The 112,568-nt window shown below is 60.1% G+C and carries 106 protein-coding genes and 4 tRNA genes (2 of these 110 only partly in view); 54 read left to right on the top strand and 56 right to left on the bottom strand.

The window, feature by feature from the left end; genetic code table 11:
* Window positions 1-147, top strand: the final stretch of a protein-coding gene (locus tag EAO39_RS05090; RefSeq protein ID WP_120966453.1) for a phospholipase C, phosphocholine-specific. Its footprint begins 2,088 nt before the window's first position; only the last 147 of its 2,235 coding nucleotides appear in the window; its start codon lies beyond the left edge, outside the window; the stop codon is at window positions 145-147.
* Window positions 148-477: 330 nt separating this feature from the next.
* Here the strand turns inward: EAO39_RS05090 and EAO39_RS05085 are convergent.
* Window positions 478-554: transfer RNA gene (locus EAO39_RS05085), tRNA-Ile, on the bottom strand.
* A gap of 62 nt (window positions 555-616) precedes the next feature.
* Window positions 617-1,624 (bottom strand): heat-inducible transcriptional repressor HrcA, encoded by a 1,008-nt coding sequence (gene hrcA, locus EAO39_RS05080; RefSeq protein WP_120966452.1) that lies wholly within the window; start codon window positions 1,622-1,624, stop codon window positions 617-619.
* Between the two features lie 29 nt (window positions 1,625-1,653).
* Between hrcA and EAO39_RS05075 the strand changes: the two genes are divergently transcribed.
* From EAO39_RS05075 to EAO39_RS05045, 7 genes are all read left to right on the top strand, one after another.
* The gene (locus tag EAO39_RS05075) at window positions 1,654-2,550 is read left to right on the top strand and encodes an NAD kinase (protein WP_120966451.1); all 897 of its coding nucleotides are present in this window, start codon (window positions 1,654-1,656) and stop codon (window positions 2,548-2,550) included.
* Window positions 2,551-4,290 (top strand): DNA repair protein RecN, encoded by a 1,740-nt coding sequence (recN, locus tag EAO39_RS05070; protein ID WP_120966450.1) that lies wholly within the window; start codon window positions 2,551-2,553, stop codon window positions 4,288-4,290.
* Window positions 4,291-4,293: 3 nt separating this feature from the next.
* Window positions 4,294-5,205 carry an RNase adapter RapZ gene (rapZ, locus tag EAO39_RS05065; RefSeq protein WP_120966449.1) on the top strand — a complete coding sequence of 304 codons (912 nt, stop codon included), beginning with the start codon at window positions 4,294-4,296 and terminating at the stop codon, window positions 5,203-5,205.
* Window positions 5,206-5,221: 16 nt separating this feature from the next.
* Entirely contained in the window at window positions 5,222-5,947 is a 726-nt protein-coding gene (creB, locus tag EAO39_RS05060) for a two-component system response regulator CreB (protein WP_120966448.1), read from the top strand.
* 5 nt (window positions 5,948-5,952) lie between these two features.
* Window positions 5,953-7,416 (top strand): two-component system sensor histidine kinase CreC, encoded by a 1,464-nt coding sequence (gene creC, locus EAO39_RS05055; protein WP_120966447.1) that lies wholly within the window; start codon window positions 5,953-5,955, stop codon window positions 7,414-7,416.
* Window positions 7,417-7,523: 107 nt separating this feature from the next.
* Window positions 7,524-8,981 carry a cell envelope integrity protein CreD gene (gene creD, locus EAO39_RS05050; RefSeq protein ID WP_120966446.1) on the top strand — a complete coding sequence of 486 codons (1,458 nt, stop codon included), beginning with the start codon at window positions 7,524-7,526 and terminating at the stop codon, window positions 8,979-8,981.
* Window positions 8,978-9,262: a hypothetical protein gene (locus EAO39_RS05045; RefSeq protein ID WP_120966445.1), complete on the top strand. Its 285-nt coding sequence runs from the start codon at window positions 8,978-8,980 to the stop codon at window positions 9,260-9,262. The genes creD and EAO39_RS05045 overlap by 4 nt, the downstream gene beginning before the upstream one ends.
* 57 nt (window positions 9,263-9,319) lie before the next feature.
* Here the strand turns inward: EAO39_RS05045 and mutY are convergent, their stop codons facing one another.
* From mutY to mutM, 3 genes are all read right to left on the bottom strand, one after another.
* On the bottom strand, window positions 9,320-10,393 hold the full coding sequence (gene mutY, locus EAO39_RS05040; protein WP_120966444.1) for an A/G-specific adenine glycosylase: 1,074 nt from the start codon (window positions 10,391-10,393) through the stop codon (window positions 9,320-9,322).
* 4 nt (window positions 10,394-10,397) lie between these two features.
* Complete coding sequence (locus EAO39_RS05035) at window positions 10,398-12,377, bottom strand: dynamin family protein (RefSeq protein WP_120966443.1); 1,980 nt, start codon at window positions 12,375-12,377, stop codon at window positions 10,398-10,400.
* A 292-nt stretch (window positions 12,378-12,669) separates the two neighbouring features.
* Window positions 12,670-13,497, bottom strand: coding sequence for a bifunctional DNA-formamidopyrimidine glycosylase/DNA-(apurinic or apyrimidinic site) lyase (gene mutM / locus EAO39_RS05030; RefSeq protein ID WP_120966442.1), 828 nt, complete (start codon window positions 13,495-13,497; stop codon window positions 12,670-12,672).
* Between the two features lie 83 nt (window positions 13,498-13,580).
* Between mutM and EAO39_RS05025 the strand changes: the two genes are divergently transcribed.
* The 7 genes from EAO39_RS05025 to pth all read left to right on the top strand — a co-directional run bounded on the left by EAO39_RS05025 (window position 13,581) and on the right by pth (window position 19,455).
* Window positions 13,581-15,332: a tetratricopeptide repeat protein gene (locus EAO39_RS05025; RefSeq protein ID WP_120966441.1), complete on the top strand. Its 1,752-nt coding sequence runs from the start codon at window positions 13,581-13,583 to the stop codon at window positions 15,330-15,332.
* Window positions 15,329-15,865, top strand: coding sequence for a lipoprotein insertase outer membrane protein LolB (locus EAO39_RS05020; RefSeq protein WP_120966440.1), 537 nt, complete (start codon window positions 15,329-15,331; stop codon window positions 15,863-15,865). Before EAO39_RS05025 ends, EAO39_RS05020 begins: the two co-directional genes overlap by 4 nt.
* Window positions 15,866-15,941: 76 nt before the next feature.
* Window positions 15,942-16,805, top strand: a complete 864-nt coding sequence (gene ispE, locus EAO39_RS05015; protein ID WP_120966439.1) for a 4-(cytidine 5'-diphospho)-2-C-methyl-D-erythritol kinase — start codon at window positions 15,942-15,944, stop codon at window positions 16,803-16,805.
* A 30-nt stretch (window positions 16,806-16,835) separates the two neighbouring features.
* A tRNA-Gln gene (locus EAO39_RS05010) sits at window positions 16,836-16,912 on the top strand.
* A gap of 45 nt (window positions 16,913-16,957) precedes the next feature.
* Window positions 16,958-17,917: a ribose-phosphate pyrophosphokinase gene (locus EAO39_RS05005; RefSeq protein ID WP_120966438.1), complete on the top strand. Its 960-nt coding sequence runs from the start codon at window positions 16,958-16,960 to the stop codon at window positions 17,915-17,917.
* Window positions 17,918-18,071: 154 nt separating this feature from the next.
* Window positions 18,072-18,695 carry a 50S ribosomal protein L25/general stress protein Ctc gene (locus EAO39_RS05000; protein WP_120966437.1) on the top strand — a complete coding sequence of 208 codons (624 nt, stop codon included), beginning with the start codon at window positions 18,072-18,074 and terminating at the stop codon, window positions 18,693-18,695.
* Window positions 18,696-18,825: 130 nt separating this feature from the next.
* Window positions 18,826-19,455, top strand: a complete 630-nt coding sequence (gene pth / locus EAO39_RS04995) for an aminoacyl-tRNA hydrolase (RefSeq protein ID WP_120966436.1) — start codon at window positions 18,826-18,828, stop codon at window positions 19,453-19,455.
* An 83-nt stretch (window positions 19,456-19,538) separates the two neighbouring features.
* On the opposite strand, the gene EAO39_RS04990 is transcribed toward pth, so the two are convergent.
* Window positions 19,539-19,796: a YfhL family 4Fe-4S dicluster ferredoxin gene (locus tag EAO39_RS04990; protein WP_120966435.1), complete on the bottom strand. Its 258-nt coding sequence runs from the start codon at window positions 19,794-19,796 to the stop codon at window positions 19,539-19,541.
* Window positions 19,797-20,109: 313 nt separating this feature from the next.
* On the opposite strand from EAO39_RS04990, the gene EAO39_RS04985 reads away from it, so the two are divergent.
* The 5 genes from EAO39_RS04985 to EAO39_RS04965 all read left to right on the top strand — a co-directional run bounded on the left by EAO39_RS04985 (window position 20,110) and on the right by EAO39_RS04965 (window position 25,508).
* Entirely contained in the window at window positions 20,110-21,072 is a 963-nt protein-coding gene (locus tag EAO39_RS04985) for an ABC transporter permease (RefSeq protein ID WP_120966434.1), read from the top strand.
* Entirely contained in the window at window positions 21,069-21,974 is a 906-nt protein-coding gene (locus EAO39_RS04980; RefSeq protein ID WP_120966433.1) for an ABC transporter permease, read from the top strand. The genes EAO39_RS04985 and EAO39_RS04980 overlap by 4 nt, the downstream gene beginning before the upstream one ends.
* 18 nt (window positions 21,975-21,992) lie before the next feature.
* The gene (locus EAO39_RS04975) at window positions 21,993-23,027 is read left to right on the top strand and encodes an ABC transporter ATP-binding protein (RefSeq protein ID WP_120966432.1); all 1,035 of its coding nucleotides are present in this window, start codon (window positions 21,993-21,995) and stop codon (window positions 23,025-23,027) included.
* A complete protein-coding gene (locus EAO39_RS04970; protein WP_120966431.1) occupies window positions 23,024-23,863 on the top strand; it encodes an ATP-binding cassette domain-containing protein in 840 nt (279 codons plus the stop codon). Before EAO39_RS04975 ends, EAO39_RS04970 begins: the two co-directional genes overlap by 4 nt.
* A 157-nt stretch (window positions 23,864-24,020) precedes the next feature.
* Window positions 24,021-25,508 carry an ABC transporter substrate-binding protein gene (locus EAO39_RS04965; protein ID WP_120966430.1) on the top strand — a complete coding sequence of 496 codons (1,488 nt, stop codon included), beginning with the start codon at window positions 24,021-24,023 and terminating at the stop codon, window positions 25,506-25,508.
* Window positions 25,509-25,596: 88 nt separating this feature from the next.
* Here EAO39_RS04965 and EAO39_RS04960 read toward each other — a convergent pair whose 3' ends face one another.
* The 17 genes from EAO39_RS04960 to EAO39_RS04880 all read right to left on the bottom strand — a co-directional run bounded on the left by EAO39_RS04960 (window position 25,597) and on the right by EAO39_RS04880 (window position 44,182).
* Entirely contained in the window at window positions 25,597-26,244 is a 648-nt protein-coding gene (locus tag EAO39_RS04960; protein WP_120966429.1) for a LysE family translocator, read from the bottom strand.
* A 73-nt stretch (window positions 26,245-26,317) separates the two neighbouring features.
* The gene (locus EAO39_RS04955; RefSeq protein ID WP_120966428.1) at window positions 26,318-27,172 is read right to left on the bottom strand and encodes a DUF429 domain-containing protein; all 855 of its coding nucleotides are present in this window, start codon (window positions 27,170-27,172) and stop codon (window positions 26,318-26,320) included.
* Window positions 27,173-27,176: 4 nt separating this feature from the next.
* A complete protein-coding gene (locus EAO39_RS04950) occupies window positions 27,177-28,067 on the bottom strand; it encodes a DMT family transporter (RefSeq protein ID WP_120970700.1) in 891 nt (296 codons plus the stop codon).
* A gap of 100 nt (window positions 28,068-28,167) precedes the next feature.
* Window positions 28,168-28,890 carry a GTP cyclohydrolase I gene (folE, locus tag EAO39_RS04945; RefSeq protein WP_120970698.1) on the bottom strand — a complete coding sequence of 241 codons (723 nt, stop codon included), beginning with the start codon at window positions 28,888-28,890 and terminating at the stop codon, window positions 28,168-28,170.
* A 150-nt stretch (window positions 28,891-29,040) separates the two neighbouring features.
* Complete coding sequence (locus EAO39_RS04940) at window positions 29,041-29,805, bottom strand: endonuclease/exonuclease/phosphatase family protein (RefSeq protein WP_120966427.1); 765 nt, start codon at window positions 29,803-29,805, stop codon at window positions 29,041-29,043.
* Between the two features lie 14 nt (window positions 29,806-29,819).
* Window positions 29,820-30,320 carry a dihydroneopterin triphosphate diphosphatase gene (gene nudB / locus EAO39_RS04935; RefSeq protein ID WP_120966426.1) on the bottom strand — a complete coding sequence of 167 codons (501 nt, stop codon included), beginning with the start codon at window positions 30,318-30,320 and terminating at the stop codon, window positions 29,820-29,822.
* Between the two features lie 236 nt (window positions 30,321-30,556).
* Window positions 30,557-32,362, bottom strand: a complete 1,806-nt coding sequence (aspS, locus tag EAO39_RS04930; RefSeq protein ID WP_120966425.1) for an aspartate--tRNA ligase — start codon at window positions 32,360-32,362, stop codon at window positions 30,557-30,559.
* Window positions 32,363-32,401: 39 nt separating this feature from the next.
* Entirely contained in the window at window positions 32,402-33,025 is a 624-nt protein-coding gene (locus EAO39_RS04925) for a DUF502 domain-containing protein (RefSeq protein ID WP_120966424.1), read from the bottom strand.
* A 14-nt stretch (window positions 33,026-33,039) separates the two neighbouring features.
* Window positions 33,040-33,339, bottom strand: coding sequence for an FmdB family zinc ribbon protein (locus tag EAO39_RS04920; RefSeq protein WP_120966423.1), 300 nt, complete (start codon window positions 33,337-33,339; stop codon window positions 33,040-33,042).
* Between the two features lie 102 nt (window positions 33,340-33,441).
* Window positions 33,442-34,893, bottom strand: a complete 1,452-nt coding sequence (locus EAO39_RS04915; RefSeq protein ID WP_120966422.1) for a sodium:solute symporter family protein — start codon at window positions 34,891-34,893, stop codon at window positions 33,442-33,444.
* A 32-nt stretch (window positions 34,894-34,925) separates the two neighbouring features.
* Window positions 34,926-36,494 (bottom strand): ubiquinone biosynthesis regulatory protein kinase UbiB, encoded by a 1,569-nt coding sequence (gene ubiB / locus EAO39_RS04910; RefSeq protein WP_120966421.1) that lies wholly within the window; start codon window positions 36,492-36,494, stop codon window positions 34,926-34,928.
* Window positions 36,491-37,099 (bottom strand): hypothetical protein, encoded by a 609-nt coding sequence (locus EAO39_RS04905; RefSeq protein WP_120966420.1) that lies wholly within the window; start codon window positions 37,097-37,099, stop codon window positions 36,491-36,493. Before EAO39_RS04905 ends, ubiB begins: the two co-directional genes overlap by 4 nt.
* A 135-nt stretch (window positions 37,100-37,234) precedes the next feature.
* The gene (locus tag EAO39_RS04900; protein ID WP_120970696.1) at window positions 37,235-38,281 is read right to left on the bottom strand and encodes a Tim44-like domain-containing protein; all 1,047 of its coding nucleotides are present in this window, start codon (window positions 38,279-38,281) and stop codon (window positions 37,235-37,237) included.
* A 58-nt stretch (window positions 38,282-38,339) separates the two neighbouring features.
* The gene (gene ubiE, locus EAO39_RS04895; protein ID WP_120966419.1) at window positions 38,340-39,071 is read right to left on the bottom strand and encodes a bifunctional demethylmenaquinone methyltransferase/2-methoxy-6-polyprenyl-1,4-benzoquinol methylase UbiE; all 732 of its coding nucleotides are present in this window, start codon (window positions 39,069-39,071) and stop codon (window positions 38,340-38,342) included.
* A gap of 261 nt (window positions 39,072-39,332) precedes the next feature.
* Window positions 39,333-39,752, bottom strand: a complete 420-nt coding sequence (locus tag EAO39_RS04890; RefSeq protein ID WP_120970694.1) for a DUF971 domain-containing protein — start codon at window positions 39,750-39,752, stop codon at window positions 39,333-39,335.
* A gap of 63 nt (window positions 39,753-39,815) precedes the next feature.
* Complete coding sequence (locus tag EAO39_RS04885; RefSeq protein ID WP_120966418.1) at window positions 39,816-40,256, bottom strand: HIT family protein; 441 nt, start codon at window positions 40,254-40,256, stop codon at window positions 39,816-39,818.
* An 8-nt stretch (window positions 40,257-40,264) separates the two neighbouring features.
* The gene (locus EAO39_RS04880) at window positions 40,265-44,182 is read right to left on the bottom strand and encodes an FAD/FMN-binding oxidoreductase (protein WP_120966417.1); all 3,918 of its coding nucleotides are present in this window, start codon (window positions 44,180-44,182) and stop codon (window positions 40,265-40,267) included.
* Window positions 44,183-44,693: 511 nt separating this feature from the next.
* On the opposite strand from EAO39_RS04880, the gene ugpB reads away from it, so the two are divergent.
* The 5 genes from ugpB (at window position 44,694) to ugpQ (ending at window position 49,861) form a co-directional block, all read left to right on the top strand.
* Complete coding sequence (gene ugpB, locus EAO39_RS04875) at window positions 44,694-46,007, top strand: sn-glycerol-3-phosphate ABC transporter substrate-binding protein UgpB (RefSeq protein WP_120966416.1); 1,314 nt, start codon at window positions 44,694-44,696, stop codon at window positions 46,005-46,007.
* A gap of 118 nt (window positions 46,008-46,125) precedes the next feature.
* Entirely contained in the window at window positions 46,126-47,007 is an 882-nt protein-coding gene (ugpA, locus tag EAO39_RS04870) for a sn-glycerol-3-phosphate ABC transporter permease UgpA (RefSeq protein WP_120966415.1), read from the top strand.
* A gap of 57 nt (window positions 47,008-47,064) precedes the next feature.
* Window positions 47,065-47,913 carry a sn-glycerol-3-phosphate ABC transporter permease UgpE gene (gene ugpE, locus EAO39_RS04865; protein ID WP_120966414.1) on the top strand — a complete coding sequence of 283 codons (849 nt, stop codon included), beginning with the start codon at window positions 47,065-47,067 and terminating at the stop codon, window positions 47,911-47,913.
* A 50-nt stretch (window positions 47,914-47,963) separates the two neighbouring features.
* Window positions 47,964-48,971: a sn-glycerol-3-phosphate import ATP-binding protein UgpC gene (locus EAO39_RS04860; protein WP_120966413.1), complete on the top strand. Its 1,008-nt coding sequence runs from the start codon at window positions 47,964-47,966 to the stop codon at window positions 48,969-48,971.
* Window positions 48,972-49,084: 113 nt separating this feature from the next.
* Window positions 49,085-49,861 (top strand): glycerophosphodiester phosphodiesterase, encoded by a 777-nt coding sequence (gene ugpQ / locus EAO39_RS04855; protein ID WP_120966412.1) that lies wholly within the window; start codon window positions 49,085-49,087, stop codon window positions 49,859-49,861.
* Between the two features lie 158 nt (window positions 49,862-50,019).
* On the opposite strand, the gene EAO39_RS04850 is transcribed toward ugpQ, so the two are convergent.
* The 4 genes from EAO39_RS04850 to EAO39_RS04835 all read right to left on the bottom strand — a co-directional run bounded on the left by EAO39_RS04850 (window position 50,020) and on the right by EAO39_RS04835 (window position 54,940).
* Complete coding sequence (locus EAO39_RS04850) at window positions 50,020-50,967, bottom strand: tripartite tricarboxylate transporter substrate binding protein (protein ID WP_240467071.1); 948 nt, start codon at window positions 50,965-50,967, stop codon at window positions 50,020-50,022.
* Window positions 50,968-51,182: 215 nt separating this feature from the next.
* Window positions 51,183-52,811 (bottom strand): SEL1-like repeat protein, encoded by a 1,629-nt coding sequence (locus EAO39_RS04845; RefSeq protein WP_120966410.1) that lies wholly within the window; start codon window positions 52,809-52,811, stop codon window positions 51,183-51,185.
* A gap of 213 nt (window positions 52,812-53,024) precedes the next feature.
* The gene (locus EAO39_RS04840; protein ID WP_120966409.1) at window positions 53,025-53,921 is read right to left on the bottom strand and encodes an N-formylglutamate amidohydrolase; all 897 of its coding nucleotides are present in this window, start codon (window positions 53,919-53,921) and stop codon (window positions 53,025-53,027) included.
* 14 nt (window positions 53,922-53,935) lie between these two features.
* Window positions 53,936-54,940 (bottom strand): tripartite tricarboxylate transporter substrate binding protein BugE, encoded by a 1,005-nt coding sequence (locus tag EAO39_RS04835; protein WP_120966408.1) that lies wholly within the window; start codon window positions 54,938-54,940, stop codon window positions 53,936-53,938.
* A gap of 148 nt (window positions 54,941-55,088) precedes the next feature.
* Between EAO39_RS04835 and EAO39_RS04830 the strand changes: the two genes are divergently transcribed.
* On the top strand, window positions 55,089-56,060 hold the full coding sequence (locus tag EAO39_RS04830) for a LysR substrate-binding domain-containing protein (protein WP_120966407.1): 972 nt from the start codon (window positions 55,089-55,091) through the stop codon (window positions 56,058-56,060).
* On the opposite strand, the gene EAO39_RS04825 is transcribed toward EAO39_RS04830, so the two are convergent.
* Window positions 56,016-56,297 carry a hypothetical protein gene (locus EAO39_RS04825; protein WP_346427102.1) on the bottom strand — a complete coding sequence of 94 codons (282 nt, stop codon included), beginning with the start codon at window positions 56,295-56,297 and terminating at the stop codon, window positions 56,016-56,018. The two genes, EAO39_RS04830 and EAO39_RS04825, sit on opposite strands and share 45 nt — an antisense overlap.
* A gap of 68 nt (window positions 56,298-56,365) precedes the next feature.
* On the opposite strand from EAO39_RS04825, the gene hemA reads away from it, so the two are divergent.
* The 7 genes from hemA to EAO39_RS04790 all read left to right on the top strand — a co-directional run bounded on the left by hemA (window position 56,366) and on the right by EAO39_RS04790 (window position 64,239).
* Window positions 56,366-57,682 (top strand): glutamyl-tRNA reductase, encoded by a 1,317-nt coding sequence (gene hemA / locus EAO39_RS04820; protein WP_120966406.1) that lies wholly within the window; start codon window positions 56,366-56,368, stop codon window positions 57,680-57,682.
* A gap of 155 nt (window positions 57,683-57,837) precedes the next feature.
* Window positions 57,838-58,917, top strand: coding sequence for a peptide chain release factor 1 (gene prfA / locus EAO39_RS04815; RefSeq protein ID WP_120966405.1), 1,080 nt, complete (start codon window positions 57,838-57,840; stop codon window positions 58,915-58,917).
* Window position 58,918: 1 nt separating this feature from the next.
* Complete coding sequence (locus tag EAO39_RS04810; RefSeq protein ID WP_120966404.1) at window positions 58,919-60,922, top strand: PEP/pyruvate-binding domain-containing protein; 2,004 nt, start codon at window positions 58,919-58,921, stop codon at window positions 60,920-60,922.
* Window positions 60,919-61,755, top strand: a complete 837-nt coding sequence (gene prmC / locus EAO39_RS04805) for a peptide chain release factor N(5)-glutamine methyltransferase (protein ID WP_120966403.1) — start codon at window positions 60,919-60,921, stop codon at window positions 61,753-61,755. Before EAO39_RS04810 ends, prmC begins: the two co-directional genes overlap by 4 nt.
* A 150-nt stretch (window positions 61,756-61,905) precedes the next feature.
* Window positions 61,906-62,226: a Grx4 family monothiol glutaredoxin gene (gene grxD, locus EAO39_RS04800; protein WP_120966402.1), complete on the top strand. Its 321-nt coding sequence runs from the start codon at window positions 61,906-61,908 to the stop codon at window positions 62,224-62,226.
* 93 nt (window positions 62,227-62,319) lie between these two features.
* The gene (locus tag EAO39_RS04795) at window positions 62,320-62,757 is read left to right on the top strand and encodes a ribonuclease HI family protein (RefSeq protein ID WP_120970690.1); all 438 of its coding nucleotides are present in this window, start codon (window positions 62,320-62,322) and stop codon (window positions 62,755-62,757) included.
* Window positions 62,758-62,859: 102 nt separating this feature from the next.
* Entirely contained in the window at window positions 62,860-64,239 is a 1,380-nt protein-coding gene (locus EAO39_RS04790) for a hemolysin family protein (protein ID WP_120966401.1), read from the top strand.
* Window positions 64,240-64,349: 110 nt separating this feature from the next.
* Here EAO39_RS04790 and EAO39_RS04785 read toward each other — a convergent pair whose 3' ends face one another.
* Both EAO39_RS04785 and EAO39_RS04780 read right to left on the bottom strand, forming a co-directional pair.
* Window positions 64,350-65,000, bottom strand: a complete 651-nt coding sequence (locus EAO39_RS04785; RefSeq protein WP_120966400.1) for a transglycosylase SLT domain-containing protein — start codon at window positions 64,998-65,000, stop codon at window positions 64,350-64,352.
* A 12-nt stretch (window positions 65,001-65,012) separates the two neighbouring features.
* The gene (locus tag EAO39_RS04780; protein WP_120966399.1) at window positions 65,013-66,755 is read right to left on the bottom strand and encodes a proline--tRNA ligase; all 1,743 of its coding nucleotides are present in this window, start codon (window positions 66,753-66,755) and stop codon (window positions 65,013-65,015) included.
* A gap of 94 nt (window positions 66,756-66,849) precedes the next feature.
* Here EAO39_RS04780 and EAO39_RS04775 point away from each other — a divergent pair, with 94 nt between their 5' ends.
* Window positions 66,850-67,557: an RNA pyrophosphohydrolase gene (locus tag EAO39_RS04775; RefSeq protein WP_120966398.1), complete on the top strand. Its 708-nt coding sequence runs from the start codon at window positions 66,850-66,852 to the stop codon at window positions 67,555-67,557.
* A 68-nt stretch (window positions 67,558-67,625) separates the two neighbouring features.
* Here EAO39_RS04775 and proB read toward each other — a convergent pair whose 3' ends face one another.
* The 4 genes from proB to rplU form a co-directional block, all read right to left on the bottom strand.
* Window positions 67,626-68,765, bottom strand: coding sequence for a glutamate 5-kinase (gene proB / locus EAO39_RS04770; RefSeq protein WP_120966397.1), 1,140 nt, complete (start codon window positions 68,763-68,765; stop codon window positions 67,626-67,628).
* Window positions 68,766-68,875: 110 nt separating this feature from the next.
* On the bottom strand, window positions 68,876-69,991 hold the full coding sequence (gene cgtA, locus EAO39_RS04765; protein ID WP_120966396.1) for an Obg family GTPase CgtA: 1,116 nt from the start codon (window positions 69,989-69,991) through the stop codon (window positions 68,876-68,878).
* A 158-nt stretch (window positions 69,992-70,149) separates the two neighbouring features.
* The gene (rpmA, locus tag EAO39_RS04760; protein WP_120966395.1) at window positions 70,150-70,407 is read right to left on the bottom strand and encodes a 50S ribosomal protein L27; all 258 of its coding nucleotides are present in this window, start codon (window positions 70,405-70,407) and stop codon (window positions 70,150-70,152) included.
* Window positions 70,408-70,421: 14 nt separating this feature from the next.
* On the bottom strand, window positions 70,422-70,733 hold the full coding sequence (gene rplU / locus EAO39_RS04755) for a 50S ribosomal protein L21 (protein WP_099738605.1): 312 nt from the start codon (window positions 70,731-70,733) through the stop codon (window positions 70,422-70,424).
* A gap of 237 nt (window positions 70,734-70,970) precedes the next feature.
* Between rplU and EAO39_RS04750 the strand changes: the two genes are divergently transcribed.
* From EAO39_RS04750 to EAO39_RS04715, 8 genes are all read left to right on the top strand, one after another.
* Entirely contained in the window at window positions 70,971-71,900 is a 930-nt protein-coding gene (locus EAO39_RS04750; protein ID WP_120966394.1) for a polyprenyl synthetase family protein, read from the top strand.
* Between the two features lie 39 nt (window positions 71,901-71,939).
* Window positions 71,940-72,008, top strand: a tRNA-Pro gene (locus tag EAO39_RS04745).
* A 139-nt stretch (window positions 72,009-72,147) separates the two neighbouring features.
* Window positions 72,148-73,890: a type IV-A pilus assembly ATPase PilB gene (gene pilB, locus EAO39_RS04740; RefSeq protein WP_120966393.1), complete on the top strand. Its 1,743-nt coding sequence runs from the start codon at window positions 72,148-72,150 to the stop codon at window positions 73,888-73,890.
* Between the two features lie 32 nt (window positions 73,891-73,922).
* Window positions 73,923-75,140, top strand: a complete 1,218-nt coding sequence (locus EAO39_RS04735) for a type II secretion system F family protein (protein ID WP_120966392.1) — start codon at window positions 73,923-73,925, stop codon at window positions 75,138-75,140.
* Window positions 75,140-76,009, top strand: a complete 870-nt coding sequence (locus tag EAO39_RS04730) for an A24 family peptidase (protein ID WP_120966391.1) — start codon at window positions 75,140-75,142, stop codon at window positions 76,007-76,009. The genes EAO39_RS04735 and EAO39_RS04730 overlap by 1 nt, the downstream gene beginning before the upstream one ends.
* 3 nt (window positions 76,010-76,012) lie before the next feature.
* Window positions 76,013-76,651, top strand: a complete 639-nt coding sequence (gene coaE / locus EAO39_RS04725; protein ID WP_120966390.1) for a dephospho-CoA kinase — start codon at window positions 76,013-76,015, stop codon at window positions 76,649-76,651.
* A gap of 87 nt (window positions 76,652-76,738) precedes the next feature.
* Window positions 76,739-77,494, top strand: coding sequence for a cell division protein ZapD (gene zapD, locus EAO39_RS04720; RefSeq protein WP_120966389.1), 756 nt, complete (start codon window positions 76,739-76,741; stop codon window positions 77,492-77,494).
* A gap of 101 nt (window positions 77,495-77,595) precedes the next feature.
* Entirely contained in the window at window positions 77,596-77,805 is a 210-nt protein-coding gene (locus EAO39_RS04715; protein ID WP_120966388.1) for a DNA gyrase inhibitor YacG, read from the top strand.
* A 6-nt stretch (window positions 77,806-77,811) separates the two neighbouring features.
* Here EAO39_RS04715 and EAO39_RS04710 read toward each other — a convergent pair whose 3' ends face one another.
* The 4 genes from EAO39_RS04710 to secA form a co-directional block, all read right to left on the bottom strand.
* Window positions 77,812-78,306: an NUDIX domain-containing protein gene (locus tag EAO39_RS04710; RefSeq protein WP_120966387.1), complete on the bottom strand. Its 495-nt coding sequence runs from the start codon at window positions 78,304-78,306 to the stop codon at window positions 77,812-77,814.
* Complete coding sequence (locus EAO39_RS04705) at window positions 78,307-79,254, bottom strand: ATP-binding protein (protein WP_240466897.1); 948 nt, start codon at window positions 79,252-79,254, stop codon at window positions 78,307-78,309.
* 235 nt (window positions 79,255-79,489) lie between these two features.
* Window positions 79,490-80,719: a bifunctional glutamate N-acetyltransferase/amino-acid acetyltransferase ArgJ gene (gene argJ / locus EAO39_RS04700; RefSeq protein WP_120966386.1), complete on the bottom strand. Its 1,230-nt coding sequence runs from the start codon at window positions 80,717-80,719 to the stop codon at window positions 79,490-79,492.
* A gap of 144 nt (window positions 80,720-80,863) precedes the next feature.
* Window positions 80,864-83,623 carry a preprotein translocase subunit SecA gene (secA, locus tag EAO39_RS04695; protein ID WP_120966385.1) on the bottom strand — a complete coding sequence of 920 codons (2,760 nt, stop codon included), beginning with the start codon at window positions 83,621-83,623 and terminating at the stop codon, window positions 80,864-80,866.
* Window positions 83,624-83,930: 307 nt separating this feature from the next.
* Between secA and EAO39_RS04690 the strand changes: the two genes are divergently transcribed.
* On the top strand, window positions 83,931-84,236 hold the full coding sequence (locus tag EAO39_RS04690; protein ID WP_120966384.1) for a hypothetical protein: 306 nt from the start codon (window positions 83,931-83,933) through the stop codon (window positions 84,234-84,236).
* Between the two features lie 84 nt (window positions 84,237-84,320).
* On the opposite strand, the gene EAO39_RS04685 is transcribed toward EAO39_RS04690, so the two are convergent.
* The 6 genes from EAO39_RS04685 to petA form a co-directional block, all read right to left on the bottom strand.
* Window positions 84,321-84,396: transfer RNA gene (locus EAO39_RS04685), tRNA-Thr, on the bottom strand.
* A 103-nt stretch (window positions 84,397-84,499) separates the two neighbouring features.
* Window positions 84,500-85,009, bottom strand: coding sequence for a ClpXP protease specificity-enhancing factor (locus tag EAO39_RS04680; RefSeq protein ID WP_120966383.1), 510 nt, complete (start codon window positions 85,007-85,009; stop codon window positions 84,500-84,502).
* 88 nt (window positions 85,010-85,097) lie between these two features.
* Window positions 85,098-85,709, bottom strand: coding sequence for a glutathione S-transferase N-terminal domain-containing protein (locus EAO39_RS04675; protein ID WP_120966382.1), 612 nt, complete (start codon window positions 85,707-85,709; stop codon window positions 85,098-85,100).
* 105 nt (window positions 85,710-85,814) lie between these two features.
* Entirely contained in the window at window positions 85,815-86,570 is a 756-nt protein-coding gene (locus EAO39_RS04670) for a cytochrome c1 (protein WP_120966381.1), read from the bottom strand.
* A 17-nt stretch (window positions 86,571-86,587) separates the two neighbouring features.
* Window positions 86,588-88,003, bottom strand: a complete 1,416-nt coding sequence (locus EAO39_RS04665; RefSeq protein ID WP_120966380.1) for a cytochrome bc complex cytochrome b subunit — start codon at window positions 88,001-88,003, stop codon at window positions 86,588-86,590.
* Between the two features lie 14 nt (window positions 88,004-88,017).
* Window positions 88,018-88,620, bottom strand: a complete 603-nt coding sequence (gene petA / locus EAO39_RS04660; RefSeq protein WP_120966379.1) for a ubiquinol-cytochrome c reductase iron-sulfur subunit — start codon at window positions 88,618-88,620, stop codon at window positions 88,018-88,020.
* 149 nt (window positions 88,621-88,769) lie between these two features.
* Here petA and mscL point away from each other — a divergent pair, with 149 nt between their 5' ends.
* Window positions 88,770-89,204: a large conductance mechanosensitive channel protein MscL gene (gene mscL, locus EAO39_RS04655; RefSeq protein ID WP_120966378.1), complete on the top strand. Its 435-nt coding sequence runs from the start codon at window positions 88,770-88,772 to the stop codon at window positions 89,202-89,204.
* A gap of 133 nt (window positions 89,205-89,337) precedes the next feature.
* On the opposite strand, the gene pdxA is transcribed toward mscL, so the two are convergent.
* Together pdxA and EAO39_RS04645 are read right to left on the bottom strand one after the other, a co-directional pair.
* Window positions 89,338-90,423 (bottom strand): 4-hydroxythreonine-4-phosphate dehydrogenase PdxA, encoded by a 1,086-nt coding sequence (gene pdxA / locus EAO39_RS04650; RefSeq protein ID WP_120966377.1) that lies wholly within the window; start codon window positions 90,421-90,423, stop codon window positions 89,338-89,340.
* A gap of 71 nt (window positions 90,424-90,494) precedes the next feature.
* Window positions 90,495-91,247, bottom strand: coding sequence for a Nif3-like dinuclear metal center hexameric protein (locus EAO39_RS04645; RefSeq protein ID WP_120966376.1), 753 nt, complete (start codon window positions 91,245-91,247; stop codon window positions 90,495-90,497).
* A 14-nt stretch (window positions 91,248-91,261) separates the two neighbouring features.
* Between EAO39_RS04645 and EAO39_RS22880 the strand changes: the two genes are divergently transcribed.
* Both EAO39_RS22880 and infA read left to right on the top strand, forming a co-directional pair.
* A complete protein-coding gene (locus tag EAO39_RS22880; RefSeq protein ID WP_240466896.1) occupies window positions 91,262-91,843 on the top strand; it encodes a hypothetical protein in 582 nt (193 codons plus the stop codon).
* 39 nt (window positions 91,844-91,882) lie between these two features.
* Window positions 91,883-92,149: a translation initiation factor IF-1 gene (infA, locus tag EAO39_RS04635; RefSeq protein ID WP_120966375.1), complete on the top strand. Its 267-nt coding sequence runs from the start codon at window positions 91,883-91,885 to the stop codon at window positions 92,147-92,149.
* Between the two features lie 80 nt (window positions 92,150-92,229).
* On the opposite strand, the gene EAO39_RS04630 is transcribed toward infA, so the two are convergent.
* Complete coding sequence (locus tag EAO39_RS04630) at window positions 92,230-93,552, bottom strand: MFS transporter (RefSeq protein ID WP_120966374.1); 1,323 nt, start codon at window positions 93,550-93,552, stop codon at window positions 92,230-92,232.
* 364 nt (window positions 93,553-93,916) lie between these two features.
* Between EAO39_RS04630 and EAO39_RS04625 the strand changes: the two genes are divergently transcribed.
* Window positions 93,917-95,071, top strand: a complete 1,155-nt coding sequence (locus EAO39_RS04625; protein WP_120966373.1) for a trypsin-like peptidase domain-containing protein — start codon at window positions 93,917-93,919, stop codon at window positions 95,069-95,071.
* Between the two features lie 218 nt (window positions 95,072-95,289).
* Here the strand turns inward: EAO39_RS04625 and tatC are convergent, their stop codons facing one another.
* From tatC to hisF, 9 genes are all read right to left on the bottom strand, one after another.
* Window positions 95,290-96,117 (bottom strand): twin-arginine translocase subunit TatC, encoded by an 828-nt coding sequence (gene tatC / locus EAO39_RS04620; protein WP_120966372.1) that lies wholly within the window; start codon window positions 96,115-96,117, stop codon window positions 95,290-95,292.
* Window positions 96,118-96,267: 150 nt separating this feature from the next.
* Window positions 96,268-96,783, bottom strand: coding sequence for a Sec-independent protein translocase protein TatB (tatB, locus tag EAO39_RS04615; protein ID WP_120966371.1), 516 nt, complete (start codon window positions 96,781-96,783; stop codon window positions 96,268-96,270).
* Window positions 96,784-96,799: 16 nt separating this feature from the next.
* Window positions 96,800-97,036, bottom strand: coding sequence for a Sec-independent protein translocase subunit TatA (tatA, locus tag EAO39_RS04610; RefSeq protein WP_120966370.1), 237 nt, complete (start codon window positions 97,034-97,036; stop codon window positions 96,800-96,802).
* 132 nt (window positions 97,037-97,168) lie between these two features.
* The gene (locus EAO39_RS04605; protein WP_120966369.1) at window positions 97,169-97,525 is read right to left on the bottom strand and encodes a histidine triad nucleotide-binding protein; all 357 of its coding nucleotides are present in this window, start codon (window positions 97,523-97,525) and stop codon (window positions 97,169-97,171) included.
* Between the two features lie 21 nt (window positions 97,526-97,546).
* The gene (locus EAO39_RS04600) at window positions 97,547-98,593 is read right to left on the bottom strand and encodes a patatin-like phospholipase family protein (protein ID WP_120966368.1); all 1,047 of its coding nucleotides are present in this window, start codon (window positions 98,591-98,593) and stop codon (window positions 97,547-97,549) included.
* 174 nt (window positions 98,594-98,767) lie between these two features.
* Complete coding sequence (locus EAO39_RS04595) at window positions 98,768-99,163, bottom strand: hypothetical protein (protein WP_120966367.1); 396 nt, start codon at window positions 99,161-99,163, stop codon at window positions 98,768-98,770.
* A complete protein-coding gene (locus EAO39_RS04590; protein WP_205589417.1) occupies window positions 99,163-99,564 on the bottom strand; it encodes a phosphoribosyl-ATP diphosphatase in 402 nt (133 codons plus the stop codon). The genes EAO39_RS04595 and EAO39_RS04590 overlap by 1 nt, the downstream gene beginning before the upstream one ends.
* Before the next feature lie 2 nt (window positions 99,565-99,566).
* A complete protein-coding gene (gene hisI, locus EAO39_RS04585) occupies window positions 99,567-99,956 on the bottom strand; it encodes a phosphoribosyl-AMP cyclohydrolase (protein WP_120966365.1) in 390 nt (129 codons plus the stop codon).
* Window positions 99,957-100,066: 110 nt separating this feature from the next.
* On the bottom strand, window positions 100,067-100,867 hold the full coding sequence (gene hisF, locus EAO39_RS04580; protein ID WP_120970684.1) for an imidazole glycerol phosphate synthase subunit HisF: 801 nt from the start codon (window positions 100,865-100,867) through the stop codon (window positions 100,067-100,069).
* Between the two features lie 491 nt (window positions 100,868-101,358).
* Here hisF and EAO39_RS04575 point away from each other — a divergent pair, with 491 nt between their 5' ends.
* The 7 genes in view from EAO39_RS04575 to pelG are tightly spaced (at most 28 nt apart) and all read left to right on the top strand, a layout consistent with a single transcriptional unit that may run on beyond the window.
* Window positions 101,359-104,151: an endo alpha-1,4 polygalactosaminidase gene (locus EAO39_RS04575; RefSeq protein ID WP_120966364.1), complete on the top strand. Its 2,793-nt coding sequence runs from the start codon at window positions 101,359-101,361 to the stop codon at window positions 104,149-104,151.
* Window positions 104,117-107,971 (top strand): tetratricopeptide repeat protein, encoded by a 3,855-nt coding sequence (locus EAO39_RS04570; protein WP_120966363.1) that lies wholly within the window; start codon window positions 104,117-104,119, stop codon window positions 107,969-107,971. Before EAO39_RS04575 ends, EAO39_RS04570 begins: the two co-directional genes overlap by 35 nt.
* An 18-nt stretch (window positions 107,972-107,989) precedes the next feature.
* A complete protein-coding gene (locus EAO39_RS04565; RefSeq protein ID WP_120966362.1) occupies window positions 107,990-108,541 on the top strand; it encodes a penicillin-binding protein activator LpoB in 552 nt (183 codons plus the stop codon).
* 28 nt (window positions 108,542-108,569) lie between these two features.
* Window positions 108,570-109,940, top strand: coding sequence for a PelD GGDEF domain-containing protein (locus EAO39_RS04560; protein WP_120966361.1), 1,371 nt, complete (start codon window positions 108,570-108,572; stop codon window positions 109,938-109,940).
* Window positions 109,933-110,955, top strand: a complete 1,023-nt coding sequence (locus tag EAO39_RS04555; protein ID WP_120966360.1) for a hypothetical protein — start codon at window positions 109,933-109,935, stop codon at window positions 110,953-110,955. The genes EAO39_RS04560 and EAO39_RS04555 overlap by 8 nt, the downstream gene beginning before the upstream one ends.
* Window positions 110,952-112,502 (top strand): GT4 family glycosyltransferase PelF, encoded by a 1,551-nt coding sequence (gene pelF, locus EAO39_RS04550; RefSeq protein ID WP_120966359.1) that lies wholly within the window; start codon window positions 110,952-110,954, stop codon window positions 112,500-112,502. Before EAO39_RS04555 ends, pelF begins: the two co-directional genes overlap by 4 nt.
* Window positions 112,502-112,568, top strand: partial view of an exopolysaccharide Pel transporter PelG gene (pelG, locus tag EAO39_RS04545; RefSeq protein WP_120966358.1) — the beginning only. Its footprint extends 1,307 nt past the window's final position; only the first 67 of its 1,374 coding nucleotides appear in the window; its start codon is at window positions 112,502-112,504; its stop codon lies off the right edge, out of view. Before pelF ends, pelG begins: the two co-directional genes overlap by 1 nt.

Below are 112,568 nucleotides of genomic sequence, written 5' to 3'. Positions count from 1 at the left end.
GAGCAGCACTGGGAGCTGGAGAGCAGCGGACACTGGTATGACTTTGCCGTGACCTGCGATAGCGATGCCTTCTACTACCGACGCTTTGCAGGTCGCGTGGAAACCGGGAAACACACGGTCAGCGATCCCGCAATGGGCGAGGTGTAGAAGATCGCACGCTGATCTCTGATCGCATCCTTGCGGCGCAGTCCACTGCCCTCCGAGCCAGCGCCGCAATGGGTTCGCGACTTTCATTCGGCAAATCGGCGCATGCCATGACTGCCCTCGCCCCGGTGCACTGCCGGCGCGGGGGCAGCCTGCAACATCATTAAGGAGGCGTGCCTGCGATGACGCAGACGCTGTCGCCCCCAACAGGCAGGCGGACGGCAGCCTATTGGCCAAGGATAGAAAGCTCAGCCTTTTGCCTGTGCCCAGGCTGCGCAAAGTGGAAAAGCAAAAAGCCTGCTACGTTTAAATAGCAGGCTTTCTTATCTGTCTTGGTAGGGCGTGGCGGACTTGAACCGACGACCAAGGGATTATGAGTCCCCTGCTCTAACCAACTGAGCTAACGCCCCAACACCCGCCACAACCTAGGGCTGTAACCGGAAAAACCTCGCTATTGTATGGCCTAACGAGGCTAGCGCTTGTGACTGAGCGCATTGCTCACAAGTTTCGATGTGATATCGACAATCTGGATCATCTTGTCGTAATGCATGCGTGTGGGGCCGATCACGCCCAAGGTACCTACCACCTTGCCATCAAGCTCATAGGGGGCACTCACTATTGAGAGCTCTTCAAACGGCACGGTCTGGCTTTCACCACCTATGTAGATGCGCACGCCTTCAGCCTGATTGGAAAAATCCAGCAGGCGCAAAATCTGGGTTTTCTGTTCAAACAGGTCAAATGCCCGGCGCAAATTGCCCATATCGCTGGAGAAATCGCTGACAGACAGCAGATTGCGCTCGCCCGCAATGACCACATCCTCCTGGTCATTGGCACTCATCACCTCGGCGCTCACATCCACTGCCGCCTGCATGAGGGTGGCAACCTCCCCGCGCAACTGTTCCACCTCGGTCTGAATGCGCGAACGCACATCTTCCATGGCAAGGCCGGCATAGTGGCGATTGAGGAAGTTGGCCGCTTCAATCAGCTGCGAAGCGCTGTAGTCCACATCGGTGAAGATGACACGGTTTTGCACATCGCCTTCGGGCGAGACGATGATGACGAGAAAACGCCGCTCGGACAAACGCACAAACTCTATGTGTTTGAACACGGAGCTGCGGCGCGGCACCATCACCACGCCCACAAACTGGGAGAGACTGGACAGCAGATTGGCCGCATTGGCAATCACTTTTTGCGGTTGCTCTGGCATCAGTTCAGGCGTCACAATCCCTGAACGGTCCGCTGTCAACATGGTGTCCACGAACAGGCGATAACCTCTGGCCGTGGGAACACGGCCGGCCGAGGTGTGAGGGCTGATGATCAACCCCAACTCCTCCAGGTCTGCCATCACGTTGCGTATGGTGGCAGGCGACAATTCAAGGCCAGAAGCCCTGGAAAGGGTGCGCGACCCCACCGGTTGACCGTCGGCGATATAACGCTCGATCAGCGCTTTGAGCAATAACTTGGCACGTTCTTCGAGCATGCTTTGATTTTAATGATGTAATTTCCCAAATGACATCCACGTTTCGCCATGTTGCCTTGATCGGCAAGTACCACGCACCCAGTGCCGGTGCACCATCCGAAAGTGCCAGCCATGCACTGGGCCGGATTGCCACGTATTTACGCAGTCTCGGTTGTGACGTCATTCTGGATACACAGTCTGCCATTCATGCGGGCCTGACCGATTACCCCTGCATGGATGTCGACGGCCTGGGCCAGCATTGCGACCTGGGCCTTGTGGTGGGCGGCGACGGCACCATGCTCGGTGCCGGCCGCCATCTTGCCAAATACGGTACTCCGCTGATCGGCATCAATGGCGGTCGCCTGGGTTTTGTGACCGATATTGCGCTGGAAGATTTTGAATCCACCATCACTCCCATGCTGCAAGGCGAGTATGAGGAAGACGAACGCCCGCTGATGCAGGCCAGGGTCATGCGCGATGACCATTGTGTGTTTGAAGCGCTGGCCATGAATGATGTCGTGGTCAACCGCGGGTCGACCTCCGGCATGGTCGAGCTTCGGGTCGAAGTGGGCGGCAAGTTCGTGTCTAACCAACGTGCCGACGGCTTGATCGTCGCCACTCCCACCGGTTCCACCGCCTATGCGCTCTCGGCGGGCGGGCCCATGCTGCATCCATCGATTCCGGCCTGGGTCATGGTGCCGATTGCGCCTCACAACCTCTCGAACCGCCCGATTGTTCTTTCGGACTCGCAAGAAGTGACGATTGAAGTCGTTGCCGGGCGCGATATCAGCGCCAATTTCGATATGCAGTCGCTGGCCTCCTTGCAGCACGGCGATCGCATCCTGGTCAAACGCGCCGACCACAGCGTGCGCTTTCTGCACCCCAAGGACTGGAGCTATTTCGACACCTTGCGCAAAAAACTGGGCTGGAATGAAGGAGGCGCCTGAATGGCTTTGAAGCGCATTGTTCTGCGTGATTTTGTCATCGTCCAGGCGTTGGATCTGGACTGGCAAAGCGGCTTTACCGTATTGACCGGCGAAACCGGTGCCGGCAAATCCATTCTGATCGATGCTCTGCAACTGGTGCTGGGAGCCAGGGCCGATGCCGATGTGGTCCGCGAAGGTTGCAGTCTTGCCGATATCTGTGCGGAATTTGATAGCCCGCCCCGGCTGGTGCCATGGCTCGAGGAGGCCGGCTTTGCCGCTGAAGACGCACTGCTGCTGCGCCGAACCATAGACAGCCAGGGGCGCAGCCGCGCCTGGATCAACGGCACGCCCGCCACGGCCACGCAGCTGCGCCACCTGGGCGAGCAGTTGCTGGACATTCATGGCCAGCACGCCTGGCAAAGCCTGACACGCCCCGATGCGGCCCGCGCCATGCTGGACACCTACGGCAGCATCAGCACGGCAGAGCTCAAACTGCTGTGGCAGGCCTGGCGCGAGACCCTTCACGCCTTGGAGCAAGCTGTTGCGGCTCAAGACAACCTACAGCGCGAACGCGAGCGCCTGCAGTGGCAGATCTCGGAGCTGGACAAGCTCTCGCCCCAGGCCGATGAATGGGATGAACTCAATGCCCAGCACACCCGCCTGTCACACGCGCAGACGCTGATGGATACGGCACAAGCGGGCTTGCAGATGCTGGAAGATGACGAAGCCGGCGCCGCAACTCCATTGAACCGGGCCCATCATCTGCTACAGGGCCAGGAGCACCTGGAGCCCGAATTTCAAAGCATTGCCGATGTGTTGAGCTCTTGCGTCGCTCAGCTGCAAGACGCGCGCCATTCTCTGCAAACCTATTTGCGCCGCGCCGACCTGGACCCCGAGCTGCTGGCCGATCTCGATCAGCGCCTGTCGATGTGGATGCAACTGGCGCGCCGCTACAAGCGCACTCCTGAAGAATTGCCGGCTCTGCTGGAAAGCTGGAGGCAGGAGCTGCGCCAGCTCGATGCAGCCGTCGATGTGGAGGGTTTGCGCTCCAGCGAGCAAGCGGCCCACCAGCAGTATCTGAATCTTGCGCGCACCATTTCTCAGCAGCGGGCGCTTGCTGCGCCGCGCCTGTCGCGCGCCATCACCCAATCCATGCAGAGCCTGGGCATGAAAGGCGGGCTGTTTGAAGTCCAGCTGGACACAGCCGAATCCGCCACCCCGGCGGGCACGGACAGCGTCAACTTTCTGGTGGCCGGTCATCCGGGAGCCACGCCCAAGCCGATTGCCAAGGTCGCCTCGGGCGGTGAGCTGTCACGTATTTCCCTGGCCATTGCGGTCACCACCAGCGAACTGGGCGAAGCGGCCACCTTGATATTTGACGAAGTGGATTCCGGCGTGGGCGGAGCGGTCGCGGAAACCGTGGGCCGCCTCATGCACTCGCTGGGCCACTCGCGCCAGGTGCTGGCCGTCACCCATTTGCCTCAGGTCGCAGCCTATGCGGATCAGCACTATCTGGTGGCCAAAAAGCCCAAGAACAACACCACCATCAGCAGCGTGGCTCCTTTGTCTGGTGCAGACAGAGAAAGCGAGCTGGCACGCATGCTGGGGGGCGAGCTGATTTCCGATGCAACCATGGCCCATGCCAGAGAAATGCTGGCCGTGGCAAGATTGGGCCAGGCACCGGCTGCGCGTGCCAAAGTCGCCAAGACCGCAGCCTCTCATGTGGCGCGTAAAGCATCTAGCAAGGTCAAGGGAGATTGAGTCATGTCTTTGGAGATTGTTCTGATCAGCGGCATGTCCGGATCGGGAAAATCCGTGGCCCTGCACGCTCTGGAGGATGCCGGCTATTACTGCGTGGACAATCTTCCGCCCGAGCTGTTTCAATCGTTTGTCGAACTCAAGCACCACAGCAACAAGGTGGCCGTTGCCATGGATGCCCGCAGCGCCCAAGGCCTGCCGCAGTTGCCGGCGCAACTGCAACGCCTGCAGCAGCAGGGCCTGGTGCCGCACCTGATCTTTCTCGACGCATCCACCAGCACGCTGGTGCGCCGCTTCTCGGAAACTCGCCGCAAGCACCCTTTGTCGCAGGATAGGATTGCAGACGAGCATCTGGCACTCGAGCAAGGCATAGAAAAAGAACGCGAGCTGCTGGCCGAGCTGCGTGACAAATCCATGGTGCTGGACACCAGCGATCTCAAATCTGCCCAGCTGCAAAGCTATGTCAAACAGGTCATCGCCGTACCTATGGGACAGATGACGCTGGTATTTCAGTCATTTGGCTTCAAGCACGGTCTGCCCACAGACTCTGACTATGTGTTCGACGTGCGCATGCTGCCCAACCCCCACTATGAGCAAGACCTGCGTCCCTTGACCGGACTGGACAAGCCGGTGGCTGACTATCTGCACGGCCAACAGCAAGTGCGGCAGATGCAGCAGGACATAGAGTGTTTTCTGGACCGTTGGCTGCCTTTGATGGCGCAAGACCATCGCAGCTATGTGACCGTAGGCATTGGTTGCACAGGCGGCCAGCACCGCTCCGTGTTTCTGGTGGAGGCTTTGGCCAGGCATTTCGAAAAGCGCTGGCCCACATTGCGCAGACACCGTTGCCTGGATTTTCGCGGCAGGTTCCTGGATCTGGCGACGCAGTATCTGAGCCCAGCCCCGGCGGAAAAATAAGCGGCCGGACTCTTGCATGCCAAGCCCTGCGCCCCTACAGCCAGCCCCAGGCGGCGCCCCACGGTTGCTGCTGCTGGAAGACGACCCGGCCATTGCCCGCACCGTTTGCTATGCCTTGGAGCGCGAAGGCATTGCGGTCACGCACAGCCTGCTGATCGCCGATGCCCGGGAGCAATGGAGCCTGCAACGCTTTGACGTCCTGCTGATGGATGTCGGCCTGCCCGATGGCAACGGTCTGGACTGGTGCCGCGAATTGCGCGCCGCAGGTTCATTTGTACCGGTGCTGGTGCTGAGCGCCCGCGGCGAGGAAATGGACAGGGTGCTGGGTCTGGAGTTGGGAGCCGACGACTATCTGTGCAAGCCCTTCAGCCCGCGCGAACTGCTGGCTCGCACCCGCGCGCTGCTACGTCGTTCAAGGCAGTTTCAGCCCCAAGCGCCCGTCCAGCCTGCGTACTCACTTCAAATAGATGAGCAAGGCCAACGGGCACTGATTCATGCCACGGCGCTGGATCTGACCCGGCGCGAATATCAGCTGCTGCAATGCCTGATGGAACGCCCCGGCCGCATTCTGAGTCGTGATTTCCTGCTGGAGCAAATCTGGGGGCTGGACAGCGAAAGCACGGATCGCACGGTGGACACCCACGTCAAGACCCTGCGCGCCAAGCTGCGCGAACATTTACCCACACAGGAAGTCATCACCACGCACCGCGGTCTGGGCTACAGCCTGAGCCTGCCTGCCTGAGCATCATGCGCCTGGGCCTGCGCCTGTTCTTTGCCTTCTTCCTGATCAACGGGCTGGCCGCCTTCTTTGTGTTGCGCGTTTTCATGGTGGAGATCAGGCCCAGTGTGCGCAAGGTCACCGAAGACACCTTGGTGGAAGCGGCCTATGCCCTGGCCGCTCTGGCCAGCGAAGACATGGCCAGCGGCGATCTGCAAAATGGACAAAACAGCCGCTTTGCCCGGCAGTTGCAAGCCTATAACCAACAGCCGGTGCAGGTCCGCATCTGGGATGCCAAGAAAAGCAGTCTGGACATGCGCATCACCGTGGCCGACAAACAGGGGCTGGTGCTGTTTGATTCCCTGGGCAAAGACGAGGGCAGCAACTACTCGCGCTGGCGTGATGTCTACCTGACGCTGCGCGGCGAGTACGGCGCCCGCACTACGCGCGAAGTACAAGACGATGAGGGCAGCAGCGTGATGTATGTCTCCGCCCCCATTCTGGTGAACGGGCATATTGCCGGCGTGCTCTCCACTTCCAAGCCCGCCCGCTCGGTGCAGAAAATCATCGATAGCGCGGAACGCAAGATCCTGCGCGGCGGCCTGCTGTTTGTGCTGCTTTCCGCTGCGGTGGGCTGCGGTGTGACCTGGTGGTTTGTGATCCACGTTCGGCGCCTGCGCAGCTATGCGCAGCAGGTGCAGGCTCCCACGCTCAACGAAGCCGCCCACAATGCCCTGCCGGCAACACCGGCCGCCGTGCCGTCCATGCCTGGTGAGCTGGGCGATCTGGCCCAGGCCATGGACAATATGCGCAAGCGCCTGGAAGGACGGGACTATATAGAAGGCTATGTGCGCGCCCTCACGCACGAACTCAAAAGCCCGGTCGCAGCCATTCGCGGGGCAGGCGAATTGCTGCTGGAAGAGCTTCCACCTCAGGATAGAGAGATGTTTGCCCAGCAGGTGCTGGACCAGTGCCAGCGCCTGCAAAACCTGGTCGATCAGTTGCTGCAACTGAGCCGCCTGGAGCAACGCCAGCAGCTGCATGCGCAAAGCCGCTGCAGCCTGAAAGCCTGCGCCAAGCAAGCCATGGATCAAATAGCCAGCAGCGCCAGTCAGCGCGGCATTACCATGGTGCTGGAAGGCGAAGACAGCCACGGCCCGTGGGAGCAAGGCCTGCTGGTGCTGGCCATCAGCAACTTGTTGCAGAACGCAATGGATTTCGCTCCCGCACAAAGCCAGATCCTCATACGGCTTGCACCGTCGGCCATTAGCATCAATGACCAGGGGCCCGGCGTTTCACCCCAGTTATTGAGCCGTCTGGGTGAACGGTTTTTCACCACCCCCCGCCCCAATGGCGAGCGCAGCGGTACCGGCCTGGGCCTGTCCATCGTGCTGCGCATCATGCATTTGCATGGCGGCAGCATGCAGATCCGCAACACCTCACCCGGTCTGTCCGTCACGCTGAGTTTTCCCAGCGGCAAGCTCGCGCACTGAAGTTTTTCGGCGCTTTTGCGGCCCACTTCACACAGACTTCACACACTTCTTACCCGGCTCACAGACGCCTTGGAAACTGCTCCCGAAATCATCCACCGGGAGCTTTGATGAAGAACCGTTTGCTGCTCAAGACAGCTTCTTTGCTGATAGTGCTGGCCCTGCTCATGGCAGGCCTTTCCATGATCCAGGATGTGGTTCAAGACCGCATCCGCAACCGGGACTATGCTGTCCAGAGCGTGGTGGCCAGCCTGGCGGGATCACAAACTCTTATTGGTCCTGCGCTGGTGCAGAACTGCACCGAAACCACCAGCACCAGCAACGGGAAAAAAGTGGAATACACCACACGCGAATTCCAGCGCCTGCTGCTGCCAGACGATCTGCGCCACGATGCCAGCGCCCATATGGAAGAGCGCTCGCGCGGGCTGCATCATGTGAACGCCTATGTACTGCATGACCAGGTCAGCGCCAGCTTCAGCAATGCCGCTCAGTATCTGGAAACACCCAAGCCCAGCGAGCCCCATGCCGTCGTGCGCTGCCAGGAAGTCAATCTGGCCTTCGCACTTTCCGATCCGCGCGGCATCCGCAGCGCCAGCATAGAAGCCAATGGCAAGGATTTGTCGGTGGAGTCGGGCACCCCGCTGAACCGCTATAGCAAAGGCATTCAGGCGGAGGTGATGCCGGCCATCCTCAAGAAAGGCGAACCGCTCAATGTGAACATGAAGCTGCAACTGGTGGGCACGGAGAATCTGGCTTTCACCCCCATTGCCACCGAAAGCAAGGTCACGCTCACTGCCGACTGGCCTCACCCCTCGTTTGGCGGCAGTTTCTTGCCCACTCGCCGTGAAATCACGGACAGCGGCTTTACCGCCAGCTGGGAACTGTCCTCGCTAGCGTCTTCCGCACGCCAGGCGTTCACCCGCCAGCAAAATCTCTGCAGCGGAAGCTACCGCAGCGAGGGCATGACCTACACCTCAGCCGAAGCAGCCCGTGACAACAGCGGGCCCTGTCTTGAATCCATGAGCACGGAGTTTGTGAACCCCGTCAACGTCTACTCCCTCAGCGAGCGTGCCACCAAATACGGTGTTTTGTTTGTGGTGCTGACCTTTGTCGCCGTGGGTCTGTTCGAGGTCATGAAGCAGCTGCGCGTTCACGCCGTGCAGTACCTGCTGGTGGGCTCTGCGCTGTGCAGCTTCTTCCTGCTGCTGATCAGCCTGTCCGAACACCTGGGCTTTGCCACCTCCTATGTGATTGCCGCCAGCGCCTGCGTGGCACTGCTGGCGTTCTACGCCAGCCATATTCTGGGCAGCGTCAAACGCGGACTGCCGTTTGCGCTGGCCATCTCCACGCTCTACGCTTTGTTGTATGTGCTGCTGCAGCTGGAGCAGACCGCGCTGGTCGTAGGATCGATTGCTCTGTTTGCCGTGCTGGCTCTGGTCATGATCTTTACCCGCCACGTGGACTGGTATGCCTTCGGCCGCAATGGTTCAGACAACGCTGCACCAACCCGCGCACCGAGTAAAAGCCAGACCACCGAGCAGGACTACACACCCGAGGAGCTGGCATGAGCACCCCATCGCTGCAAACAGCCCATGTTCAGGCCGTGCTGACCGTCTCTGCCCAGCACCTGCTCGACCCTGACAGCCAGCAAAGCATTGCCCAATACCTGCAGCTTTGGCAGGCGGCTCAGGCCAGCGGCAACCGCGAGGCCCAACAAAGCATCAGGCAGCAAGTGGTCAGTGCCGGCCGGCAGATACAAGCCAGGCGCTGCAGCCCTCAGGCCCGGGCACTTTGGCTGGCGCTGCTGCAGCTGAGGTGCTCCATGGTCATGCCCCGCATGCGTTTCTAGCAGCTGCAGAAAAGAAAAAGGTGACGCGTGCGTCACCTTTTTTTGAAAACTCAAAGCTCAAAGCGGCTGAATTTCAGCATCCAGCAGCTTGCGTATCGGCGCCGGCAAGCCCAGATCGGCCCAGGCGGCAGCATCGGCCCAACACGCATCGTTGACTTCAGAAACCATAGCCGTATGCGCTTTATTCATGGGCACCAACACCGGATGCAGATGCAAATCCTTGTGGGTGAGCACATGCAAAAAAGCAGGCATCTCATGCCAGTCCTGGCTCTCTCTGGCCGGCCAGTTCAGATGCACCGAGCGCTGCAGCGCTTCAAAGCTGTCAAACACCGGCGTGCTGTATAAACCCGCCCAGATGCCGGACTGCGGACGCTTTTGCAGCCAGACGCGCTGATCCTGATCCATGGCAATCAGCAACCACCAGGATTCCGAGGAGCGCTTGACCTTGCGTGTGCGCACCGGATAGCTCTCGGGGTTGCCTGCACGCCCCGCCCTGCATTCGGAATGCAGCGGACAGACCAGGCAGCCGGGCTTGCGCGGAATGCAGATGCTGGCCCCCAGATCCATCATGCCCTGGGTGTAGCGCGGCATGGACTGCTGCAGATCGCTGGTGGGGCAAAGCTGCTGTGCATGCTCCCAGAGCAGGCGCTCATTCTTGGCCTGTGCCAGATCGCCATCGAATGCCAGCACCCGCGTGAGTACGCGCCGCACATTGGCATCCAGAATCGGCACCCGCTGCGAAAAACAGAAAGACGCAATCGCACCTGCGGTGGAGCGACCGATTCCGGGCAAGCTGACCAGCTCTTCGGCGGTTTGCGGAAACGCCCCGCCCCATTGATCCACCACGGTCTGAGCGCATTTGTGCAGATTGCGGGCGCGGCTGTAATAGCCCAGACCGCTCCACAGCGCCAGCACCGCATCCTGGGGGGCAGCAGCCAGACTGGCTACATCCGGGAAGGCGTCCAGAAAGCGCTGGTAGTAGCCCAGCACGGTGCTGACCTGGGTCTGTTGCAACATGATTTCAGACAGCCAGACACGGTAAGGATCACGGGTTTGCTGCCAGGGCAGGTGGTTGCGGCCATGGGAGGCCTGCCACTGCACCACGGCCGTGGCAATGGAGGGGAGAGTCAAGATTTCAAGCTACCAGGGAAATGTCCGGCACGGTCGCCTGCGCCGGTACATGCTCTTCATCGAGCGGAGACAGCAAGCTGACCGAAGCCTTGGCCAGTTGCGCTTGCAGAACATCAAGCCTGGATTCTGCCGCTTCTATCTCACCTATGCGCTCCTCCAGACCCGTGGCCGCATGCTGTATGCGGTCTATGGCCTCCAGCCTGCGCGAAAAACTGCGCTTGCGTTCACGCAGCTGCGCGTCCAGTGGCGCCGTCACGGACTTGCTCCACAAATCCACATCGTTGGCAGCCGACTCGAACACGGTGCGCAAGCGCATGGCCAGGGCCTTGATCAGGCGCTGGGAAAAAGCGCTGCTGCTGAGCTTGAGCGCGTTGCCAAAGCCCAGGTATTGGGTGTAGCTGGACTCGATGTTGCGCAAATCATCGGTGAATTCCGCCAGCAGCATGGGAGGCGGGCTCTGCAGCGAAAAGCCGAACTCGGCGTTCAGCTCCTTGAAAGTGGCACTGAGCATGGACTGCACATCGGCCGCCTGCTTGTGCGCCTGGTCAGAGACGGCATGCAGGCGCTCAAAGGTTTCGGTGTAGATCTTGCGAGCACCGAGCTTGAAGCCGCGCTGGTCCAGCGCATCCTTGAGCTCGCCCAGCTCCTTTTGCAGCGTGCCCGAACTCAACAGCTGAAACAAGTCCTTGAGCATGCGCATCTGCACCGTGCGCAAGGCGTGAATCTTGGCCGCGCTGCTGTCGAACTCCCGCTGCTCGTTTTCGATACGGCCACGCATGCTGGCAATCACTGTGGCGTTCTTGCCGCGCAAATTGCGCAGCTCGGCCCCCTGATCGTCCAGATCGCCGCGACGGATGTTGATGACGCGCTCCACCTCGGTACGCAGTTGCTGCACATTCGCCGCCACGGCTGCCTGCAACACCTTCTGGCGCTGGCCCATGATGCCGCTGGCCAGCAGTTGTTCGAATGCGGACAGACCGCTGGCCTGCAGCAAAGCTGCGTTGTCGCCCACCTTGGCAACCAGGCCCTTCTGGGCAGACACGGGCAGCACGCGCTCCAACGGCACGCCCAGCATCCGGGCGGATTCCTCGCACTGACGGCGCACCTGTGCCTGCACCTGCGAGCCCGTGCTCAGGCTGTCCCACAGGGTATCGACCTTGTTGAGTACCACCAGGCGCGACTCCACCAGGGCCTCACCACCGGCGGGCAGCACATGCTCGCGCCAGATGGCCAGATCGGATTTGGTGACACCCGTATCCGCTCCCAGCACAAAGACCACGGCATGGGCCTGGGGGATGAGATTGACGGTCAGCTCGGGCTCGGCACCCACGGCATTCAGGCCCGGGGTATCCAGAATCACCAGCCCCTGGCGCAGCAGGGGATGGGGCATGTTGATCAGCGCATGGCGCCACATGGGAACTTCCACCCAGCCCTCGGCATCCTGCAAGGGGTTGTCGTCGGCATCTTCGTCATGCCAGAAGCCCCAGGCCCGCGCCTGCGCCACAGAGGCCTTGCGCACCTCGGCCACCTTGGACAGCGTGTCGGCAATCTGCTCGGCATTGGCCACATCCAGCGGGTACTCCACCCAGGCATCGGTGCGCATGCGCCACTGGGCCAGGCTTTCCATGGATTCGCGGGTATCGATGGGCAACAGCCGCAGCGAAGGTCTGGCGTCCGACTCCCAGCCCAGCTCCGCCGGGCACATGGTGGTGCGACCTGCGCTGGCGGGCATGAGGCGGCGACCGTAATGGGCGAAGAAGATGGCGTTGATGAGCTCGGACTTGCCGCGCGAGAACTCGGCTACAAAGGCGACCATGAGCTTGTCGCTGCGCACCTGGGCCTCCAGGCGCTGCAGACGCTGCTGCACGGCAAAATCCAGCAGGTCTTGCCCCGACAGCCATTCACGCAGAGCATTCAACTGCTGGGCAAAACCTCTGCGCCAGATGCCGTATTGGTCAAACTGCTCGTTGAATGAAGATTCCACGTTATCCCCCGCTCTCAGGCTTTATTTATCAGGGACTGCGTGCATCCCGGAGACGGGCACAGTCGCACCCTCTTTGCACAAAATATAGCATCGCCACAAGGGCGCGCCTCAAGGCGGCGAACCCGGCTTTGGCGCATGTGCGCCACAGGCGACGGATAGGCAGCGTTTTGTGACTTTCGTCTGACACTCATCAATTGAGAGCGCATACCGCTCTATCGGCATAGATTATTGATGATATTTCTATCAAAACCATTGCTGATACAGCGCAGACTGCTTCTGTTTTGATAGTTCTTCAGGCTTTCTGGCAACGCGCGCAGTAAAACGTGCTGCGCTGACCCTGGCGCAGTAACTGAATGGGAGATCCACACTTCGTACATGGCAGGCCGTCGCGGCCATAAACCTTGGCCTGTAGCTGAAAATGCCCTTCCATGCCGTTGGCAGCAGAAAAATCGCGCAGCGTGGTTCCGCCTTGCTCAACCGCCTGAGCCAGCACCACGCGAATGGCTTCATGCAGTGCGCGCAGCTTGCGCGGCCCCACTTCACGCGCCGGCATGGTGGGTGCAATGCCGGCGATGAACAGCACCTCGGACGCATAGATATTGCCCACCCCCACCACCACGCTGCCGCTGAGCAGCAGCTGCTTGATGGGCGTGCGTCTGGCGGACAGCCCCTCGCGAAAAGCCTCGAAGGTAAAGCTGGCTTCCAGCGGCTCCATGCCCAGGTGGTCCAGCAACTTGCGCGCCAACGCATCTTGCTGGCTGGGCACATAGACCACGGCGCCAAAGCGGCGCGGATCATGCAGCCGCAGCAAACCCCGCGTGGTCTGCAAATCAAAGTGATCATGCTTGCCCGCCTCGCCCAGGGCCGCTTCCTCCAGACCCGCAAAGCGCAAGCTGCCCGACATGCCCAGATGAACCAGCAACAGCCCCTCGCTCAAATCCAGCAGCAGATATTTGCCGCGGCGGCGAACGGCCAGCACTTGCCGCCCCCCGAGCGCATCGGCCTCCATGCCCAGCGGCCAGCGCAAAGGCTTGCCCATGGTGGCCGACACGATGCGCGCGCCCGCGATACGATCCGCAAAAGAGCGGCGTGTGACCTCGACTTCGGGCAACTCAGGCATGCAGAGCGATCTTTGAACTATGTGGTATTGGCTTCGATTATTATGGGTTGATGGTTCATCCTCTTCGCTTTCAGGGACTCGCCATGGCCGCCGTTTTGGCCATGGGCACGGCAATTTCAACCGCCCAGGCGGCAGATGCGCCCATCAAGGAACCCGCGCCGGCCGCAGAATCTGCCGAGCAGGCGGCGGAGCGCGAACTCGATCGCGCCGCACTCAATGCCGAGTTGTTCTATGAAATTTTGGTGGGCGAGATGGCCGCCAGCCAGGGTGCTCTGGGCGATGCCCAGGCCTTGATGATGGAAGCGGCGCGCACCAGCGGCAGCGAACAGCTTTACCGCCGCGCCACCGAGCTGGCGGTGCAATCTCGCTCCGGCGACCGCGCCCTGCGCAATGCCCGCGCCTGGCTGGACGCCTACCCCGACTCCCGCCGCGCCAATCGCACCGTGCTGCAGCTGCTGGTGGCCATGAACCGCATCGCAGACTCCACCAGCTATCTGCGCCGCGAAGTCGAAGCCACCCCCGACGAAGCCAAACCAGCCACTTTTCTGAGCATCACCCAGCTCTATAACAACGCCAGCGACAAACCGCTGGCGGCCGACGTGGTGGAGCAGGCGCTAGACGCGGAGCTCAAGGACAAGAAAAACGGCCCCATGGCCTGGGCCACTATAGGTCATATGCGACTGCTTGCAGGCCAGAAGGCCGCTGCGCTGCAAGCGGTGGACAACGCCCAGCAACTGGACCCCGACACCGGAGCCATCGCTCTTTTGTCCATGGAACTGCTGGAGTCAGGCTCTGCAGAAGTCGAACCTATCATCAAGCGCTATCTGCAAAAAAGCCCCTCGCCCCAGATACGCATGGGTTATGCCCGTGTATTGCTGGGCCAAAAGCGCATCGATGATGCCAAGACCCAGTTGATGGCCATCACCCAGGAGAGCCCCGATTTCGCCGAGGCCTGGGCTGTTCTGGCCAATCTGCAGCTGCGCGCCGACGAGCTGGGTGCGGCCCAAACCTCCATCGAGCGCTTCGGCGCCCTGCTGCCCCAGCTGCCGCAGGGTGTGAGCCGCAACGCAGGCCAGTCTCAGTACTACCTGCTGCAGGCCAATCTGGCCGAGAAGCAAAAACGCTACGCCGATGCCGATGCCTATCTCACACGCATCCCTGATGCTGCCAATTTGCTCAGCGTACAGGCGCACCGGGCCGAGCTGATGGCCAAACAGGGCAAGATTCAGCAGGCCCGCGCCCTGATACGGGCCGTGCCCGCCACCGGCCCCAATCAGCAACGCCTCAAAACCATGGCCGAGGTGCAATTGCTGCGCGACGCCGACCAGAACAGCGAAGCCTACGCTTTGCAGCTGACACTGCACAAGCAGTCTCCCGACGATGCCGAACTGGCCTACGACACAGCCATGCTGGCCGAGCGAGCAGGCAAGTTCGACGAAATGGAAAAACTGCTGCGTGATCTGATGGTGCGCAAGCCCGATTTTCTGCATGCCTACAACGCTCTGGGCTACTCGTTTGCCGAGCGCAATATCCGCCTTGACGAAGCCCAGGCGCTGATCCAGAAAGCACTGAACATGCAGCCTGATGATCCCTTCGTCACCGACAGCCTGGCCTGGGTCAAGTACCGCAAGGGCGATCTGAACGGGGCAGAAAGCCTGCTGGAAAAAGCCTATGCCAAGCGCCCGGATGTAGAGATCTCCGCCCACCTGGGTGAGGTGCTGTGGCAAAACGGCAAGCGCGAGCGGGCAATGCAGGTCTGGCGACAGGGTCTCAAGCTTGATGCAGAGAACACCGTGCTGCTAGAGACCTTCAAGCGCCTGAACGTCACACCATGAAGCAGCTCCCCCCACACCTGAGCCGCTGGACGCGGCGCAGCGCCTTGCCCGCGCTGGCCATCGCAGCTGCCTTGCTTGCCGGCTGCGCCCAGCCTGCGCGCCAGCTAGGTGCAGATGCGCTCGCCGCCTCGGGACACTGGTCCGGACGCATGGCTTTGCAGGTACAGGACGCACAAAACCAGTCGTTCAGCGCAGCATTCGAGCTGCAAGGCCGGCCCGATCAAGGAACCTTGCTGATCTACAACCCGCTGGGCTCCATCAGCGCCCGCCTGAGCTGGACGCCACAACAAGCCACGCTGCAACAAGGCGAGCGCATCGCCAACTCCGAATCGCTGCCTGCATTGATTGCCCAGTTGACCGGCAGCGAAATCCCCGTCGCTGCCCTGTTTGACTGGCTGCAAGGCAAGAGCACCGCAGTGCCGGGCTGGCAGGTGGATCTTTCCAGAATCAGCGATGGCCGCCTGCGCGCGGACCGCAGCAGCCCCCCGCCCGAGGCATCGCTGCGCATCGTTCTCGACCAGGACGCAAAGTAAGCAACACGGCGCCACCCGCGCCACGGCTTTGCGCTCCTGCTATCGTTGCGCCAGTTTTTGCCTCACTGTTTCCACCATGCTCTCGCTCTATGACGTGCCGGCGCCGGCCAAGCTCAATCTGTTCCTGCACATCACGGGCAGGCGCGCCGACGGTTATCACCTGCTCGAATCCGTTTTCATGTTGATCGACTGGCATGACGTGCTGCATTTCGAGCGCACGGCCAGCCACCAGATCAGCCGCGAAGACCTCTCGGGCATGGCGCTACCTGAGGACGATCTGATCACCCGCGCGGCCCGCGCGCTGCAGCAAGCCACCGGCTGCACCCAGGGCGCGCATATCGGCATTCACAAAAACCTGCCGGCTCAGGCGGGCATGGGCGGCGGCTCCTCGGATGCAGCCACCACGCTGCTGGCGCTGAATCGCCTGTGGGGCCTGGGCCTGTCGCGCCAGGAGCTGCAGAAAATCGGTCTGACGCTGGGAGCGGACGTCCCGTTTTTCCTCTGCGGCCATACGGCCTGGGTCAGCGGCATTGGCGAAATCATCACCCCTCTTGCCGGCGCGCAGGCTCTGCCCGAGCAACAGTTCATCGTGGTCAAACCGGAGCAAGGTTTGGAGACCGGAAAAATTTTTAGCAGTGATTTGCTGAAACGCGACTCCAAGCCTGCTACAATTGCGGTCTTCGCTGCAAGGCACTTTGGTTTTGGCCGAAACGACTTGCAGCCTGTTGCTGAAGGTTTGCAGCCTGAGATGAAGAAAGTCAGAAACTGGCTTGAATCCTTCAAACTGCATGCTACAATGACGGGCTCAGGTAGTGCAGTATTTGCGCCGCTGACGCAGGCTATAGATTTGAATAGTGCACCAAGCACATGGCAAATCAAAGTTTGCAAAAATCTGGCAATTCATCCGCTTCACGGTTGGGTTTCAGATAAAAAGTTATAAGGCTGTTTGTTTTCAACAAATAGCCTGTGTAGGGGAGTCGCCAAGTTGGTTAAGGCACCGGATTTTGATTCCGGCATGCGAAGGTTCGAATCCTTCTTCCCCTGCCAAACATCTTCTTGCGTCAAGGCAACCCGTAGCACTGGGACGCTCAAATGCATTCACATCACTCTGATTTCATGGTCTTCACTGGCAATGCCAATCCAGGCATGGCCCAAGAGATCGTAAAGCACCTAGGCACCACCTTGGGCGCTGCCGACGTTGGCCGTTTCTCCGATGGAGAAGTCACTGTCGAAATTAAGCAAAACGTTCGCGCTCGCGACGTGTTCGTGGTGCAATCCACTTGCGCACCGACCAACGACAACCTGATGGAGTTGTTGGTCATGGTTGATGCCCTCAAGCGCGCATCGGCCGAGCGTATCTGCGCCGTGATCCCTTATTTCGGTTATGCCCGTCAAGACCGTCGCCCTCGCTCCACCCGCGTGCCAATCACCGCCAAGGTGGTGGCCAACATGCTGCAAGCTGTGGGCGTGGAACGTGTGCTGACCATGGATTTGCACGCCGACCAGATTCAAGGTTTCTTCGACATTCCCGTGGACAACATCTACGCAACCCCCGTGTTGCTGGGTGACCTGCGCCAGAAGAACTACGAAGACCTGATCGTTGTCTCCCCCGACGTTGGCGGTGTGGTGCGTGCGCGCGCCCTGGCCAAGGAACTGGGTTGCGATCTGGCAATCATCGACAAGCGTCGCCCCAAGGCCAATGTGTCTGAAGTCATGCATGTGATCGGCGATATCGACGGCCGCAACTGCGTGATCATGGACGACATGATCGACACGGCCGGTACGCTGGTCAAGGCAGCCGAAGTGCTCAAGCAGCGCGGCGCCAAGAACGTGTATGCCTACTGCTCGCACCCCATCTTCTCGGGCCCGGCCCTGGAACGTATCGGCAGCGGCTCGGCTTTGGACGAAGTGGTTGTGACCAACACCATTCCTCTGACCGCCGCAGCACAGCAGTGCAGCAAGATCCGCCAGCTGTCCGTAGCACCGCTGTTCGCCGAGACAATTCACCGTATTTCCACGGGTGATTCGGTAAGCAGCCTGTTTACCGCTTAAAATCTCGGGTTTTCCGGCCCTGAGCCATGCAAACCTCCTTCGGGAGGTTTGACTGTTTCGGGCCATCGCAAGAGTCAACGGCCTTTTAGCAAGGTACAGATTCTTTTATCAAATGGGCGAGACTGGTCGCGGTCCGCCCCACTAGGAGTTAGTTATGCAATTTGTCGCTTTTGAGCGCGCTAAGCAAGGTACGGGTGCGAGCCGCCGTCTGCGTCATTCGGGCAAGACCCCTGGCATCGTTTACGGTGCTGGCGAAGCCCAACTGATCGAAATCGACCACAACGCTCTGTGGCACGCCCTGCACAAGGAAGCTTTCCACTCCAGCGTTCTGGACATGGAAGTGAACGGCCAAGTGTCCAAGGTTGTGCTGCGCGACGTGCAGTTTCACCCCTTCAAGAAGCTGGTGCAACACGTTGACTTCCAACGCGTGGACGCAACCACCAAGCTGCACATGAACGTGCCTCTGCACTTCGAAGGCGCAGACGTGTCCCCCGCTGTCAAGGCTGAAAACTGCACCATCACTCACCTGATGCACGAAGTGCAAGTGATCTGCGAACCCGCAGTCCTGCCCGAGTTCATCACTGTGGACCTGAGCGCCCTGACTTCCAAGTCCGTGCTGGGTCTGCAAGGTCTGAAGCTGCCTAACGGCGTGAAGGCTGTGGTGCGCGGTTCCAACAAGAACCCCGCCCTGATCTCCATCAAGTTGCCCGAAGTGGCTCCTGCTGAAGGCGCAGCACCTGCTCCTGCAGCCGCTCCTGCCAAGAAGGGCAAGAAGTAATTCTTGTGACTTCGGTACAGTGCCCAGGCGCTGTACCCATGAAAAAGGCCCACCTCGCGTGGGCCTTTTTCATGGCTGATCACAAGACCTGCGCTGTCTGCCATGCCTCTGCAACGGAGATAATTGCCCCATGATCAAACTGTTTGTCGGCCTTGGCAATCCTGGCCCTGAATACGAAGACACACGCCACAACGCCGGCTTCTGGTGGGTTGACGCACTGGCCCGCGAACTCAAGGTCACGCTGGTGCCCGAGCGCAGCTACTGGGGCTTGATGGCTCGCACCACGGTCAACGGCCAGACCGTCTGGCTGCTACAGCCTCAGACCTTCATGAACCTCTCGGGCAAATCCGTGGGCGCATTGGCACGTTTCTTCAAAATCCAGCCAGAGGAAATCCTGGTCGTGCACGACGAACTGGATTTCGAACCCGGCCAGGTCAAGCTCAAGCGCGGCGGCAGCCACGGCGGCCACAACGGCCTGCGCGACATCCATGCCCAACTGGGCTCTGCCGACTACTGGCGGTTGCGCGTGGGCATTGGCCACCCCGGCCACAAAGGCGAAGTCGCCAACTGGGTGCTGAAAAAGCCCTCCCCCGATCAAATGAAGCTGATTGAGGACAGCATTGCCCATTCGCTCAAAGCCTGGCCCGAACTGGTGGCTGGGCAGATGGACAAGGCCACGCTTGCCATCCACACCACCAAGGCTCCACGCCCCAAGCCACCGCGTCAGCCCGCGCCCGAAGCGGAACAGCCCAAGGCTTGAGGCCATAAAAAAAACGCAGACGCTACCAATTCAGTAGCTATCTGCGCTTTTATATTCTGGGTTACAGCCCTGAAACAGCTTGATTAAGCGCTCTTGGTCTGCTGCAGCAGCTCGTACTTCTTGAGCAGGACCTCGCGGCTTTCCACGAATTCGGGATTCACGGGAATACAGGCTACGGGGCAGATCTGCACACATTGGGGCTCGTCAAAATGGCCCACACACTCCGTGCACTTGGACGGAGTGATCTCGTAGAACTGCTCGCCCATGTAAATGGCGTCGTTCGGGCACTCAGGCTCGCACACATCACAGTTGATGCATTCATCCGTAATCATCAATGCCATGTGAACTCCTTGTCTCTCCCAAAACAACCCGCGCTGCGGCGGGCAACAACGGCTTGCCTGTCCCGATTATCCCGTGCCGCATAAGACTTGGTGGGCTCGCGGTCAAAGTCCTGGCGCCGCTTGCTTGCACTCCATGCCTGGGCAATTGCTGCGGTCTGAGCCGCATGCAGCCTGCACGGCTTCACAATTGCCGCTATGCTGCGCGAAAAATGGCGGAAAACGCCCATCCCTTCTGCGCCCGCCAAGCCCTGCCCACCATGAATCACCGCGACTCCGCCGCCTGCGCTTCTACCGCAGGCGCATGTCACCCGCTATGAGCGTGTTCTTTCTCAAGCGCCTGTTGACGCTGGCCATCACCTTGCTGGGCGCCTCCGTGGTCGTCTTTGCCGTGCTGGAAATCCTGCCCGGCAATGCAGCCCAAACATTGATGGGCCCCGACGCATCGCCCGAAGCCGTGCAGGCCATGGCCGAACAGCTGGGACTGGATCAAAGCGCCTGGGCGCGCTACAGCCAATGGATAGCCGGCCTGTTCCATGGCGATATGGGGACCAGCTATGCCTATGGCTCACCGGTATCCGAGCTGGTGCTGGAGCGCCTTGCCATCACCGTGCCGCTGGCGGTTCTGTCCATGCTCATCACCACGGTGCTGGCACTGGCCGCTGGCGTCTATGCGGCCTCACGCCACAGGCGCTGGGGCGATGTGGGCGTGATGGGCCTGGCCCAGATCGGCATTGCCATTCCCAATTTCTGGTTCGCCATCCTGCTGATCCTGCTGTTTTCAGTGAAGCTGCAATGGTTTTCTGCCGGCGGCTTTCCGGGCTGGACCGAGGAAGCCGGTGGCGGCTTCTGGACCGCGCTGCAGGCCCTGCTGCTGCCGGCCATCTCTTTAGCCGTGGTCCAGGCCGCCATCCTGGCGCGCATCACGCGCTCTGCCGTGCTTGAGGCGCTGGGCGAGGACTTTGTACGCACGGCCCGCGCCAAAGGCCTGTCGCGCACCGCCGCCCTGTGGGGACATGTGCTGCGCAACGCCATGATTCCCGTCATCACCGTGATGGGCCTGCAGTTTGCCAATCTGCTGGCCGGCACCATCGTGGTGGAAAACGTGTTCTACCTGCCTGGCCTCGGGCGACTGATCTTTCAGTCCATTGCCAACCGCGATGTCATCGTGGTGCGCAACTGCGTGCTGCTACTGGCGGCCATGGTGGTGCTTATCAATTTTGTGGTCGATATGCTTTATGCCGTCATCGATCCGCGCATCAAGGCCAGCGATATATGAGCGCACGCCCTGAATCGACCCGCCCCCCTCAGCCCTATCCCACGCGCGCCTTCAGCCGCACACGGCCTCAAAGCTTTGTGCAGCGCGCTCTGCGCCACCGCAGCTTTGTGCTGGGAGCCTTGCTGACCACCTTGTTGATTGCCGCCGCCCTGCTGTCTTTTGGCTGGACTCCGGGTTCGGCCTACGAGGTAGACATGGATGCCGCCCTGCAAGGCGCCAGCAGCCAGCACTGGCTGGGCACGGACGTCTTGGGGCGCGACGTGGCCTCGCAAATTCTCGTCGGCGCACGCGCCTCCATTGCCGTGGGCCTGATTGCCGTGAGCATAGGTCTGGCGCTGGGTCTGATTCTGGGGCTGATTGCCGCCGCCCGCCGCGGCTGGATCGAAGAAATCATCATGCGCCTGGCCGACTTCACCTTTGCCTTCCCGGCCTTGCTTTCGGCCATCATGCTGACGGCCGTATTTGGCGCGGGCATGGTCAACGCCATCATCGCCATCGGCATCTTCAACATCCCCACTTTTGCGCGCATCAGCCGGGCCTCGGCCAATGCTGTCTGGGCCCGCGACTATGTGATGGCAGCCCGCGCCTGCGGCAAAAGCCGCTGGGCCATTACCGTGCAGCATGTGCTGCCCAATATCGCCTCGGTGCTGGTGGTACAGGCCACGATCCAGTTCGCACTGGCCATCCTGGCGGAGGCTGCCTTGTCCTATCTGGGCCTGGGCACCCAGCCACCCCAGCCCTCCTGGGGTCGCATGCTCAGCGAAGCACAGACGCTGATGTTCCAGGCGCCGCTGCTGGCCGTGTGGCCCGGCGTGGCGATTGCGCTGTCGGTGCTGGGCCTCAACCTTTTGGGCGACGGCCTGCGCGATCTGCTGGACCCCCGGCTGGCGCGCGAACGCTGATGGCAAGGAAAGCGATACATGTCTTTGCTTGAAGTCACCAACCTCACCATCAATCTGCAAACCCATCGCGGCCGTGCGCAAGCCGTGCGCGATGTGAGCTTTTCGCTGGAACGCGGCGCCACTCTGGGCCTGATCGGCGAATCGGGCTGCGGCAAATCGCTGACAGCCCTGGCCCTCATGGGCCTGCTGCCACAGCATGCCCAGGTGGATGGCAGCATCTTGCTGGACGGCATGGAGTTGCTGGAGCAAAGCGAGAAACAACTCTGCGCGCTGCGCGGCAACCGCATGGCCATGGTGTTTCAGGAACCCATGTCGGCCCTGAACCCCGTGCACAGCATAGGCCGCCAGGTGGCCGAGCCGCTGCGCCTGCATTTGCGACTGAGTCGTGCCCAGGCCCGCAGCCGCGCCATCGAGCTGCTGGAGCGGGTGGGCATTGCCCAGGCGGCCCGGCGCATTGATGATTACCCGCACCAGTTCTCCGGCGGCCAGCGCCAGCGCATCACCATTGCCATGGCCCTGGCCTGCGGCCCCGATCTGCTGATTGCAGACGAACCCACCACGGCGCTGGACGTGACGGTGCAACAGCACATTCTGGATTTGCTGCAGTCTCTGGTGGCCGAGCACGCCATGGCCCTGGTACTGATCTCCCACGATCTGGGAGTGATTGCGCAAAACGTGGAGCAGTTGCTGGTCATGTATGGCGGCACGGTGGTGGAGTCGGGCATGACCGAGGCCGTGTTTGCCTCTCGCGCCCACCCCTACACACGCGGCCTGTTTGCGGCCCGTCCGCAGCTGCATCTGGCAGCGCAGCGCCAGCCCCTGCCCACGATTGCCGGCACGGTTCCCGAGTTGGTCGACCTGCCCCTGGGCTGCCCGTTTGCCGGGCGCTGCAGCTTTACCGTCCAGCACTGCTTTGTGGAGCGCCCTCCCGCGCACACCCTGCAAACGCCCGGTACCGCAGCCCCTGTCTCGCTGTCTTGCTGGCGCCAGCCCCATGTGGTGCATTGCCTGCGCAAGGAAGCCATAGAGCCGACGACAGGGACGGTCGCATGATGCCTTCAGAAGATATCAAAACAGGAGCTGAAAGCGCTTGCCTGCTAAAGGTGACAGGGCTGCATCGCTCTTACTCCATGGCCAGAAGCTCGTTGTGGCGCAAACCCGAGCCGCTGCAGGCCTTGCGCGGCGTGAGCTTCACGCTCAAGGCCGGCCAGAGCCTGGGCGTGGTGGGCGAATCGGGCTCGGGCAAATCCACGCTGGCCCGGCTGGTCATGGCCCTCGATACGCCGACGGCCGGCACGGTGCAGCTCAAAGGGCGCGATTTGCACCGGCTGAGCAGCCGCGAGCTGCGCAGCGCACGCCGCGATTTTCAGATGGTGTTTCAAGACCCTTACGCGTCGCTGGACCCGCGCATGACGGTGGAGCGCATTGTGGCCGAGCCCTTGTGCACGCTGGAGCAGCCACCTGCCCGGGAGGCACAGCGCAGCCAGGTGCAGACCGTGCTGAGCCAGGTCGGCCTGCGCGCCCAGGATGCGGACAAGTACCCGCATGAATTTTCCGGCGGCCAGCGCCAGCGCATTGCCATTGCACGGGCGCTGATCACCCGGCCCCAGCTCATCGTGGCCGACGAGCCCGTCAGCGCGCTGGATGTGTCGGTACAGGCCCAGGTGCTCAATCTCATGCAGCAGCTGCAGCGCGAGCTAGGCCTGTCCTATCTCTTCATCAGCCACGATCTGGCCGTGGTGCAACATGTGTGCGACGAAGTCATCGTGCTCTACCAGGGCCAGATTGTGGAGCGCGGCACGCCGCAAAAGTTGTTCTCCGCCCCCGAACACCCCTATACCCAGGCCCTGGTCAAAGCCGCGCCCCGCCTGCCGGCGCAGTATCTTTAAGGCCTTGCCGACACTACCCGTAACGCATATAAATCCGCGACCACCGGGCATGGCGGCACACCTGGTGTAAAAACGCTGTTGAAGCACGGCAGCATTGCGCTGCCTGCTACGTTCTTTGGGGCACTCCTCTGCCCCAACCCCTTCGGAGACTTTGTCGATGCTCAACCGCCGCACCTTGCTGGTCAGCTCTGCTGCCGGCTTGCCCCTGCTGTCGTCCTGGCCTGCACTGGCCCAGGCCAAGAAAAACAGCGTCACCCTGGCCATGACACTGGAGCCGCCAGGACTGGACCCCACGGCAGGCGCCGCCTCCTCGATTGCCGAGGTGGTGCACTACAACATCTTCGAGACGCTGACCAAGATCAACTCCGACGGCAGCGTCTCGCCCCTGCTGGCCGAGAGCTGGGAAGTCTCCTCCGACCTCAAGACCTACACTTTTCGCCTGCGCAAGGACGTGAAGTTCCAGAACGGCGAGCCCTTCAATGCCGCCACGGTGAAGTTCTCGTTCGAGCGTGCGGCCGCCGACAAAAGCACCAACAAGGACAAGCGCACTTTTGCCGACTTGCGCTGCCGGGTCGCGGACGAGCACACCATCGTCATCACCAACCAGGACATAGACCCCGATTTTCTCTTCGTGCTGGGTCAGGCCACCTCCATCATCGTGGAGCCCAAGAGCGCCGCCACCAATGCCACCAAGCCCGTGGGCACCGGCCCCTATACGCTGGCCGCCTGGGCCAGAGGTGCTTCGGTCACGCTGACGGCCTGGAAGGATTACCGCGCCGCACAAGGCATACGCATACAACGCGCCGTCTTCCGCTTCATCCCGGACTCCGCCGCGCAGGTAGCGGCCCTCCTGGCAGGCGATGTGGACGCCTTCCCCCGCGTCACGCCGCGCAGCGTGCCCCAGTTCAAACACAACCCGCGTTTCCAGGTGGTGGTGAGCAACTCGCGCGCCAAAACCATTGTGGCCATCAACAACGCTCGCAAGCCCTTGAACGATGTTCGCGTGCGCCGCGCCATCGCCTCGGCCATAGACCGCAAGGCCGTGATCGCCGGTGCGGCCGATGGCTATGGCGTGCCTATTGGCAGCTACTACGTGCCCACGGCCTTTGGCTATGTGGACACCACGGGCGTCAACCCCTTTGATGTGGAACTGGCCAAGGCGCTGCTGGCCGAAGCCGGAGTCAAGACCCCCTTGACCCTCAATATGACGCTGCCGCCCACGCCTTACGCACGCCAGGGCGGCGAGCTGATTGCGGCCCAGTTGGCCAAGATAGGCATCCAGGTCAAGCTGCAGAACGTGGAATGGGCGCAGTGGTTGTCCGGCACCTACGGCAACAAGAACTACGACCTCACGCTGATCTCGCATGTGGAGCCTTTTGATCTGGGCAATTTTGCCAAGCCCGACTATTACTGGGGCTACCGCTCGCCCGAGTTCAACGACTTGTTCGAAAAGATCAAGAACGTCTCGCGCCCCGCCGACCGCGCCCGCCTGCTAGGCGATGCCCAGCGCCTGCTGGCCAAGGACGCGGCCCACGCCTTTCTCTACACCCCGCAATGGGTGACGGTGGCCGACAAAAAGCTGCGCGGCCTGTGGAAGGACATGCCGGTGTTTGTGAACGATCTCTCGTCTTTGTCCTGGGGATGACTTAAAACTCCCCCTGTGGCGCTGCGCGCTATGGGAGGGAGACGACAGCCTCGCTGCGGGGCGGCGCCAGTTTTTATGGCTCTCGTCTCTAGCGCTGAACCATCGCCAGTTTCAGCGCCAGCGCACCGAAGACGGTGGCGGCGATGCGGTTGAGCCAGCGCTGGGCACGGGCGGAGCGCTGCAGAATCTGACCGAACAGACCCGAGAAGCAGGCGATGGAACCAAATACCAGCCAGGCCGATGCCATGAAGACACAGCCCAGCACTATGATCTGCACAGGCACGCTGCCCCGCATAGGATCCGCAAATTGGGGTAGAAAGGCCAGAAAGAAGATGAGAACCTTGGGATTGGTCAGGTTCATGACCAGGCCACGGCCAACCCAGCCCAGTGCAGATTGCAGCGTCAGCACATCGCGCTGTACCTGTGCCTGCGCGGTTTCGCTGATCTCCACCGGCGCACGCCATGCTCCCCAGGCCATATAGAGCAGATAGGCCGCACCGCAAACCTTGAGCACGGTGAACAGCATGGGCGACGCCGCCACAATCGCTGCGAGCCCCAGGGCCACCGCTGCGGTGTGGCCCACAACGCCCAGGCACAGACCCAGCACCACGCACAGGCCCACGCGCCAGCCGCGCTGAGCGGACTGCAGCAGCACAAAAAGATTGTCCGGCCCGGGGCTCAAACCCAGCAGCACGGCCACGCCAAAAAAAGCGATCAAAGTTTCCCAAGCGGGCATGAAGCGTCTCTCTTCTTACGACTACCAAAACAATAGCTGCAACCGCATATAAAACATGGGCTATAGCCTGTTTTTATGCAAAATTTGGCAAATCTGCCATCACGATGGCGCCTTCCAGCCCATCCATGGCGGTGGACAGGCCATAGCGCGCATCGCCGCCCGCATGGCGCTGTGCGGCCCAGGCGGCTTGCAACATGCAGAGCACGGCATCCAGGGCATCGCCTTTGGCGTCTTGCAACAGGCTCTGGCGCTGATCGGCACCCAACTTCAGGCTGAGGCCGGTGGCCGTAGCTCCCGATTCCAGCGCGGCCAGCAATTGCAGCCGCACCGCATGGCGGGCCTCGTCCTGCTTGGCCGCCACATCGCTTTTATAGCTGCGCCGCCCGATGATGGAGCGCGCCAGCAGGCCTGGATAGGCTTCAAGCGCCACGCGCGGTGCGCCAGCCTGATGCGCTTGCAGGCCCGGAAAATACAGGCCGGCCGCTCGCAGACGCGGCAGGCCTGCATGCAACATATAGGCCACCGGCGGATTCACCCATTTCATGGAAGAGCTGGAGCCGGCCGGAAGATCCGTGGCCCGGTGGGCAAACTTGCCGCCCACGGGCCGGGCGGCGCAAAAGGCCTTGAACTGCTCGCGTATCTGCGCTCGGCTCAGGCCGGCGTAGAAATCCATGCAGGCAGCCCAGTCCGTGGGCCAGCCCAGCGCCTGCACCAGCTCGCGCGGCAGGCCAAAGGGCAGATCGAAGCCACCCACCCAGGTGCCATGTGCATCGCCGGTCAGCCATTCGCTCCAGCCATCCAGCGTGGCAAAGTGCAGCAGCTCATCCAGCCGCACAGATCGCTTCTCCAGACATAGCTGCCCACGCGCCACCACAATGGGCTTGCGACGAGTCGGGCTGCTGCTGAAGTCGCAGCCTAGCAGCTGCATGTCCTCAGCCCAGGCCCAGGGCCGTCACGCCCAGCGCAATCATCACAGCGCCGGCAATGCGCAGCGCCCGGTCGCCCTCGCCCAGCAGCTTGCCGCCGATCAGGGCCGCGAACAGCATGGAGACCTCGCGCGCAGGCGCCACATGCGAGATGGGTGCGCTCTGCACCGCATACAGCACCAGCACATAGGCAATGGGGCTGAAAAAAGCCACCACCGCCGCGTAACGCCATTGCACCCGCCACAGGCGGCGGGTCTCGCTCCAGTCCGTAACAGCCAGCGGCGCCAGGATGACCAGGCGAATCAGATTGCCTACATAGTCCACCAGAATCGGCGACATCAGCATCACCTTGACGGCATAGCTGTCGACCACCGTATAGGCCGCGATAAACATGCCGGTGAGCAGGCCGTAGTAAAGGCCGGAGAGCACGCGGGCCTTGGCCTCGCTGGATTCGCCCATGCGTATGGCGGCAATCATGCGCGGGCCGCCGGCAATCAGAAACACGCCCACCACCACGCCGGCAATACCGGCGGCGCCCAGGGTGGAGAGTTCCTCACCCAGGAAGGTAATTGCCACCAGCGATGAAATCAGCGGCCCGCTGCCGCGTGCCAGCGGGTAGACCACGGTGAGATCGGCCACGCGGTAGCCGCGCAGCAGCACCACAAAATAAAACACGTGCAGCACGGCGCTGGCCGTGACGAAGACCCATTCCATCCAGCCCCAGGAGGGCACCACATCCTTGCCCAGCCACCAGCCCAGCGGCAGCCAGATGAGGGCATTGAAGACCGCGGTGAACAGCGAAAAGCGGGCATCGCCCCCCGCCTTCTTGGCCACGATGTTCCAGCCCGAATGAATCAGGCCCGCCAGAATGATGAGGAAAAAAGCTTGCAGTGACATGGATGACATGGCTGCCGCAATCGAAGATGCAGGCGGCAGCTAAAAAAGCAAAAGGCCGCGCGACGCGCAGCCTTTTGAAGGAGAGGGATCAGAGCATTGCTTACTTGCGGGCCGCTATGAGAGACAGGAATTCGCGACGCAGTTCGTAATTGGTCAGGAAAGCGCCCCGCATCACGGAGTTGAGCATCTTGCTGTCCATCTCGCGCACGCCGCGCCAGGACATGCAAAAGTGCGAAGCTTCCATGACCACGGCCAGACCATCGGGACGGGTCTTGTCCATGATCAGATCGGCCAGCTGAATGATGGCCTCTTCCTGAATCTGCGGACGGCCCATGATCCAGTCCACCAGACGGGCGTACTTGGACAGGCCGATCACATTGGTGTTCTTGTTGGGCAGCACGCCCACCCAGATCTTGCCAATCACCGGGCACAGGTGATGGCTGCAGGCGCTGCGCACGGTAATCGGGCCGACAATCATCAGCTCATTGAGGTGCTCGGCATTGGGGAACTCGGTGATCGCGGGCTGCGTCACATAGCGGCCCCGGAACACTTCGTTGAGATACATCTTGGCGACGCGGCGGGCCGTGGCTCGGGTGTTGTGATCGTGGACAGTGTCGATCACCATGGAGTCAAGCACGCCCTGCATCTTCTCCTGTACCTCGTCCAGCATCTTTTCCAGCTCGCCGGGCTCGATGAATTCGGAGATGTTGTCATTGGCGTGAAAGCGCTTGTTCGCCGCCTGCAGCCGTTCGCGAATCTTGACCGAGACGGGCGTGCCCTCAGTCTGGTTGTCTGTTGTCATGTCGGCCACTTCTCTGAACATGTCAGCCATGGTACCAGCGAATCATCTTCCACAAGCTACAAAGGATTTGCCATGGAAACGCATATTCACAAGGCACAACAAGCTATTAATTCAGGAGCAATTTGCAAACCGGCCTGAACCATTTGCAAGAGAAGCTGCGCCTGGCGGTCGTCACAGCTTGAATTCTGCAATCAGGGGCAGATGGTCGGACATGCGCCACCAGATGCGGCCCTTGGGCACGTGCAGGCCCATGGGCGTCAGCCCCCGCACATAGATATGGTCGAGCTGGGCAATCGGCAGGCGGGATGGGTAGGTCAGAATGCCCTGGGTATCGTCGTACTCGAACAGGCCAAAGCCCGCCAGCATGCGCTTGATCTGGTTGCCCCAGTCATTGAAGTCGCCCGCCACCACCAGAGGCGCATTGGGCGGCACCTCGCGCTCGATAAAGCTTTGCAGCCGGGCAATCTGGCGCAGGCGGCTGCCGGGAATCAGCCCCAGATGCACCACGATGGAGTGCACGCGGCGTCCGTCGATATCCACCTCCACATGCAGCAGGCCGCGCTGCTCGAAGCGGTGATCGGAAATGTCCTCGTGCTGGTAGCCTATGACCGGCCAGCGGCTGAGCAGCGCATTGCCATGCTCGCCGTCCTTGGTATAGGCATTGGTCAGATAGACCGACTCATAACCCTCGGGCGCCAGATACTCGGCCTGGGGCACGTTGGGCCAGTGGTCGAAGTACTGCTCCTCCTTGCGGTTCATCTTGCGCACTTCCTGCAGGCAGACGATGTCGGCATCGAGCTGCTCCACCGCCAGGCCCAGATTGTGGATCTCAAGACGGCGCGCCGGCCCCAGACCTTGCACGCCTTTGTGAATGTTGTAGGTAGCCACGCGCAGAATCTGCGGATCGGCGGGCGCGGACAACTGTTTTTCAGACATAGGCTCAAACTCGTTCAAGACTGTGCGAATGGCTCTGCCGCCGATTGCGTAGCAAAGCGCGGCAACAGCAAAATCGCTTCGGCATTGGATGAAGAAAAGCAACGCTGGGCGGCATCGCGCCAGGCATGCCATTCATGTGCGGTGTGCTCTCTGGGATTCAAGTGCACGCACAGATCGGCGGGCACTTGCAGGCCGAAAACCCGCTCCCGGTTGTGCCACACGCCAGGCGCATAGCGGTGCTGCCACTCGGGGTAGATGGTGTACAGATTCTCCAGATTCCAGTCCGTCAGCACGCAGCCTTGAGCCAGTGCATCGATACCGGTTTCCTCGCGCACCTCGCGAATCGCGGTGTCGCGCCAGTCCTCGTCGTCAAAGTCCTTGCTGCCCGTGACCGATTGCCAGAACGGCTCGCCGCCCGGCGCCGCCACGGCGCGGCACAGCAGCAGGACCTGGCTGTTCTCGCGGTAAATCACCACCAGGACGGATTCCGGAATCTTGTAAGGCGCTGAACTCATGGACCCATGTTAGCGCGCCGACGATGACACGGGCCTGAGCCATGCCAGCCCTGTGGCTTATTCAAATTCAATAGCTGATAGCGTTTGGATATTTGGCAGTTCAACGCAAAAACCGCGTGAAACTCAAACCGAAGATGCGTAAACAGCTATCTATTTGATTGCATGAAAAAAGCGCCAGCCGCTTTCGCAGTCTGGCGCTTGGTGCTTGACTGCGCGCCGCGCAGTCAAATCCGGGCTCAGGCCTCGGTGGTCGTCACGGCCACGTTGCGCAGCTTGATGTGCAGCTCGCGCAGCTGCTTTTCGTCCACGGACGAAGGCGCTTGCGTCAGCAAATCCTGGGCGCGCTGGGTCTTGGGGAAGGCAATCACGTCGCGGATGGATTCGGAGCCGGTCATCAGCGTGATCAGACGATCCAGACCGAAAGCCAGACCGCCGTGGGGAGGCGCGCCGTATTGCAGCGCATCCAGCAGGTAGCCGAACTTGGCGCGCTGGTCTTCGGGCGTGATGTTCAGGGCGGCAAACACCTTGGACTGCACGTCGGCGCGGTGGATACGGACCGAACCGCCACCCAGTTCCCAGCCGTTCAAGACCATGTCGTAGGCCTTGGCGATGCACTTGCCGGGATCGGTGTCCATCAGGTCTTCATGACCATCCTTGGGCGAAGTGAAGGGATGGTGCACAGCCACCCAACGGCCGCTTTCTTCGTCATGCTCGAACATGGGGAAGTCCACCACCCACAGCGGTGCCCACTTGTCTTCGAACAGGCCGCTCTTCTTGCCGAACTCGCTGTGACCGACCTTCAGACGCAGTGCGCCGATGGAGTCGTTGACGATCTTTTCCTTGTCGGCGCCGAAGAACAGCAAGTCGCCGTCCTGTGCGCCGGTGCGCTTGAGGATTTCAGCGATGGCTGCGTCGTGCAGGTTCTTGACGATGGGCGACTGCAGACCGTCACGGCCCTTGGCCACTTCGTTGACCTTGATCCAGGCCAGACCCTTGGCGCCGTAGATCTTGACGAACTCGGTGTAGCCGTCGATCTCGCCACGCGAAATCGCTGCACCACCGGGAACGCGCAAGGCCACCACACGGCCACCCTTGGTGGTGGCGGGCACGGAGAACACCTTGAAGTCCACATCGCCCATGCAGTCGGTCAGCTCGGTGAATTCGAGCTTGACGCGCAGGTCGGGCTTGTCCGAACCAAAGCGGAAGGCCGCATCCTGGTAGGTCATGATGGGGAACTCGCCCAGATCCACGTTCAGCTGGGTCTGGAACACTTCCTTGATCATCTGCTGGAAGATGGCGCGGATTTCTTCCTCATTCAGGAACGAGGTTTCGCAGTCGATCTGCGTGAATTCGGGCTGGCGGTCAGCGCGCAAGTCTTCGTCGCGGAAGCACTTGGTGATCTGGTAGTAGCGGTCAAAGCCCGAGACCATCAGCATCTGCTTGTACAGCTGGGGCGACTGGGGCAGCGCGAAGAACTGGCCGTCGTGCACGCGCGAAGGCACCAGATAGTCGCGAGCGCCTTCGGGTGTGGACTTGCCCAGCATGGGGGTTTCGATGTCGATGAAGCCCAGCTTGTCCAGGAAGTTGCGCACCTGGATCGAAGTCTTGTAACGCAGCATCATGTTGCGCTGCATCACGGGGCGGCGCAGATCCATCACGCGGTTGGTCAAACGCACGTTTTCCGACAGATTGTCTTCATCCACCTGGAAGGGAGGCGTCACGGCGGCGTTGAGCACGTTCAGCTCATGGCACAGCACTTCGATCTGACCGCTCTTGAGCTTGTCGTTGGTGGTGCCGGCGGGGCGTGCACGCACCAGGCCCTTGACCTGCACGCAGTACTCGCTGCGAATGTCTTCGGCCACCTTGAACATGTCTGCGCGGTCGGGATCGCACACCACCTGCACATAGCCTTCGCGGTCGCGCAGGTCGATGAAGATCACACCACCGTGGTCGCGGCGGCGATTCACCCAGCCGCACAGCGTCACGGTTTCGCCCATCTGGGCTTCGGTCACCAGACCGCAGTATTGGGAACGCATTGCCATGAAAAATCTTCCTGCACCCCTACGGATGCGACAAGGTTGTTATTTAGGTTCTTCGACAGCGGTGAGGTCAGGCGGAGCAACCACACCCATCGAAACAATGTATTTGAGCGCAGCATCCACGCTCATCTCGAGTTCTATGCACTCGCTTTTGCGCACCATCACGAAATAGCCCCCCGTGGGGTTGGGCGTCGTGGGCACGAACACGCTCAGATATTCGTCGCGCAGATAGGCTGCGACTTCACCGCTGGGCGTACCGGTGACAAAAGCCACGGTCCAGACCCCTTCGCGCGGCCACTGCACCAGCACCGCAGTGCGAAAGGCGTTGCCGCTGTCGGAGAAAACCGTGTCGGAGACCTGCTTGACGCTGGAATAGATGGAACGCACCACGGGAATGCGGCGCACCAGCGCATCACCCCAGCCTACAAACTTGCGGCCAATGAAGTTGCTGGCAATGGCACCCACCACCAGCAAGATCAGCAGAGTCAAGATGACGCCAAAGCCAGGGATGTGCACGCCCAGCAATCTGTCGGGCTGCCAGGCCTCAGGAAGAATGGCCAGCGTCTGGTCCAGCGTTCCGATGATCCAGTTGAGCACACCCAGCGTAATCACCAGGGGAACGATGACCAGCAAACCGGCAATCAACCATTTGCGCAATGCAGACATAGTGTGGAGCAGTCCTAGGTATTGCTGGTCGTAGTGGAGCTGTCAGCCGCTGCGGCAGGCGCCGTGCTGGCTGGCGTGGTGCTGGCGGCAGAACTGTCGGCCGAGGCGGTAGGAGAAGGCTTGCTGCTGCCGCTGTTCTTGAAGTCCGTGGCATACCAGCCCGAACCCTTGAGCTGAAAACCCGGAGCCGTGAGCTGCTTGGAAAAGGCCGGAACCCCGCAAGCTGGGCACACGGTCAGCGGCGCGTCCGAAATTTTCTGCAGCACATCCTTGGCATGACCGCAGGAGCCACACTTGTATGCATAAATAGGCATAGCGCTTTAAACGAGGGAAGTGCAAAAACCCTCAATTATAAGCGCCGCCCCTTGATCTGCTGTGCCTCGGGATGAAGTCCTTTGGCGCGGGAAATTGCTGTCTCAGGCGTTGAGCGCTTCCACACTCGGTATTTCCCGCCGGTGGTTGTTGACCCACTGGGGCAGCAGCGACCCCAGCACCATGCCGGTCACTGCCGATAAAAGCCCTGCCAGCTGCTGTGGAAATGCCTGATTGAGCGCTGGCGTCACCATGAACACCAGCCACACGCCTATGCCCAGCACCACCGCGCAAACAGCGCCCTGGGTGGTGGCGCGCTTCCAGTAAAGGCCAAAGACCAGGGGCACAAAAGCGCCCACCAGAGGCACCTGATAGGCGCTGGCCACCAGTTCATAAATCGGCGTGCCCTGCATCATGATGGAGTAGGCGAGCACGCATGCGGAGAAGACCAGCACGCTGATGCGCATGGTCTTGAGACTGTCCTGATCGCTGACATAGGGGCGGAACTGGCGCCAGATGTTCTCGGTAAATGTCACGCTGGGGGCTAGCAAGGTTGCCGAAGCACAGGATTTGATGGCCGACAGCAGCGCGCCAAAGAACAGCACCTGCATGGCAAACGGCATCTTGTCCATGACCAGGGTGGGCAACACTTTCTGCGGATCCTCGGCCAGCAAGAGCTTGGCTTCATTGGGCATGATCAGCAAGGCGCTGGCCACCAGAAACATGGGTACAAAAGCAAAAATCACATAGCAGGCACCGCCGATGATGGTGCCGCGCACGGCCGATTTTTCGGTGTCTGCCGACATCACGCGCTGGAAGATGTCCTGCTGGGGAATCGAGCCCAACATCATGGTGACTGCCGCGCCAAGGAAAAAGATGATGTCGTGAAAGCTGGGCTCGGGCAGAAAGCGGAAAAGATCGCGGCTCACGGCCAGCTCCACCACCTTGTCGGCACCGCCGGCCATGTCTCCGGCAAAGAAAGCCAGCGTCAGCAGGCCCAGCACCAGAATGATCATCTGCACGAAGTCGGTCACGGCCACCGACCACATGCCGCCAAACAGCGTGTAGATCAGCACCGAGAGCAAACCTATCGTCATACCCAGCGGAATGCTGACACTTCCGCCCGAGAGCAGATTGAAGACCAGACCCAACGCCGTGACCTGGGCCGAGACCCAGCCCAGGTAGCTGATCATGATGATCAGCGAGCAGACCATCTCGATCACCCGTCCGTAGCGGGCGCGGTAGTAGTCGCTGATGGTCAGCAGCGACATGCGATAAAGCTTGGCTGCAAAGAACACGCCAACCAGAATCAGGCACATGCCCGCGCCAAACGGATCTTCGACCAAGGCACGCAGGCCGCCTTCGAGGAACTTGGCGGGCACGCCCAGTACCAGTTCGGACCCGAACCACGTGGCAAACGTGGTGGTAATGATCATGTACAAGGGCAGGTGGCGCCCGGCAATGGCAAAGTCAGCCGTGTTCTTTACCCGTTTGGCAGCCCACAGGCCAATGCCTATGGTCACCAACAGGTATGCAATCACCATTGAGAGCAGCACGCTGGCACTCCTGTTGCAAAATGGGTTGGGGTTTAGAAGCGCAGGCGCAGCAGAACCTGCAGCGCCACCAGGCCGATCACAAAGCCAATGCCGCCGCAGAGAATGGCCTGCAGCAAGCGATTGGTCGTCTTCTGCTGCTTGAGCAGCTCCTTGAGCAAGCTGTCTTTCTCATGGTTCTTGCCCTGGCCGGCCAGGTACTGGTGCAGCACGCGCGGAAAATCAGGCAGCAGCTTGGCGTAGCGCGGTGCCTGGGCCTGCAATTCCTGCCACAGACGCTGCGGGCCCATCTGGTCAAGCATCCACTTTTCCAGGAAAGGCTTGGCCGTGCTCCAGAGATCCAGATTGGGATCGAGCTGACGCCCCAGGCCTTCGATATTGAGCAGCGTTTTCTGCAGCAGCACCAGCTGCGGCTGAATCTCGACCTGGAAGCGGCGCGAAGTCTGAAACAAACGCATCAGCACCATGCCCAGCGAGATTTCGGCCAGCGGGCGGTCGAAATACGGCTCGCAGACGGCGCGAATCGCCGCCTCCAGCTCTTCCACGCGCGTGGTGGCGGGTACCCAGCCGCTTTCCACATGCAACTCGGCCACGCGCTTGTAGTCGCGGCGAAAGAAGGCCAGAAAGTTCTGCGCCAGGTACTCCTTGTCGAACTCCGTGAGCGTGCCGACGATGCCGAAGTCCAGCGAGATATAGCGCCCGAAAGTCTCGGGCTCCAGGCTGACCATGATGTTGCCCGGGTGCATGTCGGCGTGAAAAAAGCCGTCGCGAAACACCTGGGTGAAGAAAATCGTCACCCCGTCGCGCGCCAGCTTGGGGATATCCACCCCGGCTTCGCGCAGGCGCTCCACCTGGCTGATGGGCACGCCGTTCATGCGCTGCATGACCATCACATCGGTATGGCAGTAATCCCAGAAGATTTCCGGGATCAGCACCAGATCCAGGCCTTCCATGTTGCGTCGCAGTTGCGCCGCATTGGAGGCTTCGCGGATCAGATCCAGCTCGTCATGCAGATAGTTGTCGAATTCGGCAACCACTTCCTTGGGTTTGAGACGTTTGCCGTCGCTGGAGACGGCTTCCAGCCAGCCTGCCATCATGTGCATGAGGGCCAGATCCTTGTCGATCACCGTCTTCATGCCCGGGCGCAGCACCTTGACGGCCACATCGCTGTGGCTGCCGTCCTTGTTGCGCACCACGGCAAAGTGCACCTGCGCAATCGAGGCGCTGGCCACCGGCTTGCGGTCGAACTCCACAAAAATCTGATCCAGCGATTTACGGAAGGATCGCTCGATCGTGTCCACCGCAATCTGCGCCTCGAACGGCGGCACGCGGTCCTGCAGCTTGGCCAGCTCCAGCGCCACATCGGGCGGCATGAGATCGCCGCGGGTGGAGAGCACCTGGCCAAATTTCACAAAAATCGGACCCAGCTCTTCCAGGGCCTCGCGCAGGCGCACGCCGCGTGGCTTGTCCAGCTTGCGGCCAAAGGTCAGCACGCCGCGCAGGCGGCGCAACCAGGGATGGGGCAGACCCGAGAGCACCAGCTCGTCAAGGCCGTAACGAAACGCCACCCAGAGGATGGCCCAGCCGCGCAAGAAACGACTCATGGCTGGGAATAGTCAGAGCCGCCAGGCATGGCAGCCACTGGTGCAGCAGAAACGGGGCTGGTGGTTTCGGCAGGCGAATTGCCGCCCATGCGGGCGCCGACAAACTGGCGCAGGCCCTGGGCCGCAGTGCGTGCCACCTTGGCAACGGTATGCGCCGGCACATCGCCAATCATGCGAGCGAGGTCTTCCTCCACATCCCACTTGACGTTGTCCACCAGCCAGTTGATTTCGGCCGCCAGTTGCACATCACCTTCGATGCGGATGGCGGGCTTGTCGCCGCGCAAGGCAGTCTGAGCCAGCGAGAAGGGCGAGGTTTGCGTCACTTCCAGCATCAGATCTGGCGCAGCATCTTCGGGAGCCACGTTGAACAGGCCGGCGGGCGTGATTTGCAGAGCCACAGAGTACTGACGCCATTGCACCCGGGCAATACGGCCTTTCTGTCGCACGAGGCGCTCCGTCGCCTCTTTTTCCTGCATCAGCACATGATTGAGGAACAGCACCAGACGTTGGTGCAATTCGCTCACCAGCCATTCGGGAGCCTGAGGGCCGGCCATCACGCGTTCCACGAGACCGTTGAGAAAAGAAAGAGGGGACTGTGTTGCCATAGTCCCCCGATTATTCATGAAATGGAGTCCCCCTGAGTGACTACGTCACTTCCCCCTGAGGGGGACGGCACCTTCGCTGCGCGGCGGCGCTTGCTTGGTGCCTCTGGCATGAGGCATGCCATTTCAAAAAGTGGCTTATTGCAGAGCCTGCACGCCGGCTACCAACCAGCCACTGGTGCCGCTCTTGGGCTTGGTCATGTTCCAGACTTCGCGGAAGGGGCTGGGGCCTGCGGAGGCTTCCTCGCGGATCATGCCGGAGAACTCCACGCTGGCCATGTAGTCGTTGCCCAGGTCCTCAATACCCAGCAGCTGGGCATCGATCATGAGCACATCGGTGTGGTTTGGTTCACCGCCGCGCTGGGACTCGCGCTCGGACAGCTGGCCACGGATCTCCGACAGCATTTCATCGGTCATCATCGAGCGCAGCGAGCCGATGTCGGAGCGATCCCAGGCCGATTGCAGCGTCACAAAATTGCGCTTGGCTGCGGTCAGGAAACCATCGGTATCGAAACCATCAGGCACACCCCAGGCTTGCGAGCCCGACAGGGCCGAGCCGATCATGGAGCCACCTGCGCCAGCAGCACCGGCGCCAGCAGCACCGGCGCCAGCGCCGGCCAGCAGATGCTCCTGCTCCCAAGGGCGGGCCGATGCATCGTTGCCCACTTTTTCGGGGTTGTACTGGCGTGCCTGGCTGGCATTGGCGCTACCCGTATTGCCAGCGCCCACAGGGGCGGCACCCTGAAAAGCGAAGGGGCTGTTGTTCATGGGCGCTGCCGTGGCAGCCTGGTTGTTGCGGCGCGCGCGCATGATCATGCCGATCACCGCCATGGCAACCATGGCCAGCAAAGCCATCATCAAGAAATTGCCAAAGGCTTCGCCAAAACCCAGCGAATTGGCCAGCCAGGCCAAGCCCAGACCCGCAGCCAGGCCGCCCAGCATGGCGCCCCAAGGCTTCTTGGGCGCAGCAGCAGGCGCTGCCGCCGGCGTACCGGGACGGTTTTGCTGCGCCGCATTTTGCTGCGGAGCCTGTGGATTCTGGGCAGGAGCAGCCGAGCTGTTGCGCTGCGTCACGTTGCTGGACTGTTTGCCGACCGACGAGCCGCCGCCCATGCGCTTGGCATCTGCCTGTCCATGCGCAACCACCAGCATCGCAACCAAGACTATTGACCACAGCTTTCTCATGCTCATTCCCCAATTAATCTGAAAAAAAACTAACCACCAAGCCAAACGCGGGACGCGCTCAGCACTTGATACCCACATGCAGGGCGCAGATGCCGCCCGTCATATTGTGATAGTCCACATGGCCAAAACCGCATTCCTGCATCAAGGCCTTGAGCTCCTGCTGGCCGGGGTGCATGCGAATCGATTCGGCCAGATAGCGATAGCTCTCGGCATCACCGGCAATCATCTGACCCATGGCCGGCAAAATCTTGAACGAATAGAAGTCGTAGACCTTCTCCAGGGGCTTGGCCACCTTGGAAAACTCCAGCACCAGCAACTTGCCGCCGGGGCGCAGCACCCGGTTCATTTCCTTGAGGGCCTGATCCTTGTGCGTCATATTGCGCAGACCAAAGGCAACGCTGACCAGGTCGAAGTGACCATCAGGGAAAGGCAGCTTTTCCGCATCGCAGACCAGCGTCGGCAGGATCACACCCTTGTCGGTGAGGCGATCACGCCCCACGCGCAGCATGGCTTCGTTGATGTCGGTGTGTACCACCTGGCCGGACATGCCGACCTTCTTGGAAAAAGCCAGGGCCAGATCGCCCGTGCCGCCCGCGATATCCAGCGCCTTGTCGCCTTCCTTGAGGTTGGCAACCATGACGGTGTAAGCCTTCCAGGCACGATGCAGACCACCGGACATCACGTCGTTCATGACGTCGTATTTGGAGGCCACGGAGTCGAACACGCCGCGCACGCGGCCGGCCTTCTCGCTTTCATCAACTGACTGGAATCCGAAGTGTGTGGAGCTCATAACGATGAATGCTAAGCAGGCAGTGCCGAGGCGTACAGCGACAACCCCGTGCAACTACAGGCTTTGCAGCACTATGGTTTTATAAAAGAATCAGCTTCAAGCCCTTGATATGCAAGCGCTATTAGCTACGTTAAATATAGCATCTCATCACATAACCCTGCGTCTTGCACAGTGGTCTTGTGGTGCTTGCAGCACGGTTGGCGAGCATGACGCGCAAATGTCTGCACCCTCAGATGCACTGAATGCGCGGCGCCTGCCCCTTCAGTGAACGCTGCAGCCGTGGCCGCCGGCGCTCTTGCCAGGCATGGGCGTATCGCGATCCAGACCGGCTTCTTCCAGGCGCTGCAGATACTGCTGCCACAGCGCATCTTGCTGGCTGCCCAGCTGATACAGGTATTCCCAGGTGTACAAACCGCTTTCATGGCCGTCGCTGAAAAACGGTTTGATGGCGTAATTGCCCACCGGCTCGATGGTGGTGATGCCGACCTCGCGCTTGCCCGTCTGCAGCACTTCCTGACCCGGGCCGTGACCCTGCACCTCGGCCGAAGGCGAGTACACGCGCAGCAGCTCGAAAGGGATGCGAAAGGACTTGCCGTCCGAGTAAGACACTTCCAGTGCGCGCGAAGCGCCGTGCACGGTCAGCGACTCTGGCAAAGGGGTGTTGGCTTGCAATCCGGCCATGATGTTCTCCTTCAATGGATAAAAGGGCGGCACACAGCCGCCCTTTCCCGCAATTTCAATCTCTCAAACCGCCCAGGCGTTCAGCTCAGCGATCAGCTCGGCATCCACCTGGGGCAGCCGCTTGAGCAGCTCGGCTTCGCGCTGCTCGTCACGCGCACGCTGGGCGCCGGCCCAGACGGGTGCGGGAAAGTGACTGTCCCAGTCATAGCGCGCAATCACATGCCAGTGCAGATGGGCCACCATATTGCCCAGTGCCGCCAGATTGATCTTGGTGGGCAATAGCTGCTCGCGCAGCACGCGCTCCACCACGGTCACCGCTTCCATGCACAGGCTGCGATCTGCGGCGCTCAGGTCAGAGAACTCTGCCACATGCGCATTCCAGACCACGCGGTAAAAACCGGGAAAACCGGCCTCCTGGGCGCGAATGACGCGCAGCTTGGCGCCGCTCCAGATGAGGGTGCCGCCATCGCTGTCGCACAAAGGGCATGTTGCTGGCTTGCTCATGACTTGCCTTATACCAAGACGCGTTCGATGCCGCCCTGATTGGCGCGATCCACGTATTCGGCCATCCAGTTCTCACCCAGAATGTCGCGCGCCATCTCGACCACGATGTAGTCGGCTTCGAGCAGACCGTTGTTCAGGTCATTGCCGTAGCGCGACAGGCCTTGCAGGCAGCTGGGGCAGCTGGTCAGGATCTTGACGTTTTCCTTCTCGCCCAGCTGGCCGTTGTCACGCAGTTCGGCCTCGCCCTTGCGGATTTCTTCGGTCTTGCGGAAACGGATCTGGGTGGAGATGTCGGGACGCGTCACGCCTAGCGTGCCGGACTCGCCGCAGCAGCGCTCGCTCTTGAGCACGTTGTCGCCCATCAAGGCCTTGACGGTCTTCATGGGGTCCTGCGTCTTCATGGGCGTGTGGCAGGGGTCGTGGTAGAGATAAGCACCCTTGTTTTCCAGGGTGATGCCTTTTTCCAGCAGATATTCATGGATGTCGATGATGCGGCAGCCGGGAAAAATCTTGTCGAACTCGTAGCCCTGCAGCTGGTCGTAGCAGGTACCGCAGCTCACCACCACGGTCTTGATGTCCAGATAGTTCAAGGTGTTGGCCACGCGGTGGAAGAGCACACGATTGTCCGTGATCATCTTCTCGGCCTTGTCGAACTGACCGCTGCCGCGCTGGGGATAGCCGCAGCACAGATAGCCTGGCGGCAGCACGGTCTGCACGCCCGCATGCCAGAGCATGGCCTGCGTGGCCAGGCCGACCTGGCTGAACAGACGCTCGGAGCCGCAGCCGGGGAAATAGAACACTGCTTCCGTATCCGCACTGGTTTTCTGCGGGTTGCGGATGATAGGCACGTAATCCTTGTCTTCAATATCCAGCAAGGCGCGCGCCGTCTTGTTAGGCAGACCGCCGGGCAGCTTCTTGTTGATGAAGTGGATCACCTGCTCCTTGATTGGCGCCGTGCCCACCGATGCGGGCGGATGCGCCGTCTGCTTCTTGGCGAAGCTTTGCAGCACATCGGCAGCCAGGCGCTGGGCCTTGAAGCCCACGCCCACCATGGCGGTGCGCATGAACTTGATGGTGTCCGGATTGGTGGCGTTGAGCATGGTCATGGCCAGCTTGTTGCCGGGACGGAAGCTCTTCTTGTCCATCTTGCGCAGCAGATTGCGCATATTCATGGTCACATCGCCAAAGTCGATCTTGACCGGGCAAGGGTTGAAGCACTTGTGGCAGACCGTGCAGTGGTCGGCCACATCTTCAAACTCCTGCCAGTGCTTGATGGACACACCGCGGCGGGTCTGCTCTTCGTAGAGGAAGGCCTCCACCAGCAGCGAGGTGGCCAAAATCTTGTTGCGGGGCGAATACAGCAGATTGGCGCGCGGCACATGGGTGGCGCACACGGGCTTGCACTTGCCGCAGCGCAGGCAGTCCTTGACGGAATTGGCAATCGCGCCGATATCCGACTGCTGCATGATGATGGACTCATAGCCCATCAGGCCGAAAGACGGCGTGTAGGCATTGGTCAGATCGGCAAACATCAGCGACTCGCGCGGCGAGCGGCCGTCGTGGCTTTGATGCGCCGAAGCATCCCACTCTTCATTGCGGATCAGCTTGCCCTTGTTGAAGCGCCCTTCCGGGTCCACCTTCTTCTTGTAGGCGGCAAACGGTGCCAGCTCGGCGTCCGACAAAAACTCCAGCTTGGTGATGCCGATACCGTGCTCGCCCGAGATCACACCATCCAGACTGCGCGCCAGCTTCATGATGCGGGCCACGGCTTCGTGCGCGGTCTGCAGCATTTCATAGTCATCGCTGTTGACGGGGATGTTGGTGTGCACATTGCCATCGCCGGCATGCATGTGCAGCGCCACCCAGACCCGGCCCTTGAGCACCTTCTGGTGAGTGGCATTGACCGCAGCCAGCAGCGGCTGGAAGGCGGCGCCCGCAAAAATCAGGGACAGCGGTTCCTTGAGCTGGGTCTTCCAGCTGGCGCGCAGCGTGTGGTCCTGCAGTTGCGGGAACAGCGTCGCCACGCCATCCAGCCAGCCTTGCCACAGCTCGCGCACCTCGGCCACCAGAGCCAGCGCCTGGTGCACGCGGTCTTCCAGCAGCTCGGCCGCCGGAATATCGCCTGCATCATCCTGCTTGCCCAGGGGCAGATCGCCATGCCTGAAGAAGCTGGCCAGCTCGTCGCAGAGCTTGAGCTTGTTGCGCAGGCTCAATTCGATATTGATGCGCTCGATGCCGTCGGTGTACTCGGCCATGCGCGGCAGAGGAATCACCACGTCTTCATTGATCTTGAAGGCGTTGGTATGGCGCGAGATGGCCGCCGTGCGCTTGCGGTCCAGCCAGAATTTCTTGCGCGCCTCGGCACTGATGGCAATAAAGCCTTCACCGTTGCGCGAATTGGCAATGCGCACCACTTCGCTGGTCACGCGGGCCACTTCATCGGCATCGTCGCCGGCAATATCGCCCAGCAACACCATCTTGGGCAGCTTGCCATTGCCCTTTTTGCTCTTGGTCGCGTAACCCACGGCCTTGAGGTAGCGGTCATCCAGATGCTCAAGACCGGCCAGCAGCACGCCCGAGCGCTTTTGCTCGGCGAACATATAGTCCTTGATCTCGACGATGGAGGGCACGGCATCCTTGGCATTGCCAAAGAACTCCATGCACACCGTGCGGGTGTGGGCCGGCATGCGGTGCACCACCCAGCGGGCGCTGGTGATCAGGCCGTCCGTGCCTTCCTTCTGAATACCGGGCAGGCCGGCCAGGAATTTGTCCGTCACATCCTTGCCCAGGCCTTCCTTGCGGAAAGTCTGGCCCGGGATATCCAGACGTTCGCTACGAATGTAGGTCTTGCCGTCGGCTTCGAAATACTTCAGCTCGAAGCAGGCCATCTCGGCATCGTGGATCTTGCCCAGGTTGTGATCCAGACGCGTGACTTCCAGCCACTGCGCATCGGGCGTGACCATGCGCCAGGACACCAGATTGTCCAGCGCCGTGCCCCAGAGCACGGCTTTTTTGCCGCCGGCATTCATGGCCACGTTGCCGCCGATGCAGGAGGCCTCGATGGAAGTCGGATCCACCGCAAACACATAACCGCCGCGTTCGGCCGCATCGGCCACACGCTGTGTCACCACACCGGCTTCGGAGAAGATGGTGGGCACATCGTGGTCCACGCCGGGGATGCGGCGCATTTCCACCTCAGTCAGCGCTTCCAGCTTTTCGGTGTTGATCACCACCGAGCGCCATGTCAAAGGTATAGCACCACCCGTATATCCAGTGCCGCCTCCACGCGGAATAATGGTCAGACCCAGCTCGATACAGCCTTTGACCAGACCGGCCATCTCAGCTTCAGAGTCGGGCGTCAGCACTACAAACGGATATTCGACGCGCCAATCGGTCGCATCGGTCACATGGGCCACGCGCGAGAGGCCGTCAAACTTGATGTTGTCCTTGGCCGTGTAGCGGCGCAGCGTCTTCTGTGCGCGGCGGCGCAGCTGCTCTGCCTCGACAAAAGTGGCATTGAATTCGTGCACGGCACGGTGGGCCGCTTCCACCAGTTGCCCCACCAGCTGATCACGCGCAGCGTCACCCTGGGGTTCGCGGCGCTTGTCGATCTCGGACAGGCGGTGGGCCAGCGCTTCCACCAGGGACTTGCGGCGGCCGGGGTTATCCAGCAAATCGTCCTGCAGATAAGGATTGCGCTGCACAACCCAGATGTCTCCCAGCACCTCGTAGAGCATGCGAGCCGATCGGCCTGTGCGCCGTTCCTGGCGCAGCTGGTTGAGCACATCCCACATGGATGAGCCCAACAGGCGAATCACGATCTCACGGTCAGAGAACGAGGTGTAGTTGTAGGGAATTTCTCGCAGTCGTGCGGGTTCGGCAGCCGGGGCATGCAATGCGGCGGCCAACGCAATCGGTACATTCATGGGGGTAGACCGTTTCGGGCGTCTGACAGCGCCCCTAAGCCAGTGGGACGCAGATTTTATGCGAGCCAGCCTGCTCATGCAGCCCTGAGGACTCTCCTGTGGGCAAGCGTCTCCTCACCAACGAGAGCAGGCCCGGCCTGCGCTATCACAAATTCTACGCCGGCACCCAAGGCCGTGTCACAGGCAAAGCGCGCTTCAGGCCTTTGCGCTCTGGGTGCTTTATGTCGCGTCAAGACCACGAAGTTCGGGAATCCACCCGTAAAAGCAACCAGTTACGAATCAAAAACAACTCAAACCGAAAACATGACAACTTGAAACGAAATTGTCTTGACCTAGAATGGCGCAACTTCGCGCATACGCAAGAGTCATTTTGTTGTCATGCAACTGTAAAACAGCGGGTTTGGCCTGTGGTCTTGCGTGGAGTGGATGAAAACAATGACACGCATATGTCACACGTATAACCTAATGTGCAGCACTGCACATTTCGTCACCGAACGTTAGAGGAGCTTTCATGCAATTCAAGCAACTGGCCCTGGCTGCCGCCGTCGCCGCTACTGCCTTCACGGCACAAGCCACCACCGAAATCCAATGGTGGCACTCCATGACTGCCGTGAACAACGAGTGGGTCAACGACCTGGCCAAGCAGTTCAACGAGAGCCAGAAGGACTACAAGATTGTCCCTACCTTCAAGGGCGTCTATGACGAATCGATGACGGCAGCCATTGCGGCCTTCCGTTCGGGCAATGCGCCTGACATCCTGCAAGTGTTTGAAGTGGGCACCGCCACCATGATGGCTTCCAAGGGCGCCACCATTCCCGTGGGCAAGGTGATGGCCGATGCCGGCGTGTCTTTCGACCCCAAGGCCTACATCCCTGCCGTGGCCGGTTACTACACCGCCCCCAACGGCCAGATGCTGAGCTTCCCGTTCAACAGCTCCACCACCATCTTCTACTACAACAAGGACGCCTTCAAGAAGGCCGGCCTGAACCCCGACGTCGCCCCCAAGACCTGGCCTGAAGTGTTTGCAGCCGCCAAGAAGCTCAAGGAAAGCGGCCACAGCTGCCCCATGACGCTGGCATGGCAGGGCTGGACCCAGCTGGAGTCCTTCTCCACCTGGCATAACGTGGAGTTCGCCACCGAACACAATGGTCTGAGCGCCAACGGCTACAAGGCCCGCCTGAAGATCAACTCCCCTCTGCACGTCAAGCACATCGACAACCTGGGCGCCGCAGCCAAGGCCGGTGAGTTTGTGTACAAGGGCCGTGCCTCGACGGCACAGGCATCGTTCACCGCCGGTGAATGCGCCATGATCCAGACCTCGTCCGGCTTCTACGGCGATGTGGCCAAGAATGCCAAGTTCAACTACGGCCTGGCTCCCCTGCCCTACTACCCCGATGTCAAGGGCGCGCCTCAGAACACCGTGATCGGTGGCGCTTCGCTGTGGGTGATGGCCGGCAAGAGCCCAGAACGCTACAAGGGAGTGGCCAAGTTCTTCGAATTCCTGTCGCAAACCAAGGTGCAGGCCGCTTCGCACCAGCGCACCGGCTATCTGCCTGTGACCATGGCCGCGTATGACCTGACCGAAAAGTCCGGCTTCTACGCCAAGCACCCCGGCACCGACACGGCTGTGACGCAGATGATCCGCAAGGTGACCGACAACTCGCGCGGTATCCGTCTGGGCAACTATGTGCAGATCCGCACCATCGAGGACGAAGAACTCGAACAAGTGTGGGCTGGCAAGAAGACCGGCAAGCAGGCCCTGGACTCCATCGTGAGCCGTGGCAACGAACTGCTGGCCCGCTTCGAGCGCTCCTACAAAAACTAATCCCCTTGGCATCTTGCTGATGCCATAAGGCCTGCAGTGTCCCAATCCGGGGCACTGCGACCACAACACCCCGTGTGCTGCATCCTGGCTCCGGCGGTTTTTTTATTTGTGAATCCTTATGGAAAAACGCGTACTTTTCCGATCCGGATGGCTGCCCTGGGTGCTGATAGCCCCCCAGCTATTGATCATTGCCATCTTCTTCTTCTGGCCCGCAGGACAAGCCGTGCTGCAGTCCTTCCAGATGGAAGATGCATTCGGCATGAGCACCGAATGGGTGGGCCTGGACAACTTCCGTCAGCTGTTCAGCGACCCCACCTATCTTGAGTCTTTCAAGCGCACAGCGCTGTTCTCGGTTCTGGTGGCAGGCGTCGGCATCACGGTGTCTCTGGCCCTGGCTATTTTTGCGGACCGCATCGTGCGTTTCGCCATGGTCTACAAGACCTTGCTGATCGTCCCCTACGCCGTCGCTCCCGTGATTGCCGGCGTGCTGTGGGTGTTCATGTTCTCGCCCTCCATCGGCGTGGTCGCGTATTTCCTGGGCAAGCTGGGCTATACCTGGAACCACCTGATGAATGAAGGCCAGGCCATGACGCTGATTGTGCTGGCCTCGGTGTGGAAACAGATTTCCTACAACTTCCTGTTCTTCCTGGCAGGTTTGCAATCCATTCCCAAGGCGCTGATCGAAGCCGCCTCGATTGATGGCGCAGGCCCATGGCGCCGCTTCTGGAACATCCAGCTGCCGCTGCTGTCGCCTACCACCTTCTTCCTGCTGGTGATCAACATCGTCTACGCCTTCTTTGAAACCTTCGGCATCATCGACGCGGCAACTCAGGGCGGCCCGGGCCAGTCGACTTCGATTCTGGTCTACAAGGTCTATCAGGATGGCTTCAAGGCGCTGGACCTGGGCGGCTCTGCAGCCCAGTCCGTGATCCTGATGCTGATCGTGATTGTGCTGACCGTGATCCAGTTCCGCTATGTGGAAAAGAAGGTGCAGTACTGATGCGCCGCTTCTCCCTGTCCCTCATAGCTTCAAATTCCGTGAACCTGGAGTCCACTCATGGTTGATCGCAACCCCTGGCTCAACATCATCTCCCACGCCGTATTGATTCTGGGCGTGGCCATCGTTGCCTTCCCGCTGTATCTGGCCTTCGTCGCTTCCACCCACACGGCCGATGCCATCGTGCAGTCGCCCATGCCGCTGCTGCCAGGCATGCACCTGTGGGAAAACTACAAGGAAGCCCTGATCGGCTCCGGCAAGCTGGGCTCCAGCACCAACGTCGTCCACATGATGTGGGTGAGCTTTGTGGTCGCCATGATCATCACCGTGGGCAAGATCGCGATCTCGCTGCTGTCGGCCTTCGCCATCGTCTACTTCCGCTTTCCCTTCAAGATGATCTGCTTCTGGGCCATTTTCATGACCCTGATGCTGCCCGTGGAAGTGCGTATCCTGCCCACTTACAAAGTGGTGGCGGAGCTGGGCCTGCTGAACAGCTATGCCGGCCTGTCCCTGCCGCTGATCGCATCGGCCACGGCCACCTTCCTGTTCCGTCAGTTCTTTTTGAGCGTACCGGACGAACTGGTGGAAGCAGCCCGCATTGACGGCGCCGGCGCCATGCGTTTCTTCAAGGACATCCTGGTGCCCCTGTCGCGCACCTCGATTGCCGCACTGTTCGTAATCCAGTTCATCTACGGCTGGAACCAGTACCTGTGGCCGCTGCTCATGACCACCTCGGAAGACATGTACCCCGTGGTGATTGGCATCAAGCGCATGCTGGCCGGCGGTGAAGCCGCCGTGGACTGGAACATCGTGATGGCGACCGCCATCATTGCCATGCTGCCACCGACCCTGGTGGTGATGCTGATGCAAAAGTGGTTTGTCAAAGGCTTGGTGGATACCGAAAAGTAATCCCCGCCTGCCCATCCACCATCTTTTGACCGATTGAACAAGACACCGTTATGGCATCCATTTCCCTCAAGAACATCGTCAAGCGTTACGGCAGCGGCAAGACTGCCGTGCCCGTCATCCATGGCGTGAACGCTGAAATCAAGGACGGCGAATTCGTCGTGCTGGTCGGGCCCTCGGGCTGCGGCAAGTCCACTTTGCTGCGCATGATTGCCGGCCTGGAAGAAATCACCGGCGGCGATCTGATGATTGGCGACAAGGTCGTCAACAACCTGGAACCGGCCAAGCGCAACATCGCCATGGTGTTCCAGAACTACGCGCTGTACCCGCACATGAGCAACTACGAGAACATGGCCTACGGCCTGAAGCTCGCCAAGGTGCCCGAAGACGAAATCAAGCGCCGCGTGGACAAGGCCGCCAAGATTCTGGAACTGTCCCACCTGCTGGACCGCAAGCCCCGTCAGCTGTCTGGCGGCCAGCGCCAGCGCGTGGCCATGGGCCGCGCCATCGTGCGTCAGCCCCAGGTTTTCCTGTTTGACGAGCCGCTGTCCAACCTGGACGCCAAGCTGCGCGGCCAGACCCGTATCGAAATCCAGAAGCTCCACGCCGAGCTGGGCATCACCAGCCTGTTCGTGACCCACGATCAGGTCGAAGCCATGACCCTGGCCCAGCGCATGATCGTCATGAACGGCGGCTATGTGGAACAGTTCGGCACTCCCGAAGAGGTCTACCACACACCGGCTTCCACCTTTGTGGCCGGCTTCATCGGCTCGCCACCCATGAACCTGCTCAAGAACGCCCCCAATGGCAAGGCCGGTCAGGTTCTGGGCATCCGCCCCGAGCACATCGACCTGGTGGATGCCGGCGGCTGGGACTTCAAGGTCGACACCGTGGAACTGCTGGGCGCCGAACGCCTGCTGTACGGCAAGGTCGGCGGTGAAGACGTTACCGTGCGCGTGGAAGAAGGCAAGCCCTTCCCCAAGCCCGGCGAAACCACCCAGATTCTGGCCCGCGAAGACCGTCTGCACTGGTTCAATGCCGAAACCGGCAAACGCATCTGACAGGGCGTTTACACGCCCTGCGAACCACGTTAATCGCTACTGATTAATCTTGAAGAGCGCCCAAGTCCTGCACTTGCGGCGCTCTTGTCACGTTGGCACAAGTTCAATCGATCATGACTACTGCTTTGAAACCCTGGCCCTATCCCCGTTGGGTCGCCCACCGCGGCGCCGGCAAGCTGGCTCCCGAGAACACCATGAGCGCCTTTCGCCTGGGCGCTCATCACGGCTACCGCTTTTTTGAATGCGATGCCAAGCTCAGCAAGGACGGCGTGCTGTTTCTGATGCACGACGCCACGCTGGAGCGCACGACCACCGGCCACGGCGTCGGCGGCGAACTGACCATGGGTCAACTCGCCCAGCTTGATGCCGGCAGCTGGCATTCGCGTGCCTACACGGGCGAGAACCTGCCCACGCTGGAGGCACTGGCCCGCTGGTGCCTGGCCAACAATCTGCACCTGAACGTGGAAATCAAGCCCACCCCGGGCCAGGAAGAGGAAACCGGGCGCGCCTGCGGCGAGCTGATGAATCGTATCTGGCCCAAGGACATCGTCCAGCCTCTGTTCACCTCATTCAAGCCGGCATCGCTCAAGGGTGCCAGGGATATGGCACCGCAGGTGCTGCGCGGCCTGCTGGTCGACAAATTTGCCGATGGCACTGGCGATGCGGACTTGCTGATCGCACTGGAGCTGGACTGCTCGGCCATGGTGCTCAACCACGGACTGTGGAACCGCGAGCTGGTGACCAAGGTGCATGGTGCCGGTCTGCGCTGCAGCAGCTACACGGTCAACGATGAATGGGCAGCCCAACGCCTGATCGATCTGGGCACGGACGGCATCATCACCGATCGCGTGGATATGTTCAGCCCCTCGCAAACTGGCGCGATTATCTAAAACAGAAGCAGATAGTGCTTGTATTTCGTGATTTTCAGGTAAAAAAAGACCTGAGATTCAATAAATACAGGCGCCAACAGCTACCAAATCAAGAGCAACCTAAAAGCCCGGCCGCTTTTCAACGGCCGGGCTTTGGCTTTTCAGCGAGCCAAACGCAATCAGTCCATCTTGGTGCCGGAGGCCTTGACCGCTGCCGCCCAACGCGGCATCTCGCCCGCCAGGAACTTGGCAAATGCATCCGCACCTAAGAAGGCCGGGTCGGCACCCTGCTCCACCATGCGGCTGCGCACTTCGGGCAGTGTCATGACCTGCTGGAAGGCATTGCTGAGCTTGGCAACCACCTCCTTGGACGTGCCTGCCGGGGCCAGGAAGCCGTAGAACCCCACCACCTCAAAGCCTTTGATGCCGGACTCGATCACGGTAGGTACTTCAGGCAGGGCCGGATTGCGCTCCTTGCTGGTCACGGCCAGAGCGCGCACCTTGCCCTGTTTGTGATAAGCGGCGGCCTGCGGAATGCTCTCGGCCATGAACTGCACCTGACCGCCGATCAGATCGGTAAAGGCCGGTGCGCTACCCTTGTAGGGAATGTGAACCAGATCCAGCGCCGTCGCACTCTTGAACATCTCGGGCACCAGATGGCTGATACCGCCGTTGCCGGCCGAGCCGAAATTGACCTTGCCAGGATTGGCCTTGGAGTACGCAATGAACTCCTGCAGCGTGTTGGCAGGCACCTTGTTGTTGACCAATAGCGCCAGCGGCTGCATGGCGGTGCGCGCCACGGGCACAAAGTCCTTCAAGGTAGCGTAAGGCAGCTTGGGATAGAGCGCGGGGTTGATCACCATCACACCGGTATTGGCCAGCATCAGCGTGTAGCCGTCGGCAGGCGACTTCATCACGTCCTGCGCCCCCACCGCACCGCCGGCACCGGGCTTGTAGTCCACGATGATGGGCTGGCCCAGCACGCCTTGCAGCTTGTCCGTCAGCAATCGCGCATGCTGGTCCAGCGGACCGCCTGCGGGAAAGCCAACGACCAGACGAATGGGCTTGGTGGGGAAGGCATCGGCCGCCTGTGCGGCCAAAGAGCCCAGCAAACCGGCGGCTGCCATCAGGCCGGCCAGACTGCGGCGTGTGATTTTTTTCATTGTTGTCTCCTCGTTGCGAAAAATGGGAAGCCGCATGCATCCACCCCGAATGCAATGCGGCTTTGTTTTGGACTTTAGAGTTTAGCGGCGCAAGCAGATTCAAGCGGCCGCGCTGTATCAGCAATTACCCATGAAAAAGCGCCTCCCTCGGGAAGCGCTTTTTGCGGTGCAGGCTGGAATCAGCGTTTGGGCTGCCAGACCAGCGCCTTGTTCTGAACCTCGGCCACCTGGGTGATGGACAGATTCTGCGCCGTTTCGTCACGGCGTTTGGCCGCTTCGCCGCCCAGCTCCATGGCGGCCAGGTTGTACCAGAAGTAGGCTTTGGCAGGATCGCGCGGCACGCCCTGACCCTGGGCATAAACCATGCCCAGGTTGTATTGGGCGGCGGCATCGCCTTGCTCGGCTGCGCGCTGGTACCAGTGCACGGCCTTGCCGTAGTCGCGGGCCGTGCCCTGGCCTTCGGCATACATCACACCCAGACGATTCTGGGCTGCGGCATGGTTTTGCTGGCCGGCTTTTTCATACCAGCGCAAAGCCTGGGCCGGATTGGCTGCCGTGCCCTGGCCATCGGCATACATGCGTGCCACGTTGAACTGTGCTGCGGCATCGCCTTTTTCGGCAGCACGGGTGAACCACTGCAAAGCAGTGGCATAGCTTTGCGGCACGCCACGGCCTTCGGCATAAAGAGTGCCGATGTTGTTGGTTGCGGCGGCATGGCCTTGGTCGGCCGCCTTGCGGTACCAGACCAGGGCGGTATCAAAGTTCTGGGGCGTGCCCAGGCCTTCGGCATACACGGTGCCCAGGTTGTACTGGGCATCGGCATGGCCCTGATCCGCAGCGCGCTGGAACCACTGGGCCGCAAACGCCGGGCTGTAGACCACGCCCAAACCGTACAGATACAGACGGCCCAGATTGTTCTGGCCGTCGGGATTCCACTGCTCGGCACTTTTTTGCAGCCACGAAGCCGCCAGGCTGTAGTCGCGCGGCACGCCTGTGCCATCCATATACATGCGACCCAGGCTGTTCTGGGCACGCGCATCGCCTTGCTCGGCCGCGCGCTGCAACCACTGCGCAGCCTGTGCAGGATCGCTCTTCACGCCCAGGCCGTCGGCATACATGGCACCCAGCTGATTCTGGGCTTCGGCATGGCCTTGTTCAGCCGCTTTCTTGAACCAGTCTGCCGCCTTGAGCGGATTGGCCTCCACACCATTGGCCTTCATATAGCGCTGACCCAGCTCGAACTGAGCCACCACATGGCCTTGAGCCGCCGCTTTTTCCAGCCACTGGGCCGCTGTCCCATAGTTCTGGGGAACGCCCTGGCCGTCCTGGTACAGGCGGGACAGGTTGTATTGCGCAATGGCATTGCCCTGCTGGGCAGAACGCAGATACCACTGAGCCGCTTCGCGGTAGTTTTGCGGCAGGCCCTGGCCAGCGGCATAGGCGATGCCCAGACTGTTTTGCGCACCGGCATGACCTTGGACGGCCGCCTTGCGGAACCACTGGGCCGCCATGACCGCGTTCTGCGGCACGCCCTGACCATGGGCATACATCTCGCCCAGCTGGTTTTGCGCCTTGGCATCACCGCGCTCGGCCGCCTGTAGCGGGCCGGAAGCGGCCGTGGAGCGCGCTCCTGGCACGGGCAAGGGCCCGTATTGCAAACGGCTGTTTTCGAATTGCGGGCCGGTGGCGCTGTTACGGGCATCGCGCATGAAGTTCATGCGTCCTTCCGCACCGACTTGCGCTGTAGCGCTCTGGGCAATGGTGGCCAGACTCGTTATGACCAGCGCAGCGATGGGGGTGAATTTCATTCCAGTAGATTTCCTTGATGTGCCTAGTTACATCAGAGACATGAAGACACTAACCAGCGAGCGTAACTGATTCCCACCCAGGATTGGTGACGGAATAGGCTGTCGCGGCTTCTGAGCCACAGTCTTTTGCTACTTTTTTCTCAAAGACCCAAGCTGTTTGAACAAAAAAAATACCCGGCGAACCGGGTGCTTTTCTTGGTTTTTTGCAGAAAGTTAGCGCAATTTGCCAGCTTCTTGCCGCACATAGTCGGCAACCACGGCCATCAACTGCCTGAAATGCTGCTGCAGAGGGGCAAAGCCGGCATTGGGTTCACGCGTGTCCTCGTTCATATAGACGGGGCGGCGAATTTCAATCTGCAGCGAATGGCGGTTTAGCTGCGGCTGGCCTATACGCCCTATCAGCTCCACGCCCTTGTAAGGCTCGTTATAGGCCACGCTGTAGCCAAAGCCGGCCAGCGTCTCGCCTATCAGCCGAATGAACTCTGGCGCGCAAGTCGTGCCGTCGCGGTCGCCCAGCACAAAATCGGCCAGCGGCGGCGCATCGGTACGGCCCAGGCGCTGGTAGACGTCATTGGGCATGGAGTGCAGGTTCAGATGCCACACACCGCCAAAGCGCGCCACGCTGGCATCGATGGCCTGCGCCAGCACCGCGTGGTAAGGCCGCCAGTAGCGGGCAATGCGCTGCTCAAGCTCGGCCACCGTGCGCTTGCGCTCGTACAGCGGCGTGGCAACACCGTCCTTGCTGATGCGCTGCCAGATCAGACCCAGGCCTTGCTGGGTCTTGATGCTGGGCGAAAGCGCGATCGGCCATTCGCCCTCGATCTGCGCCGGGTCCAGATCGGACTCGTTGCGGTTGGGGTCGATGTAGGTGCGCGGAAAAGTGGCCTCAATCAGCGTGGCGCCGAATTGGGGCCAGCGATCCCATAGCGTGGCCACATGCGTGTCCTCCCCACGGCGCAGCAGGCTCATGGGCACGGCATGGCCGAAATCGGCCGGATAGGCCGTTCCGCTGTGGGGCGAATCGCATACCAGCGGCAAGGCCTCGCCCAGAGGTGGATGAAGGAGGACCGGTTCATCCGGCCGCGCCTGCAAAAAGTCGGCTTGTTGCATTCAGAGGGTCCGCATCAGTCCAGCTTGATATTGGCGCGCTTGGCCACGGCCGTGTAGCGGGCAATGGCCGCCTTGATCTGCTGGGAGAACTGCTCGGGCGTGTTGCCCATGGATTCGCCCGAAATGGATTTTTGCTTTTCCAGGTAGTCAGGCATGGCCATGACCTTGTGAGCCGCCGCATTGAGCTTGTCGATGATGGGCTTGGGCGTGCCGGCAGGCGCCACCAGACCAAACCAGCCGCCATCGCCCATTGGCGCGTAGCCCAGTTCGGTATAGGTAGGCACATCGGGCAGCACGTCGGCGCGCTTGAAGGCCAGCACCGCCAGAGGGCGCAGTTGTCCATTCTTGATATGGGGCAGCGTCGAAGGCAGGTTGTCCGTCATGGCATTCACCTGGCCGCCCAGCGCATCGGTAATGGCCTGGCCTGCGCCCTTGTAGGGGATGTGCAGCAGATCGATACCAGCCAGGTTCATGAAGTTCTCGATATTCGCGTGGCCCAGTGAACCCGTGCCCGGCGAGGCAAAGCTGTACTTGCCGGGGTGGGCCTTGGCCAGGGCGATGAACTCCTTCATGCTCTTGGCAGGCACGCTGGCATTGACCACGAACACACTGGGCACGCTCATCACATTGGTGATGGGAGCAAAGTCCTTGATCGCGTCATAGGGCAGCTTGCGGATGATGGCGGGGTTGGAGCCGTGGGTGGACACCGTGGCCATGCCTATGGTGTAGCCATCGGGCGCGGCCTTGGCGATTTCGGAAGCACCGATGGAGCCACCGGCACCGCCCTTGTTATCCACCACAATCGATTTACCCAGCACCGCGCTCATTTTCTCGGCCAGCAAGCGGGCCACCATGTCGGTGGAGCCGCCGGCGCCAAAAGGCACGACCAGACGAATCGGGCGGCTGGGGTAATCGGCGGCGCTCTCAGCGGCGAACACGGCAGGAGCTGCGGCAGCCACTGCGGCGCAGGCGGCGATGGTGGACAAAACAGTGCGACGAACGGTGCTACGAACAGCCATGCGGCTTCTCCTTGGATTTCTTGCTGGGCGGTTATGACATCGGATGCGTAGACATCCGACCCTCGCCAGGATTCTGTGGGCCTGCTTGATTCAAGAAAAGCGACAAGATGGCACGCAAGTATTACCAGCCGTCATAATTCGCTCCGTCATGCGCATGCACTCGCCCTCCCTGTCAGAACTTCACGCTTTTGCCGCCGCTGCCCGCCTGGGCAGTTTTTCCCTGGCCGCGCAGGAGCTGTACGTCACCCAGGGCGGCATCAGCCGCGCCGTGGCTCGACTGGAAGAACATCTGGGCTTTGCCCTGTTCGAACGCCAGGGCCGACGCAATACCCTCACCGCTGCCGGCCAGACCTATCTGCAAGCGGTGGAGCCGGCCATCACCGCCATCGAAGCGGCCTCGGCCGCCGCCCGCAAGCGCCGCCATGGCCCGCAGCTGCGGCTATCGGTGGCGCCCACGATATTCAGCCACTGGCTGATTCCGCGCCTGCCGGATTTCAGCGCCCGCCACCCCGGCGTCATGCTGTCCTTTGCGCCCTACAAGCGCGACGATGCCTTGAACGCCCCCGAAATCGATGCCTGGATTCGCGTGGGCAGCCGCTGGCCGGCCGACATCCATGCCGACTATGTGATCGGCCGCGACCTCGTTCCCATCTGCCATCCGCGTGAGCTGCAAGGCCCGCAGGCGATTCAGACCGCCCAGGACCTGTTGGCCAGGCCGCTGCTGTTTCATACCAATTACCCGGGCAACTGGGCTTGCTGGATGCAGGCCCAGGGCATCACAGAGCCCTGCCCGCCACCGGCCGCAGACTTTGAAACCGTGGCCTTGCTGACCCAGGCTGTGGCCGCGGGCATGGGTGTGGCCATGGTGCAGCGCTGTCTGGTGGAAGAGGATCTGGCCTCGGACCGCGTGGCCCTGGCCTTGAACGCACCGGTGCATATAGAGCGCGGCTACTTTCTCTGCCGTCCGGCGGGGCGATCGCCATCCACAACGCTTGAACAGTTCAGGCAATGGGTGCTGGGGCAGGCCGCGCCTCGGGCCATACCGCCTCAAAAGCTTGATTTAGCGCAAAACACCTTAACGCCAGGCTTTGGAAAGAACCCACTGGCACAAGGCACTTGACAAGAGCAGCAGTGCGTAAGTGGCCATTTTTCCGTCGCGTCCCAGCCACCATAGACCGGCCAGCAAAGTCAGACATCCGACAGCAAAATTGATAGCTATCTGCGCTTTATAGCCAAGGGATGCACCTTGATTCATCTTGAAAATTCGCGCACAACTCACCATGCCCAGAGCCATGAAAAAAGCCGGGGCCAGCCAGTTCAGCAAATGATTCACGCTCGCCAGCAGTTCCACGCTCACCACTCCGATTCCAAGGCAAAGAACTCGGGTGCTACCCAAGACGGTCTTAAATTTTATAATCTCAGGCTATGGCAGTCTGGGCTCTAGGCATCAATCACCACACGGCACCGCTTGATATGCGGGGTCGATTTGCGTTCGCGCTCGATCAGATCGCGCCAACGCTGCAGGGCCTGCGCAGCTCTCTGGGTGGAGCCAACCGCCCCCATGACGCCATAGAAACGGCCATTCTCTCCACCTGCAACCGCACCGAAATCTACTGCGCAGCCGACACGGCAGCCATGGACCACACGGTCAACTGGCTGGCCCACAGCGGCGGCGTGCACCCCGAGCTGCTGCGCCAGCACTCCTATCTGCTGCAAGACGGCTCCGTCGCCCGCCATGCCTTCCGCGTGGCTTCCGGCCTGGACTCCATGGTGCTGGGCGAGGCGCAAATCCTCGGCCAGATGAAGAACGCCGTGCGCGCTGCCGAGACGGCTGGCGCCCTGGGCACCACGCTCAATCAGCTGTTTCAGCGCAGCTTTGCCGTCGCCAAGGAAGTGCGCTCCTCCACCGAGATCGGCGCCCACAGCATCTCCATGGCCGCTGCCGCCGTGCGTCTGGCAGGCCAGCTGTTTGAAGATCTGTCCAAGATCCGCATCCTGTTTGTGGGCGCGGGCGAGATGATCGAGCTGGTCTCCACCCACTTTGCGGCACGCAGCCCCAAGCAGATCACGATTGCCAACCGCACCATGGAGCGCGGCGAGAAGCTGGCGGCCCAGTTCGGTGCCGACACCATGCGCCTGGCCGATCTGCCCGAGCATTTGCACGAGTACGACGCCATCATCAGTTGCACAGCATCTACCCTGCCCATCATCGGCCTGGGTGCTGTGGAGAGTGCTCTCAAAAAGCGTAAACGCCGCCCTATTTTCATGGTTGATCTGGCCGTACCCCGCGATATCGAAGCCGAGGTCAAGCACCTGAACGACGTCTACCTCTACACCGTGGACGATCTGGCCACCGTGGTCCGCACCGGCCAGGCGCATCGCCAGGCCGCCGTGGAGCAGGCCGAAGTCATCATCGACACCGGCGTGCAGAGCTTTATGAGCTGGCTGGACCAGCGCAACCCCGTGGGCGGAACGGTCGCGCTGATACAGCAGGTCAACGCCCAGGCCGACGAATGGCGCGCCCTGGAAATTGCCCGCGCCAAGAAGCTGCTGGCCAAGGGCGAAGACATAGACACCGTGCTCGAGGCCCTGTCGCGCGGTCTGACGCAAAAAATGCTGCACGGCACCATGGCCCAGCTACACAAGGGCGATGCCGACCAACGCGCCCAGACAGCCGATACCGTGGCGCGCCTGTTCCTGCGCCCCGGCCGCAACGACTCCGGCTCCCAGAACTCACTCTAGCGGCGCCAGCCCTCTGGCATACAGGCTGCCCACGACAGGCGCAGCCTCCCGGCCTCCAGTCCTGATGCGCTTCCGCGTCACGGCCTCTCGCTTCTTCCCCCTTTCTATCCGGATGCCTGCTCTGGCGCAGTGCCATCCTCAGCCCCACAAGCCCTATGCAAGACTTTTTGCGCAACCAGCTCGAACGCTACGCCCAACGCCTGGAAGAGCTGGACTTCCTGCTCTCGCGCGAAGACATCATGGCCGACATGAAGCAGTACCGCTCCATCTCGCGTGAACACGCCGATGTGACGGCGATTGCCAGCCGCTACCGCCGCTATCAGCAAACCGAGGCCGACCTGGCCACGGCCCGCGAAATGCTGGCTGACCCGGATATGGCGGAGATGGCCCAGGAAGAAATCGCCAGCGGCGAGGCCGAGCTGATCAAGCTCGAAGAAGAGCTGCAACGCATGCTGCTGCCCAAGGACCCGGACGACGCCCGCCCCGCCTTCATGGAAATCCGTGCCGGCGCAGGCGGCGACGAGTCGGCCCTGTTTGCCGCCGATCTGACCCGCATGTACACCCGCTACGCCGCCAACGTGGGCTGGAAGGTGGAAGTCATGAGCGCCAACGAAAGCGAGCTGGGCGGCTACAAGGAAGTGGTGCTGCGCATTGAGGGCGATAACGTCTATGGCGCGCTGCGCTTTGAATCGGGCGGCCACCGCGTGCAGCGCGTACCCGCCACCGAGACCCAGGGCCGGATTCACACCAGCGCCTGCACCGTGGCCGTGATGCCCGAGCCCGACGAGGCCGAAGCCATTACGCTCAACCCCGCCGACCTGCGCATCGACACCTTCCGCGCCAGCGGCGCCGGCGGCCAGCACATCAACAAGACCGACTCTGCCGTGCGCGTGGTGCACTTGCCCACCGGCATCGTGGCCGAATGCCAGGACGGCCGCAGCCAGCACAGCAACAAGGCCAAGGCCTTGCAGGTGCTGCAGGCACGTATCCAGGAAAAGGAACGCAGCGAACGGGCTGCCAAGGAAGCTGCCATGCGCAAGGGCCTGATCGGCTCCGGCGACCGCAGCGACCGTATTCGCACCTATAACTTTCCCCAAGGACGGCTGACCGACCACCGCATCAACCTGACGCTGTACAAGCTGCTCGCCGTGATGGAAGGCGATCTGGGCGATGTCATCCAGGCCCTGGCCCATGCCCGCGAAGCCGAACTGCTGGCCGAACTCGAACTGAACTGAGATGAAACGCCTGCTGCCGCAACTGGGATGCCTTCTGCTGTCCAGCCTCCTGCTGGCAGCGGCCGCCACCTCCAGCCATGCACAAGCGGTGCGCAAGCCCTCGGCGTACGAATCGGGTGCCGGCGCTGCCGTGGATGCGGCCGCCAACCGCGCCAGCCCCGGTGATCTGGCGGTGCTGACCAGTCAGGGCGACTTCGAGCGCATGGCCAGGGTGTTCGATCCGGCCAGCCCCGCAGCTATGCCCCATGTGCTGTTTGTGATTGACCGACAGGCTCGGACCAAAGCACCGCAGCTGCATTTCATCAACACGCCGCGCTACGCCTTTCACGAAGATTTTCTGCGCGCCAAAGGCCTGCTGCGCGGCGGCAAGGCCGAGCTCAAGCGCAATTACCTGGATGCCAAACGCCGCTTCATTCTGGGCACGCTGAGCTGGCAGCCTGCGCTCAAGGGTTTCAGCTACGAATTCTGGGAAGGCGACCAGCTCACTCCCGAGCTGCTGCAGATCACGGCACAAACGCTTGCCAGCGGCTTTTTTGCGCCCGTGCGCTTCAAGGCCAATGCCACGGCGCAGGAAGCCGTGGCTCAGGCCGCAGGTCTTGATGCCGTGACCCAGGCCCAGCTCTTGGGTGCACAAAGCTTTTTGCCGCTCAATACCGGCCGCGCCGTGGGTAGGCTGCGCATTGTTGCGTCCGTTGACGCGGTGCATGACTTGCATCCACAGGACATTGTGCTGCTACGCGAAGTGCCCATCGGCCTGCCGCCGGTGGCCGGCGTGCTGACGGAGCGCCCGTCCACCATGCTCTCGCATGTAAATTTGCTGGCGCGCGGCTGGGGTGTACCCAATGCCTATGTGAAGGATGCCAGCCAGAAGCTGGCGCAGCTCAACGGCCAGTGGGTGCTGCTGGAAGTCAAGACCTCGGACTACCAACTGCGCGCCGCTACCGAGGCGGAGCGCCAGAGCGCCCAGAACCCGACCGGCCGCAAGCCCGCCAACGGCAAGCCGCTGCTGATCCAGCCCGACCTCAAGCACAGCGAACTGCTACCCCTGGCCCAGCTGCGCAGCGCGGACCGCAGGCGCTGCGGCGCCAAAGCCGCCAATCTTGGCGAGATTCAATCCGCCCGCCTGCCCGATGTGAGCGTTCCCGACGGTTTTTGCATCCCGTTTGCCGCCTATGCCGATTTCATGCGCGGCAACGGCCTGAGCGAACGCATTGCCCGCATGCGCCAGCAAGCGGGGTTTGCTACGGATTCAGGAGTTCGCAGGCAAGCACTGTCTGCGCTGCGGGCCGAAATCGAACAATGGCCTCTACCGCAGCCTGTAGCCGACAGCTGGGCCCAGCGCTGGAGCGGCCAGCTCGCCGGCCAGGGCGTTTTTGTGCGCAGCTCCTCCAGCTCCGAGGATTTGCCCCAGTTCAGCGGTGCAGGCCTGTACACCACCGTTCCCAATGTGCGCAGCGCCAGCGATCTGGCGGCTGCCGTGCGCAAGGTCTGGGCCTCGGTCTATAACTTCGAGGCCTGGGAAGCCCGCCAGGCCGCCGGCATAGCCGAGCAGCAGGTCTTTATGTCCGTACTGGTGCAAAAAGCCGTGGACTCCACCGCCTCGGGCGTGATGATCACCCGCGACCCTTTCGATGCCAGCCGCCGCCACACCACCTATATCGCGGCCAAACGCGGCCTGGGCATACGTGTGGTGGAAGGCAAACGGGTGGCCGAGCAGATTCTCTACTCCAGCCGCAGCAAGGCCGTGCAACTGCTCAACCGCTCCGATGACGACGTGGCCCTGCAGCTCGATGCCAGAGGCGGCGTGCGTGAAGTGACGGTAGCCGCTGGTCGCGCCGTGCTGGACGACCGCCTGGTCCAACGCCTGGCCCGCGCCGGTGCGGGCATCAAGCAGCGCTTTGGCGGCAGGCAACAAGATATTGAGTGGGCCGTGCAAGGCGATCAGATCATCATCTTGCAAGCCAGGCCCTTCATCAACGCAGCCAACCAACAGACTTTGAAATGACGATCTCCATTGCACAGGCCTTGAGCGCCGCCCGCCAGGAAGGCATGGAGCGCAGCGATGCGCAGATTCTGCTGCTGCACACGCTGGGCCGCGGCCCCGGTGATCGCGCCTGGCTCATCACCCATGACACCGACCTGCTAAGCCAGGCTCAGCAGCAGCGCTGGCAGCAGCTGTGCGCGCAGCGCCAGCAAGGCGTGCCCGTCGCCTATCTGACGGGACACAAGGAGTTCTACGGCCTCGATCTCGCCGTGGACGGCCGCGTGCTCGACCCCCGCCCCGATACCGAAACCCTGGTGGACTGGGCGCTGGAGCTGATGCCCCAGCACACCGCCTGCCGCGTGGTGGACCTGGGCACCGGCAGCGGCGCCATCGCCCTGGCCCTGCAAAGCCAGCGCCCCTCGGCCCAAGTGGTGGCGGTAGATGCCAGTGCCGATGCACTGGCCGTCGCCCAGAGCAATGCCCGTCAGCTGCAGCTAAAGGTGCAGTTTGCCCACGGCAGCTGGCTGGAGCCGCTGCTCGGACAGCCACAGTTTGACCTGATCGTCAGCAACCCGCCCTATATCCGCAGCGACGACCCGCATCTGGCCGCACTGACCCATGAGCCGCTGTGCGCCCTGGCCAGCGGCGAGGACGGCCTGGCCGATATCCGCCACATCATTGCCCAGGCCCCGGCCCAGCTGAAACCGGGTGGCTGGCTGCTGTTCGAACATGGCTGGGATCAGGCCGACGCGGTGGCGCAGCTGCTGCGCCAGGCGGGCTTTGCGGCCGTTCAGCATCGCCTGGATCTGGCAGGCATCGCCCGCTGCACGGGCGGTCAATGGCTTGCGTCTTGAAGCTGCGCTGCGCGCCCTTATCTTGAAAACCAGGCCCTGCCTGACCCGACCGATTCCCTCACTTGCGCCGCGAAGCCGGCGACAGTGAAATAATGCCTGCTGCGCTGCAAGTCGAAACCTGCAGCAAACCACCGATTTTGGAGCCCCACCATGAGCACACCTCAACAACGCATCGACGAGCTCGTCAAGAACAACGCCATTTTGCTGTTCATGAAGGGCAATGCCAGCTTCCCCCAATGCGGCTTCTCCGGCCGTGCGATTCAAATCCTCAAGGCCTGCGGCGTGGACCCCAAGGCCATCGCCACGGTGAACGTGCTGGAAGACCAGGAAATCCGCCAGAGCATCAAGGATTACAGCAACTGGCCCACCATCCCCCAGCTGTACCTGAACGGCGAATTCGTCGGCGGCTCGGACATCATGATGGAAATGTATGAGTCGGGCGAGCTGCAGCAAATGCTGGCCGGCAAGTAAGCTCGTCACTGCGTACCCAAGCCACCGGATCAGCCTGCCATGCAGGCAGTGACGGTGGCTTTTTCATGGCCTCTGTGCCGAAATTTCCAGAACATGCCTGCGCTACCACCTGCTCCGGCACACCACTGCTGCATCTACATAGACGGCAGCGCCCTGCCCAACCCTGGGGCCATGTCCCTGGGCGTCGTGCTGCTGCTGCCCGACGGCACGCGCCACACGCTGTCGCAAAATCTGCAGCGCCGCGGCTGCAACAACGAGGCCGAACTGCTGGCGCTGATGGCCGCGCTGGCACTGGCCCGATCCTTTTGCGCCCGCCACCTGACCGTTCGCACCGACAGCAGCGTGCTGGTGGAACAGCTGGGCCCGCCCGGCCTCAAGCCAACCAAGCCCATAGAACGGCTGCTGCCGCTGTTTGACCAAGCCCGCGCACTGATGGCCCAGTTTGACGAGATAGTGCTGCAGTGGCTTCCACGCCACCGCAATACCGAGGCCGATGCTCTGGCCAGGGCCGCACACACCGAATCAGCCTGAAGCAATGCCAGTCCCTAGGACTGCCATCTGCTTTATGTGGTCGAATAGGGGCTGTCTTGTTTCAAGCAGCTGCAAGCTGAGCCTTGCACTGCCGCCCTGCCTATGAGTGTGTCCCAAAGCCTGCTAGTGATTGTTCTGCTGATCTTGCTCAGCGCATTTTTCTCGATTGCCGAGATTGCGCTAGCTGCCTCTCGTCGCTTGCGACTGCGCCAATTGGCCGACGATGGCGATCCGCGTGCCGAACGGGCCTTGCGCGTGCAGGAGGCTCCGGGCGAATATTTCACCGTGGTGCAAGTGGGACAGAACGCAGTCGCCATCTTGGGCGGCATTGTGGGCGAAGGCGCATTCAGCCCCGCATTGGTTCAATTTTTCAGCCTCTGGTTCGAGCCATCCCTGGCGTCCACCCTGGGCTTTCTGCTCTCATTTTTCCTGATCACCTCGGCGTTTATCCTGCTGGCGGATTTGCTGCCACGGCGCATCAGCATGAACGAGCCCGAGCGTCTGATCGTGCTGGTGCTGGCCCCCATGCACTGGTTTGTGGTGGTGTTCAAGCCCGTGATCTGGTTCTACAACCTGGCCACGGATACGCTGTTTCGCCTGCTGGGCCTGCCGGCCACGCGCGATGAGCGCATTACCTCCGAAGACATTCTGGCCATGACCGAAGCCGGCACCAAGGCCGGCGTGCTGGCCGCACGCGAGCAGCAGGTGATTGCCAATGTCTTCGAGCTCGATTCGCGCATCGTGGCCTCGGCCATGACCCAGCGCGAACGCATGGCCTTTTTCTTCAAGGACGATGCCGACGCCATCATCCGCGCCCGCATTGCCGAAGAGCCTTTTTCCACCTACCCGGTCTGCGATGGCGATATCGACCATGTGATCGGCTATGTGGATGCCAAAGACCTGTTTCAGCGCGCACTCAACAACCAGCCTTTGTCGCTGATGGACGAGGCGCTGATTCACAAGGTGCTGATCGTGCCCGACCGGCTCACGCTGGCCGAGGTGCTGGAGCAGTTCCGCCAGGTGCACGAAGACTTTGCCGTCATCGTCAACGAGTACAGCCGCGTGGTCGGCGTGGTCACCCTCAACGATGTGATGAGCACGGTGATGGGCGATCTGGTCAACCCCTCCGACGAGGAAGAGCAGATCGTGCGCCGCGACGAGCACTCCTGGCTGATAGATGGCGTCACCCCCATAGAGGACGTGATGCGCGTGCTGCAGCTCGACGATATGCCGCATGACGACGAATACGAAACCCTGGGCGGCTTTCTCATGGTCATGCTGCGCCGCGTTCCCAGACGCACGGACTCGGTCACCTGGGGCGGCTACAAGTTCGAGGTGATGGACGTGGACAGCTACCGCATCGACCAGGTCATGGTCACCCATCTGCCTGAAACCCCGCCCCCGTCAGCCGCCCCCTCGGCAGCCGCGGCGGCCAAGGTGCAAAGCAGCGCCGCTCAGGCAGCCAAGAATCATCACTCCTGAATCAGGAGCTGGATGCGATTGTTACGGTTGGATATTGAAAGTGTTTTGAGTTCAAGCCAATAAAAAGAGAACGCCAGGCGCTCTCTTTTTCATAGTTCACTCAGTGCCCATCAGGCCGACCGCTGCTCATCCAGCAACCAGCGGCGCTGGGCGCCAAACACGGCGTTCGGGTACTGCGGCTGGCCGCGGCTGCCGTTGTAGCGACCCAGCGCCATATAGGCATCGCCGCGCTCACGGTCCAGATAGTGGCGCAGGATCACGCAGCCAAAGCGCAGATTGGTCTGCATGTGAAACAGCTTGCCGATATCGCCATCGCCTATCAGCCGCATCCAGAACGGCATGATCTGCATATAGCCGCGCGCGCCCACGCTGGAGATCGCATATTTGCGAAAGCCGCTTTCCACCTGCACCAGGCCCATGACCATGGACACATCGAGACCGGCACGCTTGGACTCATACCAGACGGTCTGCAAGAAATCTCTACGCACCTGCGCATCGGGCTTGCGCTTGAGCAGTTTTTCGCTGCTGGCCATCAGCCAGCGCAGATAGTCCATGCGCGCCTCGGTGGAGGCGAACTCCAGCTCGGGCGGTGCCTTGCCGACCACGGCCGCACTCAAGGCCGTGCGCACCGAATCGGCCAGCGGCTCTTCCAGCTGCCCCCCCGCCCAGGCCGTCTGCGGCAGCAACCAGCCTGCCGAAGGCAGGGCAAGCGAGGCAGCAGCAGTCAGACAGGCGCGTCGGCTCAGGGTTGGGGCAGGCATGGAAATGCCAGCTTACAAGCCCAGGCGGCTCTTGAGGTGGCTCAGCACCTCGGTAGCCGCCAGCTTTGTGGCTTCCGTGTCACGGCGGTGTTGGTATTCCATCTGGCCTTCCTTCAAGCCGCGGTCGCCCAGCACCACGCGGTGCGGCACGCCAATCAGCTCCCAGTCAGCCAGCATGGCGCCAGGACGCTCGTCGCGGTCGTCCAGAATCACGTCCACACCCAGGGCCAGCAGCTCGTTGTAGAGCTTCTCGGCTTCGGTCTTGACCAGCTCGCTGCGACCCAGGCCGATAGGGCAGACCACCACGGTGAACGGAGCAATCGCGTCGGGCCAGATAATGCCGCGCTCGTCGTGGTTTTGCTCGATGGCAGCGGCCGGCAGGCGCGTCACGCCAATGCCGTAGCAACCCATTTCAAAGTGCTGAGGCTTGCCGTTGTCGCCCAGGAAGGTGGCATTCATAGCCTGGGAATACTTGGTGCCCAGGTAGAACACGTGGCCGATTTCAATGCCGCGCTCGATGGCCAGCTCGCCCAGGCCGTCGGGCGACTTGTCGCCAGCGACCACGTTGCGCAGATCGGCCACCAGTTCGGGCTCGGGCAGATCACGGCCGAAGTTCACGCCGGTGATGTGGAAGTCCTCTTCGTTGGCGCCGCAAACCCAGTCAGCCATCACGGCCACATCGCGGTCTACCACGATCTTGAGGGGCTGCTTGAGGCCGATGGGGCCCAGATAACCGGGCTTGGCACCGAAGTGCTCTTCGATCTCGGACACGCTGGCAAAACGGAAGCCGGCCAGGCCTTCGACCTTACCGACCTTGATCTCGTTCATTTCATGGTCGCCACGCAGCAGCAGCAGCCAGACCTGGGTCTTGACCACCTCACCCTTGTCGTTGAGCGTATCGGTGGCCAGCACCAGCGACTTCACGGTCTGGGCCAGCGGCAGGCCCAGTTGCTCGGCCACGGCTTCGCAGGTGGCGTTTCCGGGCGTGGAGACCTTGGCCATGGCCTGGGCGGCCGCAGGACGCTCTTGCGCAGGCGCCAGGCTCTCGGCCTTTTCAATATTGGCTGCGTAGTCGCTGTTGGGGCAATAGACGATGGCGTCTTCGCCGGTGGAGGCAATCACCTGGAACTCTTCGCTCAGATCGCCGCCGATGGCGCCGCTGTCGGCACGCACGGCACGGTACTGCAGACCGAAGCGATCAAAGATGCGCTTATAGGCTTCGCGCATGGTCTGGTAGCTGATCTGGGCGGTATCGCGATCCTTGTCGAAGGAGTAGGCGTCCTTCATGATGAATTCGCGGCCGCGCATCAGGCCAAAGCGGGGGCGGCGCTCGTCGCGGAACTTGGTCTGGATCTGGTAGAGGTTCTTGGGCAGCTGCTTGTAGCTCTTGAACTCCTGGCGCGCAATGTCCGTCACCACTTCTTCGCTGGTGGGCTGAACAATGAAGTCGCGGCCATGGCGGTCCTGGATGCGCAGCAGCTCGGGGCCCATCTTCTCGAAGCGGCCGGTTTCCTGCCACAGCTCGGCAGGCTGGACCACAGGCATGGTGACTTCAATGCCGCCAGCACGATTCATTTCCTCGCGCACGATGGCCTCGACCTTGCGAATCACGCGCAAGCCCATGGGCATGTAGTTGTAGATACCGGCACCCAGCTTTTTGATCATGCCAGCCCGTGTCATGAGCTTGTGGCTGACCACTTCGGCGTCGGCCGGAGCTTCCTTCAGGGTGGAGATGAGAAATTGGGTGGCTTTCATGGAACTGCTTATTCGCTGGAAATGGGCATGGCCCGCTTGCCGATCACAAGGGGCCATGCATAATGAACACAATTCAAAAATTTGGGGTTCGATTATGCTTGACCGGGACGGATTCCGCCCGAACGTCGGCATCATCCTGCTCAACCAAAGAAACCAGGTGTTCTGGGGAAAACGCATTCGCACCCACAGCTGGCAGTTTCCGCAAGGTGGTATTGACCGGGGGGAGACACCCGAGCAAGCCATGTTTAGAGAGCTGCACGAAGAGGTGGGGCTGATGCCCAATCACGTTCGCGTGGTTGCCCGAACCCGGGATTGGTTGCGCTACGAGGTGCCAGACCGGTACATCCGCCGCGACGCGCGCGGGCATTACAAAGGCCAGAAACAGATATGGTTTCTGCTTCAACTGGTAGGTCACGACTGGGATTTGAACCTGCGTGCCACCGATCATCCGGAGTTTGACGCCTGGCGGTGGAATGACTATTGGGTGCCGCTGGATGTAGTGGTCGAGTTCAAACGCGGCGTTTATGAAATGGCGCTGACCGAGCTGTCACGCTTTGTGCCACGCAGCGAGCAGCAGCGCAATCGCTATTTACGCAGCGGCTTGCGCCCACGTGAGCAGGAAGGTGCCAGCGGCAATGCCTTTGCACCGCCGTCGCCACCGCAGCACATGCAACCCATGTACCCTGCGCGCACCGGCCACTTTCGCATCAACCCTGGCATGGAGCTGCCGCCAGGTGCCAGCTTCGATCCCGATCCTCAGACCAATCTGACGGACCCGCCGGACACCAAGCCGCTGCAATAAAGCCAGCTAAAAACAAAAGCCGTGATGCTCAACACATCACGGCTTTTTCACTTAGAAGTCCTGCGAGTTCAGCGCCCGGACACCACCATGTTGTCGCGGTGCACCATCTCCGGGCCGGCGGAATAGCCGAGCAAGCTTTCAATCTCGGCCGAGCTTTTGCGGCACAGCAAACGCGCCTCGGCGCTGGCATAGCTGGCCAGACCACGGGCGATCTCAAGACCTTGCTCATCACGCACGGCAATCACCTCGCCGCGCGAGAAATCGCCATCCACAGCCATCATGCCAATCGGCAACAGGCTCTTTCCTTCATCGCGCAGCTTGGCCACGGCACCGGCATCCACCGTCACCGAGCCGCGCAGCTTCAGATGATCGGCAATCCACTGCTTGCGGGCCTGCATCTTGTGCGTACGCGCCAGCAACAGCGTGCCGATGGATTCGCCTTGCGTCAGGCGCAGCAACACATCGCGCTCACGCCCCCAGGCGATCACCGTGGAAGCACCCGAACCGGCGGCCCGCTTGGCGGCCAGGATCTTGGTGATCATGCCGCCGGTACCGATCGACAGGCCCGCGCCGCCGGCCATGGCCTCCAGCGTGACATCGCCGGCTTCGGCCACATCGATGAACTTTGCGTCGGGGTTCTTGCGTGGATCGGCGCTGTACAGGCCGCGCTGATCGGTCAGGATGATGAGGGCATCAGCCTCCACCAGATTCGCCACCAGCGCGCCCAGCGTGTCGTTGTCGCCAAACTTGATCTCATCGATGACCACGGTGTCGTTTTCATTGATGACGGGCACCACTCCCAGCTGCAGCAAGGTCAACAGCGTGGTGCGGGCGTTCAGATAACGCTCACGATCAGCCAGATCGGCGTGGGTGAGCAGCACCTGGGCGCTGGGTACGTTCTGCTCGCGCAGCTTGGTCTCATACATCTGGGCCAGGCCCATCTGCCCCACGGCGGCGGCCGCCTGCAACTCATGCACCTCGGTCGGTCGCGTGGCCCAGCCCAGGCGCTTCATGCCTTCGGCGATGGCACCGCTGGAGACCATGATGACCTCGCGCTTGACGCCATCTTCACCGTTCACCAAAGCCGCCAGCTGGCGACTCCATTCCTGAATGGCAGCTTCATCCAGACCCCGACCTTCATTGGTAACCAGGCTGGAGCCGACTTTGACGACGATGCGATGCGCATCACGCAACACGTTGGAAGACATGAGGAATTACAGTATTTAAAGCCTCCAGCCCTTATAAATCAAGCGCTAGAAGCTATGAAATTCAAAGCAAAACAGCGCACCAGGTGCGCTGCAGGGATCTAGCCTCTAGCTTATTCCGGATCCTGCGGTGCAAAACGCGGATCGGTCAGATCGGGGCCAGAATCTTCGATTTCGATAAAACGGGGGTCCACTTCCTTGACGCCCTGTTCCAGCTTCTGCTGTGCTTGCACATGCTCGAAGATCTTGCGGATCAGCGGTTCGCAGCCTTCACGCGTCAGAGCCGAAATCTCATAGACCGGACCCTTCCACTTGAAGCGCTTGACAAAGTCCTTGACCTTGGCCGCACGCTCTTCCTGCGGAACCATGTCCAGCTTGTTGAGCACCAGCCAGCGCGGCTTCTCATAAAGCTCGGCATCGTATTTCTTGAGCTCGCCAACAATGGCCTTGGCCTGCTCCACAGGATCCACGGCCTCGTCAAACGGAGCCAGATCCACCACATGCAGCAGCAAACGCGTGCGCTGCAGATGGCGCAAGAACTGGTGACCCAGACCCGCACCTTCGGAGGCGCCTTCGATCAGACCCGGAATATCGGCCACCACAAAGCTTTTCTCCGGACCCACGCGCACCACACCCAGGTTGGGATACAAGGTGGTGAAAGGGTAGTCGGCAATCTTGGGGCGCGCATTGGACACGGCCGTGATGAAGGTAGACTTGCCCGCATTCGGCATGCCCAGCAGGCCCACATCAGCCAGCACCTTCAGCTCCAGCTTCAAGCTGAAACGCTCACCCGGCCAGCCCGGCGTCTTCTGGCGCGGAGCACGGTTGATGGCGCTCTTGAAGCGCAGATTGCCGTAGCCGCCATCGCCGCCCTTGGCAATGGTGATGACTTCACCCGGGTTGAGCAGCTCGAACAGCACCTCGCCGGTTTCGGAATCGCTGATGATGGTGCCCACAGGCATGTGCAAGGTGATGTCATCACCGGCAACACCGAACATGTCCGAGCCCTTGCCGTGCTCACCGCGCTTGGCGTCGTAGCGACGCGAGTAGCGGTAATCCACCAGGGTATTCAGATTGACATCGGCCACGGCGAACACGTGACCACCACGGCCCCCGTCTCCACCGTCAGGGCCGCCAAATTCCTTGTATTTTTCGTGCCGGAAAGACACGCAACCATTTCCGCCGTCTCCGGCCGAAATGTCGATAAAAGCTTCGTCAACAAACTTCATGAGGCATCCAGTTTACAAAATCAGTGTGCACCAGAAGCCCTAGGCCACACTTTTGAGTGGTCAAAACACATGCCCCATTTGCCAGTTGGAGCCAACTCAAGGCATTCTCAAACAACAAAGCCCCGACAAGTCGGGGCTTTGTTCAGGTCAAATACGACTTAGGCAGCCGTGATGTTGACTGTGTGCTTGGACAGAGCGCCCTTGACTGCAAACGACACGTGGCCGTCCACCAGTGCAAACAGGGTGTGATCCTTGCCCACGCCGACGTTGTCGCCAGGGTGGAACTTGGTGCCGCGTTGACGCACGATGATCGAGCCAGCAGTGATCAACTCACCACCAAAGGCCTTCACGCCGAGCATTTTTGGCTTGGAATCACGTCCATTGCGCGTAGAGCCGCCGCCTTTTTTCTGTGCCATGACTCAGCTCCTACTTAAGCAGCAATTGCCACGATTTGCAGTTCGGTGAACTGTTGACGATGGCCTTGACGTTTTTGATAGTGCTTACGACGACGCATCTTGAAGATGTGCACTTTGTCGTGCTTGCCGTGAGCAACCACAGTTGCCTTCACAGTTGCGCCGGACACCAGGGGAGCGCCGATCTTGATTTCAGAGCCGTTGCCGACTGCCAAAACTTGATCGATCACAATTTCCTGGCCTACGTCCGCAGCAATCTGTTCTACTTTAATTTTTTCGCCAGCAGCAACACGATATTGCTTGCCGCCGGTTTTTATGACCGCGTACATGTAAACCTCTTTACTTTGAGAGTTCTGCGGACGAATTTCCACAGAGCCGACAATTCTAGCACGATGCAAAATTTCATGCGTAGATACCCTCAAGCTGCGCTATCTTGACCTTGTCGCACCCTCACTGCGCCCAGGTACTCACGCCATATTTCTATAATCGACAGTCCACTTGGCGGTTCCATCACCTTGACTACAGAAATCACAACTCCCAATCCGCTTGCCCTGATCGCTGACGATATGCGCGAAGTGGATCAAGTCATCGCTCAGCGCCTGACGACCAGCGTTCCCCTGGTTGCCCAGATTTCCCAATACATCATTGCTGCAGGCGGCAAGCGTCTGCGCCCCGCACTGCTGCTCATGGTCAGCAGCGCCCTGGGCCATCAAGGCCGGGACAAGTACATTCTGGCTGCCGTGGTGGAGCTGATTCACACCGCCACCTTGCTGCACGACGACGTGGTGGATGAATCCACGCTGCGCCGCGGCCGCCCTACCGCCAACGAAACCTTCGGCAACCCCGCCAGTGTTCTGGTCGGGGACTTTCTGCACACCCGCTCCTTTCAGATGATGGTGGAAGTGGGTAGCATGCGCGTGCTCAAAATTCTGTCCGACGCCACCAACGTGATTGCCGAAGGCGAGGTTCAGCAGCTGATCAACACCCATGATGCGTCGCTGACCGAAGCCGGTTATCTGCACGTCATTCGCTCCAAAACCGCGCAGCTGTTCGAAGCCAGCGCCCAGCTTGCCGCCGTGCTGGCGGGCGCGTCACCGGAAGTGGAGCAGGCTTGCGCCACCTACGGCCAAGCCTTGGGCACCGCGTTTCAGATCATTGATGACGTGCTGGACTACACCGGCAACGCACAGGAAATGGGCAAGAACCTTGGCGATGATTTGCGCGAAGGCAAGTGCACTCTGCCATTGATTGCCGCCATGCAATGCGGCACGCCGGAGCAGGCCAGCATCGTTCGCCATGCCATCGAGCAAGGCTCCACCGATCAACTGGACGCCGTGGTGGACATCGTTCGCAGCACGGGCGCGCTGGACATTGCCCGCGCCGCCGCCCACGATGAAGCACACCGCGCCATCAAGGCGCTGGAGGCTTTGCCAAACAATGCCCATACAGCCAACTTGCTACAGTTGGCGTCTCAGCTTTTGGAGCGTCGCACTTAAATCGCCAAGCGCCGTTTTTACGCCCCGCATCAAGGTCCTCGGGGTGTAGCTTTGCCGGGTAAAGCGCCAGGTTCGGGACCGGGGGTTCGAATCCTCTCACCCCGACCATTGCGCTCAAGCATTCCCGCTTTTGTTGAGCCAAGTTCAAAGGCCTTGCTTTGCTGCGAGCACCAGGGTTGGTCAATATGACTTGCAACATACCAAGAATGATAGGATAACCTTCCTCTCGTCCTACAAATTTGGTTACATGGCTGCAGCTGATTCCTCGCAAAAAAACCCGTCAGCACCGGTCGTCTTGCCCGGTTTAGGCCGGGCGTTGATTTCTGCCGGCAAAATATCCCAGCAGGCTGCCGAAGCCGCAGTCAAAAAAGCAGCCACCAACAAGACCCCTTTCATCACGGAACTGAGCCAGTCCGGAGAAATCAGCACGCTGGAAATTGCGGAGACGATTTCCACCATGTTCAGCACTCCGCTGCTGGATTTGAGTGCCATTGATACCCAGCAGCTGCCACACGATTTGCTGGACGCAAAGATCAGCAGCACCTATCAGGTGCTGGCCCTGAGCAAGCGCGGCAACCGCATCATCATCGCCACTGCCGACCCCACGCAGGCAGGCGCGGCCGAACAGATCAAATTCGCCACACAGCTGACGGTGGACTGGGTGGTTGTGGAGGCCGACAAGCTGAAAAAGCTGGTTGACCAGGCCAGCAAAAGCGTCAGTGAATCCTTGGAGTCCTACTCCAGCTCTGGCGATTTCGATTTTGATGATGTCAAGATCGAGGATGCGCCAGAGGAAAAGGACAACAGCGCCGGCGCCGACGTGGAAGACGCACCCGTCGTCAAATTTCTGCACAAGATGCTGCTCGATGCGTTCAATATGCGCGCATCGGACTTGCACTTCGAACCCTACGAGCACACTTACCGCGTACGTTTCCGTATCGACGGCGAACTGCGCGAGATGGCGTCTCCGCCCATCGCCATCAAGGACAAGCTGGCTTCGCGCATCAAGGTGATCTCGCGCCTGGACATCTCGGAAAAGCGCGTCCCCCAGGATGGCCGCATGAAGCTCAAGGTCGGCCCGGACCGAGTGATCGACTTTCGCGTGAGCACACTGCCCACCCTGTTTGGCGAAAAAATCGTGATCCGTATTCTGGACCCGAGCTCGGCCAAGATGGGGATTGAGGCCCTCGGTTACGAACCCGAGGAAAAAGAGCGCCTGCTGTCCGCCATCAAGCGTCCATACGGCATGATTCTGGTCACCGGCCCCACAGGCTCGGGCAAGACCGTGTCGCTTTATACCTGCCTGAACCTGCTCAATCAGCCCGGGGTGAACATTGCCACGGCAGAAGACCCCTCGGAAATCAACATGCCCGGGGTCAACCAGGTCAATGTGAACGAGAAGGCCGGCCTGACGTTTGCCGCAGCACTCAAGTCTTTCCTGCGCCAGGATCCCGACATCATCATGGTCGGTGAAATCCGGGATCTGGAAACCGCGGACATCTCCATCAAGGCGGCCCAGACGGGTCACCTGGTGCTGTCCACGCTGCACACCAACGATGCGCCCACCACGCTCACGCGTATGCGCAATATGGGCATTGCACCCTTCAATATTGCATCCAGCGTGATTCTCATCACCGCCCAACGCCTGGCTCGCCGCTTGTGCCCGCAATGCAAGCAACCCGCAGACATTCCTCGTGACGCCTTGCTGGATGCCGGGTATGCGGATGAGGAAGTCGACGGCAGCTGGGTGACCTACAGGCCGGTAGGCTGCTCCGCCTGCAACAATGGCTACAAGGGACGCGTCGGCATCTACCAGGTCATGCCCATCAGCGAAGAAATACAACGCATCATTTTGCGCGACGGCAGTGCACTGGAAATTGCAGCCCAGGCCAAGGCTGAGGGTGTACGCTCCTTGCGCGGCTCAGGCCTGCATAAAGTCAAACTGGGGCTGACATCACTGGAAGAAGTGCTGGCGGTAACCAACGAATAAGACACGGCGCAAGCCACAAGCGAGGGAGCACCATGGCCACAGCAGCGTCCAAGGGCATCAAGGAATTTGTTTTCGAGTGGGAAGGCAAGGACCGCAACGGCAAGATCGTGCGCGGAGAAACCCGTGCCGGCGGCGACAACCAGGTCCAGGCCATGCTGCGCCGTCAAGGCATCTTGCCTACCAAGATCAAAAAGCGCAGAACCAAGGGCGGCAAGAAGATCAAGCCCAAGGACATCGCCCTTTTCACCCGCCAACTGGCCACCATGATGAAAGCGGGCGTGCCTTTGCTGCAGGCCTTTGACATTGTGGGCCGCGGCAACACCAATGCCAGCGTGACCCGCTTGCTCAACGACATACGCTCGGATGTGGAGACCGGCACGTCGCTGAGCGCGGCGTTCCGCAAGCACCCGCTGTACTTCAACAGCCTCTACTGCAATCTGGTCGAAGCCGGTGAAGCCGCCGGTATTTTGGAAGCCCTTCTCGATCGTCTTGCCACCTATATGGAGAAGACCGAGGCCATCAAGTCCAAGATCAAATCGGCGCTGATGTACCCCATGTCGGTGATCGTGGTGGCCTTCGTCGTGGTGACCGTCATCATGATTTTTGTGATTCCCGCCTTCAAGGAAGTCTTCAGCTCCTTCGGCGCCGACCTGCCTGCACCCACGCTGCTCGTCATGGGCATCAGCGACTATTTTGTGCAATGGTGGTGGCTGATTTTTGGCGTGCTGGGCGGCGGCATCTACTTCTTCATGCAGGCCTGGAAGCGCAATGAGCGCGTGCAGCAATTCATGGACAGAGCCACGCTGAAGATGCCGGTGTTCGGCGTCCTGATTGAAAAATCCTGCGTGGCACGCTGGACACGCACGCTGTCGACCATGTTTGCAGCCGGCGTACCGCTGGTCGAAGCACTGGACTCCGTGGGCGGAGCCTCTGGCAACTACATCTACCAGCACGCCACGGAAAAAATTCAACAGGAAGTCTCTACCGGCACCAGCCTGACAGTGGCCATGACCAATGCCAATGTCTTTCCCTCCATGGTGATCCAGATGTGTGCCATCGGTGAAGAATCCGGCTCCATAGACCACATGCTGGGCAAGGCGGCCGACTTCTACGAAGAGGAAGTCGACGACATGGTGGCCGGCCTGTCCAGCCTGATGGAGCCCATCATCATCGTGTTTCTGGGCACGCTGATCGGCGGCATTGTGGTGTCCATGTATCTGCCTATCTTCAAACTGGGTCAAGTGGTCTGATGATTTCCGAATTGGGTATAAATGCCGCAGCTGGCGGCCTGCTGGGTCTGCTGATCGGCAGTTTCTTGAATGTGGTCATCCACCGCCTGCCGCGCATGATGGAGCAGGAATGGCATACCGAATGCGCGCAGTGGGCCGAGGAGCAAAAGGACAAAGGCGCCAAGATCCAGTTGCCGCCCGCAGCCGAACCTGTCACCCTGAGCCAACCACGTTCGCGCTGCCCGCACTGCGGCCACGCGATTGCCTGGTATGAAAACGTTCCGGTATTCAGCTATCTGTTTCTGCGCGGCCGCTGCGCGGATTGCAAAAAGTCCATCAGCCCTCGCTATCCGCTGGTGGAGCTGGTCTGCGCCGCCTTGTTTGCCCTTTGCCTAGCCCGCTACGGGCTCACGCCTACGGGCTTTGCCTGGTGCGGCTTCAGCGCGGTCTTGCTGACTCTGGCCTTGATTGACTGGGACACCACTTTATTGCCCGACTCCCTCACCCTGCCCCTGCTGTGGGCCGGCCTGATGGCTTCCGCCCTGCAATGGACGACAGTGCCGCTGAACCAATCCCTGTGGGGGGCCGTGGCCGGATACCTGTCTCTGTGGCTGATCTTCTGGGCCTTCAAGCTCGCCACCGGCAAGGAAGGCATGGGTCATGGCGACTTCAAGCTGTTTGCCGCACTGGGTGCCTGGTTTGGCTGGCCCGCGCTGATTCCCATCATTCTCATGGCCTCCGTCGTGGGCACCGTCATCGGTATTGCTCTCAAAATCAATAGCAAACTGCGCGAGGGCGGCTATGTGCCTTTTGGCCCCTTTCTTGCCGGCGGCGGCTTTGCCTGCCTGTTCTGGGGTCCCCAGGCCATCCTGGGCTACATCGGCCTCTAAGTCATGCCGACGCCCCAGACCCCCAGCAAGCCCGCCCCATCTTTTCGACTCGGGCTGACGGGCGGCATAGGCAGCGGCAAAAGCACGGTGGCACAGCGCCTGGCCGAGCGTGGAGCCGCCGTCATCGACGCGGACCAGATCTCCCGCAGCCTGACCGCCACCGGAGGCGCAGCCCTGCCCGCCATTGCCCGGAGCTTTGGCAGCGATCTGATTGATGCCGCTGGCGCACTGAATCGCGCCCGCATGCGCGAGCTGGTTTTTGCGCAAGCCGATGCCCGGCAAAAGCTCGAAGCCATTGTTCACCCGCTGATCGCTGAACAAACCCAGGCCCGGGTACGTCAGGCCGTCAGCGAAGGCCGCCGGCTTATCGTTCACGACATACCGCTTCTGGTGGAATCCGGGCACTGGCGCAGCCAGCTCGATGCCGTGCTGGTGGTGGACTGCCGCGAGTCCACGCAAATTGAGCGCGTGATGGCGCGCAGCGGCCTGAGCCGCGAGGCCGTGCAAGCCATCATCGCCGCCCAGGCCAGCCGGGAGCAGCGCCTGGCTGCGGCCGATTGGCTGCTCTATAACGACGAAGCCATGTCGCTGGAGGCTTTGCACGCATATACCGATCAAATCGCCACCTGGTTCGGGCTATGATGCAGGCCATGGTTTGGCCTGTGCGTGTGATCACCGCATGTGCGCGTTAACCGCTGAATCCTGCGTGCCCCAAGGAGCCCAGCAAGCGTGATCCTGTACGAATATCCTTTTAACGAGCGCCTGAGAACCTATCTGCGTCTGGAGCAGCTGTATCGCCGCCTGAGCGAGCTGCTCACCCGCGCGCATCCGGTAGATCACCATTTCGCCCTGGTCACCCTCTTCGAGATCATCGATGTGGCCGGCCGCTCCGACCTCAAGACCGACATCCTCAAGGATCTGGAGCGCCAGAAGCACCTGCTCGAAGTCCTGCGCGACAACCCCAGCATCTCCCAGCACATGCTGCACCAGGTGGCACGGCAGGTGGAGCATTGCTTCAAGGCCGTCAACGAGCTGCCCGGCAAGACCGGTCAGTCCCTGACCGAAAACGACTGGCTGATGTCGATCCGCAGCCGCATCGGCATTCCCGGCGGCACCTGCAGCTTCGATCTGCCGGCCTACCATGCCTGGCTGAACCTCGACCCGCGCTACCGCCAGCGCGATCTGGAAGACTGGGCTGGCGAGCTCGCTCCCGTGGGCCAGTCGCTGGAGCTGATTTTGCAGCTGCTGCGCGAGACCGGCGTGCCCCAGCGCGTGGTCTCCGAACAAGGCGTATTCCAGCAAGCCATGCCCGCAGGCCGCAGCTTCCAGTTGCTGCGTCTGCGCATTGATGGCGGCTTGCACCTGATTCCCGAGATCAGCGGCAACCGCCTGCTGGTGTCCGTGCGTCTGCTGCGCACCGAAAACGGCAGCAAGCCCTTGCCCAGCAAAGAGGATGCGGCTTTCGAGCTAACACTCTGCGCTTGACGGCGGCACCAACGGCGCAGCAAGCCCTCTGATTGAGCCACCGCAAGCGGCTCAATCGCTTGGATGAAGCCGTGTTTTTTCAGCTGTGATACATCTACGCCATGAGCACTGACAACCACTCCCCCACCATGGTGGCCTGCCCCACCTGTGGTGGCCCCAGCGTTTTTGCGCCCAGCAACAAATTCCGTCCCTTCTGCAGCCAGCGCTGCCGCCAGATCGACCTGGGCGCATGGGCCAATGAAGAGTTTCGCGTACCGGCACAGACACCGCCCGAAGATGCTCCGTTTGGCGACCCCAAAACCGAGCCCTGAGCCAGCTCAAGCCGGCTGTCTGGCCTCGTAATACGCAGCATCAAACACCAGGCCACGCTCATCGCTGAGCCATTGCAGCACCGGGTAGGCGCCGGGCAGCACCGGATGCACTTGCAGCGGCAACTGCTGCCAGGCCATTTGCTGGCCTTCGCGCATTTCAAATTCGCCCGTCCACTCCGTCACCTTGCACCAGTGCAGACGCACCAGCGCGTGCGGATAGTCATGCTCCGTCACCTTCCAGGTGTGGGCTGCGCCAATGGTCACGCCCAGCTCCTCGATCAGCTCGCGGCGCAGGGCCTGTTCCACGGTTTCACCGGCCTCCAGCTTGCCGCCGGGAAACTCCCAGAAGCCCGCATAGGGCTTGCCCATGGGGCGACTGGTCAGCAGCAAGGCGCCATCGGATTCGCGCAGCAGCACGCCCACGGCGACTTCCGTGTATTTGCGAGTGGACGCAGTCGTTTCAACAGTCACTGGCAACCTTTTCTTTCCAAGTTTTTGCATTCACTCCAGGTCGGCTTCTTCGGCCAGACCCTGGACATCTTCTATGCGCGCACCTGCAGCCGCAGGACGTTCGGCACGCCCGGCATAGTCACGCGCAAACTGATGGGCCACGCGGCCGCTGCGCGAGCCACGCTCCAGCGCCCAGACCAGGGCTTCGGGCCTTGCTGCATCGATGGCCGCCTGATCCATACCCAGGGCAGACATCCATTGCGCCACCACGCGCAGGTATTCGTCCTGGCTGAAGGGATAGAAACTCACCCACAGGCCAAAGCGCTCGGATAGGGAAATCTTCTCTTCCACCACCTCGCCGGGATGAATCTCGCCGTTGTCGGATTTTTGGGTACTCAGGTTGTCCGTCATGTACTCGGGCAACAGATGGCGGCGGTTGCTGGTGGCATAGACCAGCACATTGGCGCTGGCTGCAGACACCGAGCCATCGAGAATCGACTTCATGGCCTTGTAGCCGGGCTCGCCCTCTTCAAAGCTCAGGTCATCGCAGTAGATGATGAACTTCTCGGGCCGGCCGGCGACCACGTCCACAATGTCGGGCAAATCGGTCAGATCAGCCTTATCCACCTCGATCAGACGCAGGCCTTGGGGCGCATAACTGTGCAGGCAGGCGCGAATCAGCGAAGACTTGCCCGTGCCGCGCGCGCCCGTCAGCAGCACGTTGTTGGCCGTGCGCCCCTGCACGAACTGCTCGGTGTTGCGCGCAATCTTCTCTTTTTGCACCTCGATGTTCTGCAGATCCGACAGATTCATCTCGCCCACATGGCGCACTGGCTCCAACACGCCGCAGCCGTTGGAACGCTTGCGGTAGCGCCAGGCAATGGCCGCATTCCAGTCTGCAGGCGATTGCAGCGGCTGAGGCAGCACGGCTTCGATGCGAAGCATCAGCTGTTCCGCACGCTCAACCAAGCGCTCCAAAGAGTTCATCACATCTTGCATGACCGGATCTCCATCTGTTTTGATAGCTTCTTGCGCTTGATATTTCTTGATTTCAAGCCGCAAACGATCTGAAACCTAATACAAACATGCGCATACAGCTTCTGAATTAGTAGTGCCCAAAACGGGCACACCCCAAGCAAGGGACAGCAAGCAAGCGCCGCCGCGCAGCGGGGACGCCTAGTCGATGCTGTCGTCCCCCTTGGGGGAAGCGGCAAAGCCGCTCAGGGGGCTTCAATCAGGAGCGGTAATCCGCGTTGATGGTCACGTATTCGTGGCTAAAGTCGCAAGTCCACACGGTCTGTGCTGCCTCGCCGCGGCCCAGCAGCACGCGCACGGTGATTTCCTGCTGCTTCATCACGCGCTGGCCGTCTTCTTCCTTGTACTCGGGGTTGCGACCACCGTTGACGGCCACATGCACTTCGTCCAGGTACAGGTCGATCCGGGTTTGGTCCAGATCGGCAATACCGGCATAGCCCACGGCGGCCAGAATGCGGCCCAGATTAGGGTCGGAGGCAAAGAAGGCGGTCTTGACCAGGGGGGAGTGGGCAATCGCGTAAGCCACCAGACGGCATTCCTCTTCGGTCTTGCCGCCTTCGACCTTCACCGTGATGAATTTCGTAGCACCTTCCCCATCACGCACAATGGCTTGAGCCAGTTTTTGTGCCACATCCAGCAAGGCCGCCTTGAGCTGCTGGCCTTCGGCGCTGGAGAGCGTGGTGATCTGTGCATTGCCCGCCTGGTGCGTGGCCATCAGCACAAAGGAGTCGTTGGTCGAGGTATCGCCGTCAATCGTCACGCGGTTGAAGGAGCCGTCGGCCAATTCCTTGACCAGGGGCTGCAGCAGCTCGGGAGCAATCGCCGCATCCGTGGCCATAAAGCCCAGCATGGTGGCCATATTGGGGCGAATCATGCCCGCGCCCTTGCTGATGCCGGTAATGGACACGGACTTGCCACCAATCGTCACGCTGCGGCTGAAAGCCTTGGGCAGGGTGTCGGTGGTCATGATGCCTTCGGCGGCCACGGCCCAGAGATCCGATTGAGCGGCCGCAATCGCCTTGGGCAGCGCCGCCACAATGCGATCCACGGGTAGCTCTTCCATGATCACGCCGGTGGAGAAAGGCAGGATTTGCTCGGCCGTCAGACCCAGCTCCTTGGCCAGCGCATCGCAGGTGGCCCGCGCATGGGCCAGACCGGCGGCGCCGGTGCCGGCATTGGCATTGCCGGTATTGATGACCATGGCACGGATGCCCTTGCCGGCCAGCAAATGCTCTCGGCTGACCTGCACCGGTGCGGCACAGAAGCGGTTTTGCGTGAACACACCGGCCACCGAAGCGCCTTCGTCCAGCAAGAACACCGTCACGTCCTTGCGATTGGCCTTGCGCACACCGGCTTCGGTGATGCCGATGCGAACGCCATTGATCGCCAACAGATCAGCGGCAACGGGGGCGGAAAGATTCACGGACATTGCAATGTTCCTTGTGATTGAGAAAAAACGCGCTCCATTATCGGAACAATCGAAGTCTTGATCGGCCTTGTTGGCTTTGCCATGGCAAAAAGCTGCGGCACAAACAAAAACACGGGCCGCAGCCCGTGTTTTTATCGGCAGTGATCAGGACAGTTTGCCGTGGCACTGCTTGAACTTCTTGCCGCTGCCGCAGGGGCAGGGGTCGTTGCGTCCCACATGCACGCCGTCGGGCATGGCCAGGGTTTCGGCCAGCACCACATCGCCATCCTCGGCATCGCCCTCGGTATCCGAAGGTCCGGCATAGCTCATGTGCTCCAGACTTTGTGCACCGCGCTCGTTCATGGCAACTGCGGCTTCGTCCATTTCCTCGCGGGAGCGAACCTGCACCGTCATCAGCACGCGGGTGACTTCGGTCTTGACCTGGTCGATCAGCTGGCGGAACAGCTCGAAGGCTTCGCGCTTGTATTCCTGCTTGGGCTGCTTCTGGGCATAGCCGCGCAGGTGAATGCCCTGGCGCAGATAGTCCAGAGCGGCCAGGTGGTCGCGCCAGTTGCTGTCAAAGCTTTGCAGCAGCACGGCACGCTGGAACTGGGTGAAGTTCTCCTTGCCGATCAGAGCCAGCTTGGATTCGTACATCTCGTGCGCAGCCTTGACGACCTTCTCCAAAATCTCTTCATCGGTGATCGAGTCCGAGGCCGCCACGTCGTTCTGCAAGTCTAGCGAGAGCTGCCATTCGCCAGCCAGCGCTTTCTCCAGACCCGGGATGTCCCACTGCTCTTCCATGGACTCGGCAGGCACGAATTGACGCACCACATCGGTGATCACGTCTTCGCGCATGGCGGCCAACATGCCTTCCAGATCGGCCGAGTCCAGAATGTCGTTGCGCTGCTGGTAGATGACCTTGCGCTGATCGTTGGCCACGTCGTCGTATTCGAGCAGCTGCTTGCGCATGTCGAAGTTGCGGGCTTCCACCTTGCGCTGTGCCGATTCGATGGAGCGGGTCACGATACCGGCTTCAATCGCTTCGCCCTCGGGCATCTTCAGGCGATCCATGATGGCCTTGACGCGATCGCCAGCAAAGATGCGCATGAGCTGGTCGTCCAGGCTCAGGTAAAAGCGCGAGGAACCGGGGTCGCCCTGGCGGCCCGAACGGCCACGCAGCTGGTTGTCGATACGGCGCGATTCATGGCGCTCGGTAGCGATGATGCGCAAGCCGCCCAGCTCCACGATCTTGTCGTGTGCAATCTGCCATTCGGCACGCAGCTTGTCGATTTTCTGCTGGCGCTCAGTGGGTGTCAGAGACTCATCGGCTTCCAGCTCCGCCAGTTGCTTGTCGATATTGCCGCCCAGCACGATGTCGGTACCGCGACCGGCCATGTTGGTGGCAATGGTGATCATGCCGGCGCTGCCAGCCTGGGCCACGATATCGGCCTCACGCTCGTGCTGCTTGGCATTCAGCACCTGGTGCGGCAGGTTTTCGCGATTGAGCAGCTGATCGATGATTTCGGAGTTTTCGATCGAGGTCGTGCCCACCAGCACGGGCTGGCCGCGCTCGTGGCATTCGCGGATGTCCTTGATGGCGGCGTCGTACTTTTCCTTGGTCGTCTTGTAGACGCGGTCCAGCTGGTCCTCGCGCTTGCTGGGACGGTTGGGCGGAATGACCACGGTTTCCAGACCGTAGATTTCCTGGAACTCGTAGGCCTCGGTATCGGCCGTACCCGTCATGCCCGACAGTTTTTTGTACAGACGGAAGTAGTTCTGGAAAGTGATCGAGGCCATGGTCTGGTTCTCGGCCTGAATTTCCACGCCTTCCTTGGCTTCCACGGCCTGGTGCAGACCATCGCTCCAGCGGCGACCCGCCATCAAGCGGCCGGTGAATTCGTCAACGATGACGATTTCACCGTTTTGCACCACATAGTGCTGATCGCGGAAGTACAGCTGGTTGGCACGCAGCGCGGCGTACAGGTGGTGAACCAGCGAAATATTGGAGGGGTCGTACAGCGAGGAGCCTTGCGGAATCAAGCCGGCATCGGCCAGCAGACGCTCGGCGGCCTCGTAACCCTGGTCCGTCAGATAGACCTGGTGGGACTTTTCATCCACCGTGAAATCGCCGGGCTTGGTCACGCCCTCACCGGTGCGAGGATCGGCCTCGCCTTCCTGGCGAACCAGGGCGGGCACGATCTTGTTCATGGCCACATACATGGCCGTGTGGTCTTCGGCCGGGCCGGAGATGATCAACGGCGTACGGGCTTCATCGATCAGGATGGAGTCCACCTCATCGACGATGGCGAAGTTCAGCACGCGCTGCACGCGATCGCCGGGCTCATACACCATGTTGTCACGCAGGTAGTCGAAGCCGTATTCGTTGTTCGTACCGTAGGTGATGTCGGAGTTGTAAGCGGCCTGCTTTTCCTCGCGCGAGAGGTTGGGCAGGTTGATACCTACCGTCAGTCCCAGGAAGTTGTACAGACGCGCCATGGTGGTCGCATCGCGCCTAGCCAGGTAATCGTTGACGGTCACCACGTGCACACCCTCAGCCGACAGGGCATTGAGGTAGACCGGCAAGGTTGCGGTCAGCGTCTTGCCTTCACCAGTGCGCATTTCGGCAATCTTGCCGTCATGCAGGGCCATGCCGCCTTGCATCTGCACATCGAAGTGGCGCATCTTCATGACGCGCTTGGAGCCTTCACGCACCACGGCAAAAGCTTCCGGCAGCAAATCGTTCAGCGACTCGCCGTTGGCGACGCGGCCCTTGAACTCTTGCGTCTTGGCGCGCAATGCCTCATCGCTGAGCTTTTCGTACTCAGGCTCCATCGCATTGATGCGAGCGACTGTCTTACGGTATTGCTTTAGCAGACGATCGTTGCGGCTGCCGAACAGTTTGGTGAGGAAATTGGTGGCCATGCGTGCATAGGCGTCTTGATCTTTGCTTGGCGCGCAGAACAAGACGCCCGGAATCCCTTGATTGTTGGTCTTCAGATGGGGCCGTCTCAGCCGCACTCAAGAGCTTCACAAAGCGTGAATAAAAACCTCTTGCAATGCCAAAAACTGAAACACGGACCAAAAAATGATTCTAACCGCGTCAAACACCTTTGGCTTTTCGCAGTTTTTCAGGTTTTATACGGGCTTTGATGGGCGGCAAGCCTTCAGGAAACGCCGACGGCCGCGCTGATATAAGCTGTCAGCCTGTCCGTTCCAGATCTGTGTTTGTATGTCCACCACCCGCCGCCACCATCCTGTTACCGCATTGGCGGCCATGGAATCTTCGCCCACCCTGGCGCGGCTGGCTGCGCTGACCCAGGATTCGAGCAACCGCCTCAAAGCCGTCACGCCCTTGATTCCGCCCATGCTGCGCGCAAGTTTGCAGGCCGGGCCTATTGAAGGGGATTGCTGGTGCCTGCTGGTCAAAAACAATGCGGCTGCAGCCAAGGTGCGCCAATTGCTGCCTGCCATGGCCGCCCATTTACGCACCAAGGGCTGGGACGTTGCATCCATTCGCCTGAAGGTACAGAGCTAGAGGCAAGACGGGCTTTGAGCAAGCCCGCAATGCCAAAAGGCCAAAGAAAAAACCCACATGCTTTCACATGTGGGTTCAAATCTTTGGTGCCGGTTGTCGGAATCGAACTGACGACCTACCGCTTACAAGGCGGGTGCTCTACCAACTGAGCTAAACCGGCGAAGACTGAATTCTAGCCCAGAAATTTCAGGCCAAAAGCCAAATTCCGCAATTTCTTCAAAGCCGGCTGCAAACGCATAGAGCGCCCGCAGCCGCAGCGGTATTTACTTCACTCGTTTCAGTGCAGGGCGGCCGCCCGCTGGCGGTGGGGTGCGAGGCGCGTCATCATCCGACTCCGGCGTCTTGGTGGTGACCAGTTGCACCACGCGATCATCGGCAGTGACCTCGGGTGCCTGGTCTTCGATGAACTCGATCATCTCGTCCTGAGACATCTCTTGCTCGTCCTGCTCAGCCTCTTCGGGCGGAAAGGCCATGCCCTGCCCGGTTTCGCGGGCGTAAATAGCCATCACATGGGTGATGGGCACCATGATTTCGCGGGGCTTGCCGCCAAAACGGGCCTTAAATTCCACGTGCTCGTTGCCGATCAGCAGCCCGCTGGTGGCGTCGTAGCTGATGTTGAGAACAATCTCGCCATCACGCACAAACTCCATGGGCACCTGGGTGCTGCGATCCACACGCACGGCAATGTGCGGGGTATAGCCGTTGTCGGTGCACCATTCAAACAGGGCCCGCAGCAGATACGGGCGTGTGGATGTCGCTTCGGGCGCGTTCATGTCGTTTCCTGACTTATGGATTCCAGAGACAAAAAAGCGGGCAAGGAAGGAAAGTCCTTCGCCATGCCCGCTCCAGGTTCTGCCGCAATTACTTGCGCATGACCTTTTCAGAAGGTGTCAGTGCTTCAATGTAAGCAGGGCGCGAGAAGATGCGCTCGGCGTACTTGAGCAGAGGGGCTGCGTTCTTGGACAGCTCGATACCGTAGTAATCCAGGCGCCACAGCAGAGGGGCAATGGCTACGTCCAGCATGGAGAAGTTCTCACCCAGCATGTACTTGTTCTTGAGGAACACGGGAGCCAGCTGTGTCAAGCGGTCGCGAATGTGGGCACGGGCCTTTTCCAGCACTTTTTCGTTGCCCTTGACATTGCGCTCTTCCAGAGCGCTGACGTGCACGAACAGCTCTTTTTCGAAGTTCAGCAGGAACAGGCGCACACGGGCGCGATCCACGGGATCGCCAGGCATGAGCTGAGGATGAGGGAAGCGCTCATCAATGTACTCATTGATGATGTTCGATTCATACAGAATCAGATCGCGTTCCACCAGAATTGGCACCTGGCCATAGGGGTTCATCACGCTGATCTCTTCGGGCTTGCTGAACAAGTCCACATCGCGGATCTCGAAATCCATGCCTTTTTCAAACAGCACAAAGCGGCAGCGGTGTGAAAAGGGGCAGGTCGTTCCCGAATAAAGCACCATCATGGTGGAAGCTCCTAAAAATCAAAAAGAGTGGGTCGCCCACGGCGCCCACTCTGCACTAACACGATTGGCTGCAGACAGCATCTGCGCGCAAAAAGCAGCAAAGCTTTACTTGACGTTTTTCCAGAACGCAGCGTTCAGGCGCCACGCAATGAAGATGAAGAAGGCCAGAAACACCAGCACGCCCACGCCCACGCGGGTACGGGTGTTCTGGGCTGGTTCGCCCATCCATTGCAGGTAATTCACCAGATCGCCAACTGCCTGATCGTACTGCACTGCGGTCATCTTGCCTGGAGACACCTGCTCCCAACCTTTGAACACCTGGGTTTTAGTCCCGTGTTCGTCATGCTCTTCAAAGATGGCACGACGCTCGCCTTGCAGCTGCCAAAGCGCATGCGGCATGCCTACGCTTGGAAAGGCGAGATTATTCCAGCCCGTGGCCTTGGTGTCATCCCGGTAGAAAGTACGCAAGAAGGTATAGAGGTAATCGGCACCTGTTCCGTTGGCACCGGCACGCGAGCGTGCAATCACCGTCAGATCGGGCGGATTGGCGCCAAACCACTCCTTGGCTTCCTTGGGATTGATGGCCGCCTTCATGGTCTCGCCCACCTTGTCCGTGGTGAACAGCAGATTGTCCTTGATTTCCTGATCGGTCAGCCCTATGTCCTTCAGGCGGTTAAAGCGCATGAAGGCAGCCGAGTGGCAGCTGAGACAGTAGTTGACGAAAATCTTGGCGCCGTTTTGCAAAGAGGCCGTGTCCGAGGTGTTGACCGGTGCCTTGTCCCAGTGGATGCCGCCTTCAGAGGCTTGCGCACCCGCAGCCAGACCCAGAGCCGCAACCAAAGTGAGGATCAGTTTCTTCATTCTTGTTTTCTCCTGCTTCAGTGTGGCTTGAATGTCACGCGCTCTGGCACGGGCTTGGTTTTACCCAAGCGACTCCACCAGGGCATGAGCAGGAAGAAGCCAAAGTAAAACAGCGTACCGACCTGTGAGACTTTTTCACCGATGGGCGAAGGTGCTTGCACGCCCAGATAGGCCAAGACCACGAAGTTCACCACAAACACGGCATACACATACTTGTGCCAGCTCGGACGATAGCGAATCGACTTGACGGGGCTGCAGTCCAGCCATGGCAGGGCAAACAGGATGATGACGGCACCACCCATGACCACCACGCCCCAGAATTTGGCGTCGATGGACAGCATCATGGCGATCACGCCCAGTGCCACCACACCCACCACGCCCTTGACGATCACCGGCAAGCGCGACTTGAGGATACCGTAACCGGCACCCAGCACCACGCAGGCAATCAGCACATACATCATCTGGCTGGTGATGGCACGCAGCATGGAATAGAAAGGCGTGAAGTACCAGACAGGCGCAATGTGATTGGGAGTCTTGAGCGGATCCGCAGGAATGAAATTGTTGTACTCCAGGAAGTAGCCGCCAAACTCGGGCGCAAAGAACACCACCGCCGAGAACAGGAACAGGAACACGGTCACGCCAAAAATGTCGTGCACGGTGTAGTAAGGATGGAAGGGAATGCCATCGAGCGGATTGCCCTTGGCATCCTTGGGCGCGTTGGGGCCCTTGATTTCAATGCCATCGGGATTGTTGGAACCCACATCGTGCAGCGCCAGCAAGTGCGCCACCACCAAACCCAACAGCACCAGAGGCACGGCGATCACGTGGAAGCTGAAGAAGCGGTTCAGCGTGGCATCACCCACCACATAGTCGCCACGGATCAGCAAAGCCAGATCAGGACCGACAAAGGGAATGGCTGCAAACAGGTTCACGATCACCTGCGCGCCCCAGTACGACATCTGACCCCAGGGCAGCAAATAACCCATGAAGGCTTCGGCCATCAGCACCAGGAAGATGGCGCAGCCGAAGATCCACACCAGCTCGCGCGGCTTGCGGTAAGAGCCATAGAGCAGCCCGCGGAACATGTGCAGATAGACGACGATGAAGAAGGCCGAGGCCCCCGTGGAGTGCATATAGCGGATCAGCCAACCCCAGGGCACATCGCGCATGATGTATTCCACCGAAGCAAACGCCTTGTCAGCGTCTGGCTTGTAGTGCATCACCAGGAAGATGCCGGTGACGATCTGGATCACCAGCACCAGCAGCGCCAGCGAGCCGAAGATGTACCAGAAGTTGAAATTCTTGGGTGCGTAGTACTCGGACATATGGACGCGGTAGGCGTCAAATGCCGTCGGGAAACGGTTCTCAAACCAGTTGCCGATCTTGGCGCCCGCAGTGGCGTTCGGATCGAGTTGCTTGAATTCGTGGGCCATTGTTCTTGTCTCCCTCAGGCAGTCTTCTTGTCTTCACCAATCAAGAGCTTGGTGTCAGACAGATACATGTGCGGAGGCACTTGCAGATTGTCCGGCGCGGGCTTGTTCTTGAATACGCGGCCCGCCATGTCGAAAGTCGAGCCATGGCAAGGGCAGAGAAAACCGCCCTTCCAGTCAGTGGGCAGCGAAGGCTGGGGGCCGGCCTGAAACTTATCGGTGGGCGAGCAACCCAGGTGAGTGCAGATACCGACCACTACCAGCAATTCAGGCTTGATGGAACGGGCTTCGTTGCGCGCGTATTCGGGCGTGAATTCTTCGGGGTGGCGCAGAGATTGGGGGTCAGCCAGTTCACCATCGAGTGCCGGCAAATCCTTGAGCTGCTCAGGCGTGCGTTTGATGATCCAGACAGGCTTGCCACGCCACTCGACAGTGAGTTTCTCACCTTCCTTGAGGGCGGAAATATCCACCTCGACTGCTGCACCTGCTGCCTTGGCCTTTTCCGAAGGCTGAAAGGAGCTCACGAAAGGGACGGCTGTCGCCACACCGCCTACGGCACCAGCACATGCTGACGTGATGATCCACGTGCGTTTGCTGGAGTCGACTGGAGAGTCACTCATGGATTTCCTCGAAGTACATCGCTAGATTTGGGGGTCAATGACAAATTCTAGCGGCGAGATCATGGTTATTCCAGCCTCTGTCCGAGGTTGACATAAGCCTAAGTCGCGCAATACTGCGCTATCTCAAACTCTTATGACTGGAACTGCTTATGGGCATGATGCAAGAATTCCGCGAATTCGCAATCAAGGGAAACGTGATGGATCTGGCCGTGGGCGTGATCATTGGCGGGGCCTTCGGCAAGATCGTTGATTCAGTTGTCAACGATCTCATCATGCCTCTGGTCGGCCTGGTTTTCGGCAAGCTGGATTTCTCGAATCTGTTCGTGGTCCTGGGCACCGTTCCGGAGGGCACAGTCCGGACGCTTGATGCCCTGAAGAAAGCCGGCGTTCCCGTATTTGCCTATGGCAATTTCATCACGGTGGCCGTGAATTTCCTGATTCTGGCCTTCATCATTTTCATCATGATCAAGCAGGTCAACCGCCTCAAGCGCGAAGCCCCGGCAGCACCCGAAGCCGCTCCTGCCACCCCCGAAGACGTGCTGCTGCTGCGCGAAATTCGCGACAGCCTGAACCGCAAGGTCTGAGCCTCCGCCTCAATCAAAGAAAGCCTGCGGCCAATGCCGCAGGCTTTTTCATTGTCGATCGCATCAAGCCCGGCCGCAGGCTTCAAGAGGGCTGCAATTTCGAAGCACGGCGGGCTGCATTCACGGCTCTCGATCAGGCCGCCAGACTGCGGGCCACGCGCACGGCTTCCAGCATGCTGTCGGCTTCAGCCACACCCTGGCCTGCGATATCAAAGGCTGTTCCATGATCGGGACTGGTGCGCACCAACGGCAATCCCAGCGTGACGTTGACGCCTTTTTCCACACCCAAGTATTTGACTGGGATCAACCCTTGGTCGTGGTACATCGCCAACACCACATCAAATTCACCCGGATGATCAGCGGTGTTGCGCGCCCGCATGAAGATGGTGTCCGGAGCAAATGGCCCGTGCACATCCAGCCCCTCGGCCTTTGCCTGGGCAATGGCGGGACTGATGATTTCAATTTCTTCGCGCCCAAAAAGACCGCCCTCGCCCGCATGGGGATTGAGCCCTGCCACGCCGATGCGCGGAGCACGCCCCAGATTCCGCAAAAGCGCCTCGTGGGTAATCTTCAGGGTCTGCAGAATCTGCTTCTGTGTGACCGCCTCAAGCGCATCACGCAAAGACATGTGGATGCTGACCAGCACCGTGCGCAACTGGTCGTTGGCCAGCATCATGCGCACGGGCATCTGCGCCACCGGCACACCCGCATGCAGTGCCGCTTCGGCTTGCAGCAACTCGGTGTGGCCGGGGTAATCCACACCCGCCAGAGACAGGGCCTCCTTGTGCAGCGGCGCCGTCACCAAGGCGGCAATCTCGCCGCGCAAGGCAGCCTGGGCAGCCCATACCACGCAGCGCGCTGCAGCGTCGCCAGCCTGTGCACTGATCTGCCCATAGGCCTGCGGCCCGGGCAAGTCTGGCAATGCCAGCAAAGGAATGGCACCACAAGGCACATCCCACGCCTCTGCCGCCTGGCTGATGAGCGCAATGGGCTGGGCAATCGGTTGGGAAATAGGCTGGGCAACGGCTTGCCCACCGTCCGCCAGGCCTGCCACCAGCGCCGTGGCCCGGCGCAGGGTTTGCAACTCACCGACGACAAAACAGCCGCGCATTTCCTGAGGCGCATCGCGAAAGGCCTTGGCAATGATTTCCGGTCCGATGCCGGCGCAGTCACCTTGCGTAATGGCAATGGCGGCGTTCGTTTGTGCTTGATTGGACATAGATATAAAAATAGCGCCATCACTCGCGGAATAAGCGCTGGCAGCTATCAAATGAATACTCAGGCGAAGACTCAGGCCGGATTATCAATCTCGATAAATCGATGCTCCAACCCCAGTTGCGCCGCCACATGGGCCGCCACCGCCGGTGCGCCATAGCGCTCGGTCGCATGGTGACCTGCCGCGATGAAGGTGGTGCCGGTTTCGCGCGCCAGATGCACCTGGGGTTCGGACATCTCGCCCGTGATATAGGCATCGGCCCCTGCGGCAATGGCCGCCTCAAAAAACCCTTGCGCCCCACCTGTGCACCAGGCCAGCTTGCGTATGGGCCTGGCAGCGTCGCCCGTGGCCATGGTCACGGCACGACCCAGCTGGGTCTGCACATGGCTCGCCAGAACCTGGGCATTGGCAAACTCTGCGGCAGCCAGCCAACCCAGATTTTGCTCGCCAAAGGCGGCTTCACCTTTCACGCCAAGCTGCACGCCCAGTTGGGCGTTATTGCCCAGTTCGGCATGGGCATCCAATGGCAGATGATAGGCAAACAGATTGATGTCATGAGCCAACAGCAGGCGGATTCGCTCCTTGAGCCAGCCGGTAATGCGGCCGTCCATGCCACGCCAAAACAGCCCATGGTGCACAAAGATCGCATCGGCTTTGGCATCTATGGCCGCCTCGATCAGGGCACGGCTGGCCGTGACGCCGCTGACGATGCTGCGGATCTCGTTTTTGCCTTCCACCTGCAGGCCGTTGGGACCATAGTCCTTGAAACGTTCAGGTTGCAGCAGGCCGTCGAATCGGGCCAGAAGTTCATTTCGCTCGATGCTCATGCCGCCGATTGTGCATGAGCGGGCTGCAGTACCTTCAAACACGCAAAGCAAACAATAGCCTTGGCTGGAATGAGATTGTTCTCACTAAAACAACAATCCCTCCATTGGCCTGGACAATATGCTATTTGCTGATAAAAGCGTATTGCCTTATAATTGAGCACTCGCTGTCTTTTTGCCCGCCCCTACAGCGCTTGTCTGACTCACACGCGACTCTCACGCCGCACGTGGCCGAACTTCCATTGAAGCAATCCGGCTGTCTCACTTTTTTAGGCGAGCTTCTTCAAGCCCCAGCAGACCTGGCGAGTCTTGATCTTCTTTTTCTATCCTTTTATTTTCTGATGGTTTGCCCCTCATTGGTGCCTGCCGTCGTTGACACGATGAATACAACACAAATCACAGAGCGTGTCGGCAACTACGTTGTTACTCCGCTCACCCAAATTACCCACAGCGGCAAAGTTGCCGCTGCAGTCTCTATTCGCCGCGGGAAATATGACCGCATCTTCAGCTTTATCGAGCAATTCGACAGCCAGTCGATTGCCAACAAATATGCCCTGACAGAAGGGCGTAGCATGGTTCTGTGCAACCAGCTCAACTAATCACATCACACTTACCAACCTTATTCGAAGGGAGCCCCATTGGCCAAAGAAGAACTGATTGAAATGCAAGGCAGAGTGGATGAAGTGCTGCCCGATGCCCGCTTTCGCGTCACCCTGGAAAACGGCCATCAACTGATCGCCTATTCGGGCGGCAAGATGCGCAAGCACCGTATTCGCGTACTGGCTGGCGACAAGGTCACGCTGGAGATGTCTCCTTACGACCTGAACAAGGGTCGCCTTACTTTCCGTCACATCGAACGTTCGGGCTCCGCCCCTACAGGTGCACCTCAGCACCGCCGCCACTAAGACGGCAACCATGGCACATCGCGTGCCAAAACAAAAGGAGCGCTTCAAGCGCTCCTTTTTTATGCCTCAAGCCTCGCTGCTCACGAGCGAGCTTGCCAGCCCTTGCAGGCCAAGGGCCAGAAGCCCATGGCTACACCCAGAACACCCATGGCCGCCACATAGTGGGCCGGGGCCATCACATCCACCTGCTGCCATACCGATACCAGCATGGGCGTCAGTCCGCCGAACACGGCATAGGCCATGTTGTAGGAGAAGGAAAGACCGGTAAAGCGTACTTCAGCCGGGAAGGCACGCACGCCCACCACAGGCAGCAGAGAAATGGCGCCCACAAAAAAGCCCACGGTGGCATAGGTGCAGATCAGCGAAGCCTCAGTGCCCGGCAGGTTCATATAGAACAGATAGGTGGTGGCCGTCATACCCCCCCAGCCCAGAACCATGGCCGCGCGCGTACCCAGCTTGTCGGACAGCCAGCCCCAGAACACACAGCCTATGGTCAGCGTCACGGTCGCCACGGCATTGGCCTTGAGCGCCATGGCCGGCGCGATATGAAAGACTTTTTGCAGATAGGCGGGGGTGAACAAAATCACCACCACGATGGCCGTGGACAGCACCCAGGTCATCAGCGCCACCACCACGCAGGCCTGGCGGTGCTCGCGCAAAATGGTCTTGATGGGCAACTCGCGGTCAACCGCCTTGCGGGCCTGCAGCTCCTGAAAGATGGGCGTCTCGTGCAGAAACTTGCGCAGATACACCGACACCAGACCAAACACGCCGCCCAAAATAAAGGGCAGGCGCCAGGCCCAGTCATGAATCTCGGCCTGGCTGTACACGCTGTTGAGCCAGACACCGAAGATGGAACCCAGGAAAATGCCGCCGGTGATGCCCGAAGTCAGCGTGCCAATGGCCAGGCCGTAGTTCTTGACCGGCGAATGCTCGGCCACAAAAACCCAGGCACCCGGCATTTCGCCGCCAATCGCCGCACCTTGTAACACGCGCATGGCCAGCAACAGCAGCGGTGCAGCGATGCCAATGGCTTCATAGGTGGGCAGCAGGCCGATGACCAGAGTAGGCACGGCCATCAAAAAGATGGACAGGCTGAACATCTTCTTGCGGCCGATCTTGTCACCATAGTGGGCAATGATGATGCCCCCCAGAGGGCGGGCCAGATAGCCGGCCGCAAAAATGCCCAGCGTCTGCAGCTGGCGCATCCAATCGGGCAGATCGGTCGGGAAGAACAGCGTGCCAATCACATTGGCGAAAAAGACGAACACCACGAAGTCGTAAAACTCCAGCGTTCCGCCCAGAGCCGATAAGCCCAGGGTCTTGTAATCCTCTCGGTTCAGAGGACGATTAGACGCAACAGCCGGCGTGGTGGCCGGCTGCGCGAGATCAAGCGTAGTCATGGTGTTTCCCAAATCAAACAACAGGACAGCGCGGATAAGCCAGCTGCAACGGGTCAACGTGCAGCGGCAGACCGAGTTTTGCAAGGCCAAGCTGTAGGACCTTGAACAACTGATGGCACAAGCCGGATGAGCCCGGACCTCAGAAAACGGCGGCATAAGCGCAGTCGATAAACCATTCTAGGGTTTGTACTCATCACTGAACGGCGCGCAAAACTTTAGACGCCAACATTCCTATGCCTTGCCGGCCTGCAGCCGCCGCCGGTTTGCGCTAAGTAAAGCCGCCCTAGCAAGCAAGTGCTGCAGACGCGCCAGCGCCCATGCCTCACAATGCGGGCTTGTCTCTCACCTTCTTCATACGCATTACATGAAACGCACCTGGTTGCTGTTTTCTCAGGTAGTCACCGCCCTGGTCGCTATCTATTTCGTAGTGGCAACCCTACAGCCTAGTTGGCTTGGGAGCCGAAATATCCGTAGCAACGCCGGCATCTCGCTGCTGCAGGCACCGCCTACGCCTGCCGGTGAAGTGGCCCCGGGCAGCTTTGCCCCGGCCGCACGCAAAGCCGCGCCGGCCGTGGTCAGCATCAACACCAGCAAGGAGGTGCGCCACCCGCGCGCCAACGATCCCTGGTTCCAGTTCTTCTTTGGCGAGCAAGGCCCGCAAGAGCAATCTGGTTTGGGTAGCGGCGTCATCATCAGCCAAGATGGCTACATACTCACCAACAACCATGTGGTCGAGGGTGCAGACGATATCGAAGTCACGCTGACCGACAGCCGCCAGGCCAAGGCCAAGGTGATTGGCACGGACCCTGAGACCGATCTGGCCATTTTGAAGATCGAACTGGAAAAACTCCCCGTCATCGTGCTGGGCAATTCCGACCAGGTCGCCGTGGGCGACCGCGTGCTGGCCATCGGCAACCCCTTTGGCGTGGGCCAGACGGTGACCAGCGGCATCATCAGCGCTCTGGGCCGTAGCCAGCTGGGCATCAACACCTTCGAGAACTTCATCCAGACCGATGCGGCTATCAATCCCGGCAACTCCGGCGGCGCACTGGTGGATGCCGAAGGCAATCTGCTGGGCATCAACACCGCCATCTACTCGCGCTCCGGCGGCAGCATGGGCATTGGCTTTGCCATTCCGGTCTCCACCGCCAAGATGGTGCTGGACGGCATCGTCAAGGACGGCAAGGTCACCCGCGGCTGGATTGGCGTGGAGCCCAACGAACTCTCGCCCGAGTTGGCCGAGACCTTTGGCGTGAAGGCCAGTGCTGGCGTCATCATTACCGGCGTGCTGCAGGCTGGCCCTGCCGCCCAGGCCGGCATGCGTCCCGGCGATGTGATCGTGAAGGTGGGCGAGTTGCCCACGCGCAATGTCTCCGAGCTGCTCACCGCCGTGGCTTCGCTCAAGCCTGGCGAAGCCTCCAAGTTCAATGTGCGCCGAGGCGATAGCGAAGTCATGCTCGACATCACCCCCGGCATACGCCCGCCGGCCAACCGGCAAACGCAAGGCCCACGCCGCTGAGCGCCACAACGCCTTCCCAAATCAGCCAGTGCCGCGTCACTGGCTTTTTTACGGTCGCACTGCATCAAAGCTATCAAACTTCATAGCTACAAGCGCATGCAATCAATCCACTTCAGGTCACGATGGGCTTGAAAGTCATTCAGAACAGGCGCAAACAGCTATCAAAACAAAAGCCCCAGGATTGCTCCTGGGGCTTGGCATGAAAGTGAGGCGCTGGATCAGCTGCCGTCTGCGGGCTTGTCCGCTGGTTTGTCCATTGCTGCGTCTGACGCCTCCGCCTCGTCTGGCGCCTTGGAGATGCGGCTGAACCAGCCAGCACCCAGAATACCCACCTCGTACAGCAGGCACATGGGAATGGCCAGCGCCAGCTGGGAGATCACATCCGGAGGCGTGATCACGGCTGCAATGACAAAGGCCAGCACCACAAAGTAGCCGCGGAAGGACTTGAGTTTCTCGATCTCCACCAGGCCAAAACGCACCAGCAGCATCACCACAATCGGCACCTGGAACGCGGCGGCAAAAGCGATGTAGAGCGACAAAATCGCTTCCACATACGAGGCGATGTCGGGCGTCGCAGCCACGCTTGAAGGCGTGAAGTGCTGGATGAACTTGAACATATTGCCCAGCACAAAGAACTGCACAAAAGCAATGCCGGCATAGGCCAGCAAGCTGCCGAACAGGATCAGCGGCAGCGCAAACTTCTTTTCATGGCTGTACAGACCCGGCGCCACAAAAGCCCATACCTGGTACATCAGCCAAGGCAGGGCCAGCAGCACCGCCACCATCATCAGCACCTTGAGCGGCACGAAGAACGGCGAGAAAACACCTACCGCAATCAGCTTGGCTCCGGGCGGCATGTGCTCCTTGATCGGCATCGCGATGAAGTCAATCAAGCCGTCCGGACCGGGCCAGAACATCAGCACGGCTATGCCTACGCCAATACCGTAGATGCAATACAGCAAACGGTCGCGCAGCTCCATCAGGTGCTGCACAAACGGCTGCTCGGTGCCGGCAAGTTCGTCGTCTTTAGGAGAGGATTCGGACATGGTGCAAAACAGCGCCAGAGCCGCTGCGGCTCTGTACGCTTGAAACAGAAAGCAAAACGCCCGTAGTCACGGGCACTGAGGCATGAAGATGCCTGAAAGTGGCAGCCTGCGCTGCCCTACTCACAGCCACAGGGCTGCGCATCTTCATGTCTAACGCAACTTTTGCGGGCGAAAACGCGCCACGCGCGCCGCACCTGACTGAACCCTGGCGCGCACGCCCGAGCGCGCCTTGTACCACTGGGGCACGGCAGCGCGCTTCACACGCCAGTTCTTGCGCGGGTGATGGTAGGTGGGCGCCACCGCACTGTGCGTATCGGAACCGTAGCCGTAATCGGCACCGGAATCAAAGGACGATGCCGAGGTCATGGGCGCATCGTCGCGCAAATCCCGAGTCGCATCGCTCAAGCCTTTTTCAAGGTCGGACGTGTGGCTGTGAATGCTTTGCTCCACATCGCGGGCCGCGCCCTCCACCGAGTCCTTCATCTTGCGAAGCTCGTCGAGCTCCATGGAACGATTGACCTCGGCCTTGACATCGGACACATAGCGCTGCGCCCTTCCAAGCATCGTGCCCACCATGCGGGCAACGCGCGGCAGCTTCTCGGGGCCGATGACCACCAGGGCCACGGCTCCTATGAGCGCCATTTTGGACAGGCCAATATCAAACATGTATCAGCGTGCCAGATCAGCTTTTTTGCTTGGCTTGAACGTCAATGGTGTTCTTGTCGGCAGCAGCCTGATTGGCAACCTGACCCGCAGCCGCGTCGGTATTCTCAGGCGCTCCGCCTTCCTTGATACCGTCCTTGAAACCCTTGACGGCACCGCCCAGGTCGCTACCGATGTTCTTGAGCTTCTTGGTGCCAAACACCAGAACCACGATGGCCAGCACGATCAGCCAGTGCCAGATAGAAAAAGAGCCCATGAGAATCTCCTAAGAAATGCAAACCATTTTAGACGTGGCTTATGTCAGACAGACGGCAATAGCCCAAAAAGCCTGCTGCGCACGGCTTTATGCAGGCTTGTCAAACATCCGCGCGAGTGTGGGCTGGGGTCTTTAGCCTTTGAGCCAGGGACGAGGGCCGCCCATGACGTGCAGATGCAGGTGATGCACTTCCTGCCCGCCTTCCGTGCCGGTATTGACCACCACGCGGTAACCCCCTTCGGGGTAGGGGTTGCAGCCCTGCTCCAGCGCCAGCTGCGGCGCCAGAGCCAGCATGCGGCCCAGCAAGGGAGCGTCTTCGGCAGAAACCTGGGCCAGCGAGGCCACGTGCTTCTTGGGAATCATCAAGAAATGCACGGGTGCGCCGGGGTGGATATCGTGAAAGGCAAAGACCTCTTCGTCTTCATACACCTTGCGGGAAGGAATCTCGCCCTTGGCAATACGGCAAAACAGGCAGTTGGGATCGTGCATAGCCTCAAGAATACAAAAGTTCTACACGGCATTGTCGTTGAAACCCAGAGTCTGCTTGACGCCTATATGCTGACGGTTGTCATGCAACCAGCGTTCGCCCTGCTCCCGGCCCAGGGCAAACATATCGCGCACCATGCCGATATCGGCGCGGATCTTGCTCGAAGCGCCATAGCGTTTGAGCACGGCCCCGCCATCGATGCGGTGCATGAGCACATGTTTGTAGCGCTCGGTATCCAGGCGCTTTTCCTCCAGCATGCGCACCACGAACTCGATGGCCCGCAACTCGGCCAGCAAGCTGGCGTTGAACGTGACCTCGTTCATGCGATCCATGATGTCGCTGGCCGTGGCCGGCAGCTCCTCCGAGTTCTTGGGATTGATCTGCACCAGCAGAATGTCTCTGGCCTTGGTGCCGTAAATCAGCGGGTACAGGGCCGGATTGCCTGAAAAACCGCCGTCCCAGTAGTGCTCGCCCTCGATTTCCACAGCCTTGAACAGCTGTGGCAGGCAGGCCGAAGCCATGATGGCATCGGCCGTCACCTGCTCGCCCGAGAAGATCTTGCCGCGCCCCGTGCGCACATTGGTGGCGCAGACAAACAGCTTGGGCACCACGTCCTGGTTGGCCGTGTGCATGAGCTGCTCGAAATCCACCACCCGCATCAGCAACTGGCGCAGCGGGTTGATATTGAGCGGATTGGTCTGGTAGGGCGACAGGAACTGGTTGAGCACGCCGCCGAGCATTTGCACGCCCGGCAGAGGCACACCCCAGAGCAGGCTGCCCATGCTGCCCATGCTGCCCACGCCCTCCCACAGCTCGGCCAGCGCCTGGCGTGCCAGCGTGCGGCCCAGGCGGCGAGCCTCTTGCGTATCGCTCTCTTGTGCGGCGGCCTGGGCAAAGCCATGGGCCAGTACCACGGCATTCATGGCGCCGGCGCTGGTGCCGCTGATGCCTTCCAGCACCAGTTCGTCATCTTCGAGCAAGGCATCCAGTACGCCCCAGGTCAACGCCCCATGGGAGCCGCCGCCTTGCAAGGCGAGATTGAGGACGGTTTGCGACGACGCTGCTGCCATGGTGGTTTTCCTCTGCCGTTAGATGTACCGCGACGGTTATCCAATGGCACAAGCATCGCACAGCTCACAGCGGCGCGTGCGATTGTCGGCAGCCTATGGTTGCTGCGCTGCAACCAAAACAAAAAAGCCTTTGCGTCGAAACGCAAAGGCTTTGCAAGAAGTGCTGGGTACGGCTCAGGCCACGATGGCGCGATTCTTGTTCATGGCCACCATGCCGCGCACGATGCGGTAGAGGAACCAGATGGAGATCACCGTCCAGGCAATCCAGCCCGGCACGATAAGAAAGAACCATAGCGGCGCTGTCACAACATACAAGACTCCGGCCCAGATCACGCTGCGGATACGCCATGAGAAATGGCTTTCCTGCCAGGTGCCGCGCGCATCATCGCGTTTGATCAGGTCAATGATCAGCGCAATCACCAGCAGCAAAACGCTGGCCTGAGCACTGGGCACGACCGCTGCCACGGCCACGATCAAGTGCAGAAAGTAGCTCACCCAACCCCAGGCCTTGAGGCCTTCGATCTCGGTCGAGGTGCTGCTGTTCACATCCACGACGTCACGGTCATTCATCAGCTGCTTCCTTTCTCCTGCTCGGCACGATCCACCGCCTTGCGCAGGGCTTTTTCCTCCAGGCCACTGAGACCTTCGCGGCGCTCCAGCTCGGCAATCACCTGGGCGGGCGTCAGTCCGAAGTGGGACAGTGCAATCATGGAGTGAAACCACAAATCCGCAACTTCATACAGGATTTTGCTGGCATCGCCGCCATGCTCTGCATCCTTGGCCGCCATGACGACCTCGGTCGCCTCTTCGCCCACCTTCTTGAGGAAAGCATCGGGGCCTTTGTGCAGCAGACGGGCCACATAGCTTTTTTCCGGGTCGCCGCCGTTGGCAGGCTTGCGGCTTTCGATCACCGCGGCCAGACGGGCCAGGGAGTCTTGCGATGTGGGGCGATTGTTATCAGATTGCATGATGCTTATTTATAGATGGAGTCCGGATCTTTCAAGACCGGCTCGACAGAAGTCCATTGGCCATCGCGCAGCACGCTGTAAAAGCAGCTGTGGCGGCCGGTGTGGCAGGCAATGCCGGGCTCGTGGCCGGCCTGCGTGACCTTCAGAAGAATGACATCGTTGTCGCAGTCGATGCGCAGCTCGTGCACGGTCTGCACATGGCCCGACTCTTCGCCCTTGAACCACAGCTTGCCACGCGAGCGCGAAAAATACACGGCGCGGCCCAGCTCGGCGGTTTTTTCCAGCGCCTCGCGGTTCATCCAGGCGAACATCAGCACATCGCCGCTGGCTTTTTCCTGCGCGATGACGGGAACCAGCCCCTTGTCATCCCATTTGACCTGATCGAGCCAATTCATGAGCACATCCTGATTTCAGAGCTGCCTGCGCTTTTATTCATTGGATTTCAGGATGAAAGAGCCTTGAAGTCCCAGAAATACAAGCGCCAGCAGCTATGGTTTTAAAAATATCAAAGCCGCACCGGAATGCCGCGCGCGCGCATGCACTCCTTGGCCTGCTGCACCGTGTATTCACCGTAGTGAAAGATGCTGGCCGCCAGCACCGCATCGGCGCCGCCCAGCGTCACGCCATCGGCCAGATCATCGAGATTGCCCACACCACCCGAGGCGATCACGGGCACGGCCACGGCATCGGCCACGGCACGGGTGAGCTTCAGATCAAAACCGCTCTTGGTGCCGTCGCGGTCCATGCTGGTCAGCAGGATTTCGCCGGCGCCGCGGCGCGCCATTTCGGCGGCCCAGCGCACCACATCCAAACCCACATTCTTGCGGCCACCGTAGCTATACACATCCCAGCCGGGACCCATGGGCGTGCCACCTGGGCCGATGCGCTGCTCGTCCTCAGCCGTGCGGCGCTTGGCGTCTATGGCCACCACAATGCATTGCGCGCCGTATTTGTCGCTGCAGGCGTTGATGGTGTCGGGGTTGGCAATCGCGGCGGAATTGAAACTGGTTTTATCGGCGCCGGCGTTGAGCAGGCGGCGCACATCTTCCACCGTGCGCACGCCACCGCCCACGGTCAGCGGAATGAAAACCTGCGAGGCCACGGCTTCGATGATGGGCAAGATGAGATCGCGGCCATCGCTGGTGGCGGTGATGTCCAGAAAGGTCAGCTCGTCCGCCCCCTGGGCGTTGTAGCGTGCGGCGATTTCCACCGGGTCGCCCGCATCGCGCAGCTCCAGAAAGTTAACGCCTTTGACGACACGACCTCCGGTGACGTCAAGACAGGGAATGATGCGTTTGGCAAGCATGAACAGACTCTCGGCGTAGCTAAAAGGCAAAGGCCAAAAGATACCACGCCCTCGCAGACCCACCTTTCAAGTGACAGGTTCAAGCGATATGAGCCACAACGCAGGTCACGCAGGCTAGCCTGTTCAAGGTAGGTTGCAACCTCCCAGGCAAGGGCGCTGATGGTAAACAGGCCTTCCCATTCACGGATTTTTCTGAAAAATTTAGACCACGAATAAATTAAAACGAGGCCCAAGATTTCGCCATATCCAGCACGCATATGAGCACCCTATGCGGTTATGCCGTACTTCCTTGAAGTTTTTTCCTGACTGATCAGGACTCCCCTCATGACCCGCACAGCAGCGCGACCTACATCTTCATGTCAAAAAGCATGACGAAACAAATAACAAAATCATCACCAAATTGTAATGCTCCATTCCAAGAAAATAGCTAGGATGAAACAAAAAAAATACTAGATAGATTGAGACTATCAAATATTAAGGAGAGATGCTCTGTGAACGCCTTGCTGCGAAGCTGCCTGATCTGCTGCGCTTTATTCACCGCCATGTGGGCTCAAGCGGCCACACCTTCGGTGGCGGTGTACTACGGCAAGGACGCCACCATGAGCGAACTCGCCTTGTACGACATCGCCGTAATCGAACCAGAGCATGGGTACGACCCCGTCAAATTCAAGAAAACTTGGCCCAACAGCGAACTGTATGCATACGCATCAGTCGCAGAAGCAGGTGACGATCGTCCCTATCTGTCCAAGCTTCCTGCCGCCTGGAAGATGGCTCGAAATGGTGCCTGGCAGTCGACCGTCATCGACCAGACCCCCGAGCAATGGCCTGCATTCTTTGCGAATGAAGTCATTGGTCCGCTGTGGCAGAAAGGCTTTCGCGGTTTCTTTCTGGACACGATGGATTCTTACCGTCTGGCCGAAAAATTTGACGAAGCCGCCCAGCAAGACGGCCTGGTACGTGTCATCAAGACACTCAATGATCGCTATCCCGGCATCAAGCTGATTCTCAACCGTGGCTTCGAAATCGTTCCACGCGTCAAGGATCAGATTCAGATGGTGGCAGCAGAGTCGCTGTTTCGCGGCTGGGATGCCAACCTCAAACGCTATGTGGATGTTCCCGCCAAAGACCGCGAGTGGCTGCTGACACAGCTGCAAACCATCCGTGAACGGGACAAGCTGCCTGTTATGGCCATTGACTATGTACCGCCCCATGACCGCGATACCACTCGTGCAACCGCCAAAAAAATTGCCGATCTGGGCATCATCCCCTGGGTTGCCGACTCAGTCTTGTACACACTGGGCATTGGCACGGTAGAGGCACAGGCGCGTCACATTCTGATTCTCTACAACAGCTCCGACTACCCAACGCTGAATGGGACAGCGGCCCACCGTTTTGTGGAGATGCCACTCAATTACATGGGCTACATCGCCGATTACGCCGATGTGCGAGAGGCACTGCCGCAGAACATTACACGCGACCGCTACGCGGGCGTGATTACCTGGTTTGGTGGCTCCATTCCGGAGCAGCGCGTCAAGGATGTTCGCCAATGGCTGGCCAACCAGTCCCAACAGAAAATGCCGATCCTGGTGTTGAACACTCCAGGCTTCGCTATTGATCGCGCCCTGCCTTTTGGTGTGCGCAGCTCAGAGGGCACTGCGGCACATCCGCTCAAGAAAGCAGAGCAAGCCAGCATCTATGGCTTTGAAATGCAACCGCTGCCTCCGGCCCTCGATTACGAGGGCTGGACACTGGCTCCCGATACTTTGCAAAAAAGCCAGCAGTTGCTGTCTTTTGATGACGCCAAGGGCAAGCGCTTTGTCTCTGCTGCCATCACCCCCTGGGGCGGCTTTGTGCTGATGCCCTATTTGATTGAAGAAGTACCTGGGACAGACCAGTCGCGCTGGGTTGTCAACCCTTTTTCCATGCTGCAGCAAACACTGCGTTTGGCCGATTTCCCGGTACCCGATGTGACCACAGAAAATGGCCGCCGCCTGCTGCTAGCACACGTGGATGGAGATGCCTTTCCCTCGAAGGCAGAAGTGCCCGGCTCGCCTTTTGCCGGCGAAATGCTGCGCCGCGAAATCCTCGAGCGCTATCGCATTCCTCACACCATCTCGGTCATTGAAGCGGAGATCTCACCTCAAGGACTGTACCCCCAGTGGAGCAAGCAGCTGGAAAGCATAGCCCAGCGCATTTTCGCCATGCCGCACGTCGAAATTGCCAGCCACTCCTACTCTCACCCCTTCCTGTGGGATCACGCTCCATCCAAAGGAGAGCGAGAAGACAAAGAAGTCAATTTAAACCTCCACATCCCTGGCTACGTGATGGATTTGCATCGTGAAATCAATGGTTCTGTTGACTACATCCAGAAAAACCTGGCGCCTCCGGGCAAACCTGTGGGGGTTTTTCTCTGGTCGGGTGACACAGCTCCCAGCGCCGAGGCTTTGGCCATTTCGGATGCAGCAGGACTTCTCAACCTCAATGGCGGAGATACATCAATCACCCGCAACAAACCCTCGCTGACCGAAGTCATGAGTTGGGGCATCCGCAAAGGCGGGCACTTGCAGGTTTACGCACCCATTACCAACGAGAACATTTACACCAATCTCTGGCATGGTCCGTTCTACGGGTTTGAAAAAGTCACCGAAACCTTTGAGATGACCGACTCGCCTCGCCGCCTCAAAGCCATCGATATTTACTACCACTTCTACTCAGTCAGCAAAGTCGCCAGCATCAAGGCACTGCACAGTGCCTATAAATGGGCTCTGAGTCGTCCGGTCAATCCCATCTTTGCCTCTGAATACGTGCGCAAGGTGCAGGATTTTTATGAGTTTTCCGTGGGCAAGGATGAGCAAGGCTGGCGTATGCGCGGCCCCGGCCAACTACGCACGGTGCGCCTGCCTGCATCACTAGGCACTCCCGTCATGAAGGACAGCGTCAATATTGCCGGTTATCAAAAAGGCCCCGACGGCTACTACGCGCACCTGGCTTCAAGCTCTGCACAAATGCAGACCCAGACTGCAGCCAACCCCTCCAAGCAAGCTTACCTCGTGGATGCAAATGCCCGAATCAGTGACTGGCAAGCTCAAGCCGATGGCAGCGTCAGCTTCTCACTTCAAGGACATGTCCCGCTGGAATGGCGCATGTATCTGCCACAAGGCTGCAGCCTGACTACAGACCAGGGCACAGCACCAACCAGCACAGCAAGCGACAGCACTTTCATCCGTTCATTCAGAAGTACTCAAACCAGTGCAAAACTCAAAGCCCAATGTCGCGCGCTCTGATCGCCCCACGGCAGTCCTTCCGTGGCTGATCGCACTGCTTGCGGTGCTGATCGGCGGCGCACTCTGGTTGCTTTTCCCCAAAGCAGACCTGGAGCGTCAGCTCGCCAATACACAAGATGACTCTGAGCTGTCACTCAACTATCTGACGAACTTGCTGGAAAGCGACCCTGACAATGAACGCCTGCTGTCATTGCTCAAAGCCAAGCAACAACGCCAAATAGAAATCAAGCGTGCAGCGGAAGTAGCCAGCACGCACGTGCTGCCCGACGCCTCTGAAGTAGCATGGAGCCGCTGGGAAAGTCTTTACTCCCGCTACCAGGAGGCTGAAAAATTCAGCTCCAAAGCCACGCGTCAAATTGAGCAGCTTCGCCTTGAAGTACTGGAGGCGCTCCGCGCCATTCCGAGACAAGGCTTGAGCAAAGAGCAAACGTTTTATCTCGCCTCATCATCCCTGGCGTTGCGCGATATTCCATTGGCCATGTTGCTGTATCAAGAGCTGGCCAGCATCAGTCCCGATACGGAACAAAAGTCCAAGGTATACGCCGACGCCTCTCGTCAGTTACTGGGTTTTTCACAGTACGAAGAAGCCTCGCAACTGCTGCAAAGCGCCAGCAAGACAACACAAGACCCCAGGCAAGCCCGTAGCTATCTGCTTGAAGCCATGCGGGTGCTGCAATCCGCCAACCGCGCCAAAGATGCCATCGCTTTGGCTGAATCCAATGCCGAGGCGCTGGGCAACGATCCAGAAACGTTGCGCGCACTGATTGATCTGGCTCGTGCTGCAGGGCAGCCCGCTATCGCCGAAAAGTACGTCAAGCAATTGCTCAAAATCACGCTTTTGCAGCAGTGGAATGCTCAGCAAAGCATTGCCGCAGCCCAGAGCAATGACTCCCGGCAGATTTTTGATGATGGCGCTTGGTCCTTGCAATCAGCCATATGGCAGGGTGCAGGGTGGAGCATGCAAAAAACAGCGGCGACGACCCGTTTAAAGTCCTCGCCAGGTACACCTGCTTTGCCTTTCGATGACAAAACATACCAGCTGGGCTATGACGTTTTCCTGGAAAATAGAAATCTGGAAAACGCGTGGCACGTTGCCCAAGCTGCCGTCAAACAAGCCCCTCAAGATATTGCCTGGCGCGAGCGCCTGGCCAAAGTCTCTGAATGGCTGGGACGCCCCCAGCTCGCCCTGGACAATTGGCTGTTTATTGCCCAGAACACTCAACGCGTAGATGCTTGGCAAGCTGTCATGCGCTTGGCTCCTGGCTTGTTTGATGACCACGCATTGATAGCAGGCATCAAACATCAGCTTTCACAGCGCCCCGACGACCACGCCCTGCTGCTGTCTCTCATTCAGGCATATGAGCGACAAGGCAATCCTCAGCTGGCCATTGACTACCTGCAACGTCATGCCTCCTCACCACAATCGTTGGCAGCGTTTGCACAACTGGCTGAGCGAGCCGGGCAGAACAAGCTCGCCTTGGCTATCTGGAAACGCCTGCTGCAAGATCCCGGGCAACGCACTCCTGCCAATGTCATGCCTGCTGCAGCCATTGCCTTGCTGGAAGGGGAGCCTGAGCTGGGCCTCCAATGGTTGGAAGATGCCCAGTCGCGCGTGCCTCCAAAAATGATTGATGAGGCCGATTACTGGCGCTTCATGGGCAGTCTCGCGCTACAGCAACGTGATGAACGTGCTGCAACGCAGGCTTATCGCAAACTGCTGCATACCCACAGTGCCGATGTCAGTGACTATGACGCGCTGATCAATATCATGCTGCGCAACAACCGAGATGAAGCCGCTCAGCTGTCTCTGCGTGCCTGGGAAAAATTTCATGACCTCCGGCACCTGACTCAAGCCTTCTATCTGCTGGAGGACAAAGAGGACTGGTCCCAGGTTGGCAAGCAATTGGAACAGGCCCTTGCCACTCCTGAAATTGCCGAGCGCCTGCAAAAGCAAGCTGCGTTCTTCCATGTGCTGGGTATGTACTACGAACGAACCAAACGTCCGATTCAAGCTCGTGATGCTTTCTTAAGCGGCTTGGCCCTGACGCCAGACTCTGTGCCGTTGCGACAAGCACTGCTGTGGCTGCTCATTGATACCCAAGACGCAACCTCGCTGAAATCATTGTTGGCACGTGTCGAGTCATCTTGGGCTCAAGACTCCAGCATGCACAACGCACTGGCGGCGGCCAATCAAAGCCTGTCCAGACCCACTGTGGCATTGCAACGTTATCTGCAACCACATCGTGCTGACAATAGCGACGATTTCCTGTGGATGATGAGTTACGCAGACGCACTGGAACAGGACCAGCAAGCCGATCTGGCCTGGCGACTGCGCCGCGAGCTCTGGCTTCAGCAGCTGCAGCAAACACCTGCTGCCAAGGGCAAAAATCCAACGCGCGAGTGGCTAACACCTGAAGGCCTCAGCAAAGTACAGCAGCAAGCCCGCAACCGCCTGCTGCTGAACCAGTCACACGGCGATGACGAATTGACCCTCATGCGGGAGCTTCTGCGTCAGGACCTGGCGTCTTCAGAGCGTAAGCAATACTCGGCTGCAGCCACTGAATTGGCCATCGCCTGGTTACAAGACAAGGGCGAATACGCCGCAGAGCGAGGCTACCTCTGGCAACAATATGCACGTAGCCGCAGCAAACAAGCCAACGCGCCACTGTGGGCCCAGCTCACAACGGCTCTGGCGGAAAAAGACACGGTTGAAGTAGGCGCGCTGCTGGAACGCCATGGCGAAAACCTGCCTCGTAATGAATACGTGAATGCCGCCGTGATGGTGGGAGACTTGCGTTTGGCCCAAACTGCAGGCTTTGAAGCCCTGGTAGATCAGCCCAACTCGGATGAAGCACATACCAGCCTGACCGAGCAGTTGCTGGCGGTCAGCCACTTTGCCGAATATGGCATCACCCAGCGCCACCTGAATGGCATCAATGAGACAGCACAGTCATTGCGCTGGCATCAGCCCATCAACTCACGCTGGGCACTAGAAGTGGAAGGCGATCATATCCGGCGTTCCGTCAACAACAGCGACTTCGTGCAAAAGCCCTCCTCTGAGCGAGGGGTCGGCCTGCAATTGCGCCGTATCACACAGTTTGCCAGCACCGATTTTCTGCTGGGCGAGCGCCGCAGTCTAGCTACCTACCACCCTCTGCAAGCCACACATAGCCAGTCCTTTGGCAATCGCTGGACGATTCAGGGGTCACTTGGCAAGAATCTGTCCATGCAAGACACGCTGGCCATGCGCATGGGAGGCATGAAGGACAGGGTTTCTGCAGGCGCAACATATCAATTCTCGCGTCAGGATCGCGTGGGCCTGGAGTTTGCCAGTGAGCGCTACTCCGTTCAAACCGGTGCGCGTGTTGGCTCTGGCCAGCACACCACGCTGCAATACACCCATACCTATCGCAGCGAAGCCCCGACCATTGAGTTCGGTGCCTTCACCTCATGGCACAACTACAGCCGCACAGACCCCGCCACACTCACTGGTCGTGACGCCAATATTCTTCGTTACCTGCCGAATGGAAGCACAGCAGGCATGGATTACTTGCTGCCCAACAACTTCCGCTTTTCGGGCATTCAAGTCTCCACCAACATGCGTTACTCACAGGAGTACACACGTGCGTTACGTCCTTTTGCCAGCCTGGCTTTGACGAATCACAGCGTCAGCGGCTCCGGCTATGAAGTGCGCCTGGGCTTTGCAGGCAGCGTCCTGGGTTCGGATCACCTCATGGTCGGCCTCAACCTTTCAAAATCCGGCCTCAACAATACCGGCACCACCCGTGAACTGCAGCTCATCTACCGACTTCACTATTGAGATTTCAAGGAGCCAATCATGAACTTCACCCCTGCCCTCGCATCTCGTATTCGCATGCTCGCTGGCATCAGTCTCCTGGGCCTACTCGCGGCCTGCTCCACTATTGACCGCGGCAATTCTCCCAATCTGGTCAAGGATGCTTCCTGGGCGGTTCTGCCCTTCGAGAACCACACTGAAACACCGATGGCAGGCAACCGTGCAGAAAGCATTGCAACGGCCTTGCTGCAAGCGCGTGGCGTCAACTCTGTCAAACGCTACACGGGCAATGCCCAGCAGGAAACGCTTTTTGACGGTCAGAACATCAAGCGTCGCGAAGATGCGCTGGCCTGGGCCCGCAGCGAAGGCGTTCGCTATGCGCTGCTAGGCGCCGTGGATGAGTGGCGCTACAAGGTAGGCGTTGATGGTGAACCAGCCGTTGGCGTGGCTTTGGAAATTGTGGATATCAACGAAGGCAAAACCATCTGGAGCGGGACGGGCGGCAAGAGCGGCTGGAGCCGCGAAGCTTTGGCAGCAGTCGGCCAAAAATTGATCCGCGACCTGCTAGGCACCGGTATCGCCAACGCACGTTAAGCCACAGACTCCATCAGGACAGCAAGCTATGCCTTCCCAAGAACTGCCCATGCTCTCTTACGCACAGAACCCGGTGCAACACGACGGCGTCTCCGGAGAGCTCAAAAGCTCTCCGCTTGGCAAACTCACGGTGACTAGCGAACGGCCTTGGATCATTGCTGCAGAAACTGTCCTGATTCCCGCCGTTGCCATACTGATTGGTTACTTTAGCAATCGCGCAGATCCTCTGTGGGTGCTTGCCGAGTTCCCCTGGGCCTGGCTTGCCCCCATGGTGATCGCGTTGCGCTATGGCCCTATCGCCGGCGTTTGTGCTGCAGGAGTTTTACTTGCCGGCTGGGCCGGGTTCAACCAACAAGACCTCGACCGCTTTCCTCAGCAGTACTTTCTCGGCGGCCTGATCATGGTCATGACCGTCGGTGAAGTCTCCAGCATCTGGCGCGCCCAGTTGCGCAGAGAAAAAACCACGCAGTACTACCACGACCAACGCATGGAGCAGCTTGTTCGTCAGCACTATTTGCTGCGTCTGTCCCATGAACAGCTAGAGCAGCAGCTGATAGGCCAGCCAGTCTCCATGCGCGATGCGCTACACCAATTGCGTGACCTGAAAGGAGCAACCGGAGACGCGCAAATCCTGTTGAACCTGCTCTCCCAGTTTTGCCAGATCAGTGTTGCCAGCATTGTCCCCGTCAAGAACCTCCACCTTGAAAATAAAGCGGTGGCACAAATTGGCGGCGCCAGTGAATTGACCCTCGGTGATGCGCTGGTGCAGCAAGCACTGTCTACCCATGCGCTGTGCCACATATCACAGAGCCTGAAAGAAGCCCAAAACACTCGTTATGTGGTCGTGGCGCCCCTGCTGGATCTAGCAGGCGAGATGTACGGCATGTTGATCGTAGAAGAAATGCCGTTCTTTGCCCTGCAAGAGGAGACGTTGCAAATCATCAACCTCCTGCTTGGTTACTACACCGACAGCATCGCAGCCAACGATCTAGCCCAACCATTGATCCAAGCGCATCCGCAATGCCCGCCGGCGTTTGCATTTGAGCTGCAACGCATGGGACATATGTATCAGTCCAGCCAACTATCGAGCATCGTCATGGCACTGGAATTCACGCCCGGCGCCATCTCATCGCAAATGCCGCAGTTCCTCATGCGCCTGGAGCGCATGCTGGACCAATCGTGGCTGATTGAAGGCAAGAAAAAGCAGGTATTAGCCATTTTGATGCCACTGGGAACACAAGCGACCAGCGAAGGCTTTCTGCATCGAATCGAGGCGAGCTTGCAGCAGCGCGATATCAAATCGCTTGACGACGCAGGCATTTTCCCTCACACCCTCGCCATCCAGGGGCGCTCGTCCATGAGCATCCTTGACCAGCTTGCCCATATCGCCCATGGCTGATATCAAACTCGCCATTTCAGCGCTGCTGACTGAAATTGCCGCGTGGAGCAGCTTGCGAATGCTTCACGAGCATTCAGACGGCGCGTTGCTGGCCTATCTCGTGGCGCATGCTCTAGCCAGCGTCCTGTTTGCCTTTTGCCTGATGCCTTGGGCCTCCGTATCTCGCGTTGCATCTCAACAGCGGCTGGCTTTGGCAGCCCTCATCGCCTTGGTCTCGTTCACGATTCCTATCGTCGGAATGCTTGGCTGCGTTGCAGCCCTCGTGGCCCTGCGCCGCTATCGCGGCAGGGACATGGGCCGCAAGTTTCCGTCCATGCAGCTTCCGGAATTTGACCAGCACCAACTTAGCGGCAACAGCCGCAGGCAAACCGGCCTGAAAACCTTTTTATCCAACCCTGGAGCGCCAGTGGCATCACGCATGCGAGCCATGGTGGCCTTGAGCACGGTATCAGGACGGATTGCTTCGCCCATGCTGCGCACTGCACTCACCGATTCCAGCGATGACCTGCGCCTGCTTGCCTATAGCATGCTTGACAGCAAAGAGCAGCAGATCAGTCAGATCATTCACAGCGAACAGCAAGCGCTCCAGCAAGCTGTCGAAACTGAAGGCCCGTCGCCACTGGGCCCTCGCGGCATACAGGCTGCTTGGGCATTATCGGATCTTTACTGGGAAATGATCTACCAAGGCATAGCACAAAGCGACGTGCGGGAACACGCCATATCCCAATCGCTGCATTACTGCCTCATGGCTTTGGAACAGCGCCCCAAAAACGCCTTGCTTCATTTGCGCAAAGATCGCCTGATGCAGCTGACGCAAAACTATACGCAAGCCCAGAACGCTTACGAAATGGCCTTGGCACTGGGTCTAGCCCCCACCCGCGTGATCCCCTATCAAGCCGAAATCCATTTCCTGCAGCACAACTATTCGCAAGCCCAAAAACTCATGTACACGCTTGACGCCACGCAAGCACTGCCACGACTGAGGCCTAGTATTCAGTACTGGAGCGCAGCATGAGCGATACCCACCCCAAAGCCAAACGGGCCGATATCGGGCTGCTGCTGGAAGGCACATACCCGTATATCAACGGAGGCGTCTCCAGCTGGGTGCATCAAATCCTGACGGCCTACCCGCAGCACACATTCTCCATTGTGTTCCTGGGCAGCCGCCGCGAAGACTACGGCAATTTTCGCTACACCTTGCCTGATAACGTGGTGCATTTCGAAGAGCACTACCTCTACGACAGCCTCAATAGCAAGCGGCAGCCTGAACCCACCAAAGGCAGTGCAAAGGACTTTCTGAAAGTCAAAAAACTTCTGCAGTCCTTTGAAACCTTTAACGGTAGCAAGGAAGCGAGTCAGAAAATTTTGGCAGAGATCCGAGCGATCACACAGGAAATCCGCCCCCAAGGTGGCCTGCCCCTGAATGACTTCATGCACAGCGAGCAAGCATGGAATCTGATCCGCGACAGCTATCGTCGCTACTGCACGGACCCATCCTTCGTTGACTTCTTCTGGACGGTTCGCATCATGTTCAAGCCCCTGTGGCTGCTCTCGGAGATCGCAGAAAACCTGATCCCCGTGCGCGTGCTGCACACCGTCTCCACCGGTTACGCAGGCTTTCTGGGTGGCTTGTTGCACCACCAACGCCAGTTGCCGCTGATTCTTTCCGAGCATGGTATCTATACCAAAGAGCGCCAGATCGACCTGCTCAAAAGCCCATGGATTCGGGACAACCGCAATCTCTTTCAGCGCGATCCCATGGAGGTCTCGTTCTTCAGGCGGATGTGGATTCAATTTTTTGAATGGATGGGTCGGTTTTGCTACGACTCCGCCAACCCCATCATTGCGCTGTACGAAACCAACCGCCTGCGACAGGTCAGCGATGGTGCAGACCCCGAACGCACGCGCAACATACCCAACGGCATACACATTGAGCGCTTTGCCCCGCTGCGCAGCATGCGCCCGCCGAACATTCCGCCCGTGTTGTGCTTGATCGGTCGTGTCGTGCCCATCAAGGACATCAAGACCTTTATCCGCTCCATGCGTCGCGTGGTGAACAAATTGCCTCAGGCTCAGGCATGGATTGCCGGCCCCATGGAAGAAGATCCGGCCTATGTGCAGGAGTGCCGCAACCTGATATCGAGCCTGGATTTGCAGGAGCAGGTCAAATTTCTAGGCATGCAGCGTATCGAAGATCTCATGCCGCAAATTGGTTTGGTGGTTCTGTCCTCGGTAAGCGAGGCCCTGCCCCTGGTCATTCTGGAAGCCCAGGCTGCGGGTGTTCCCATCGTCAGCACCGACGTGGGATCTTGTCGTCAATTGATCAACGGCCTCGACCTTGCAGACCAGGCTCTTGGCAGTTGCGGCCGAATTGTAGGTATTGCCAATCCCGAAGCCCTGGCCGATGCATCACTGGAGCTACTCAGCAATCCACATCAATGGCAGCAGGCCAGTGCTGCCGGTATTGCCCGTGTGGAGCGTTATTACACCGATACCTTGCTGTTTGAGCGTTATCGTCAAATTTACGATAACGCTCTTGAGCACTCCAAGGAGCCACACTAATGGCAGGCATTGGATTTGAGCTGCGGCACATGCTGCGGAAAAACACGCTGACCAGCGTTTTTCAGG

This window comes from Comamonas sp. lk, assembly GCF_900564145.1.
Lineage (GTDB): Bacteria > Pseudomonadota > Gammaproteobacteria > Burkholderiales > Burkholderiaceae_C > Comamonas.
This window is presented reverse-complemented; position numbering and strand designations above follow the sequence as displayed.

What these genes read in the sequence shown, in the direction of transcription:
- hrcA (WP_120966452.1), bottom strand. Translation starts at nt 1,624, where the DNA reads ATGCTCGAAGAACGTGCCAAGTTATTGCTCAAAGCGCTGATCGAGCGT.
- EAO39_RS05075 (WP_120966451.1), top strand. Translation starts at nt 1,654, where the DNA reads ATGACATCCACGTTTCGCCATGTTGCCTTGATCGGCAAGTACCACGCA.
- recN (WP_120966450.1), top strand. Translation starts at nt 2,551, where the DNA reads ATGGCTTTGAAGCGCATTGTTCTGCGTGATTTTGTCATCGTCCAGGCG.
- rapZ (WP_120966449.1), top strand. Translation starts at nt 4,294, where the DNA reads ATGTCTTTGGAGATTGTTCTGATCAGCGGCATGTCCGGATCGGGAAAA.
- creB (WP_120966448.1), top strand. Translation starts at nt 5,222, where the DNA reads ATGCCAAGCCCTGCGCCCCTACAGCCAGCCCCAGGCGGCGCCCCACGG.
- creC (WP_120966447.1), top strand. Translation starts at nt 5,953, where the DNA reads ATGCGCCTGGGCCTGCGCCTGTTCTTTGCCTTCTTCCTGATCAACGGG.
- creD (WP_120966446.1), top strand. Translation starts at nt 7,524, where the DNA reads ATGAAGAACCGTTTGCTGCTCAAGACAGCTTCTTTGCTGATAGTGCTG.
- EAO39_RS05045 (WP_120966445.1), top strand. Translation starts at nt 8,978, where the DNA reads ATGAGCACCCCATCGCTGCAAACAGCCCATGTTCAGGCCGTGCTGACC.
- mutM (WP_120966442.1), bottom strand. Translation starts at nt 13,497, where the DNA reads ATGCCTGAGTTGCCCGAAGTCGAGGTCACACGCCGCTCTTTTGCGGAT.
- EAO39_RS05025 (WP_120966441.1), top strand. Translation starts at nt 13,581, where the DNA reads ATGGCCGCCGTTTTGGCCATGGGCACGGCAATTTCAACCGCCCAGGCG.
- EAO39_RS05020 (WP_120966440.1), top strand. Translation starts at nt 15,329, where the DNA reads ATGAAGCAGCTCCCCCCACACCTGAGCCGCTGGACGCGGCGCAGCGCC.
- ispE (WP_120966439.1), top strand. Translation starts at nt 15,942, where the DNA reads ATGCTCTCGCTCTATGACGTGCCGGCGCCGGCCAAGCTCAATCTGTTC.
- EAO39_RS05005 (WP_120966438.1), top strand. Translation starts at nt 16,958, where the DNA reads ATGCATTCACATCACTCTGATTTCATGGTCTTCACTGGCAATGCCAAT.
- EAO39_RS05000 (WP_120966437.1), top strand. Translation starts at nt 18,072, where the DNA reads ATGCAATTTGTCGCTTTTGAGCGCGCTAAGCAAGGTACGGGTGCGAGC.
- pth (WP_120966436.1), top strand. Translation starts at nt 18,826, where the DNA reads ATGATCAAACTGTTTGTCGGCCTTGGCAATCCTGGCCCTGAATACGAA.
- EAO39_RS04990 (WP_120966435.1), bottom strand. Translation starts at nt 19,796, where the DNA reads ATGGCATTGATGATTACGGATGAATGCATCAACTGTGATGTGTGCGAG.
- EAO39_RS04985 (WP_120966434.1), top strand. Translation starts at nt 20,110, where the DNA reads ATGAGCGTGTTCTTTCTCAAGCGCCTGTTGACGCTGGCCATCACCTTG.
- EAO39_RS04980 (WP_120966433.1), top strand. Translation starts at nt 21,069, where the DNA reads ATGAGCGCACGCCCTGAATCGACCCGCCCCCCTCAGCCCTATCCCACG.
- EAO39_RS04975 (WP_120966432.1), top strand. Translation starts at nt 21,993, where the DNA reads ATGTCTTTGCTTGAAGTCACCAACCTCACCATCAATCTGCAAACCCAT.
- EAO39_RS04970 (WP_120966431.1), top strand. Translation starts at nt 23,024, where the DNA reads ATGATGCCTTCAGAAGATATCAAAACAGGAGCTGAAAGCGCTTGCCTG.
- EAO39_RS04965 (WP_120966430.1), top strand. Translation starts at nt 24,021, where the DNA reads ATGCTCAACCGCCGCACCTTGCTGGTCAGCTCTGCTGCCGGCTTGCCC.
- EAO39_RS04960 (WP_120966429.1), bottom strand. Translation starts at nt 26,244, where the DNA reads ATGCCCGCTTGGGAAACTTTGATCGCTTTTTTTGGCGTGGCCGTGCTG.
- EAO39_RS04955 (WP_120966428.1), bottom strand. Translation starts at nt 27,172, where the DNA reads ATGCAGCTGCTAGGCTGCGACTTCAGCAGCAGCCCGACTCGTCGCAAG.
- EAO39_RS04950 (WP_120970700.1), bottom strand. Translation starts at nt 28,067, where the DNA reads ATGTCACTGCAAGCTTTTTTCCTCATCATTCTGGCGGGCCTGATTCAT.
- folE (WP_120970698.1), bottom strand. Translation starts at nt 28,890, where the DNA reads ATGTTCAGAGAAGTGGCCGACATGACAACAGACAACCAGACTGAGGGC.
- EAO39_RS04940 (WP_120966427.1), bottom strand. Translation starts at nt 29,805, where the DNA reads ATGTCTGAAAAACAGTTGTCCGCGCCCGCCGATCCGCAGATTCTGCGC.
- nudB (WP_120966426.1), bottom strand. Translation starts at nt 30,320, where the DNA reads ATGAGTTCAGCGCCTTACAAGATTCCGGAATCCGTCCTGGTGGTGATT.
- aspS (WP_120966425.1), bottom strand. Translation starts at nt 32,362, where the DNA reads ATGGCAATGCGTTCCCAATACTGCGGTCTGGTGACCGAAGCCCAGATG.
- EAO39_RS04925 (WP_120966424.1), bottom strand. Translation starts at nt 33,025, where the DNA reads ATGTCTGCATTGCGCAAATGGTTGATTGCCGGTTTGCTGGTCATCGTT.
- EAO39_RS04920 (WP_120966423.1), bottom strand. Translation starts at nt 33,339, where the DNA reads ATGCCTATTTATGCATACAAGTGTGGCTCCTGCGGTCATGCCAAGGAT.
- ubiB (WP_120966421.1), bottom strand. Translation starts at nt 36,494, where the DNA reads ATGAGTCGTTTCTTGCGCGGCTGGGCCATCCTCTGGGTGGCGTTTCGT.
- EAO39_RS04905 (WP_120966420.1), bottom strand. Translation starts at nt 37,099, where the DNA reads ATGGCAACACAGTCCCCTCTTTCTTTTCTCAACGGTCTCGTGGAACGC.
- EAO39_RS04900 (WP_120970696.1), bottom strand. Translation starts at nt 38,281, where the DNA reads ATGAGAAAGCTGTGGTCAATAGTCTTGGTTGCGATGCTGGTGGTTGCG.
- ubiE (WP_120966419.1), bottom strand. Translation starts at nt 39,071, where the DNA reads ATGAGCTCCACACACTTCGGATTCCAGTCAGTTGATGAAAGCGAGAAG.
- EAO39_RS04890 (WP_120970694.1), bottom strand. Translation starts at nt 39,752, where the DNA reads ATGGCCGGATTGCAAGCCAACACCCCTTTGCCAGAGTCGCTGACCGTG.
- EAO39_RS04885 (WP_120966418.1), bottom strand. Translation starts at nt 40,256, where the DNA reads ATGAGCAAGCCAGCAACATGCCCTTTGTGCGACAGCGATGGCGGCACC.
- EAO39_RS04880 (WP_120966417.1), bottom strand. Translation starts at nt 44,182, where the DNA reads ATGAATGTACCGATTGCGTTGGCCGCCGCATTGCATGCCCCGGCTGCC.
- ugpB (WP_120966416.1), top strand. Translation starts at nt 44,694, where the DNA reads ATGCAATTCAAGCAACTGGCCCTGGCTGCCGCCGTCGCCGCTACTGCC.
- ugpA (WP_120966415.1), top strand. Translation starts at nt 46,126, where the DNA reads ATGGAAAAACGCGTACTTTTCCGATCCGGATGGCTGCCCTGGGTGCTG.
- ugpE (WP_120966414.1), top strand. Translation starts at nt 47,065, where the DNA reads ATGGTTGATCGCAACCCCTGGCTCAACATCATCTCCCACGCCGTATTG.
- EAO39_RS04860 (WP_120966413.1), top strand. Translation starts at nt 47,964, where the DNA reads ATGGCATCCATTTCCCTCAAGAACATCGTCAAGCGTTACGGCAGCGGC.
- ugpQ (WP_120966412.1), top strand. Translation starts at nt 49,085, where the DNA reads ATGACTACTGCTTTGAAACCCTGGCCCTATCCCCGTTGGGTCGCCCAC.
- EAO39_RS04850 (WP_240467071.1), bottom strand. Translation starts at nt 50,967, where the DNA reads ATGGCAGCCGCCGGTTTGCTGGGCTCTTTGGCCGCACAGGCGGCCGAT.
- EAO39_RS04845 (WP_120966410.1), bottom strand. Translation starts at nt 52,811, where the DNA reads ATGAAATTCACCCCCATCGCTGCGCTGGTCATAACGAGTCTGGCCACC.
- EAO39_RS04840 (WP_120966409.1), bottom strand. Translation starts at nt 53,921, where the DNA reads ATGCAACAAGCCGACTTTTTGCAGGCGCGGCCGGATGAACCGGTCCTC.
- EAO39_RS04835 (WP_120966408.1), bottom strand. Translation starts at nt 54,940, where the DNA reads ATGGCTGTTCGTAGCACCGTTCGTCGCACTGTTTTGTCCACCATCGCC.
- EAO39_RS04830 (WP_120966407.1), top strand. Translation starts at nt 55,089, where the DNA reads ATGCGCATGCACTCGCCCTCCCTGTCAGAACTTCACGCTTTTGCCGCC.
- hemA (WP_120966406.1), top strand. Translation starts at nt 56,366, where the DNA reads ATGGCAGTCTGGGCTCTAGGCATCAATCACCACACGGCACCGCTTGAT.
- prfA (WP_120966405.1), top strand. Translation starts at nt 57,838, where the DNA reads ATGCAAGACTTTTTGCGCAACCAGCTCGAACGCTACGCCCAACGCCTG.
- EAO39_RS04810 (WP_120966404.1), top strand. Translation starts at nt 58,919, where the DNA reads ATGAAACGCCTGCTGCCGCAACTGGGATGCCTTCTGCTGTCCAGCCTC.
- prmC (WP_120966403.1), top strand. Translation starts at nt 60,919, where the DNA reads ATGACGATCTCCATTGCACAGGCCTTGAGCGCCGCCCGCCAGGAAGGC.
- grxD (WP_120966402.1), top strand. Translation starts at nt 61,906, where the DNA reads ATGAGCACACCTCAACAACGCATCGACGAGCTCGTCAAGAACAACGCC.
- EAO39_RS04795 (WP_120970690.1), top strand. Translation starts at nt 62,320, where the DNA reads ATGCCTGCGCTACCACCTGCTCCGGCACACCACTGCTGCATCTACATA.
- EAO39_RS04790 (WP_120966401.1), top strand. Translation starts at nt 62,860, where the DNA reads ATGAGTGTGTCCCAAAGCCTGCTAGTGATTGTTCTGCTGATCTTGCTC.
- EAO39_RS04785 (WP_120966400.1), bottom strand. Translation starts at nt 65,000, where the DNA reads ATGCCTGCCCCAACCCTGAGCCGACGCGCCTGTCTGACTGCTGCTGCC.
- EAO39_RS04780 (WP_120966399.1), bottom strand. Translation starts at nt 66,755, where the DNA reads ATGAAAGCCACCCAATTTCTCATCTCCACCCTGAAGGAAGCTCCGGCC.
- EAO39_RS04775 (WP_120966398.1), top strand. Translation starts at nt 66,850, where the DNA reads ATGCTTGACCGGGACGGATTCCGCCCGAACGTCGGCATCATCCTGCTC.
- proB (WP_120966397.1), bottom strand. Translation starts at nt 68,765, where the DNA reads ATGTCTTCCAACGTGTTGCGTGATGCGCATCGCATCGTCGTCAAAGTC.
- cgtA (WP_120966396.1), bottom strand. Translation starts at nt 69,991, where the DNA reads ATGAAGTTTGTTGACGAAGCTTTTATCGACATTTCGGCCGGAGACGGC.
- rpmA (WP_120966395.1), bottom strand. Translation starts at nt 70,407, where the DNA reads ATGGCACAGAAAAAAGGCGGCGGCTCTACGCGCAATGGACGTGATTCC.
- rplU (WP_099738605.1), bottom strand. Translation starts at nt 70,733, where the DNA reads ATGTACGCGGTCATAAAAACCGGCGGCAAGCAATATCGTGTTGCTGCT.
- EAO39_RS04750 (WP_120966394.1), top strand. Translation starts at nt 70,971, where the DNA reads ATGCGCGAAGTGGATCAAGTCATCGCTCAGCGCCTGACGACCAGCGTT.
- pilB (WP_120966393.1), top strand. Translation starts at nt 72,148, where the DNA reads ATGGCTGCAGCTGATTCCTCGCAAAAAAACCCGTCAGCACCGGTCGTC.
- EAO39_RS04735 (WP_120966392.1), top strand. Translation starts at nt 73,923, where the DNA reads ATGGCCACAGCAGCGTCCAAGGGCATCAAGGAATTTGTTTTCGAGTGG.
- EAO39_RS04730 (WP_120966391.1), top strand. Translation starts at nt 75,140, where the DNA reads ATGATTTCCGAATTGGGTATAAATGCCGCAGCTGGCGGCCTGCTGGGT.
- coaE (WP_120966390.1), top strand. Translation starts at nt 76,013, where the DNA reads ATGCCGACGCCCCAGACCCCCAGCAAGCCCGCCCCATCTTTTCGACTC.
- EAO39_RS04715 (WP_120966388.1), top strand. Translation starts at nt 77,596, where the DNA reads ATGAGCACTGACAACCACTCCCCCACCATGGTGGCCTGCCCCACCTGT.
- EAO39_RS04710 (WP_120966387.1), bottom strand. Translation starts at nt 78,306, where the DNA reads ATGCAAAAACTTGGAAAGAAAAGGTTGCCAGTGACTGTTGAAACGACT.
- EAO39_RS04705 (WP_240466897.1), bottom strand. Translation starts at nt 79,254, where the DNA reads ATGCAAGATGTGATGAACTCTTTGGAGCGCTTGGTTGAGCGTGCGGAA.
- argJ (WP_120966386.1), bottom strand. Translation starts at nt 80,719, where the DNA reads ATGTCCGTGAATCTTTCCGCCCCCGTTGCCGCTGATCTGTTGGCGATC.
- secA (WP_120966385.1), bottom strand. Translation starts at nt 83,623, where the DNA reads ATGGCCACCAATTTCCTCACCAAACTGTTCGGCAGCCGCAACGATCGT.
- EAO39_RS04690 (WP_120966384.1), top strand. Translation starts at nt 83,931, where the DNA reads ATGTCCACCACCCGCCGCCACCATCCTGTTACCGCATTGGCGGCCATG.
- EAO39_RS04680 (WP_120966383.1), bottom strand. Translation starts at nt 85,009, where the DNA reads ATGAACGCGCCCGAAGCGACATCCACACGCCCGTATCTGCTGCGGGCC.
- EAO39_RS04675 (WP_120966382.1), bottom strand. Translation starts at nt 85,709, where the DNA reads ATGATGGTGCTTTATTCGGGAACGACCTGCCCCTTTTCACACCGCTGC.
- EAO39_RS04670 (WP_120966381.1), bottom strand. Translation starts at nt 86,570, where the DNA reads ATGAAGAAACTGATCCTCACTTTGGTTGCGGCTCTGGGTCTGGCTGCG.
- EAO39_RS04665 (WP_120966380.1), bottom strand. Translation starts at nt 88,003, where the DNA reads ATGGCCCACGAATTCAAGCAACTCGATCCGAACGCCACTGCGGGCGCC.
- petA (WP_120966379.1), bottom strand. Translation starts at nt 88,620, where the DNA reads ATGAGTGACTCTCCAGTCGACTCCAGCAAACGCACGTGGATCATCACG.
- mscL (WP_120966378.1), top strand. Translation starts at nt 88,770, where the DNA reads ATGGGCATGATGCAAGAATTCCGCGAATTCGCAATCAAGGGAAACGTG.
- pdxA (WP_120966377.1), bottom strand. Translation starts at nt 90,423, where the DNA reads ATGTCCAATCAAGCACAAACGAACGCCGCCATTGCCATTACGCAAGGT.
- EAO39_RS04645 (WP_120966376.1), bottom strand. Translation starts at nt 91,247, where the DNA reads ATGAGCATCGAGCGAAATGAACTTCTGGCCCGATTCGACGGCCTGCTG.
- EAO39_RS22880 (WP_240466896.1), top strand. Translation starts at nt 91,262, where the DNA reads ATGAGCGGGCTGCAGTACCTTCAAACACGCAAAGCAAACAATAGCCTT.
- EAO39_RS04630 (WP_120966374.1), bottom strand. Translation starts at nt 93,552, where the DNA reads ATGACTACGCTTGATCTCGCGCAGCCGGCCACCACGCCGGCTGTTGCG.
- EAO39_RS04625 (WP_120966373.1), top strand. Translation starts at nt 93,917, where the DNA reads ATGAAACGCACCTGGTTGCTGTTTTCTCAGGTAGTCACCGCCCTGGTC.
- tatC (WP_120966372.1), bottom strand. Translation starts at nt 96,117, where the DNA reads ATGTCCGAATCCTCTCCTAAAGACGACGAACTTGCCGGCACCGAGCAG.
- tatB (WP_120966371.1), bottom strand. Translation starts at nt 96,783, where the DNA reads ATGTTTGATATTGGCCTGTCCAAAATGGCGCTCATAGGAGCCGTGGCC.
- tatA (WP_120966370.1), bottom strand. Translation starts at nt 97,036, where the DNA reads ATGGGCTCTTTTTCTATCTGGCACTGGCTGATCGTGCTGGCCATCGTG.
- EAO39_RS04605 (WP_120966369.1), bottom strand. Translation starts at nt 97,525, where the DNA reads ATGCACGATCCCAACTGCCTGTTTTGCCGTATTGCCAAGGGCGAGATT.
- EAO39_RS04600 (WP_120966368.1), bottom strand. Translation starts at nt 98,593, where the DNA reads ATGGCAGCAGCGTCGTCGCAAACCGTCCTCAATCTCGCCTTGCAAGGC.
- EAO39_RS04595 (WP_120966367.1), bottom strand. Translation starts at nt 99,163, where the DNA reads ATGAATGACCGTGACGTCGTGGATGTGAACAGCAGCACCTCGACCGAG.
- hisI (WP_120966365.1), bottom strand. Translation starts at nt 99,956, where the DNA reads ATGAATTGGCTCGATCAGGTCAAATGGGATGACAAGGGGCTGGTTCCC.
- hisF (WP_120970684.1), bottom strand. Translation starts at nt 100,867, where the DNA reads ATGCTTGCCAAACGCATCATTCCCTGTCTTGACGTCACCGGAGGTCGT.
- EAO39_RS04565 (WP_120966362.1), top strand. Translation starts at nt 107,990, where the DNA reads ATGAACTTCACCCCTGCCCTCGCATCTCGTATTCGCATGCTCGCTGGC.
- EAO39_RS04560 (WP_120966361.1), top strand. Translation starts at nt 108,570, where the DNA reads ATGCCTTCCCAAGAACTGCCCATGCTCTCTTACGCACAGAACCCGGTG.
- EAO39_RS04555 (WP_120966360.1), top strand. Translation starts at nt 109,933, where the DNA reads ATGGCTGATATCAAACTCGCCATTTCAGCGCTGCTGACTGAAATTGCC.
- pelF (WP_120966359.1), top strand. Translation starts at nt 110,952, where the DNA reads ATGAGCGATACCCACCCCAAAGCCAAACGGGCCGATATCGGGCTGCTG.